Below are 115,343 nucleotides of genomic sequence, written 5' to 3' on the forward strand. Positions count from 1 at the left end.
CATCAGCGGCGGTAGCGTCGAACAAGATATGCACATAGCAGAAGCGGCCATATCGGCTCTACATCTGAGGAATGAATAATGAACACCAATGACCTTGAATCTCTCATTCGCACTATCCTCACCGAGCAACTGACGCCTGCTACTGCGTCTGCCTCCAGCGCCATTTTTGCCAGCGTGGATGAAGCAGTCAATGCCGCTAATAGCGCCTTTTTGCGCTATCAGCAAAGCCCGATGAAGACCCGCAGCGCGATTATTAGCGCCCTGCGTGAACAGCTAAAACCTCAGCTGGCCTCACTGTCTGAGCGCGGTGCCAGTGAAACCGGCATGGGCAATAAAGAGGATAAATTCCTGAAAAATAAGGCGGCGCTGGAAAATACCCCCGGCATTGAAGATCTCTCCACCACCGCTCTGACCGGCGACGGCGGCATGGTATTGTTCGAATATTCGCCGTTTGGCGTGATTGGCTCCGTCGCCCCCAGCACTAACCCCACTGAAACCATTATCAATAACAGCATCAGCATGTTGGCTGCCGGTAATGCGGTCTATTTCAGCCCGCATCCCGGTGCCAAAGCGGTATCACTGGATCTTATCGCCCAGATCGAAGCGATCATTTTCAACAGTTGCGGCATCCGCAATTTGGTGGTGACGGTGCAAGAGCCGAGCTTCGAGGCCACCCAACAGATGATGGCCCACGACAAAATTGCCCTGCTGGCGATCACCGGCGGGCCTGCCATTGTGGCGATGGGCATGAAGAGCGGTAAAAAAGTGATTGGTGCGGGCGCGGGTAACCCACCTTGTCTGGTGGATGAGACCGCTGAACTGGCGAAAGCGGCGCAAGATATCGTCTCCGGCGCATCCTTCGACTACAACCTGCCCTGCATCGCCGAGAAGAGCCTGATTGTGGTGGAGAGTGTCGCCGATCGCCTATTGCAGCAGATGCAAGCCTTCGATGCGCTGTTGATCACTAATCCGCAAGATGTCGATAGCCTGCGCAAGGCCTGCCTGACACCACAAGGCCACGCCAACAAAAATCTGGTGGGCAAAAGCCCGCTTGAACTGCTGAAAGCCGCCGGTCTCACCTGCCCAGCCAAAGCCCCGCGCCTGCTGCTGGTGGAGGTGGCCGGTGATGATCCGCTGGTGACCACGGAACAACTGATGCCGCTGTTACCGGTGGTGCGGGTAAAGGATTTTGATGCAGCTCTGACACTGGCGCTGCAAGTGGAGGGCGGCCTGCATCACACCGCAACCATGCACTCGCAGAATGTCTCGCGGCTAAATCTGGCGGCCCGCCTGCTACAGACCTCCATTTTTGTGAAAAACGGCCCCTCTTACGCGGGGATCGGCGTCGGCGGCGAGGGTTTTACCACCTTTACTATCGCCACCCCAACTGGTGAAGGCACCACCTCGGCCCGCACCTTTGCGCGCCAACGTCGCTGTGTGCTGACCAACGGTTTCTCCATTCGCTGAGCGAGGACGTATGAAGAGTTTTTTCCTGCAAACACGCATTTATAGCGGGGAGGGCAGCCTCAAGGTGCTGCAACGTTTCCAGCAGCGCAAAATCTGGATTGTCTGCGACGGCTTTCTCGCCACCTCGCCGCTACTGGATCGCTTAAAAGCGGCGCTGGCGGCGGATAACCAGATCACTCTGTTCAGCGACATCACGCCGGACCCCAATATCAGCACCGTGGTCAAGGGCATTGAGCAGATGCAAGCGCTGCGCCCTGATGTGGTGATTGGGTTTGGCGGCGGCTCAGCGCTGGATGCCGCCAAAGCTATCGTCTGGTTTAGCCGCCAGCAGGGGCTGGAGATCGAAACTTGCATCGCCATCCCCACCACCAGCGGCACCGGCTCGGAGGTCACCAGCGCTTGTGTGATAAGCGATCCGGAAAAAAGCATTAAATATCCGCTGTTTGATGATGATATCTATCCGGATATCGCCATTTTAGATCCGGCACTGGTGGTAACCCTGCCGCCGGCTATCACCGCCAATACCGGGCTGGACGTGCTAACCCATGCGCTGGAAGCCTATGTCTCGCCACGCGCCAGTGATTTTACCGATGCGCTGGCGGAAAAAGCGGTGCAGCTGGTGTTTCGCCACCTGCCGACCGCCTGCCGGCAAGGCGATTGCCTGATAACCCGAGGCAAGATGCATAACGCCTCCACCCTGGCGGGGATGGCGTTCAGTCAGGCGGGATTGGGCATCAATCACGCCATCGCCCACCAACTGGGTGGTCAGTTCCACATCGCTCACGGTTTAGCCAATGCGCTGCTGTTAGTCCCGGTGATCCGCTTTAATGCCGCCGACGCGCGGGCGCGTAAACGCTATGCGCGGTTAGCGAAGTTATGTCATTTCAGCCCCGTCAATGGGGAGGATCGCGGCGCGGTGAATCAGCTGATTCATCAGATTGAGCAGCTTAAGCGCCAGTGCGGATTGCCTCAACCGCTGGCGGCGATGAAAGTCAACCAACGCCAGTTGCAGCAGTGTATTCCGCAGATCATCACCGCCGCACTGGCGGACGTCACCCTGCGCACCAACCCGCGCCCGGCAGATGAAAAAGATATCCGCGCCATTGTCGAGGCGCTTTATGAGTGATCTCTCGATGTCCGTGCCGCCACTACAGAGCGCCCCCCTCGCCTGCGGTGAGCTGTTGCGGTGTGACGCCGCCACTATTCAGCAGCGGGTGCGCGATGCCGGAGTGGTCGGTGCCGGTGGGGCCGGGTTCCCGACAGCGGTAAAACTACAGGCGCCGGCTGAAATTTTTCTGGTCAATGCGGCTGAGTGTGAGCCGATGCTGAAAGTGGATCAGCAGTTGATCCCACGCCAGGCCGCGCGGCTGGTGCGCGGTCTGCTCTATGGCATGGTCGCCACCGGCGCACGCGAAGGCATCATTGCGCTGAAAGCTAAATATGTGGCGGCCATTGCGGCACTGACGCCGCTGCTACCACCGCAGATCCGGCTGCATATCTTGCCCGACGTCTACCCCGCCGGTGATGAGGTGATCACTATCTGGCTGGCGACGGGTCGACGCGTCCCGCCTGCCGCCCTGCCGGTCACTATTGGCGTGGTGGTGAATAACGTGCAAACCCTGCTCAATGTCGCGCGGGCGGTGGAGCAGCAGTGGCCCGTCACCCGCCGCACACTGACCGTCAATGGGGCCGTGGCTCAACCATTAACCTTGACCGTGCCGCTCGGCACCTCGCTACGGGAAGTGCTGGCACTGGCAGGTGGCGCGACCATCGACCATCCCGCCTACATCAATGGCGGGCCGATGATGGGCCATGCACTACACGACCTCGATCAGCCGGTGACCAAAACCACTGGCGGCCTGCTGGTACTGCCCGCCGATCACTTGCTGATCACCCGCCGCGCCCGCAGTGATCAGGATGTGCTCGCTATCGCGCGCGCCGTCTGCGAGCAGTGCCGCATGTGTACCGAACTCTGTCCGCGCCACCTGATTGGTCATGAGCTACCGCCGCATCTGTTGGTGCGGGCGATTATCTATCAGCAGGTTGCCACGCCGGATATCTTGCTGAGCGCCCTGACCTGCTCAGAGTGTGGGCTGTGTGAAAGCTACGCCTGTCCGGTGGATATCTCGCCAATGCGCATTAATCGCCTGCTGAAAACTCAGTTGCGCGCACAGGGTGCACGCTATCAGGGGGAGCTGCGTGAGGCTGATCCGATGGCGAATTACCGCATGGTGCCGATATCGCGGCTGATTGCGCGGCTGGATCTCACCGACTGGTATCAGCCCGCCCCATTCAGTGAGCAGGCCTATCAACCGCAACAGGTGATGCTGCCGCTGCGCCAGCATATCGGTGCCGCCGCCGAAGCGGTGGTTAGCGTCGGTGAATCGGTTAGGCACGGCCAGCTTATCGGGCAGATCCCCAATAACGCCTTGGGCGCCCCCCTGCACGCCACTATTGCGGGGGTGGTCACGGCTATCAGTGCCAACGCCATCACCCTTCGTCGCAGCATTTAACAGGAGTGAGCATGTCTCAAGCCATTGGAATCGTTGAGTTAAGCAGTATCGCCAAAGGGATGGAGGTTTGCGATCTGATGCTAAAAAGCGCCAACGTCAACCTACTGGTCAGTAAGACCCTCTGCCCCGGCAAATATTTGCTGATGGTGGGTGGCGATATTGGTGCCGTCAGCCAATCAGTGCTGAGTGGCGAAAAGCACAGTGGTCACTTATTGGTTGATAGCATCGTGCTACCCAATCTGCACCCGTCAGTGTTACCGGCGATCAGTGGCCTAAATAGGGTGGAGAACCGTCAGGCGGCGGGCGTGGTGGAGACCTGGAGTGTGGCGGCTTGCATCACCGCCGCAGACCGCGCGGTTAAAGCCGCCAATGTCACCTTAGTGCGCATCCATATGGCCTTTGGTATCGGCGGCAAATGTTATCAAGTGCTCAGCGGCGATATTGCCGATGTGCAAACCGCCGTCGAGGTTGCCAGTCAGTGCGCCGGTGAGAAGGGATTATTGGTCTACAGCACCCTGATCCCCCGTCCCCATGAGGCGCTGTGGCGTCAGTTAGTTCAGGAGGCATGATGGAGAAGAGCAGCACCCCCGAGCGCGTGATCCAGGAGTATGTTCCCGGTAAACAGATAACCCTCGCGCATCTTATCGCCAACCCCAATAAGGCGCTCTATAAAAAGCTGGGGCTGAACGATGTCAGCAGCGCCATTGGCATTCTGACCATTACCCCGAGCGAAGCCTCAATTATCGCCAGTGACATCGCCACTAAATCCGGCGCGGTTGAGATTGGTTTTATTGACCGCTTCACCGGCGCGGTGGTGTTTACCGGTGATGTGTCGGCGGTGGAGTACGCGCTAAAGCAGGTCATTCACACCCTGGGCGACATGATGAAATTCACCGCCTGCCCGATGACCCGGACCTGATGCCATGCAGCGCATCATGTTAATTGGCCCTAGCCAGTGTGGCAAAACCTCGCTGATTCAGCGCTTACAGGGCGAGGCGCTTCATTACCAGAAAACCCAGTCGATTGTCTGGCAGGACAATGCCATTGATACCCCAGGTGAGTATCTGGAAAACCGCTGTTTATACAGTGCGTTACTGGCGAGCGCTTGTGAGGCCGAGGTGGTGGGATTGGTGCAAAACGCCGATGCCAGCCAGAGTTGGTTTGCCCCGATGCTGGCGCAGGTGTTCAACAGAGCGGTGATCGGCATTATCAGCAAAGCGGACACTATCAGCCATCCCGACCAACTGAGCTGGGCGGCGGATTGCCTGATGCAAGCGGGCGCACAAAATATCTTTATTACCTCGGCGCAAACCGGCGAGGGACTCACTGACCTTATAACTTATTTGAATCATTCTGGAGAGTCGTATGTCCGGTAAGATTATGGCGATAAACGCCGGCAGTTCTTCGCTGAAATTTCAGCTGTTTTTCATGCTCAATGGCCAGACCGGCCAGACGGAGGAGCGGGTGCTGTGCCAGGGCTTGATCGAGCGCATCGGTATGGATGATGCGGTATTTAACCTGCGGGCTGGCGAGGTGAAATGGCGGGAAACCCTGCCGATCGCCGACTGCCGCCAGGGGGCAGAGCATCTGTTACGCGCACTGATTGAGCACAATATTATTGATTCACTGGATGAGATCATCGGCGTCGGTCATCGGGTGGCCCATGGTGGCGAAACCTTTGCCGATTCGGTGCTGATCACCCCCGAGGTGCTGGATAAAATTGAGCAACTGGGCGCGCTCGCGCCGTTGCATAATCCGGTGAATGCCTTGGGTATCCGCGTGTTTCAACATGCCCTGCCCCATGCCTGCGCGGTGGCGGTGTTTGATACCGCGTTCCACCAAACCCTAAGCCAGAGCGCCTATCTCTACCCCTTGCCGTGGCGCTACTACGAGGAGCTGGGCATTCGCCGTTACGGCTTTCACGGCACCAGCCACAAATATGTCAGTGCCGTCTGCGCTGAGCGCATGGGGCGGCCACTGGCGGAGCTGCGCATTATCTCCTGCCACCTCGGCAACGGCTCTAGCCTATGTGCGATCGGCAATGGGCGCTCAGTCAATACCTCCATGGGCTTCACCCCACAGGCGGGGATCATGATGGGCACCCGCAGTGGCGATATTGACCCCTCGATCCTGCCATTTATTCAGCAGAGGGAGGGCAAAAGCGCCGCCGAGATCAACTATCTGATCAACAACCAATCCGGCCTGCTGGGTCTCTCCGGCATCTCGCACGACTATCGCGATGTGGAACAGGCCGCCAACAACGGCGATAGCCGCGCACAAGTGGCCCTTGAGCTGTTTGCTGAGCGCATCCGCGCGGTGATTGGCAGCTATATCGTGCAACTGGGTGGAATCGACGCGCTGATCTTCACCGGCGGCATTGGCGAAAATGCCCGCAATGCCCGTCAGCAGATATGCCGGGATTTGGCGTTTCTCGGCATTGAGTTGGATGAAGAGAAAAACCTAAAAAATCAGTGTCTTATCCAAAAAGATAGTGGCCCGGTACAGATTGTCATCATCAATACCAATGAAGAATTGATGATTGCCCGTGATGTTGTGCGCGTGGCACAACCGCTACCGCTACAACCGGCCCTTGCCATACAGTGAGAAATAAGATGAAAAGTGGAAAAGTTTGGCTGGTGGGCGCGGGGCCGGGGGATGCGGCGCTGATTACGGTAAAAGGGTTACATGCCATTCGTCAGGCCGAAGCGCTGGTGTATGACCGCCTGGTCTGCGCAGAGCTGCTGGCAGAAGCCCCGGACGGCTGCGAAATGATCAATGTCGGTAAGAACCCCAATCACCACCTGGTGCCGCAACCGGAGATCAATCAGATTTTGGTGGATTGCGCCCAACGTGGGTTGAATGTGGTGCGGCTAAAAGGCGGCGACCCCTATGTGTTTGGCCGCGGCGCAGAAGAGGCGCAAGCACTGGCGCTGGCGGAGATCCCGTTTGAAGTGGTGCCGGGGATCAGCTCCGCCATTGGCGGGCTGGCCTATGCTGGCATTCCGGTGACCCACCGTGATTACGCCTCTGGTTTTCATGTGATCACCGGCCATTTGCGTCAGGGCAATGAACCGCAGGATTGGGCCACACTGGCGAAGCTGGAAGGCACGCTGGTTATCTTAATGGGGATGACGCAACTGGCGACCATTTGCCAGCAGCTGATCGCGGGCGGCAAAGCGCCGACCACACCGGCGGCGGTGGTGATGTATGCCAGCCATCAGCAGCAGCAAGTCGCCAGTGGCACCTTGCTCACCTTAGTCGATCAGGTCGCCGCACAAGGTTTATCAGCGCCTGCTTTGATTGTGATTGGTGAGGTGGTGCGGCTGCGGGAGATACTGGCATTCACACCAGAAATCTTGTCGCTAAGCTCAATTCCCTCGCTTATGGTACTCTGAACACACAAGTTGAATAGGGGTATAACAGAGCAATGAGTGAGCATGGCGGCAATGTGCTGGAGATGGCACTGAAAATCGGCACAGAGGCAGAAAATATCATTGATTTTAGTGCCAATATTAATCCGCTGGGGATGCCCGACTCCCTGAAAACCGCCATTGTTGCCCAGTTAGCCCGTGCTGAGCGCTACCCCGATGTTGAGTATCGCCAATTGCATGGCGCGCTGGCCCGCGCTCACCACTGCCAGCCGGAAAACATTATCGCCGGCAATGGGGCCACCGAATTGATTTACGCGGTGGTGCAGCTGCTACAACCACGCAGCGCGCTACTGTTGACGCCGGGGTTTGCTGAGTATCGCCGCGCCCTGCAACGGGTCGGCTGCCAGATTCATGACTATCCGATGAGCGAAGCGGAGGGCTATCAGCCGGATGAGCGACTACTGGAGCGGTTGGTTCAACTACGCCCTGACTGCCTGTTTCTGGCGACGCCGAACAACCCAACCGGCCTGATGCCCAATGCAGCGCTGCTGCAAGCTATTGTGCGCTGCTGCCATCAACAGCAAATTGCACTGATTGTCGATGAAGCTTTTATCGATTTTCTGCCGGCTGCGGCGGGGCTGATCCCGCAATTGGCGGATTTCCCGCGTCTCTATGTTCTGCGCTCACTGACCAAGTTTTTCGCCATTCCGGGGCTGCGGCTGGGCTATTTACTCAGCGCTGATCGGGCAGCAATCTCACAAATGAAACAGCAGCGCGAGCCTTGGACCATCAATGCGTTCGCGGCGCTAGCGGGTGAGATTATCCTTGATGACCAAGCTTATATTCAGGCAACGCATCAATGGCTGGCGCAGCAACAGCGTTGGTTATATCAGCAATTGTGTTCCCTACCCGCGTTGCGGGTCTGGCAAGGTGCCGCCAACTACATTTTCCTGCGCTGCCTGAGGCCAGAAATCGACCTGCAACAAGCGCTTTTGCAGCATCATATCTTGATCCGCCACTGTGCCAACTACCCCGGTTTGACCCGCGACCACTACCGCGTGGCCATCAAAAGCGCCGCCGATAATCAGCGGCTAATCACCGCCTTGCAGCAGGTGTTCGGCCATGGCTGAAGCCCGTTGCCCTGCCTCCTGCGGCGAGTTAATTCAGGGCTGGATACTGGGTGGCGAGAAGCTTATCTCCTGCCCGGTAAACTGGTTCAGTACCGTCTCGGTGAGTGATGGAGCGCCGAGTGGTCATGAGCGGCCACGGATGCGCCAGATGCTAGCAGCGGTGCTGGCTTACTTCGACCACCCCGCCGAGATGGCCCGTGGGCTGAATATTCGTTTTGATTCCACTATTCCGGTCGCAAAAGGGCTGGCGAGCAGTACCGCCGATATCGCCGCTACCGCACAGGCCACCGCCCGCCATTTGGGTGAAACACTGGATGAGGCAGCCCTCGCGGCATTGTGTGTCACTCTGGAACCCACCGACAGCACCTTATTTCAGCAATTAACCCTGTTTGATCACCAAACTGCCGCCACGCAAATCTCTTATGATTGGCAGCCACAGCTGGATATTTTGCTGCTGGAGAGCCAGAATATCCTGAATACTGAGGATTACCATCGCCGTGATCGCCAACCGGCACTGCTGGCAAGTGCCGCCTCACTGGCGCGGGCATGGCAACTCTTTACCCAAGCGGCTGAGCGCCGCGACTGTTCACTACTTGGTCAGGCCACTACAGTTAGCGCGCAAGCCAGCCAGCGATTGCTGGTCAAACCCGATTTTGCGGCGCTAATGAAATTGGTGGAGGAGCTGGATCTCTATGGGCTGAATGTCGCCCACAGTGGCAGTGTCGTGGGGCTGCTGCTAGACCGCCAACGCCATGATGTAGAAAAGATTTATTGGCAACTACAGCAGCGCAACATCACCCAAAACTACCCGACTCAGCACTTGCTCACCATGGTGCCCGGTGGGGTACGTTAGCGCCTTAGGTCACGATTCGACCCCAGATATGCGGCTAAATTATTGCAAAATAGCCAAACAATAATGTCCATGTAATCACCCATGTTATTACCCTCCCGCCTACCACTTTTATGTAACTCTCATCACCTTGCCCGCCGGAATCATGACTTCCATCACAAACAGGGAAAGCAGCCATTTTGTCCATGTAAATAGCATTCAGGGATATGGGGGAAATCGCTATCGGGGTATTAGAGTCGACCAACAGGAGATGTAGTGCAGATGTAAAATCTGTTGCCTGTTAAATCTTCATTTTTTTAAAAACATAAATAAAACTCAAGTGATAGAGCAGCAAAATATTACACCAATACCAAATAGTAATAACCTCAACCTACATTAGCTCCGGGAGCCTGATTAGATGAATAAATTGAGTGTAAAAACCTTACTGGCAGCCAGCCTGTTTAGCATGATGGCGTGCTCGGGTAGCGCACTGGCGCAAGAAGTCGAAGTGGTCAATATCTCGAAAATCGCAGGTATGCCGTGGTTTAACCGCATGGGTGACGGCGTGGAGCGTGCCGGTAAAGATCTAAACATCAAAGCCTATCAGGTCGGCCCATCCAGCACCGATGCCCCACAACAGGTGAAAATTATTGAAGATTTAATTGCCAAAAAAGTCAGCGCCATCAGTATCGTGCCGAACGATGCCGATGTGCTGGAGCCGGTATTTAAGAAAGCCCGTGATGCGGGGATCGTGGTGTTAACCAACGAATCCCCAGGGCAACCCAGTGCTAACTGGGATATCGAAATCATCGATAATGCTAAATTTGCCGCAGATAATGTGGACGAGATGGCAAAAGCCATGGGTGGCAAAGGCGGTTATGTCATTTATGTCGGCAGCTTGACAGTGCCACAGCATAATCTGTGGGCCGATCTATTTGTTAAATATCAGAAAGAGCACTATCCGGAGATGTTCGAAGTGACCAGCCGTATGCCGGTCGCCGAGAGCATTGATGATTCACGCCGCACCACCCTGGATTTGATGAAAGCGCACAGTGACCTGAAAGGCGTTGTTGCCTTCGGTTCACAAGGCCCAATCGGCGCTGGCCGTGCCGTGAAAGAGAAACGCGCCAAAGACAAAGTGCATGTGTTCGGCATGATGATCCCTTCTCAGGCGGCCTCACTGGTTAAAAGCGGTGATATTGCCATGGGCGTGACTTATGACCCAGCTTCTGCCGGTTATGCATTGACAGCTGTTGCTGACAAAGTGCTAAAAGGCGAAAAAATCGAAACGGGTATGGAGATCCCAGGGGTGGGTAAAGCGGAAGTTGATCAGGGTAAGCATCTGATTCAGTTCCACAATGTACTGCGAGTTACCAAAGATAACGTCGATTCGCTGTATTGATTCATTGCGCTATGCAGAGCCGAACGCCTGTTTGGCTCTGCAACTAATGAAAACCCAGCCGATAAGCAAGGAGCCAGAAGGGATTAACGCACCTAGGGGCACTCCGGCGGCTCACGCCGCTACGGCCCCTACGGCACGCCTCCCCTTCAATTGATAATGCTACAGCCCACTGGCGCTGTGTCTTATCAGGCTCTTTTATGGTTTAGGTAGCACCCTATTGGGCCAGAGGATCTATGCAGCCATTTATTACCCTGGAAAATATCAGCAAAACCTTTTATGGCGTCAAGGCGCTAAATAAGGTGGCCATGACCCTATTGCCAGGTGAGGTTCATTGCCTCGCGGGGCAGAATGGTTGTGGTAAATCAACGCTGATCAAGATTATCTCCGGCGTCTACCAACCCGATTCTGATGCCGCTATCACCATTGATGATAAAACCTACTCAACCCTGACACCGATCGAATCTGTCCGATTGGGGATTCAGGTGATCTATCAGGATTTGTCACTATTCCCCAATCTGACTGTGGCTGAGAATATCGCCATGAACCATTATCACCATCATCTATGGGTAGATAAGCGCCAGATGCGCGCCACCGCTGAGCGAGTCATCAGTAGCATTGATGCCCATCTTGATCTGGATGAATTGGTTGAGAATTTACCCATTGCGCAGAAGCAGCTGGTCGCCATTTGCCGCGCGCTGGCACAAGATGCCCGCCTGATTGTGATGGATGAACCCACCGCCTCCCTGACGCGGCAAGAGGTTAACGGCTTGCTGCGGGTGGTACATGAGCTGAAATCACGCAATATCTGCGTGGTCTTTGTCAGCCACCGATTGAGTGAAGTGCTGGAGATCTCAGATCGTATCACGGTACTGAAGGATGGTGATTGGGTCGGCACCTACCCTGCTGCTGAAGTGGATAACCAACGGCTGGCCTGGCTAATGACCGGCATGAAATTTGATTTTCAGGTTCTACCCTCGTATACCGCCGCCCGCCCGCCGGTGTTAGCGGTAGAGGAGCTTTCCCGTGGCCACCAATATCACAACATCTCACTGACCCTGCATCCCGGTGAGATTGTCTCGTTAGTTGGCTTGCTGGGTTCTGGGCGCACCGAACTCTGCCTCAGCCTATTTGGTTTAACCACACCGGAGTCAGGCACTATTCGTATCAATGATGAACCGGTCTATTTTGCCAGTAATCGCGATGCCATCGCCGCCGGGATTGGCTACGTTTCAGAGGATAGAATGAGCACCGGACTGATTATGGAGCAATCTATTCGCGACAATATCAGCGCCACCGTCTTGCATCGGCTAAAAAATGCTTTTCACCTAATGCGCACTGAGCGGGTCGATACCTTGGTCGAAGATATGGTGAAGCACCTGTCGATCAAAATCGGCAACAGTGACCTGCCGGTCAATACCTTATCCGGCGGTAATGCACAGCGAATCGCCATTGCTAAATGGCTGGCAACGGATCCACAAATACTGATCCTCGACTCCCCTACCGTCGGGGTCGACATCGCCAATAAAGCCGGTATCTATAATATTATCAATGCACTAGCAGCACGGGGGATTGCGGTATTAATGGTTTGTGATGAGATTGATGAGGCTTTCTTTAATAGCCACCGCATTTTAGTGATGCGGGCCGGGAGAGTGGTGCAGGAGTTCTTACCTGGCAACAGCAGCCAGGCAGCCATTGCGGAGGTAGTAAATGGCTAACCCCCATGAGGTAAATAGCTCTGTGTCCAATAGATCGAACAGCGGTCACCGCGGCTTATTCAATAAAGAGCATCTGAAACGCCATGAAGTTATGTTGGCATTCACTATTTTGATTATTTCGACCTATCTTGCCTTCACCAGCCCAGATTTTCTGACCCTCGCCAATATTTACGATTTGATAAATAACTATGCCATGTTGACCATTTTGGCCTGTGGTTTGTTTATCGTATTGATTTCTGGCGGTATTGATATTTCATTCCCTGCCATGACCATTATTTCGCAATATGTGATGGTGACATTAATTGTGAAGTTTGGCGGCAACTTCCCCGTGGCCTTCGCGCTGGCGGGCGGTATCGGCCTACTATTGGGGCTGATAAATGCGCTGCTGGTTAATCGCCTGCGTGTGCCGTCTATCATCATCACTATTTCTACGCTGAATATATTCTATGGTTTACTGCTCTATCTCAGCCGTGGTGTTTGGCTCTATACCTATCCGGAATGGTTCGAACATGGGCCAATGCTCTTCTCCTTCACCGCAGCCGATGGCTATGACTATGGCCTTTCGCTGCCCATTCTGACACTGCTTATCACCATTATTGTCACCGCCCTACTGATGACCCGCACCAGTATTGGCCGCCAAATCTATGCTTTGGGCGGCAATCAGGAGGCGGCATCGCGCATGGGGTTCAGCATTCTCAAGCTGCAACTCTTTGTCTACGGCTACATGGGCTTTTTGTCTGGGATAGCTGGCGTGGTGCAGTCCTATACGGTGTTAACCGTCGCACCTGATTCATTGCTGGGTTATGAGCTGACGGTGCTGGCGGCGGTGGTACTCGGTGGTACCAGTATTGTCGGTGGACGCGGCACCCTGACGGGCACTTTACTGGGGGTGATACTGCTGGCGATATTGCAAAACGGATTGAATTTACTGGGTATTTCGTCGTACTGGCACACCGTAGTGATCGGGCTGGTGATTGTCATCAGCATCAGTGTGACCGCCTGGGGCCAACGTCATAAGGTAGGGATATAATCATGTCAAAATCAACGCAACGTGATCATACCGAACGCTGGCTAGTCACACTGCTGGTGCTGGTCGGCGTGGTGTTCAGCCTGCTGATCCCGCAGGTATTCTGGTCTGCGGCCAACTTCCAATCCATCGCCTCACAAATCCCTGTCGCTGGGGTATTAACGCTGGCTATGGCTATCACTATGTTGACCGGCGGGATTAACCTATCAATTATTGCTACCGCCAATGCCAGCGCGCTGGTGATGGCGTGGGTCTGTACCCATCTGGAGCCAACATTCAGCTCAATGATGTTAATGCTGCTGGCCGGTGCGGCGGTAGCTTTGGTGGTGGGGCTGATTAATGGGGTGCTGATCTCAATTGTTCGGGTCTCCCCTATTCTGGCGACCCTGGGCATCATGACACTACTAAAAGGCGTAAACGTGCTGATCTCCAAAGGCTCCGCTATCTCCAACTTTCCGAACTATGTATTGGCACTGGATCGCAGCAATTTTCTTGGCGTGCCCTTGCCGCTCTATCTGTTCATCGCGGTGGCACTGCTTATCTGGCTAATTCTGGCTAAAACCCCGCTGGGCCGCCAAATTTACCTCTGCGGTTCCAATGAAAAAGCGACCTTTTTCTCGGGCATTAACACCCGCCGCACCCTAATTTGGGTTTATGTCATTTCATCCTTGCTGTGCGCCGTCGCGGCACTATTAATGATGTCAAAACTGAACTCGGCCAAAGCATCCTATGGTGAATCACTGTTGCTGATCACGATATTGGCGACAGTACTGGGTGGGGTAAATCCTGATGGTGGATTCGGCAAGATTTTCGGTATTGTGCTGGCGCTGTTCCTGCTACAAATGCTGGAGAGCGGGCTGAACATCATGGGGGTCAGTAGCTATATCACCATGGCGCTGTGGGGGTCACTGCTGCTAGCTTTTATCTTTATCAAAGGGGTGAATATTCCGGCATTGCGCTTCTTGCGCCCCAATAAACCATTGAATTAAAACTTACAGCTAAAAAAAGGCTGGCACTTAATGCCAGCCCTTCTGTTTATAGCCCCTAAGTGATGAGGCATTATACGTCCGGTGAAGGTTACTTAACTTCGCCCATCGCTTTCAGTTTTTTCGACAGTTCGCGGCGCTCTTTAGAGAGATCAGCGTTTTTGATGGTGTATTCATCAACACGATCTTCGTAAGCAGTACGCATATCCGCGATAATGGCCTGAATCTCTTCAATGCTCATCCCTGGTTTGATGTAATCACTCAGGTTATCGAGCAACAGAACGCGTTTTTGGTTATCACGGATTTTCTTTTCGTTATCAACGATTTCACGCTGCAACTTGTTTTTGCGACGAAACATACGCACAAACTCCAAAACGTCCTGGAAAGTCGGCTTAATTGCATTATCCATTTTTACACCTTCACTTAAGTTTTACACAAATTCAATTGCTGGTGACCAGGCTACCTGCACCATACCGCTTTGCCGTGCCTGGTGACAAGATTCATTGGCTTATCTTACCTGCTTTACCCGCCAGACAGAAATTTCATCTGCCTTATCGCCACCCATAATCACCTGCGCAGAGTCATATTAATCAGATCATCTAATTCCTCAAGCTGTTTGGTCAACCCCAGACTCAACCAAACATAGCCATAAATCGGTGTTTCTACCTGCTGCTCCTGCGTCACTGCCAGCATCAGTGATTTTAATTCACTGGCAATCACATTCAAATCCGCCACCACCTCGCGTTCACGCGCGGGTGCTCCATCACGCAAACTGTCACTTAACGTATTCAGCGTACGAATCGTCATCAACTGAGTGCTGCGCAATCCTTTAGCATTGAGCATGATGAAATGGCTTTCACATGATGACCAAGTGGGTAAAAGCACGCTGCGGATAGACACTGGTAAAAATCAGCGCCAGTAAGGAGCCAAAAATCACATCCCCGCTACGCCAAAGCGCGGTGTTCATATCACCCGGCGCGGAGCCACAGACCACCGCCAGCGTAATACGCAAAGCGTGAGTGATGCGATAGTGACTGTAAATCAGGTTATCCAGTGGCGAGATTTTTTTATTCAGGCGCACAACAGACCTACTTCCAATAAGATAGCAAAATCTAAGTCTAGCTGAGTTATTACTGGCAGGCACAGGGTTAACCGCCATTTGCTGCTGGATAGTGATATCAAAACTAATTAGCAGTTGAATATTTTACAACCGATTGATTATCCGTTAGTTGCGACAAAATTAGCGTCTCGCTCCGCCTGAAATGCTATCCTACGCCCAACGTCATGGGTCACTGGGTTCCCCTGTTCAGAGGGGGCTGGTTCAAACAGGCCAGTCATAAGGCATGACCATAGTGGATTAAGGGTTAAACCGAATAATGTCAGATAAAAATAAGCAGCCAACATTTTACATTCACGATTATGAAACCTTCGGTCAGCGACCCGCCCTGGACAGGCCAGCACAGTTCGCCGGCGTCCGCACCGATTTGGATTTCAATATCATTGAAGAACCACTGGTTATTTACTGTGCGCCAGCAGATGACTACCTGCCACAGCCCGAAGCGGTGATGATAACCGGCATCACCCCGCAACACGCCTTAGCCAATGGGGTCAATGAAGCTGAGTTTGCCCGCCAGATCCATCAGGCATTCAATGTGCCCGGCACCTGCATTCTCGGTTACAACAACATTCGTTTCGATGATGAAGTCAGCCGCAATATTTTCTACCGCAACTTTTATGACCCCTATGCCTATAGCTGGCAAGGGGGCAACTCCCGCTGGGACTTACTGGATGTGATGCGCGCTTGTTACGCGCTACGTCCAGAGGGCATTATCTGGCCGGAAAATGAGGATGGCCTGCCGAGCTTCAAGCTGGAGCATCTGACCCGGGCCAACGGCGTCGAACATTTGCACGCCCATGATGCGATGTCAGATGTCCATGCCACCATCGCCATGGCGAAATTGGTGAAACAGGTACAACCGCGTCTGTTCGACTATCTGTATCAGCACCGCAGTAAGCACAAAATTAATGCATTGATTGATATCGCAGAGATGACACCACTGGTTCATGTCTCCGGCATGTTCGGTGCCGCACGGGGCAATACCAGTTGGGTTGCGCCACTGGCATGGCATCCTGAGAATAAAAATGCGGTGATTATGTGCGATTTGGCCGGTGATATGTCGCCATTGCTGGAGCTGGATAGCGACACGTTACGTGAACGCCTATATACCCGCCGCGATAGACTCAGCGCTCAGGATGCCGCCGTCCCCCTAAAGCTGGTGCATATTAACAAATGCCCGGTACTGGCACCGGCTAAAACCTTGCTGCCAGAAAATGCTGAACGGCTGGGAATAGACCGCCAACACTGTCTACGAAACCTGCAACTGCTGCGACAGAACCCGCAAGTTCGCGAAAAAGTGGTCGCGCTATTTGCCGAAGCCGAGCCATTTGCCGTTTCTGATGATGTGGATGCGCAGCTGTATAACGGCTTTTTCAGTGATGCTGATCGCGCTACCATGAAGATTATTTTGCAAACTGAGCCGCAAAATCTACCCGCACTGGATCTGACCTTCCAAGACCCACGGCTGGAACCGCTGCTATTTCGTTTCCGCGCCCGTAACTACCCCAACACCTTGACTGACAGTGAGCAGAAACGCTGGCTGGAACATCGCCGTGAAGCGCTCAATCCAGAGCTGGTGCAAGATTACGTGCTGCAACTGGAGCAATTCTATAATCAGTATGAAGACGATAAAGAGAAGTTGGCACTGCTAAAAGCGCTATTTGATTATGCAAAAGGCTTAGTGAGTTAACCTCGGAAACTGTAAATCCCCCCATAAAAAACGGAGCCATCAGGCTCCGTTTTCGTTAGCAATAACCTAATTTCAAAGCAGATTACTGTGCCAGCTCACCATTGAACTGCGGTAAAGCCTGGCGGAAAGCACGGGTTTTCCAGATCATATAAAGCAGACCAATGGCACCCCATACCAGCCCCAAAGTCATTGAGCTGCTTTCCAGATTCATCCACAGCACACCCACGGTTCCCGCGCCAATCATCGGCAGGATCAAGTAGCTGAAATGATCCCTGAACGTGCGGTTGCGGCGCTCACGGATGTAGAACTGTGAAATCACTGACAGGTTAACGAAGGTAAAGGCCACCAGTGCACCGAAGTTAATCAATGCGGTTGCCGTCACCAAATCAAAGGAGATGGCAGACAACGCCACGCCGCCCACCAACAGTACGTTGATGGCAGGAGTGCGCCATTTCGGATGCACATAACCAAATACTTTTTCTGGGAATACGCCGTCACGCCCCATCACATACAGCAGACGTGAAACACCTGCGTGTGCGGCCATACCTGATGCCAACACCGTGACACAGGAGAAACACAGAATCACTGACTGGAAGAACTTGCCGGCCACAAACAGCATGATTTCCGGCTGTGATGCATCAGGATCGGTGAAGCGCGAAATATCCGGGAAATAGAGCTGCAAGAAGTAAGAGACGACAATAAATATCACGCCGCCAATCAATGCCGTCAGGAAAATCGCTTTCGGGATCACTTTGCCAGCATTCGGTGTCTCTTCAGACAGCGAACTGATGCCGTCGAAGCCAAGGAATGAGAAGCAGAGTATCGTGGCCCCGGTTATCATCGGCACTAAATGGGCATTCTCAGAATAGAACGGACGTGGGCTAACCAACGTACCCGCCCCTTCACCTTGATAAACGCCATGAATCAGCAGGCCCATAAAGACCACCATGATTGCGACCTGAACCACAACAATGACTGAGTTCAGATTTGCCACCACATTGATGCCACGCAGGTTAAATAGCGTCATCAGAGTGACCAGTGCGCCAACAAAAATCCACGATGGCACACCAGGGAAAATCGCTTCAAGGTAAATTTTTGCCAACAGAATGTTAATCATCGGCATGAACAGGTAGTCCAGCAGTGATGACCAACCCACCATAAAGCCAACATTTGGGCTAATGGATTTCTGGGCATAGGTGTAAGCTGAACCCGCGGACGGGAAGCGCTTCACCAGTTTGCCGTAACTGATCGCCGTGAAGAGCACCGCAATCAGTGCAATGGCGTAAGAGGTCGCGACATGACCATCGGTCAGGCCGGATACAATACCAAACGTATCGAAAATGGTCATCGGCTGCAAATAGGCCAGCCCCATCATCACCACTTGTACCAACGTCAGTGTTTTTCTGAGTTGAACGCGGTTGTTGGTGCCAGTTTGATTGGTGCCGACTTCAACAGTAGCATTATGCGTCATGATTCAGCCTCCCCATACCTTTAACCCGATTTGCAAGTTTAGTGCAAAGGTCAGAGGTGACGGGGAAACTTCGTATCTGCCTGGGATACGTAAGTGGGGAAACCTGAGCGGTGTAACGGGTATTTGCCATACCTGCTGCGCCATAATCGCTGCATGTGCAGCGCATACCGGTGGGCACCGGTGCCAATGAAAATAATTGCCCCATCTCTCTTTCCTCATAACGGCGATTTTCGTATGTGAATAATCGCTCGCGGACCTGTTTATCTATCCGGATCGTTGTCCGGCCTCTTGATTTGTGAAAACATGAATGCAAAAAAATAACCGACGCGTTTAAACGTCGGTTATTGCATGGGGCCTATTTTGCCCTAACTCGAGGGCAAAAAACAAGGTGTTAAACCATTAGAAATAATATTCTTCTGCTGGCTTGATCTAAACACCTATTCCCGCGCTGTGCGCGCGTTGAGCAGCAATTTCCACCCGCTCAATCGCTGCCCATAGTTTGTCTGAATTTAGTGCAATCGGCAGGTAGTGGATTGACTCACTCGGCTTGAGAATTCGACCAATCACGCGCTCAATGCCATCGCGGTCATTAATATCAACATCCAGGGCGGCCAGATGCGTTGGCAAACCTAATTGATTAAAGGCGGCTATCAGCGATTTTAATGCCTCATCCTGCGCCAACAAGGCGGTTTGGACCAATATCCCATAAGCTACTTTGGTGCCATGCAGAAAGTGCTCTGTTTGGGGTAGCAGCGTCAAGCCATTGTGCACCGCATGAGCCGCCGCGACGCGGGTATAGCGCTCACCCAGCCCACCGACCATGCCGCCACCGGCAATAATGGCATCAACGACATCCAAAAAATCTTGCGTCAGTTCACCTTGCTTAACCGCCTGTAGCGCCGACTCACTCTGCTTGAGTAGCACATTGCGAATCTCCAGAGCCGCCTGTAACCCTAAACGCACCGTCAGAGATAAGCTTTCCGGTTGCGGACTCAATACCACCGCCTCGTACCATTTCGCCAGTGTATCGCCGATACCGGCTAACAGATACGCCACAGGGGCCTGCAAAATGATGCGCGGTTCCACTAACACCAAGTGGTTGGCATCGTTGAAAATTTCAAAATTCAGCGCCTGTCCGGCCTCGTTATACCAAACCGAAAGCGGCGTCCAGGCCGCGCACGTTGCCGCGATGGTCGGAATGGCAACCAGTGGCACACCCAATTTGCGCGCCACCACTTTTGCTGTATCCAATACCGCCCCGCCACCAATGCCAATCACCACCTGGCGGTCACTGCCCGCTTTATGCACCAAATCCGCCACAGTAGCTGCACTGCAATGGGTTGAGAATGCAGCACGTACCGCATTTTCTCCGTGGAAGTCTGCCGGCAGATAGTCACTGGCGGCGGCCAATGCGCGCTCACCGTAGATCCACAGCGCATGATCCAGTGCTGCCGGAGGATAAAACTCACTCAGCTTGTCGATAGCACCCGGAAAAGAGAAATAGTTAGCAGGCCCCACCTGCACTCGGATGGCATTGGTGCTCATGGCGTGTTCCTTTAAATGATAATCTCAGCAATATTTTTCTCATCTTAAGGGCTACGTCAGTAATGTTTAATAATTTTTTGATATACCTTAACTATTTTAGTTTGTTGCGATTAATAAAAACTGTGTTAAAAAAGAGTGCTATGAGCAGCATTATTGACTGCCGATTGCGACAAAATACTTTATAGGGCAGTCATCGAAATTTATGTCCAGCATCGCCTCCTCCCGCCTTGAGATGCGGAATATCTCTATCTCGTTCTCTGGATTCCATGCCCTGCAACAAGTTGATTTTACACTGGAAGGTGGATCTACCCATGCGCTAGTCGGTGCTAATGGCGCGGGGAAGTCGACCCTGATGGCGATTCTCTCCGGCGCTCACAGCCACTATCGCGGCGAGATCTATATTGATGGTCAGCAGATAGATATTCACTCCCCCCGTCAGGCAAAGCAGCATGGCATTCATGTGGTTCAGCAAGAGGTCGATGTGGCGCTGATCCCGACCCTGTCTGTAGCGGAAAATATTATGCTAGATAGGCTCGCCGAGCAAGGTCACCTGCTTAACTGGCCGCAACTTTATCGTCAGGCCGAAGCACTACTTGGGCAACTTGACCTCAAGTTGAATGTTCGCCAGCGCCTGGAGTCATGCACTCTGGCCGAGAAACAGCAGGTGCTGCTGGCGCGCGCCCTTTCCCATCAATGCCGTTTTCTGATTCTGGATGAACCCACCGCGCCACTGGATCAAGAAGAGAGTGCGCGGCTGTTTCGTGTGGTGCGCCGTTTGCAGTCGGAAGGGATGGCAATCGTTTTCATCTCACACCGTATCCACGAATTACGTGAAATTTGCGACCAACTGACCGTATTACGTGATGGTCGCCGCGTCAGCCATGATCTGATGGGGGATTTACGTGGTGAGCAGATTGTGGAAAAGATGCTCGGTCACACCCTGGATGATATCTTTCCATCACGGCGGGCAGTGGTCAGTGATAAAATCCTGTTGTCAGTCAGTGGGTTGCATGATCAGCACAAGTTGCGTGATATCTCACTGACATTACATGAGGGGGAGATTTTGGGCATTGCCGGCTTAGCCGGTGCCGGTAAAACTGAACTGTGTAAAGCGCTGTTTGGTGCCACCCCCAGCCGTGTCGATCGCGGTGAATTGCAGGGTAAAGCCTGGAGACCGCGCTCACCTGACCAGTCAGTTGCGCAAGGGTTGGCACTGGTGCCAGAAGAGCGGCGCAAAGAGGGAATTTTTATCCACGAAGGTATCCCCATGAACCTGAGTGTCGCCGCCGATGACACTTTTTCTCGCTGGAGTATTTTTAGTCGTCGCCAAGAGTTGAGTTGGGCCAAAACACTGATTCAGCGCCTTGGGGTGCGCACCTCCTCCCCACAACAAAAGCTGGCTCGCCTCTCCGGCGGAAACCAGCAAAAAGTGGCTATCGGCAAGTGGTTGCGGGGTGATGCGCAGGTGCTGATTTTTGATGAGCCAACCAAAGGGGTGGATATCAAAGCCAAGCAGGATCTGTTCCATCTGATTGATGGATTAGCACAGCAGGGGAAAGGCATTATTTATGCATCCGGTGAATTCTCAGAATTGGTCGGTTTATGCTCTCGTATCTGTGTGTTGTGGGACGGGCGCATTGTCGCCGAGCTGAACGCCGCAGAGGTCGACGAAGAGACACTATTACTATTTTCAACCGGAGGAACCCCTCAGTGAGCAAAGAACTCCCCCTAGCCAACGCGCAGCCGTGGCGTCACCAACTATTTGATTTTCTGTATAAATGGGGGATGTTGCTCACCGTGGTGGCGCTAATCGCGCTATTTGGTTTGGCATCGGAAAACTTCCTCGATCCGAACAATATCATCAATATTTTGCGATCAATTGCCATCGTGACAGTGATTGCCATCGGCGTGTCGATTTCGCTGTCAATTGGCGGCTTTGACCTGTCAGTCGGCTCCACCGCCTCACTGGCCAACGCCATCGTGGTGTCGCTGTTTGTCTGGTACGGCTTTGGTACTACCGGCGCGATTATATTGACCTTGCTGATTTGTACACTGGTCGGCTTATTTAATGCGTTTTTGATTGTGGTGCTGAAGATCCCTGACATGTTGGCGACCCTCGCCAGTCTGTTTGTGATCCAAGGTGTGGCGATGACTTACAGCTACGGCGGCTCTATCACGCAGAATATGCTGCTGCCAAGCGGCGATATGGCGGAGGGTGTCATCCCTGAGATGTTTTCAGCGCTGGGGCAAGTGCCGGTTATCGTGCTGATTATGTTAGCAGTCACCATTGTGGTGCAGCTGTATTTGTCGCTGACCAAGCATGGTCGGCGGATGTATGCTATTGGCGGCAATCCAGAAGCTGCGCGGCTAGCGGGCATTCGGACAGTGCGTTATCGGGTGCTGGCTTATGTGCTGTCGTCGCTATTAGCCGCATTGGGCGGGATTTTACTGGCATCGCGGATTGGCTCATCACAAGTGAACGCCGGTGGCGGTTATCTGATGGATGCGGTGGCGGCCGCCTATATCGGTTTCTCGCTGGCAGGTTCAGGCAAACCCAATGCCTTCGGCACCCTGATTGGCGCGGTGATCCTCGGCGTATTGCAAAACGGGCTGGTGATGCTGTCAGTACCCTATTATGCGATGGATATCATCAAAGGGCTGGTTCTGGCGATGGCGCTGGCACTGACCTATATTCATCAGAAGCGGTGATAGGGTATTGATTCTTATGTTGTAATGCTTTCAATGCCCATCCATTCGAGGCGTGGCGAGCGGAAGTAGTTTGGGTGCGGCCAGCGCGCAAAAACCGGAGCATACACGTAGTATGTGAGGATTTTGAGCACTGCCCAAACCCAAAATACAAACGCGCAGTAGCCAATAAGAGACTCAATTCAAAGGCATTCTTGCTGGATCAGGATACTGATACTCAAACCCCAGCTCACGGCAAATCTTGCTGCCATCGATCTCACGAGTAGGCTCTTCGATATCCTCAGATGCAAATTCCGGTGGCGTCAGTTGCAACGCCCGCGCACTGGCGGGATAGAAGTCACGTTTTCTCGGATGAAGTGGCGCGCAGAGATTGTAAATATGGCCGCCTCTTGGCAGGTTAAGCAGCAGTTCGATGGCTGAGATAACATCCTCCTGATGCACCAAATTGACCCCCAGTGAACCGCCTTTTACATCAATTTTCCCCGCCAGAAAACGCCCAGGATGGCGATCAGCGCCCACCAGTCCGGCAAGGCGCAAAATATCCACCGAGGTATTGGGCAGCTTATGCAACCAAAGCTCAAGCTCCAACAGCGTTTTTCCGGCGGTGGTCACCGGTTGCAGTGGTGAGCTCTCTTTGATTCGGCCACGGGTTTCGCCATACACCGAGGTAGAACTAGTAAAAATAATGCGAGGCACACCGAAAGCCAGTGCGCTGTCGACCACCATTTGTACCGCCTGAAGATAGTCCCCGCCCCCTTCAGTCGTGCGGCTGGCAGGTAAGGTGATGACCAATGCATCGACTGTCATTAGCTGTGCTAAATCATCCGGATCGCAAATCAGTTCCGGTGTCAGTTGCAATAGGTAGCAATCAATGCCGCTCATTCTGGCGGCTTCGACCCCATCCGGGGTGGTTTTGCTACCAACCACCTGCACTCCGCGCCGGATCAATGATTGCGCTAACGGCAAGCCTAACCAGCCCAATCCAATAATGGCGACTTTTTTCATGTTAATTGCTCTCCATCGGTTTATACCGATAACTCATGCTGATAACTCACGCCGATAATAAGTACTATACTGATAACCTACGCCAGTTGGCCTGCGCTAACAATTATGTTGAGTACATAATGCCTTTCATTTCATTCATCGGTGTAATGGCAATGCGTAACAACTTTGTGCTTAAACTGACATAAAATAGAGTGGTAATCGCCATAAAGAAAAAGATTAACAGCAGATCAGTCGCGGCCTGCCAGCTTGAAATAACCTCATCTAGCGAAAAAAAGGTTGCGCCCTAGCCATCAGATGGTTTACGTTGATTGACAGAAATTATGGCACGTCACGGCTATTTTGATTTTCTCAAAAGCCCAAATAGAGAAATTATTATGAATCGCGTTCAATTTAATCACCATCATCACCATCATCCTGACTAGTCTTGCAGGCCGATGTGTGCTGGAAGACGGTTAACGAATCTTCCAGGTGGCGGTAGAACGCAATAGAGAAAGCCCTCGGAAGATTATCTTCCGAGGGCTTTTTTGTTGCCCATAATTTTATAAATTAGATTCTATTTATTAAAAAGTTAGAGGATTACCATGCTGGATAAAACACGTTTACGTATCGCAATGCAGAAATCAGGCCGCCTAAGTGACGATTGCCATGAACTGCTGTCGCGCTGCGGGATTAAAATCAATTTGCAGCAGCAGCGTCTAATCGCTTTCGCAGAGAACATGCCTATCGACATTCTGCGCGTACGCGATGACGATATCCCAGGTTTGGTGATGGATGGCGTGGTTGATCTGGGCATTATCGGCGAGAACGTACTGGAAGAGGAGTTGCTGAGCCGCCGTGCTCAGGGCGAGGATCCACGTTACTTCACCTTACGTCGTCTCGATTTCGGTGGCTGCCGCCTGTCACTGGCTGCCTCACTGGATACTGAGTATACCGGCCCGCAGTGCTTACAAAATAAACGTATCGCCACCTCTTACCCGCACATTTTAAAACAATACCTCGACAAACAGGGTGTTAGCTTTAAATCTTGTTTGCTGAACGGCTCAGTTGAAGTCGCCCCCCGTGCCGGTTTGGCTGATGTGATCTGTGACCTGGTTTCGACCGGTGCCACCCTGGAAGCCAACGGCCTGCGCGAAGTTGAAGTGATTTACCGCTCTAAAGCTTGCCTGATCCAGCGTGATGGCGAGATGCCTGTTGAGAAACAAGAACTTATCGACCGTCTAATGACCCGCATTCAGGGCGTCATTCAGGCGCGTGAATCCAAATACATCATGATGCACGCACCGAGCGAACGTCTGGATGAGATCATCACCCTGCTGCCCGGTGCCGAGCGCCCAACCATTCTGCCGCTGGCCGGTGATAAGAGCCGCGTCGCGATGCACATGGTCAGTAGCGAAACCCTGTTCTGGGAAACCATGGAAAAACTGAAGGCGCTGGGTGCCAGCTCCATTCTGGTGTTACCGATTGAAAAAATGATGGAGTAACCGATGCAGCCGACGAATTTCAATACCCTAATCGACTGGCAGCAATGCAGTGCAGAGCAGCAAAAAGCGCTGCTAAGCCGCCCGGCAATTAATGCATCAGGCCGCATCACCAGTGCGGTCAGTGAAATCCTGGATCGGGTGAAAGCCGAGGGCGATAGCGCCTTACGCGATTTCAGCCAGTGCTTTGATGCGGTGCAGGTGGCCGATATTCGCGTCACTACTGAAGAGATAGCCGCCGCTGCGGCCCGCTTGAATGACGAGATCAAGCAAGCGATGGCGCAAGCGGTGCGTAATATTGAAATCTTCCACAATGCGCAGAAAATGCCGATAGTGGATGTTGAAACTCAGCCGGGCGTGCGTTGCCAGCAAATCACTCGCCCGATTGCCTCCGTCGGCTTGTATATTCCCGGCGGCTCCGCGCCGCTGCTGTCTACTGTCCTGATGCTCGGCACGCCCGCGCGTATTGCCGGTTGTCAGCGCGTCATTTTATGTTCACCACCGCCAATTGCCGATGAGATTTTGTATGCCGCGCAACAGTGCGGGATTAAAGAAGTGTTCCAGATTGGCGGGGCGCAAGCTATTGCCGCGATGGCCTTCGGCAGCGAATCGGTGCCAAAAGTGAATAAAATCTTCGGGCCGGGCAATGCATATGTCACCGAAGCAAAACGTCAGGTCAGTCAACGCCTCGATGGTGCCGCCATTGATATGCCCGCTGGCCCGTCAGAAGTGTTGGTTATCGCCGATAGCGGCGCGACACCGGCGTTTATCGCCTCTGATTTGCTGTCTCAGGCCGAACACGGGCCGGATTCACAGGTGGTTTTACTGACACCTGATGCGGACATCGCGCAAGCCGTGGCGGTTGAAGTTGAGCAGCAACTTAAGTTGTTGTCGCGCGCCGATATCGCCCGGCAGGCACTGGAGAGCAGCCGCCTGATTATCACCAAAGATTTGCAGCAATGCATTGATATCAGCAATCAATACGGCCCGGAGCACTTAATTCTGCAAATACGTAAACCGGAAGAGATTATCGATCAAATCGATAACGCCGGATCGGTCTTTATGGGTGACTGGTCGCCGGAATCCGCCGGTGATTATGCCTCTGGGACTAACCACGTGTTGCCCACTTATGGTTATACCTCGACCTATTCCAGCCTGGGTCTGGCCGATTTTGTTAAGCGCATGACGGTGCAGCAGTTAACCCCGAAAGGCCTGCTGGGCCTGGCATCAACCATCGAAACACTGGCTCAGGCCGAACAACTGACCGCCCACAAAAACGCCGTTACCCTACGCGTCGCTGCCCTGACAGCCGCCAATAAGGAGCAACCATGAGCAAGTCTGCCACCGTGACTGATTTGGCCCGCGCCAATATCCGTGCGCTAACCCCTTATATGTCGGCCCGCCGCTTAGGCGGCAATGGCGATGTGTGGCTCAATGCCAACGAATATCCGCTGGCGACGCAATACCAACTGACAGCGCAAACGTTCAACCGCTACCCTGAGTGCCAGCCAAAACTGGTGATTGAACGCTACGCGGCTTACGCGGCTTTAGACACTGAGCAAGTGCTGGTGAGCCGTGGTGCGGATGAAGGTATCGAACTGCTGATCCGCGCCTTCTGTGAACCGGGTCAGGATGCCATCCTATTCTGCCCGCCAACCTATGGCATGTATGCCGTGAGCGCCGAAACCTTTGGCGTCGAGCTGCGCACCGTGCAGACCAAAGCGGATTGGCAGCTCGATTTACCAGCGATTAAAGAGAGTCTGGATCGGGTGAAGCTGATTTACATTTGCAGCCCGAATAACCCAACGGGCAACTTAATCAATCCAGCTGACCTGCGCGCAGTGCTGGAACTGGCGCAAGGTCGCGCTATCGTCGCTATTGATGAAGCCTATATTGAGTTTTGTCCACAGGCCAGTGTCAGCAGTTGGCTAAAAGATTATCCGAATTTAGTAATTTTGCGCACCTTATCGAAAGCCTTCGCATTGGCGGGTTTACGTTGTGGCTTTACGTTGGCGAATAGCGATATTATCCAGCTGCTACTTAAGGTGATTGCACCCTACCCGCTATCAACGCCGGTTGCCGATATCGCCGCACAAGCACTTAGCCCACAGGGCCTTGAGCAGATGCGTCAGCGGGTGAATGAAGTGCGAACCAATCGTGAATGGCTGCAAAATGCGCTGAATGAGTGCGCCTGTGTTGAGCAGGTGTTTACCAGTGAGAGCAACTATTTACTGGCTCGTTTTACTGCCTCCAGCAGCGTATTCAAAACACTATGGGACCAGGGCATTATTCTGCGTGACCAAAATAAGCAGCCGGGGTTATCTAACTGCCTGCGCATTACCATCGGCACCCGTCAGGAGTGTGAGCGCGTGATTGCCTCCCTTGCCCCCCTGCCCGGCGTTGACAGCCCGAATCAGACCAATACTGCCAGCCTGCGCAAGGAAACGATATGAGCCAGAAATTTCTTTTTATTGATCGCGACGGCACCCTGATTGCCGAGCCACCGGAAGACTTTCAAGTTGATCGGTTAGATAAACTGGCATTAGAACCAGAAGTGATCCCAGCACTACTGGCACTGCAAAAAGCAGATTACCGTTTGGTGATGATCACCAACCAGGATGGTTTGGGGACTAACAGCTTCCCGCAGGAGACTTTCGACCCACCGCACAACCTGATGATGCAAATTTTCAGCTCGCAGGGGATCAATTTTGAGCAGGTTTTGATTTGCCCGCATCTGCCCGCAGATAACTGTATTTGCCGTAAGCCAAAAACCGCCTTAGTTGAGAGCTATTTGGCGGAAGGCGTGATGAACAGCGCCAACAGCTATGTGATAGGTGACCGTGAAACTGACCTGCAGCTGGCGCAAAATATGGGTATCGGCGGCCTGCGTTATCAGCGCGATGGCCTTAACTGGTCACAGATTGCCAAACAACTGACCCAGCGTGATCGCCACTCTCACGTTAACCGTGTCACTAAAGAAACAGCGATTGACGTTAATGTCTGGCTGGATCGCGAAGGCGGTAGCAAGATCAAAACTGGCGTCGGTTTCTTCGACCATATGCTGGATCAAATCGCTACCCACGGCGGTTTCCGCATGGATATTCAGGTCAGCGGTGATCTCTATATCGATGATCACCACACGGTGGAAGATACCGCACTGGCACTGGGCGAGGCTATCAACAACTCGCTGGGCGACAAACGAGGGATTGGCCGCTTCGGATTTGTGCTGCCAATGGATGAGTGTCTGGCACGCTGTGCACTGGATATTTCCGGCCGCCCGCACTTGGAATACAAAGCAGAATTTAACTATCAGCGAGTTGGTGATCTGAGCACCGAGATGGTCGAGCACTTCTTCCGTTCTCTCTCTTATGCCATGGCCTGCACACTGCACCTGAAAACCAAGGGTCGTAACGATCACCACCGGGTGGAGAGTCTGTTTAAAGTGTTTGGCCGTACTCTGCGTCAGGCGATCCGCGTTGAGGGCAACACCTTGCCAAGCTCCAAAGGAGTGCTCTGATGAATGTGGTGATTCTGGATACCGGTTGCGCCAACCTCTCCTCTGTCACCTACGCGGTGCAGCGACTGGGTTATGCACCGCTTATCAGCCGTGACCCTGAAATCGTGCTACGTGCTGATAAACTGTTTTTACCAGGCGTAGGGACCGCGCACGCAGCAATGGATCAGTTGAAAGAACGCGAACTAATCGAGCTGATTAAGAGCTGTACCCAACCGGTATTGGGTATCTGCCTTGGCATGCAATTGCTAGCAAACAGCAGCGAAGAGAGTGGCGGCATCAACACCCTTGGCATTATTGATGCGCCAGTGAAACAGATGACCGATTTTGGTTTACCGTTACCGCATATGGGTTGGAATCAGATTACCGCACAAGCGGGAAATCACCTGTTCCGTGGTATCCCAAACGGAACCTATTTCTACTTTGTGCACGGATATGCAATGCCAATATGCCCAAATACCATCGCCCAAGCCAATTACGGCGAGCCATTTACCGCCGCAGTCGAAAAAGACAACTTCTTTGGCGTGCAGTTTCATCCGGAACGTTCCGGCGCAGCGGGAGCCCAACTGCTGAAAAACTTTCTGGAGATGTAAACACCATGATTATTCCCGCTTTGGATTTAATAGCAGGCAAGGTAGTACGTTTGCATCAGGGCGATTACGGTCAGCAGCGTGATTATGGCAACCACCCGCTACCACGCTTACAGGATTATCAGCAGCAAGGCGCTCAGGTATTGCACTTGGTTGACCTTACTGGCGCCAAAGATCCCGCCGCCCGCCAGATCCCGTTATTGCGTGAGCTTTTGGCCGGCGTCGATGTGCCGGTGCAAGTGGGGGGCGGCATTCGCAATGAGCAGGATGTGGTCGCGCTATTAGAAGCTGGGGCGACACGAGTTGTGGTCGGTTCAACCGCCGTTAAGCAGCCAGAAGTGGTGCAGCAGTGGTTTGAGCGTTACGGCCCCGAGGCGATCGTCTTGGCGCTGGATGTCAGGATCAATGCTGCGGGTCGTAAGCAAGTTGCCATCAGCGGCTGGCAGGAAAACTCCGATGCCACATTGGAACAGATCGTCGAACAGTATCTGCCTTTCGGCCTAAAACATGTGCTGTGCACAGATATCTCCCGCGATGGCACCCTGAGTGGCTCCAATGTTGAGCTGTATCAGGAGGTTTGCCAGCGTTATCCACAAGTGGCGTTCCAGGCCTCTGGTGGTATCGGTTGTCTGGATGATATCGCCCGTCTACGCGGCAGCGGTGTACAAGGGGTGATTGTCGGTCGTGCGCTACTGGACGGCAAATTTAACGTGAAGGAGGCGATCGCATGCTGGCAAAACGTATAATTCCCTGTCTGGATGTAAAAGATGGGCAAGTGGTTAAAGGGGTCCAGTTCCGTAACCACGAGATTATTGGTGATATCGTGCCGCTGGCGCAGCGCTACGCGCAAGAGGGCGCTGATGAACTGGTATTTTACGATATCACCGCCTCCTCGGATGGGCGTGTGGTCGATAAAAGCTGGGTCTCACGAGTTGCGGAAGTGATTGATATTCCCTTCTGTGTCGCAGGCGGAATTAAGAGTGTGGAAGACGCAGGCCAGATTTTGACCTTCGGTGCCGATAAAATATCCATCAACTCACCCGCACTGGCTGACCCAACCTTAATTACCCGACTGGCTGAGCGCTATGGCGTACAATGCATCGTGGTGGGTATTGATACTTGGTATGATGAAGAAAGTGGCAGTTACCAGGTTTATCAATTTACCGGCGATGAAAAGCGCACCAAAGCCACCACTTGGCAAACCGAAGATTGGATCAAAGAAGTCCAGTTGCGCGGTGCCGGCGAGATAGTGCTGAATATGATGAATCAAGATGGTGTGCGTAACGGCTATGATTTGCGTCAACTGAAACAGATGCGGGCTATTTGCCATGTGCCGTTGATCGCCTCTGGCGGTGCCGGAACGCCGGAGCACTTCCTCGAAGCCTTCCGCGATACGGATGTAGATGGTGCGTTGGCCGCCTCCGTGTTCCATAAGCAGATCATTAATATCGGCGAGTTGAAAAAGTATTTGTCTGAACAAGGCGTGGAGATAAGAGTGTGTTAACCGAACAACAAATTAACCAACTAGATTGGGAAAAAGTCGACAATCTAATGCCTGCCATCGTTCAGCATGCCGTGTCCGGTGAGGTTCTGATGATGGGGTATATGAACCGTGAAGCGCTGGCAGTGACAGAAGAAACCGCTAAAGTGACCTTCTTCTCTCGGACCAAACAGCGTTTGTGGACCAAAGGCGAAAGCTCCGGTCACTTCTTAAACGTGGTGAATATCTACCCTGACTGTGACAATGATACCCTGCTGATTCTGGCGAATCCTATCGGTCCAACCTGTCATTTAGGTAATAACAGTTGCTTCGCCCCTGCAGCCAGCGACTGGAGTTTTCTGTATCAGTTGGAGCAGTTGCTAGCATCACGTAAGTCAGCCGATCCGGCCAGTTCTTATACCGCAAAACTCTATGCCAGCGGGACTAAACGAATCGCCCAAAAAGTGGGGGAGGAAGGCGTAGAAACCGCCCTCGCCGCGACGGTGAATGATCGCGAAGAGTTGACCAACGAAGCATCAGACTTGATGTATCACTTGTTAGTGTTATTACAAGATCAAGATTTAGATCTCAGCAAAGTCATTGGCCGTCTACGGGAACGCCACGAAAAGTAGTCTTCTTATTGGTGGTTTTATTGCTGATAAAAGAAAACGCCCCGACTTATCATCGCGGGCGTTTTTGTTGGGACAAACCTTTAAATCAGCGAGCACTGCGCAATCCCGAAATGGCAAAGCGCAGTAGCCATTATATGAATTACTCCATCCACTCAGTATGGAATACGCCATCTTTATCAGTACGTTTATAAGTATGCGCACCAAAATAATCGCGCTGCGCCTGAATCAGGTTAGCGGGCAGCACGGCTGAACGGTAGCTATCGTAGTAGTTAATCGCAGCAGAGAACGTTGGTGTTGGGATACCATTTTGTACCGCATAAGACACAACATCACGCAGCGCTTGCTGGTACTCATCAGCGATTTGCTTAAAGTATGGAGCCAACAGCAGGTTAGCGATTTTCGGATTTTCTGCATATGCATCAGTGATTTTTTGCAAGAACTGAGCGCGGATAATACATCCTGCGCGGAAGATCTTGGCGATTTCACCGTAATGCAGATCCCAGTTATTTTCGTCAGATGCCGCTTTCAACTGAGAGAAACCTTGCGCGTAAGAGACGATTTTCCCCAAATACAGCGCACGACGGATTTTTTCGATAAATTCAGCTTTATCACCCACAAAAGGCTGCACTTTCGGGCCAGTCAGCACTTTAGATGCCGCAACACGCTGATCTTTCAGGGAAGACAAATAGCGGGCAAACACAGATTCAGTGATCAGTGTCAGTGGCTCGCCTAAGTCCAGTGAACTTTGGCTGGTCCATTTACCGGTGCCTTTATTTGCAGCTTCATCCAGAATCACGTCGACCAGATAGATGCCAGCCTCGTCTTTCTTGGTAAAGATATCTTTCGTGATATCAATCAGGTAGCTGTTCAGCTCACCTTTGTTCCATTCAGCGAAAGTGCTTGCCAGCTCTTCATTGCTCAGGCCCAGTGACTGCTTCAACAAAGAGTAAGCTTCCGCGATCAGCTGCATGTCGCCATATTCGATACCGTTGTGAACCATTTTCACGTAATGACCAGCACCGTCTGCACCGATATAAGCCACACATGCTTCACCGTCATCTGCACGGGCCGCAATTTTCTCAAGAATAGGTGCAACCAATTCGTAAGCTTCTTTCTGGCCACCAGGCATGATGGAAGGGCCTTTCAATGCACCCTCTTCGCCACCGGAAACACCAGTACCGATAAAGTTGAAACCTTGTGCAGAAAGTTCGCGATTACGACGGATGGTGTCTTTGTAATAGGTATTACCACCATCAATCAGAATGTCACCTTTATCAAGGTGCGGCGTCAGTGAAGCGATAGTTTTGTCAGTAGCTTCACCCGCTTTCACCATCAGCAGGATGCGGCGTGGTTTTTCCAGTGAATCAACAAACTCTTCAACGGTGTAACTCGGCACCAGGTTTTTGCCTGGATTTTCAGCAACCACTTCGTCGGTTTTGTCTGATGAACGGTTGAAGATAGAGACGGAATAGCCACGGCTTTCGATGTTGAGCGCCAGGTTACGGCCCATCACCGCCATACCGACAACGCCAATCTGTTGTTTGGACATTAAAAGAACTCCTGTCTGAAGGATGACACCTGTTACCGGCCTTGAGGCCAACAGGTTTTTGATGTGGGAAACATGTTAACTCAGGATTATGTCCGCTGGGTAGTGATTGGTGCGATAGATAGCACAACTGACCAGTTGCTGTGCGCATACGTTTGCTTCGCCAGTACAGACAGGTAATGTAACGCTATTTAGGGCGGGTCAATCAAAACAAAAAAGCAACCCCATGGATTGCTTTTCATCGGCCTCACTCATATCTCAAATTTGACTCATGCCACAAAATCTTTCAGCCAGGCTTTAAACTCCGCCCCTTGTTGTGGATGGCGTAAACCATAAGCAACATACGCCTGCATATAACCGAGTTTCTCACCGCAATTGTAAGATTGCCCAGTCAAGGCAACGGCATCAACTGGCTCTTCTTCTGCTAGTGCATCAATGGCATCGGTCAGTTGGATACGGCCCCAGGCACCTGGTTTGGTTTTTTCCAACTGCGGCCAAATGTTCGCAGACAGCACATAGCGCCCAACGGCAGAGAGATTTGATTGCAGGTCCACCGGGCTTTGCGGCTTCTCGACCATGGCTTTAATTCGGCTGCTCTCACCGGGTGCTAGTTCAGTTTTCTCACAAGAGATAACCGAATAGTTCGATAACGCCTCGGGTTCGACCGAATGCACCAAGACCTGGCTAGTTCCGCTCTCTTCGAAGCGCTTGACCAATTGAGCAAGATTGTCTCGGGTCAAATCTGATTTTGCGTCATCAATCAGAACATCCGGTAGCAATACCGCAAATGGTGCATCCCCCACCAGCGGTTTGGCACATAACACGGCATGACCCAAACCTTCAGGGTGGCCTTGCCGGATGTGCATGATGGTCACCCCTGGCGGGCAGATAGATTGCACTTCATCCAATAACTGGCGCTTAACGCGAGCCTCTAACATGGCTTCCAGTTCATAAGAGGTGTCGAAATGGTTTTCTACCGCATTCTTTGACGAATGGGTTATCAGAATGATCTCTTTAATACCAGCAGCAACGCATTCATTAACCACATATTGAATCAAGGGCTTATCAACAATAGGCAGCATTTCTTTAGGAATGGCTTTGGTGGCTGGAAGCATTCTCATGCCTAAACCTGCTACTGGGATCACTGCTTTCAATTTGGTCATCATTAACCTGCTGATCTCTTGAGACGAACTTAAAATATTTACCTCTTCAGCCGCTAAGCCGAAGTTAGTTGATTTGCTGTTTTAGCCAGGCGGTAAAATTCTCACCCTCGGTATTATGACGGACGCCATAAGTGACAAAAGCTTTCATATAACCCAACTTGTCACCGCAATCGTGCGATTTACCGGTCATATGGAAAGCCTCAACCGGCTCCTGCTCCATTAGCATCGCAATGGCATCAGTCAGCTGAATTTCATCACCCGCACCACGTGGGGTTTTTTTCAACAGTGGCCAGATATCCTTAGACAAGACATAGCGCCCAACCACTGCAAGGTTGGATGGCGCTTCAGCGACTGAAGGTTTCTCGACGACTGCTGTCATTAGGGTGCTCTCGCCCGGTGCCAAATCAACATGGCCGCAATCCGCAATACCGTACTTGGAGACATCCGCTTTCGGCACCGGCTCTACCATGATTTGACTACGTCCGGTCTCCTCGAAGCGCTTAATCATGCTAGCAAGGTTTTCTTTAGATAAATCAGCTGTTGAATCATCAAGTAGCACATCGGGCAGCAGCACAATAAATGGGTTATCACCCACCATCGGTTGCGCGCAGAGCACAGCATGCCCCAGCCCTTTGGCATGGCCCTGACGCACTTGCATGATAGTGACATCCGGCGGGCAGATATTTTTAATCTCTTTCAAGAGCTGCCGCTTAACCCGTGACTCCAGTGCCGCCTCCAACTCAAATGAGGTATCAAAATGGTTTTCTATCGCATTTTTAGAGGAGTGGCTTACCAACACAATCTCTTTCACGCCAGCAGCAACGCATTCGTTCACGATATATTGAATCAGGGGTTTATCGACCACTGGCAGCATTTCCTTTGGGATCGCCTTAGTCGCGGGCAACATGCGGGTGCCAAGCCCGGCAACAGGAATGACTGCTTTCAAAGACTTCATTGCTATGACCTCTTCAACTTTAACCAGCTAAATCTGGTTAGATTAATTGTGCACACTTAAAAAATAAGCTGAGATTACTCATTATTCATTTATCTACTCTAAAGTTTACATCAGTAATGTGCCTGATTACAGGCATAAAATATCAGCAACTATTTCATTTACTAATGATTAACAAGAAGAGTTGAATGAATATTACACTATTAAATAAAGTAAAACCTTATAAAACCAGAGCGACATTGTAATTAAGTATTATTTTCAATAAGATTATTATATAAGTCTATATAACTTGAAACCATTTTCTCAGAAACAAAATAATCTAAGTAGCGAGCTCGTGAATTGCGGCCAAACTCTGCAGAGAGTTCAATATTATTCCATAAGTTATCCATTGCAACTCTTAGTGCTTTATAATCTGATGGTGGTACAACTAACCCCGTTTGTTGATCAATATTAATAAATGTCGTACCTGTTCCTATTTCACTTGAAATTAAAGGTTTTCCATACATCGCGCCCTCTAATAAGGTAATACCAAAGGCTTCTGAACGTAAATGAGAGGGGAAAACCACTGCATAACAAAGCGTTAAAAGAGCGGCTTTATCTTCATCAGAAACAGCTCCCAGGAAATGAATATTCTCAATTTTCAACTCTTCAGCCTGGTGTTTTAATTCAGACTCGATAGGGCCTGCACCGACAATAACAATCGGATAAGTTGAGTTTTTTGCAGCTTCGATAAGTATATGCAAGCCTTTATAATAGCGGAAAGCACCGATAAATAAGAAAAAACGCGGGCCGATTTTATTCTTCCAACAGTCAAGGCGTTCAAGTGTTGGAACAGGATAGGACTTCTCATCGAGACCATAGGGAATAACACTTACTTTATGAACAAATTTCTTCAATGTAATACTAGTCGCAACATAATTAGGTGAAGCAGCAACAATATGTGATACATCATTAAGAAATCCATTCATTAATGGCGTGTATATTTTTAACATGTTCTTCTGCTTTACAATATCAGAATGATAACTAACAACAGTAGGCTTTTTTATTCCCGACAAAAAATGGACCATGTCCATAAAAGGGAATGGAAAATGATAATGAATAATATCAGCTTGATTAGCTAATTTTTTAAAATCTTTCAATGCTTGAAATGAGAAAGGTGTAGAAGCGAGCTCAAGATTAATTGGGGAACAATATACGCTATGTGAACCTATCTTTTTATTTATAATACTACCTCGTTTACTTAAAGAGAGTACTGTAGAGTCAATACCTCTACGCGCCCCCCCCTCGCATAACTGAAAAATAACCTGTTCAATGCCACCGAATGAGTCAGGGTAATAAGTTTTATAAAAATGCAGTACTTTTAGCATTATATTATTATACCTGTCGATAGGCTTTTATTGTTTCCTGAGCACACCGCTTCCAGGAGAAGGTATTAGCTCTGGAGAGTCCAGCAGCTATTGCATTATTTCGCCAATTTTCATCTTCCAAACTTTTAATGATAGCAGCAGTTAGCCCCTCTACATCCAAAGCATCGCACATCAAACCTGACTCACCTAGAACCTCAGGCAATGAAGCTGCATTTGAGCAAACAACGGGGACACCTGATGCCATAGCCTCAAGAACAGGTAAGCCAAACCCCTCATATAATGAAGGAAATAGAAACGTCCTTGCGCCAGAAAAAAGCAAAGGAAGATCATCCGAACTTAAATAACCAAGGTATAATAGCCAGCCTTGTTGTGTGGCTAATTCAAAACGGCGATGTAACGCTTCACTATTCCAACCAGGAAAACCACAGATAACCAACGGATAGAAAGTACGTATTTCTTGAGGAAGACGTTCATAGGCATCGAGCAACGTTGCAATATTCTTTCTTGGCTCAATGGTTCCAGTAAACAGCGTATATTGACCGACAGTGAGCCCTAACTTTGTCATTAATTTTTGCAAGATTACATCATCGCGAGGATAAAAATCCTTATTACTAGCTAAGGGTGCTGAGACAATTTTTTCTATAGGATAATCAAAATACTCGGCTAACTCTTTACGGGTAAATTCAGAGTCAGTAATTAAGACTTTCGCCCTTTTTAGTGTGAGTAATAACTCTTTTTTCATATATTGCACACGATTTTGAGGGTGACACTGTGGCCACTTAAAAATCGAAAGATCGTGGAAAGTTGCGACAGCATTATCAACTCGAGGGGGTAAATAAAAATTGGTGCTATGGTAAACAGAATCCTTATAAGAGCTTAATGCCATGCTTTTTAACCACGTCGCAGAAAGGTGATACAGCTCAATCCCAATTGCACTATTTTTTACCGCGGTTTTTAACCCTGAAGCAACACTCGACTCAGTCTTAACAATTGGTAAATCACGGGATATTTTTCCACCCTGTAAAAATAGGAGTTCTGAGATGTCATCATTATTTTGCAACTCTCGGGCTAACTCATATGTATAGCGACCAATACCGGTCAGCGGATATTTAATAGAGTCAGTAGAAAAAACTACTTTCATTATTTATTTTCCAGCATCCAACGTAGTGTTTGTTCTAATGGTGGCGTATCCCAGCCATCAATAATGCTTTGTAATTTACTCGCATCACCACATAGTATTTTTACTTCATTAGCACGAACAAAGGCTGGATTAACATGAATAGCTAGGTTATGCGAGGTTATTTCTTCACATAGGCTAATCACTTCACGTAATGAATAGGCCCGACCAGAACAGACGTTAACAATCTCGCCAATAGGTTTGGCTGCTAATAGACCTAAATATGCTTTTGCTAATGCCCTAACATCCGTAAAGTCGCGCCATACATCTAAATTTCCTAACTCTATTTGATCGGCTTTACGTTTGAAGTGAGAAACTATTTTAGGCAGTAAGAAATTATCTGATTGCCCAACACCAGTATAGTTAAAGGGACGAACAATGATAATGGGTAATTTATCAGACCATAATTTAGCCATATACTCCATGGCTAACTTGCTGACGGCATAATCATTAGCAGGATTTACCACGGCTGTTTCACTCAACATGCCAGCTTGGGTGTTACCATAAACATTAGCACTGCTGGCAAGTAAAACTGCGTCTATAGTGTCGGAAATCCTATTCAACGCGGCTAATAAATTCCTGGTACCAACAACATTAACATCATAAAAAGCGCCTGGATCGCCATGTCCGACAAATGCAATGGCAGCAAGGTGAACAACAAAATGAGGTCTCACCTGCTCAATGATAGAAGTAAGTCTGTTAGCATCAAGTAAATCTACTTCAAAATAATCAGGTTCATTTGATGGCTGTGAGCCTAAACCAAACACCCGGTAACCAGCAGCGGATAATTCCACTGCCATGTAATGGCCCGTAAATCCCTGGATACCGGTGATCAGGGCACGCTTGCCATTCATTACCATCAGAATGAGAAACCTTGTTGGTTACGGCGAAGGTCTTCTTCAACCATCATCTGACAAAGTTCTTCTAAGGTTGTTTTCGGTTCCCAGCCAAGCACATCTTTAGCTTTTTGCGGATTACCAATCAACAATTCTACTTCTGCTGGACGGTAGAACTTAGGATTAACTTTAACTAAAGTTTTCCCTGTGGCGACATCAATCCCAACTTCATGCTCATCCTTACCTTCAAAGCACAAATTAAAACCAGCAGCCTTGAATGCCATAGAAACAAAATCACGTACCGTTTCAGTACGGTTGGTTGCCAAAACAAAAGTATCAGGGATATCTGCTTGCAGCATACGCCACATACCTTCTACATACTCTTTGGCGAAACCCCAATCGCGTTTAGCATCCATATTCCCTAATTCCAGAATATCCAGTTTGCCTAATTTAATTTTTGCGACTGAGTCAGTAATTTTGCGAGTCACAAATTCACGACCACGTAGCGGAGATTCATGATTAAACAGAATGCCGCTGCAACCAAAAATACCGTAGCTTTCACGATAGTTAATTGTCATCCAGTGTGCATACAACTTAGCGACACCATATGGGCTGCGGGGATAGAACGGCGTATCTTCAACTTGTGGTATAGCCTGAACTTTACCAAACATTTCAGAGGTAGAAGCCTGGTAAAAACGAATTTTAGTATTAACAATACGAATAGCTTCTAACAGGTTCAGTGGACCAATACCGGTAATTTCGGCGGTTGTAGCTGGTTGGTCAAAAGAAACACCGACAAAACTTTGTGCAGCAAGATTATACACTTCAGTAGCTTGCGTTGTCTGCAACAAGCGAATACTGGCAGAAAGATCGGTAAGATCATACTCAACTAAGTGCAAATTCGGGTGTTTATCAATACCTAGCTCTTCAATCCGCCAAAAATTAACAGAACTTGTACGACGATAAGTACCATAAACTTCATAGCCTTTCTCAAGTAACAACTCAGCGAGATATGCGCCATCTTGACCTGTAATACCAGTTACTACCGCTTTCATGTGTATATCCTTTAATTTCTAATTAGATGCGACACTTAACTCAACATTAGTTGTACTTATCACTTTACCAGATTGGAGCAATTTACACTCCATAAAATATACACCCGGTTCATTTGGTGGGAATAGAGGAATCCAACTACTATTTCTAGTATTAAAATACTCTTCTCTAATTTTCACTGAACCAGAGTCAATTATCTGCATTTCTATATCAAAATGTTCACTTGATTTATTGAGTACAATGATACGACGAAGATGAATGGGACCGGAGATAAGTTCAAATGATGGTTGCATGAATGTAAATTTATTTACATCTACGAGTAAACAAATCGGCCTCACTTTCTCATTCATTTTTTGCACTTCAGTCATTTTTACTTTTTCTAGACCCTTTTTATATTCAAGAATTTTATCAGGATCCTCTACAATTTCATTAAATCCATTTTCTAATGAGTCATAATAGTTTTGAAAATCAAACTCTACTGGAATGACATCACAAGGCCAGTCAGATGGATTTCCTGGCCAAGAAAAACATCTATACTCTTTAATGGAGAAATTATTAGGGAAATAGAACGTAGCAATATTAAAATAAACACTCCATTCATCCACCCCTTTGTTTTTATCACTAGCCAAATATTTACCGTAAATCTCGTTCACTAATTTCTTATTTATTATTTGCGGCATATGTGATGAATAAGCCTTCGTATTAAAACCATACGACTTAAGCAACTGAGCTGTTTTTAAAAGACCGCGATCATAACTACTTCTATTTGGGTAACTGCCAAGCCAAGATTCAAGCGAATTATAATAATAATAGCAGTTGTGAACATTATTACTTCTGAAGTATTCCTCACTTATGTTATTAAGTGCAATATAATCATCATCAGCTGCAATAAAGTTATCTTTTATGACTACTTGAGTATAAAGCTCTTTCCTCAATAACGTATTTCTTTCTTGGTGATCTAATATACTGAGACCAATATCGGCAAGAATATCTTCGTCACAAAAAACATGTGGTGAGAAACCTAGATTAGAAATCTCCGCTTCAAAATCGTTTACATACTCTTTTTTAGTTAAGACAACGATTTCATTAATGAATTTCATCTTATCTTTCAAAGACTTGATGCTTAATCTAAATTTATTTATATCTATAGAAATATAAACCGCTTGATTAACCTTCTCTTCGAAAGAATAATCGGCGGCGCAATTCTCTAGCTCATCAATTTTAGATATAATTGAACACGCAACAGTATCCCAAGAAGTATACTGAAAATCCTCTGCCTTATTTTTTAGTACAGAGTAAAAATCATCTGAATGGATAACATCTGTGAGTGCTTTTTCTAGTTCTATATTATTATTTAGATCGAAAACAAATGCAAACTGACTGACAACTTCTGGCAAAGCCCCGCCATTAGATACAATTGTCGCCGCACCAAACGATAATGCCTCCATCGCTGGCAAGCCATAACCTTCATAAAGAGATGTCGTGATATAAGCTCGACATCTCTTATACAAAAATGCTAATTCTTCATCGCTAACATCATCGAGCCAGAATATATCTTTATTATATCTAGGGTGAGAAGTAAGTTCCTCGACAAACTCATCAATATTCCATCCCTTACGACCAACAATAACTAAATTCGTATTTCCATTATCTATTTTTAGAAAGGAGGAAAGTAACTGCGAATAATTTTTCCTTGGTTCAAGAGTACCAACAGCAAGAAGAAAGTTATTTTTTAGTACATGCGTGAGTTTTTTATCTATCTGAGATAATTTTTTTATATCTATTTCTTCATGTACGGGCAATGGGCCCAAATCAATTACTGATCCATCCTTTGATACACCTATAAAATCTCTACTAAAATCATCAAGTTCCTTTTTTACAAAGTTAGAAATTGAGAATATATAATCACTATATGCAATTTTAGCATAGAATGATTCAATGTAACTTATTACAGTATTCTGATGAGACCAAGCGGAATTAACTAATGGCACACTATCATAATGTAGGTTGTATATTTTCACCCCTTTTCTCTTGAGAATCTCATAGAGAAACTTTCGATTAACACCATCACTCCAAGCAGCATCAATATCGAAAAATATATCCCCCTGTTTCAGTTCATTAAAATTAAACGTAAGTAGCTTACATTCTTCATCATATATAGCGTGGCTGATACATTCGTAGTCACTAATTAATTTGAACTCTGAATTATTATTATCATAAGTGATGAATTTGTAATTTATATTTTTTGACAAAAACTCACTTAAAGTAACAACAACACGCTGAATCCCAGTTTTACGTTTACTACTGAAAGTACTAGTAATATTAACATAAATCATAAATTACACCAATTCTTCAAATTATTCCCAGAAGCTTTTTTATATTCTTCACTTTGCTGTATTACCATGCATAAATGTCTTATTGGCTTACTTCTAACTATATCATTTTCAGGCATTCTATTTAGCAGTACAATATACAAAGCAGTTGCTGCAGCTATATTCTCATTGTTTTCAGAGAATAATTCGTCAAGTGGCTTATTAAGATACAAAGCTTCTTTAATTTTTAAAATCCAAGTATCCGTACCAACGGGAAGACTAGAGTTTAAATGTTGAAAACCATTACTTTTAATCACATCTTGGAGGTAATTAATATAACTATCAGTCGACATCATATTTATATGATTTACTTCTGAAACCAAGTCGAAATGATTAAGTTCATTGAGGTTGTCTGCCGTTTTATTTTTACTAGCTATCGCAAGTTCTTCTTGAGCTTTTTTATTTTTGTTGAAATTATTCACTTCCGTGTTAAAGATTACTTCATCATATTTCAATTTCAAAAAAACCGCACTACTTGGGTTTAATTTTTTCAATAATAAATATGCCTTAATGGCATATTTATTATTCCTAACAGAAATAAGCTTGGCATTATTACTATTACTTATTTTTTTTGTACGTTGTTTATTTATCTTTGAAGAAATAAATCTGAACGGTGCTGTAAATTTCCATGAGTTACTTTTGTAAATAAGCTCAATTCTATTTTCAAGCATTGCCAACTCTTTCGTTCGGTCTTCAATTAGAAGCTTAAATTCTAACTGAACATCTTGTAGGCTATTCTCTAATAAATTAATTTTCTCTTCTAATAAATTATAGTTTTCTTTACTTTCTTCAAATTTTGCCGCGGTTTTTTTATCATATAATTTGGATAACTTTTCTAAATTATACCCTGATTTTCCACCCAAAATTTCTTCTATATTAACATCAATAGCATTGATATCTTTTTTCTGTGCAATAACTGAATAATCAAAACTAACCCCTGTAATGACATCATATAAGCCAAAATCGGCTTTCTCCATTAATCCTTGCGGATGTTGCAATCGCATGATATAACTATTTCTCAACCCATAATACTCACATAAGAAATTGAGTAAAAGAGCAGGAATAGGTTTTTTATGTGTGGGATCAAGATAAAAATTATTTGTCCCGACGATTATATTCTCAGCGTTTGGTGTTTCTAAAATCAAAATCCCACCCGGTTTAAGTGCACGAATAGCGTTATCAATAACGGTACATAAGTCATCAAATGCTATATGTTCAACAAAATGGAATGCAGTGATTATATGATACTTCTCAGCCTCACAAGAGTTTAAAAAGGAAATTGCATCTACATTTCTAACTGAGAAATTTCTAATTCTACATTCCTCGAGCATCGCATCATCCAGATCGATACCAAAAGTTTCAACCCCAAGATCTCTCAGAAGTGACATCCACTCCCCTCGACCACAACCCAGATCTAAAGAAGTTAATCCTCCATGCAACTCTTTTATCTTTTCAATTAAAGGAGAGTAAACCATTAATCTTTCTTTAATTGAAGCCTGCGAACCTCTATATTTATCTTCAAATGCACGATAAAAATCAGCCATTATTTGCAATACTCTACAGTTGGGGGTATCCAAGAAGAACCAACAAAATTATTTTTAGATGTATTAACAATAGTAAATACAAATGCTAAATCCTTCCATTCATAATTTTTACTTAAATGGTTATGCCCCATATGAGCTGCGACGGAAACCGAATAATTTCCTTCACCTATGTTTGCATCAAACGTGAATTTGTAATGTATAGTCTCGCCTGCCATTACTTTATCTATTATTTTAGAATGATAATAAGTATTTGTGCCAAAAATCTCTTCTCCTAATCTATTTTTGATCAAATAACCTACGCATAAATCTTTTAAATCTCTATTTACGGCCAGTTCGATTTTCAAAGTGACACGCTGACCAACAGTGATAACTTCTATTGGTTTACCATTTACATCAGTAATATTGACGTGTACAAACGTAGCATCACCATTGCCAGAAATAGTTTGGATATTTCCATTAGAAATATTTTGTGAAGCATTCACTTTTCCGCTGTTATCAGATAATAACGCATTATAATAATCGAGAACGGCTTCAGGTTCTCCTTCCATTATTTTCTGACCATTAGAAATTAAAATAACTTTATCACAAATATTTTGAATCGCTTGCTTGTCGTGAGAGACAATAAGCAAGGTTGTACCCTGTTTTTTAAATTCTTTGATACGCTCAAAACTTTTATGTTGGAAGTAGGCATCTCCAACAGAAAGAGCCTCATCAATGATAAGTACATCAGGTCTTACCGCAGTGGCAACACTGAATGCAAGCCTTACTTGCATTCCACTGGAATACACCCTGACAGGCTGATCAATATAATCCCCTATTTCAGAAAATTTTATTATTTCAGGCATTAACTTTTCAAGTTCAGGTACACTTAAGCCTAGAAGTTGGCCAGACATAAAGACATTTTGTCTACCTGTAAAATCTGGATGAAATCCCATACCAAGCTCTAATAGAGCAGCTACACGGCCTCTAATTGTAACGTCACCCTCCGTAGGAGTTGCAGTGCCGGTAATCAATTTTAATAATGTACTCTTTCCCGCCCCATTTATACCTATTATTCCAACCGAATCCCCAGGATTAATATTAAAATTAATATCTCTGAGAACCCATTTGAGGGAGTGGTATTTTTTTGCCAATATCCATTCTTTAAGTCTGCTTAATTTTGTTGGATATTGCTTATAGGCCTTACCTAAATTTTTTACTGATACTGAACTAATCATAATTCATCTACCATATCGTTTCCATATTTTTTAAACAAGCCTAATCCCAATATAGAAAATATCACTATAGCTATTACTGCAGGCAGTAAATTGCTTAACAGGGGAGCTTCACCAGCAACAAATATTTTTTGTGCGGAAATAACCAAACCCGTTAACGGATTATAGTGAATGATATTTTGAACCCATATAGGTAAAATAGAAACAGGATATACTATTGGTGTTAACCAGAACCAAAATTGGAGTATAACTATTATGAACTGACCAACGTCCCTGAAAAAAACATTGAGTACAGCTATAATCATTCCCAAACTTATAGAGAATAGAAGAGTCAGTAACACTACAGGAATAATAAATAATATAGACAACCCTTGTAGACTGTTCGAAACCACAAGAAAGATAAAGAATATAGCAAATATCAAGAAGAAGTTAATGGTACTGGTAGCTATTATTACAACAGGCAAGCATATTTTGGGGAAATTAATCTTCTTAATTAGATTAGCGTGTCGTATAAAAACCGTCACACTTTTTGATATAACCTCTGAAAATAAATTCCACAGTATAATCCCTGAACAAAGATAAATACTGTATGCTACATGACTTGGATTTCCTGGTAACTTAGCTTTCATTATTGCAGAGAAAACGATTGTATATACAAGTATCAATGATAAAGGTTGAATAATGAGCCAAAGAGGTCCAAGTATACTAGATTGATATCTTGACTGAAATTCTCGTCTAGACGAACCAATTATAAAGCCTCTATAGCGATAGATGGCTTGCAACATCTCTTTCACAATTATTTTCCACCTAGCAGTGCTAATATTTCTTTTGTCTTATTCTGCATCAGTACCATACTCCCCATCGACTCAACATTTAAGCGGACCACTGGTTCTGTATTAGACACCCTTAAATTAAACCGCCAATCACTATACTCGATACTTACTCCATCCGTTAAATCAATAGTAACAGCGTCGAGCTCGTAAATAGTTCTAATTTTAGTAATACTGTCTTTAGCATCTTTTAGTTGGAGGTTAATTTCACCTGACGCAGGAAACTCTTGAATACGATCACCCACTAATTGACTCAAGGATTTATTCTTCACACATAATAACTCCGCAACCAGCAACCATGGAATCATTCCACTGTCACAATATGCGAAGTCTCTGAAATAATGGTGTGCGCTCATTTCACCACCATACACTGCATCTTCTTTGCGCATACGTTCTTTGATAAAAGCATGTCCCGTTTTTGACATGACTGGAATACCGCCTGAATTTTCAACGATATCAATCGTATTCCAGGTTAAGCGAGGGTCATGAATTATCTTGGCACCGGGTTCTTTCTTTAAAAAGGCCTCAGCCAGTAATCCTACAATATAGTAACCTTCAATGAACTTTCCATTTTCATCAAACAGGAAACAGCGATCAAAATCGCCATCAAATGCAATCCCCATATCTGCACGAGACTCAATGACTAACTTTTCAGTATCAGCGCGACATTCAGGTAATAGCGGATTGGGAATACCATTTGGGAAGTTACCATCAGGATGGTGATGAAGTTTTACGAATTCGATGGGTAGATGCGCAGCAATAAAACGTTTTTCTATTTCATCAATAATATGCCCTGAAGCGCCATTACCAGAGTTAATGACTAATTTTAGTGGGCGAGTGAAGTTTTTAAAATCGATATAGCTCATTAAGTGATCAACATACTCTTTAAGTATCGAGATTGTTTTATAGCTACCTCTTTTACTCTTATCGACCGGCTTAAAATTATTTTGCTCAGCCAATTCTTGTATATCGCGTAAACCAGTATCACCACTTATTGGCTTAGCATTATCTCGAACTAGCTTCATACCGTTATAATCGATTGGATTATGACTAGCTGTCACTTCTATTCCGCCATCGACTCCTAAATAAAAAGTAGCGAAATAAATTTCCTCCGTACCACTTAATCCAATATCCAAGACATCACTTCCAGCATCCATCAGTCCTTCAGCCAAGGCCATTTTTAAGGGTTCACTTGTCAAACGAACATCACCACCGACAACAACTGTTTTAGGCTTTAAATATTCACCGAAGGCTCGACCAATGCGGTAAGCAATATCTTCATTTAATTCTGAACCCAACTGACCACGGATGTCATAGGCTTTAAAACAAGTTAATGTCTTCATTGTTTCCCTTAAATCAGCAGCGGCCATAATGATCTTTAATTCTAATAATATCGTCATCACCCAAGTAAGATCCTGACTGAACTTCAATCAATTCAAGTGAAATTTTACCTGGATTTTCCAGCATATGAAGAGAACCAATAGGAATAAATGTAGACTGGTTTTCTGTGATTAAGAATGTTTTATCCCCAATCGTTACTTTTGCCGTGCCCGACAATACAATCCAATGCTCGGCCCGATGATGGTGCATCTGCATAGAAAATGCACCGCCAGGCTTAACCGTGATGCGGTTAACGTTGAAGCGTTGCTCATTAACAACAATATCGCAACGGCCCCAAGGTCGATAAGTTTCTCTATGACGGCGATATTCACTGCGTTTGGTTTGCTTAAGATGTTCAACAATTTTTTTAACATCTTGAACTTTAGATTTATCTACCACCAGTACCGCATCTTTCGTGCTGACAATAACCAAATTGTCAACACCTACTGCAGCGACTAATTTTTCATCCGTATTGATATAGCAATTCTGTGTATCGTGTAAGAATGTATCACCCGTTACGGCGTTGCCCGACTTATCTTTCTTGCTGACATCCCATAATGCGGACCAGGAACCGACATCACTCCAGCCCGCATCAAGTGGCACAACAACGGCGCTGCTAGTTTGCTCCATTACGGCATAGTCAATTGACTCATCTGGGCAAGCACTAAATCGATCTTTATCGATAGTGATAAAGTCTTTATCCGAATCCGAATCTTTGATTGCTGCTTTGCAAGCATCAAGAATATCTGGCCTGAATTTTTCCAGTTCTTGTATATACCGTTTGGCGCGGAACATAAACATACCACTATTCCAGTAGTACTCCCCCGAATTGATGTATTGTTCTGCGGTATCTAAATTAGGTTTTTCAACAAAGCGCTTAACTTTAAAAGCTTCAGATATATCACTGAGGATTACATCACCTCGATGAATGTAGCCGTAGCCGGTTTCTGGACCTGTTGGTACAATTCCGAAAGTGACCAAACAGTCTTTTTCAGCAAATGGGGTAGCGCGGGTAATAGCTTGGTGGAAGGCGTCGCAATTATTGATAATATGATCAGCAGCCAACACCAACATTATCGGATCGTCACCTTGGGAAATAGCATTGAGTGCAGCTAGTGCAATGGCAGGAGCAGTGTTACGCCCAATAGGTTCCAGAATAATATTATGTGATAATTTGTTTATTTGTCTTAACTGCTCTGCGACCAAGAAACGATGTTCTTCATTGCAAATCACAACTGGTTCTCTGACGGAAATTCCCTCTAACCGATTCACGGTCTCCTGTAGCATCGAATTCACCCCGTGCAGGCGTAAAAATTGCTTAGGATAAAGTTCTCTTGACATCGGCCACAAGCGACTGCCTGTTCCGCCAGCCATAATCACCGGAAGTAACATTATATATCCTTAGTCACTATGAAAGATGCACTCAAATGAGAACGGTAATCATTTCATTTGAAATAATAACCAGTATATCTAATCGATTTAGCAACGCTACCGCCCTTAGCTTTGCAGCTACCTATAACTAACTATTCATATTTGCAACGCTTAATTGCATTGTTGGCTTACACTCAATTACACTATTGAGTTGAAAAAACACACTCACATAACTATTTTTTATGATTATCCATTATATGACATTAGTTTAAACTAGGAAATGTCTGTTAGTTTCCCACTATTTTCCATAAGCACCCTTATATAGTTATAGCTTGTTTTCAATTGGTTACATTTTTTATTTACCTTGAGAAAATTTTTTAAATATCATCCATTTCTTATATTAAAATTTGAAAACCTCACGATTTGAGCACATGATTCACATCAGTGGCATAAGCCGTAGAAATAAAAGGTGAAACGCGAAATATGGAATGGATCGCAGATCCTACTATTTGGGCAGGACTGGCGACGCTGGTTGTGCTCGAAATTGTGTTAGGTATTGATAACCTAATATTTATTGCCATTTTAGCAGAAAAATTACCTCGCCATCAACGGGATAAAGCCAGAGTCACAGGTCTGCTGTGCGCATTGTTGATGCGTTTGGTGCTACTGGCCTGTATCTCGTGGTTAGCCACATTAACCGCGCCATTAGTTACCCTTTCCGAACATCCATTTAGTGCCCGTGACTTGATTATGCTCGTCGGGGGGATATTCCTGCTCTTCAAAGCCACCATGGAGCTTAATGAGCGCCTTGAGGGCAAGGATCATCAGCAGAACCAGCAACGCAAAGGCGCACGCTTCTGGCCTGTTGTAGCACAGATCGTGGTGTTGGATGCCATCTTCTCCCTCGACTCAGTGATTACTGCCGTCGGTATGGTGGATCACCTCGCAGTGATGATGGCGGCGGTCTGTATTGCGATTGGTTTGATGTTATTAGCCAGCAAGCCATTGACTCGCTTCGTGAATGCCCATCCAACCATTGTTATTCTCTGCCTGAGTTTCTTACTGATGATCGGCTTTAGCTTAGTGGCTGAAGGTTTTGGCTACCATATTCCGAAAGGATATCTCTACGCCGCGATTGGTTTCTCCGTAATCATTGAATCACTGAATCAGTTTGCTCAATTCAACCGCCGTCGCTTCCTGTCGACAGTGCGCCCGTTACGTGAAAGAACCGCAGAGGCGGTGCTGCGTATGCTGAGCGGTAAGCACGAAGAGGCGGAGCTGGATAACCACACCGCCAGCTTGATAGCAGACAGTAGCAGTGGCGGTCAGGAGGTGTTCAATGAGCAGGAGCGCCGGATGATCGAGCGGGTATTAGGGCTGGCACAGCGTACCGTCAGTAGCATCATGACATCACGCCATGATGTTGAATATCTTGACCTTAATGATCCACCAGAGAAGTTGACTCAGCTACTGACGAAAAATCTGCATACGCGAATTGTGGTCACTGAAGATAGCTCAACAGATGAACCGCTAGGTGTTATTCACGTCATTGATCTGTTGAAGCAGCAGTTATCAGGCGAAAAACTCGATTTGCGGGCGCTGATTCGCCAGCCATTGATTTTCCCTGAACAAGTTTCACTGTTGATGGCATTGGAACAGTTCCGTCAGGCGCAGACCCATTTTGCCTTTGTGGTCGATGAGTTCGGCTCCATTGAGGGGGTAGTCACCCTGACCGATGTGATGGAGACTATTGCCGGGAATCTACCGGTGGCGGGTGAAGAGTTGGATGCCCGCCACGATATTCAGCAAATCGAGGATGGCTGCTGGATTGCGAATGGCTATATGCCACTGGAGGATTTGGTGCTCTATCTGCCACTGCCGATTGATGATAAACGTGAATATCATACATTAGCTGGATTGTTGATGGAGTATAGCCAGCGGATACCTCAGGTGGGCGAACAGTTGAAGATTGGTGACTATCTGTTTGAACCACAGGAAGTGAGCAGCCATCGTATCTTGAAGGTGAAGATAACGCCGCTGAAAGCGCCAGATCCTGATTATGAAGTGTAACTGGCTGACTATTAAATTAAGTCGAACAAACAGATAAAAAAAGCCGGGTTGCTTTATGGAGTCAGTTCATATCGCTCCCGGCTTCAGACTGCTGACAAACGCCGATGACGGCGAGGGCAGGCAGAAGAGTAAAGCGTCCGCGCCATCGGGATGATTTTACGCCGTCTTTACGATCTGCCTGTTCTCTCCGCTGTGGGCACTTTGCCAATAACCTCCGCTTTATGATTCATGCTGCGGATATTATAAGTGCACAGGCACCAGAATTTCAGTGGCCACAATCACCACTACCAACCCCACCAACACCGGCACAGAGGTACGTTTCACCACTTCAAAAGGTGAGATTTTTGCCATACCGGCGACTGCCACCACCACACCCGACACTGGGGATAAGGTACGTCCCAAATTCGAGGCTTGTAGCATCGGGATAACCAGATAAGCCGGATTTATACCCATTTGCGCCGCCAGTTTTGGGATCAATTCGACAAACGCATAAAACGGCGCATTACCTGAACCGGTTGTCATTGCCGCTAACATAGTGATCACCACCAGTACCAGCATCATAATAATGCCACCAGTGCCAAAGGATTGAGCCAATCCAATCAAGCCGCTGATAAAACCGACGGTACTCAAGCCCTGCGCAAATACCCCAGCGGCGACCAACAGCATCACCACGGTGGCGAATGCATCAGCCATACCACGGTAAGCGACCTCAAGGCCGGTAAATACGGTTTTTGCGCTGAAACTGCGGATAAACTCAATCACCGCGGCAACCAGCATACAGATAACCAAGACCGTGATGATATGCAGCTCCGGCCCCCACTTACCATCAAAAATCAGCACGCCAATAATGGGGGTGAAAGGTAAAATGGCATAAAAAGCTGGCGCATTGGTGGTGATGTCGTTGACATCCATCATCTCATGCTTCTCCTGGCTTTTATTATCCAGATAGCGCTGCCAGAAGAAGTGGGCGATAGCCATGCAGACAATCGCGGCAATAGAGATGGGTAAGGTGGTTTTGAAGGCGAAATCGACCAGTGGCATTTCAGAGGCTTTGGCCGCCAGCACCACGTCACCAGAGGTCGGGGCCAGAATAATGGCTGCCGGTGAGGCGCAAATGGCTGCTGCTGCGCCACGACTAATGCCCACATTGACCATCACCGGGAATAGCGTCGCCATTAGCAGCACCCCTAGCCCGGTTGCAGATGAGACCGCCAAAGACATCAGGCAGGCCACAATATAAGCGGCAACCATCAGTAAATAGGGGGAGTTGATCATTTGTAGTGGTTTGGACGCAATCTTGACCACCACATCATTCGCACCGATATGCGTCATATAAGCCGCAAAACCGCATAACATCATGATCATCATGCCGAGATCGCCACCACGGCTCATCAGCAGGATTTTGACATACTCAACGATGTCCGTCGCACGCCAACCGGTTGAGGTCGCGCTGGCGGGCAATACGTTTTTGCCCATCAGGGCGCTGATAATTAATAGTAATAACCCGCCGACCATCAGCACACCGGTTGCTGAATAGCCCTTAATGATATAACGGCCTACGCCAACGGCCACGACAATCCCAATCAAAAGATCTAACATATACCCTCTCTCACCGAATACTCGCCTGTTGCTGTGTATACCCTGTATTTTTGGCGCTGCAATATTGTTCGCGATACGCCAAATGCTTTAGGTATAAGTCTTTATTGTTGTTAAAACGCATAAATAATTGTTAAAACGCAGAAATAGCTCTGCACTCTGCCCATAGTCCATGGGCGAGTTTATGACATCTATCAATTATTCGCAGAGATTTTAGAAACAAATATCAATTTGTGAGCAGAAGGGAGAATTTTATATTTAGAACAACGAGATTGGCGAACAAGAGTACAACAGAAATATAACAAACAAGCCATCATCTCCGATAAGCATAGCGACTTATCGGAGACCGCTCGCGCTTTAAAGTTTATCGATCAACTTTTTAAGATCCTGACTACCGCGACTGGACTGATTACGCTCAGTCCAATCATTGAGTGCTTTTTTAGCGCGTTGCTGTAATTCACCACGCAACAGTTGCTCGACATTCAATTGGTAGCTGAGCTGAGTCCATGGCCCATATATACGCAGTGGAATATCGGTATTTTGTAATAGCCTGACCAAGTTATCTTGCCCACTCCAGCCTTCCAGCACCCGCACAGACAAATTCATGTCACACTGTTGTGCCGGTAAATTGAGCGCGCCGCTACCTTTAATGGCGATCAGCTCTGAATCCGCGATGAGATTACTGATTTTCATTGCCCCACGATTGAGGGCCAGATTCGCTTGCAGCTGTTTAACCTCCGTGTAACGCTCATAGCGGTCTTGACCTTTAACATCACTGGAGCTGCGGGTAACCGCTTGCTGAATAAGCTGCTGGATATTCAATCCCTCCAACCGTGCACTGTTCATGCTGAACTGCGCATCACCTTTCCAGCGGTGGTTGAATGACTCAACATTGAGGCCATCCCCCGACAACTGCGCCTTCAGGGAGAATTTACCCGTCATGACCTTTGGTAAGCCCGCCGCCTGTAACACCGGTGCCAGTTCCATATGATTTATCACGGGATTGACACTCGCCAGTACCTTTTTACCCGTCACATCCAGTGTTCCAGGCAGTGAAAAATCACCGCCCAACCCACTGCCCGTTAAGCGGCTAATCTGCACATCACCACGCTGATTTGCCCCTTGCAGATGCAGTTGATTGACGGTAATTGCGCGATAAACCAGATTATTTGCAGTGAGTGAGATTTGTGCGTTGAAGTCACGTAACGACTGCAAGTCCTGCCCGACATCCTCATCGGCCTGAATCGCGATAACCGGAGCTGTCACGGTAGACTGTTTGCCCGCATCTTTACTGACTGCAGCACTTTTCGACTCCCAACCAAAGATAGTGTCAAGGTTGAGATTATCGGCGGCAAGATTGATGGTGTAATCGGGGATGTCGCCTAGAGTGGCTTTAGCACTCCCGGTCAACTGGTTGTTATTGGCAGAGAAACTCAGCTGGTTTAACAATAATTGCTGAATATCACTTTGATAGCTGGCTTGTAATGTACCCTCACCACTCACGCCACCAACAGGAATATCCGCACCTTCCAATTTATAGGCGAATTGGCTGATATTGGCGCTGAATTGCTGCGGATAGTGCCGCATATCGGCATCAGCGACCATGGAAAAAGTCACATCCCGCTGATTACGGTTAACGCGGCTAGACAGGGTGATATGCACTTGGCGCTGATCGTCTTGTTTCAGTTCAAGATTGAGATCGCGAACATTGACCTGATCATTATCTGTTCGCTGCCAGATTAGCAGGCTATCGGCTATCTGCACTTTATTGATATCGAGCTTCCAGGCGCGGTGCTCATTGAGTGGTGCACTGCCGGATGGCGCAACGGGTGCGCCGGGCTGCTGCTGAGCCTCACTGTCTGGGGTTAAGCGGATAACCGCCCCTTTCAGCATCACCTGTTTGACATCAAGTTGATGTGACAACAGCGGCCACAGTTTGACATCAAGGCGCATGTTTTCAGCACTGACAATCGGCGCTGTCGCGCCCGGTGCGGTGAGTGCAGTTCGGCCAACAATGATGCTGAGTTGTGGCCAGACATGCCAACGTAAATCGCCCTCTAATTGTAGGTGATAGCCACTTTTCTTCTCGACCTGTTTGACCATGTAAGCACGGAAATCATTAGGATTTACCAGCAATACTAATGCGCTCATTCCTGCCACAATGACAACCAGCAGGATAATTAACGTCGTCAGCAATCGTCTCATAACATCCTCTGTTGTCTAAACAAGCTAAAAGTCTAAACAAGCTAAAAGTCTAAACAGGCTAAAATCTCAGCGAGAAAAATGGCTAGTCTTTATCAATCCTACTGGCCACAGCACCTTGTTGACCTCGATATTTTGCATCCTGACGGCTATTGTAAGGGCGGGCGGCCGGGCCGGAGAGTGGTTCAAAACTCAGTGCGCCAATGAGCATTCCTGGGCGCAGCGCCAACGGCAATTTACCTGAATTATAGAACTCCAGCACGATCTTGCCTTGCCAACCGGGATCAATGCGGTGTGCCGTCACATGCACCATCAGCCCAAGGCGGGCTAATGAGGAGCGACCATCAAGCCAACCGACCAGATCATCGGGGATAGTTACTGACTCCAACGTCACCGCTAGTGCCAACTCCCCCGGATGCAGGAAGAATGCCTCCCCTTCTGGCAGATTGATCTCATCACTCATGACCCGTTCTAGCGCGGCGCTGACTTCATCTTTCGGGCCGCTTAAGTCAATAAATGCCGCCGTGTGGCCGGTGAAAACACGAAACTGATTACCTAAGCGAACATCGACCGTGGCACCATTGATACGTTCTACCGGTGGACGAGGATCAATACCCAATTTACCGCTGTCCAGCCAAGCTTCTATGTCACGATCGCACAGTCTCATTGCCAAAATCTCCATCAAAATTCACATGTTACAGCTGCATACTACGAAAACTGCCATATTAAGCAGCAAAGATCCAGACTAACATTACTCAAAGAACTGACTGATTTTCGCTTTTAGAATATCGATCGCAATTCGGTTCTTGCCGCCACGCGGAACAATAATGTCAGCATATTGTTTGGAGGGTTCGATAAATTGCAGAAACATTGGGCGCACAGTTTTCTGGTATTGAGCCATAACTGAATCCATTGAGCGGCCGCGTTCATTAACATCACGCTTCATCCGGCGCATCAGGCAGATATCTAATGGCGTGTCGACAAAGATAGAAAAGTTCATCTCTTGGCGCAGGCGAATATCGGTTAGCAGCAAGATCCCTTCCAGAATAATGACTTTTTTCGGCTCTAAATGGATGGTCTCTTTTTTACGGGTGTGCTCAGTGTAGCTGTAAAGCGGTAATTCAACGGACTTACCCGCTTTCAACGATTGCAAATGTTCCAGCAATAAGTTGTGGTCCATGGCGCTGGGGTGGTCATAGTTGGTTTTAACCCGCTCTTCCATCGACAGATGACTCTGATCTTTGTAATAACCATCTTCAGGGATGACACCAATATGTTGGTCACCGACCTGATCGCGCAATTCACGATACAAGGTGCTGGCGATAAGACTTTTACCGGAGGCAGAGGCACCGGCTATCCCAATAATGACGCACTGGTGTGCTTTGTCAGTCATAAAATTAAAGACCTGATTACGAAGTGTGAGGGGGAGACAAAGCACGTGAGGTGCTTCGAGCGCACCAATTATAGGGAGTTAGCTGGTTCGATGCCAGCCCTATACCCTGCGTCATTGAAATTACCACGGTGTTGGCCGCAGCAATTCCAATAACGTCCATCTATCAATAAAGCCGCTTCTATACTGCGCGGAATGATATTTCCGTTGGGATCGCTTCACCTTGCCAGTACATTTCTGCGGCAACATTGGAGGCTAACTGGCGATAGATGTCAGCAAATTCACTGTCAGGATGGCTAACAACCGTTGGTTCGCCACGATCAAGGTCTTCGCGCAGTGAGATATGCAGTGGGATTTGACCCAACAACTTGCAATGGTATTTCTGCGCCAGTTTCTCTGCACCACCAGTACCGAAAATAGGCTCCAGATGGCCGCAATTGCTGCAAATATGCATGCTCATATTCTCCACGATACCCAGCACTGGCACATGAACTTTCTCGAACATTACAATGCCCTTCATGGCATCTATCAAGGCGATATCTTGTGGTGTTGTCACCACCAGCGCGCCGGTCACCGGAATGTTTTGCGAAAGAGTCAGTTGAATATCACCGGTCCCCGGCGGCATATCAATCACCAGATAATCCAGATCCGGCCATAGGGTATCTTGTAGCATCTGCATCAAGGCCTTACTGGCCATTGGGCCGCGCCACACCATGGCGTTCTCGTCAGTCACCAGATAGCCGATGGAGTTAGTCGCCAGACCATGGGCCATAATCGGCGCCATATGCTTGCCATCAGGTGAGGTTGGCCGCTGATTCATAGTGCCCAGCATGTTCGGGATCGACGGGCCATAAATATCAGCATCCAGAATACCGACTTTCGCCCCCTCCTCCGCCAATGCTAGCGCCAGATTCACCGCAGTACTCGATTTCCCTACACCGCCTTTGCCGGAGCTGACCGCCAGAATATTGCGCACCCCTTTGATGCCCGGCTGGTCATTGGCACGTTTTAGCGTGGTGATGTTGTGGGACAACTTCCAGTCAATAGCTTTAGCACCTGTCACCGCCAGCAACTCTTCACTGACGCTCTCTTTCAATACATCAAAACCAAACTGCCAGGCAAAAGGCATCACCAGCTCAATATGGAGCACATTGTCCAATAAGGCACAGTGATGAATGGCGCGCAACGTGCCGAGATCCTTTTGCAGGGTTGGGTGGGTAAAGGCGGTAAGAACCTTTGAAATTTGTGATTGCAGCAGATCGGCGGTGGTCTGCTCAGGGGATTTTTGGCTCATCCCGGCTCCTTGAATTTATCGTTATTAACCTATGGATAATAACAATAGTGTACCAGAACTCATTAGCGCCTGTGTGGGCCGAATAGAGAGAAAATCGGCTCAGGCCACATAACCGCCAGGGTTAATAACCAAATAGACTGAAAACAGGTGAAAATCTATTCGTTATGACTTAAGGCAAGATCCCAGCGGCCTTACCCTAGCGGCAAACCGGCTTATCGGTTAACATCAAAGACCCTTTAATCGACATAAAGAAAGCAATTTCCCACTATGGCTCAAGTCGCGAAAAAAATATTGGTGACGTGCGCGCTACCATACGCTAACGGTTCTATTCATCTCGGTCACATGCTCGAGCACATCCAGGCAGACATCTGGGTCCGTTTCCAGCGAATGCGCGGCAACCAGGTTCATTTTATCTGTGCAGATGATGCTCACGGCACTCCAATCATGTTGAAAGCTCAGCAATTGGGTATCGAACCGGAGCAGATGATTGCCGAAATGAGCCAGGAGCACCAACAGGATTTCGCCGGTTTCGCTATCAGTTATGATAACTATCACTCCACCCACAGTGATGAAAACCGTGAACTGTCAAGCCTGATATACAGCCGCCTGAAGGCAAACGGCTATATCAAGAGTCGCACTATCTCTCAGCTCTATGATCCTGAGAAAGGCATGTTCCTGCCCGATCGTTTTGTTAAAGGCACCTGCCCGAAGTGTAAAGCGCCAGATCAATATGGCGACAACTGCGAAGTCTGCGGCGCGACCTACAGCCCGACTGAGCTTATTGATCCAAAATCTGCCGTTTCCGGTGCCACACCGGTGATGCGCGAATCTGAGCACTTCTTCTTTGACCTACCTGCATTCAGCGAGATGCTGCAAGCCTGGACGCGTTCTGGCGCACTGCAAGAGCAAGTTGCCAACAAAATGCAGGAGTGGTTTGAATCAGGCCTGCAACAGTGGGATATCACCCGCGATGCACCCTATTTTGGTTTTGAAGTGCCTGATGCACCGGGTAAATATTTCTACGTGTGGCTAGATGCCCCTATCGGTTATATGGGGGCGTTTAAAAACCTGTGTGACAAACGGGGTGATTTGGACTTCGATGAGTTCTGGCGTGAAGGCGCTGAAACCGATCTTTATCACTTCATCGGTAAAGACATCGTTTACTTCCATAGCCTGTTCTGGCCGGCGATGCTGGAGGGCAGTAACTTCCGCAAACCCACCAATCTGTTCGTCCATGGTTATGTCACGGTCAACGGCGCAAAAATGTCGAAATCCCGTGGCACATTCATCAAAGCGGGTACTTACCTAAAGCATCTGGATGCCGATTGCCTGCGTTATTACTATGCCGCGAAGCTCTCCTCCCGCATTGATGATATCGATTTGAATCTGGAAGATTTCGTCCAGCGCGTTAACGCCGACATCGTCAACAAAGTGGTGAATCTGGCCTCCCGTAATGCCGGTTTTATCAACAAACGTTTTGCCGGCAAGTTAGCTGACCAACTGGCAGATCCCGCGCTGTATAAAACCTTCACCGATGCAGCTGTCAGCATTGCTGATGCCTACAACAGCCGCGAATCAAGCAAAGCAATCCGTGAGATCATGGCGCTGGCTGATGTTGCCAACCGCTATATTGATGAGCAAGCGCCGTGGGTGGTGGCGAAAGAAGAGGGCCGTGACGCCGAGCTGCAAGCCATCTGCTCTATGGGCATCAACTTGTTCCGCGTGCTGATGACTTATCTGAAACCGGTATTGCCATCCCTCAATGAGCGTACTGAGGCTTTCCTCAATACCGAATTGACGTGGGATAGCATCGAACAACCGCTGCTGGGCCATCAGATTAATGGCTTTAAAGCGCTGTTTAACCGTATCGATTTGGACAAGGTGAACGAGATGGTCGCCTCTTCTAAAGAAGATATGGCGGCAACCGTGGTGGCAACTGGCCCATTAGCCGATGACCCGATTCAGGAAGTTATCAGTTTCGATGATTTTGCTAAAGTGGATATGCGTATCGCACTGATTCAACAAGCAGAATTTGTCGAAGGCTCCGATAAATTGCTAAAACTGACACTGGATATCGGTGGCGAAACCCGTCAGGTATTCTCTGGCATTCGCTCGGCGTACCCGGATCCAAAAGTGTTGGAAGGCCGTTTGACCATGATGGTAGCAAACCTGGCTCCACGCAAAATGCGCTTCGGTATTTCTGAAGGCATGGTGATGGCAGCCGGCCCTGGCGGCAAGGATATCTTCCTGCTCAGCCCAGACGCTGGCGCTCAGCCGGGTATGCAAGTGAAGTAAAATAGAGTGCTTTTACCACTATGCCGATGAGGGAGACCTGATCGGCATTTTTTTTGCCTTTGCCGCTATGGTTATCACTGCTCCCCCGCTCCCCCGCCTCTTGCCTTTGCTGCTTATTTAAGCCATCCAAACTAAAAGATATAACGCGATCGAAAAATTCATAACAAAGTTAATTCCTTATCAAAAAAGTTATGGTTATGATGCTGCATAGAGATGGATAGACGTCTAGACACAAAGATAGCTACAACAACAGCAGCAACACACACATTGCCTAACTTATCGACACCATGACGGAGTTCCGGATGAAAAAAATTGCTTCCCCATTACTGGCCCTGAGCCTGCTGACGGCACTGCCGGTATTCGCTGCGGACACCGCCACATTAGCCCCAATCCCTGATGCTATCGCCAAACATCCAGGGCAGATTAAGATCGCGGTGATCCGTAATTTGGGTTCCGACGACAACACCACACAGTTTCTCTCTGGCGTGTTGAAAGAGGGCAAAAAGCTCGGTTTCAAGGTGGATACCTTCCTGAGCAATGGTGATGACGCCCGTTTTCAGGACTTCGTGAACCAAGCTATCAGCCAAAAATATGACGGCATTATTCTTTCTCAAGGCCGTGATCCTTACTCAACTGAGCTGGTGAAGCGCATTGCGGCCAGCGGCATCGCCGTCTCGGTGTTTGACACCGCGATTCAAGGTGAGATCCCCGGTCTGACAGTGACTCAGCAGGATGATGCTTCCCTCACCAATGAATCCTTTGGTCAATTGGTCAAAGACTTCAATGGTAAAGCCAATATCATCAAACTGTGGGTGGCCGGTTTCCCACCCATGGAGCGCCGTCAGGCGGCTTACCAGACGCTGCTGAAACAGAATCCGGGTATTAATGAGTTGGAGTCTATCGGTGCTGTCTCTTCGGATGTTCAAGGGGATACCGCCAATAAAGTGGGTGCGGTATTGGCGAAATACCCGAAAGGCAAAATTGACGCGATCTGGGGCACTTGGGATGCATTTTCTCAAGGCGCTTATAAAGCCTTACAAGAGAATGGCCGTACCGAAATCAAACTGTACAGCATTGATATCTCGAATCAGGATCTGCAACTGATGCGCGAAGCCAATAGTCCGTGGAAAGTCAGTGTCGCCGTAGACCCTAAACTGATCGGTGCCGTGAACTTGCGTCTAATTGCCAAGAAAATTGCGGGTGAAGCCACACCTGCCAGCTATGAGTTCCGCGCCGCCTCCATTCCTCAAGCATTGCTAGCCAGCCAACCCGGCCCGGTTAACGTGGCAGGTTTGAGTAAAATCATTCCCGGCTGGGGCCAGTCTGATGACTTCAACTCACCCTGGTTTGCCACCCTTGCGGCTAAAAACGCGCAGTAACGGCCAGCAGTTAGAGTGGCGAGTCATGGTAGCTAAGCACGGTAGCTAATCACCGTCAGTAAGGGGCCTACATGGCCAATTGATTTGGAGTGAAATAGATGGCAACGCAAGTAACCTTGCCGACACCAGAATACAGCCGCAATATGCGGCTGATTGGTCATAGTGATCAGGGCGGCAAACCAGATGGTGTGCAGGTAATGGTACATCGTGGCTACGCCTATGTCGGCCATATGGTGTCACAAGGAGTATCGATTATTGATGTCCGGGACGCGAAAAATCCGCGCCCTGCCGGTTTTATCGCCGCACCCGCCAATACCTGGAATGTACACTTACAGGCCCATGATGACCTGCTACTGGTGATTAATGCCCGCGACCTGTTTGCTGACGCCAGTTTTGCCGAAGAGAAGGTCTATTACACCCGCTCGGTGGCACAGACCGTCAGCACCCGTCAGGAGGGCCGTAACTGGAGCGCCGGATTACGTATTTTTGATATTTCGACACCAGATAAACCGCGCGAAATCAGCTTCTTGCCACTTGATGGCATCGGCATTCACCGCATCTGGTACGTCGGTGGGCGCTGGGCCTATGTCTCTGCGCTACTCGATGGTTACAGTGATTATATCTTCCTGACCATTGATCTGGCTGACCCACAAAACCCCGAGGTTGCAGGTCGTTATGCGCTACCCGGTATGCATACTGCCGCCGGTGAACAAGCCAGCTGGCCGGAGGGTAAACGCTACGCACTGCATCATGCCATTATCAGTGGTGACACCGCCTATGGTAGTTGGCGCGATGGTGGACTGACCCTATTAGATGTCAGTGATCGGCACGCGCCCAAACTGATTAGTCATCGTAACTGGAGCCCCCCTTTTGGCGGTGGCACCCATACCGCGCTGCCGCTACCCGACCGCGACCTGCTTGTAGTGCTGGATGAGGCGGTGCTGGATAATCAGGAAGATGGTGAGAAGCATATCTGGCTATTTGACATTCGCGAGCCAAGCAATCCGGTGAGTATCTCGACATTCCCGCAACCCGATGAGCGGGATTATGTGAAAAAAGGTGCACATTTTGGCCCACATAACCTACACGAAAACCGCCCGGGTAGTTTTATCAGCTCATCACTGATTTTTGCCACTTATCAGAATGCCGGTGTCCGCGCTTATGACATCAGCAACCCCTATCAGCCGAAGGAGACCGGCGCTTTGGTGCCCGCCGCACCGGAAAAAATGATGGATAAACGCCCTGGTCGCCCACAAGTCATTCAGTCATGTGATGTATTTGTTGATGCACAAGGGATTATCTACAGCACCGATTATAATGGTGGGCTATCAATCATCGAGTACTTAGGTTAAAAATCCCCTTCGCCCTTGAAGTTGCAGGGGGTTAGCTACGCGCGCTTACCCAAATCACTGACCTGAGTCAGCTCATCGGGGTGCCCGCGCTTGCTGCCTACCTGCAACGCCAATAATTTTGGGCAAGCTTATTACTGGCAGCTCTGCTGTTTGCAAAATATATTTCCGCGCCCCCCTCTCTCTTCCTGCCGCAATAGTCTAATGTAATTGGTTGAGCTATTGTCGTCGTGCTGTACGCGTGCCATTTTTATTAGAAAATCCGCATAAAAACAGTTTGTTATCCAAATAATTACAAATAAGAAAATACCATGAAAGGATTTCCCTCACGTGTCACCAATCTGCTGATTGCTTCGCTGGTGTTAACCATTGGTCGAGCCGTTACCCTGCCCTTTATCACCATCTATCTTGCTGAGCATTTTCAATTGGCACCGGATAAAGTTGGGCTAGTGCTAGGGGCGAGTTTGACATTGGGTATTTTCACCAGCCTCTATGGCGGCTATCTGGTGGATAAATTCAACAAAAAACAGTTGATCTTGCTGGCAATCACACTGTTTGCAGCCACCTTCTTTACGCTGCCGTGGGTAGAACATCCCGCCTGGATTATCTTGATTTTGGCCCTGCTGCACTCAGCTTACTCGGTCTATGGCATTGCCATTAAAGCCTGCTTTGCCGACTGGCTGCCGGTCAACGAACGCATCAAAGCCTTTTCTGCCAACTACACGCTAGTTAATGTCGGTTGGGCGGTCGGCCCGGCATTAGGGGTGTTAGTGGTCAATATCGGCCCGCAAGTGCCATTTATCATTTCAGGCGCGCTGGCATTGCTGGTTGCCATCACCCTAAAATTCAGGATTAGCAGCGCTGATATGTCAGCCGCTAAATCGACACTGACAGAACCTGCACCTGATTTTCGCCAAACATTCCGCATCTTGCGCCACGATAAGCGACTGATTTACTTCACCCTCGGCGGCATGTTTAGCGCGATTGTCTTTGGCCAATTCTCCGGATATTTATCGCAATATCTGATTACCGTTGCCGATGCCCAATTCGCCTATCAGGTGATTGGGGCGGTCATGACCGTGAATGCCGTGATTGTGATCACTCTGCAATACCTATTGAGCCGCCGCATGAATCAGCAGAATTTAATGCGCTGGTTGATGCTCGGCACCCTGTTCTTTATCATCGGCTTGCTTGGGTTTATGGCCGCTCAGGACTCGATCCCATTATGGATGCTGGCAATGGCGATCTTCTCATTGGGCGAGATTATTGTTATTCCGGTCGAGTACTTGTTTATCGATTTTATTGCGCCAGCGAATCTTAAAGGCAGTTACTATGGGGCGCAGAATCTCGGTCAACTGGGCGGAGCCGTTAACCCCGTGCTTTGTGGTTTTTTGTTAGCCTATGCTGCGCCGCAGATGATGTTCTATATGCTGATTATCGCGGCTATTCTGGGACTGGCCTTCTTCTATCGCGGTTACCTGCTGGCTAAAGCACCCGCTGCTGGCCACCAGCAGAATCAGTCGTGATTGGCATAATTCCATTAAAATTATTCATAGTGTGATGGCTGGCACATAACCAAAGTTAATTGTATGATGAATCAATTCCGTTACTCAGGACCCTCTCTATGCGCAATGTGATTTCACTTTGCTGGCAGTACTTACGGGCTTTCGCCATTATTTACCTCTGCCTATGGGTCGGTAAATTTGTCGCCTTGCTACTGCCCATCACCATCCCCGGCAGTATCATCGGTATGCTGATTCTGTTTACTCTGCTTGCATCGCAAATCTTGCCCTCAAGCTGGGTCAAGCCCGGTTGCCGCATACTGATCCGCTACATGGCGCTGCTGTTTGTCCCAATCGGTGTCGGCGTGATGCAGTATTACGATCAACTTACCAAGCAATTCGGCCCCATTGTCGTCTCCTGCTTTGTCAGCACCCTGATCGTGATGTTAGTGGTGGCGTATAGCTCACATTATGTCCACCGCGAGCGCAAAGTTATCGGCTCTCCAACCCATACGGAGGATGACAAATGATCAGCAACTTATGGTGGTCACTGCCACTGACCTTAATTGTCTTCTTCGTTGCCCGCTATCTGGCCCGCTGGCTAAAAATGCCGCTGCTTAACCCATTACTGATATCTATGGTTGTGATCATTCCATTACTGTTGGTCACACAGATGCCCTACGCCAACTATTTTGCTGGCAGCAAAATCCTAAATGACCTGCTACAACCGGCGGTGGTGGCATTGGCTTTCCCGCTCTACGAACAGTTGCATCAAATTCGCGCGCGCTGGAAATCCATCATAACCATCTGTTTTATAGGCAGTATTACTGCCATGGTGAGTGGCACCGCCGTGGCCCTGTGGATGGGGGCGACACCCGAAATTGCCGCGTCAGTATTGCCTAAATCGGTGACGACCCCCATCGCCATGGCGGTGGCCGAATCTATTCATGGTTTGCCGGCTATCAGTGCGGTATGTGTGATTTTCGTCGGTATTCTGGGGGCGGTATTTGGTCACAGCTTGCTGAATTTATTGAAAATCACCACTAAAGCCTCGCGAGGTTTGGCGATGGGGACGGCTTCCCATGCTCTGGGTACCGCCCGCTGTGCGGAGTTGGATTATCAGGAGGGGGCGTTCAGCTCGCTGGCACTGGTTATCTGCGGGATTATCACCTCTCTGGTAGCGCCGTTCTTATTCCCAGTGCTACTACATTTGTTTGGCTGATGGCATCTCCCTGACGGCGGTTAATCACCAAGATTAATACATAAATTTGAGATACATCTCTCATTAGTTATTTTACTTGCATAAATTTCATATATAACGGGATACACATCACACTAATAGCCTCCTAAGCTGCCTAAAATAGCTTCCCGTTACAATTGGAGATAATCCCATGCAAGCACGTTTTCACGCCCCTTGGGCTGAGCTGCCCGCTGCACTGCAATCCGCACTTGAACCTATTCTGAGCGCAAACGATTTCCCTGCCATGCTGACCGCCGAGCAAGTGAAAACGGTAAAAGAGATCAGTGAGTTAGATGACGATACACTGGCTTTTGCACTACTGCCCCTGGCTGCTGCTTGCGCACTCACGCCCATCTCCCACTTTATGGTCGGGGCCATTGCGCGCGGGAAAAGCGGCAATCTCTATTTCGGTGCCAATATGGAGTTCAGCGGCGCGCCATTGCAGCAAACCATCCATGCTGAGCAGTGTGCGGTCACTCACGCCTGGCTACGTGGTGAAACCGGTCTGGTGTCCATTACCGTCAATTACACGCCTTGTGGCCACTGCCGCCAGTTTATGAATGAGCTAAACAGTGGCACTGATTTGCATATTCATCTGCCAGGTCGCCCTGCGTCTACACTGGGCCAATATCTACCGGATGCCTTCGGCCCGAAAGATCTGGCGATCACCACCCTGCTAATGGACCCGGTGGATCACGGTTACTCGGTGGCAGCAACCGATCCTCTGACACAAGCCGCACTTCATGGTGCCAACCATAGCCATGCGCCTTACAGCCTTTCTCACAGTGGTGTTGCCGTCGAACTGGCTGATGGCACGATTTATACTGGCCGTTATGCTGAAAACGCGGCGTTCAACCCGAGCCTGCCGCCACTGCAAGCCGCATTGATTTTAGCGAATCTGTCCGGCAAAGATTGTGCTGCTATTCGCCGCGCAGTGCTGGTGGAAGGTAATAACGCGATTTTAAGTCAGTGGGATGCTACTCATGCAACACTGGCGGCCTTAGGTTGCTCAGAGGTCAACCGCGTCACTTTTTAAGTTGGTTATTTTTTAAGCTAAAAAGACCTGGTTTGCTGGGGTTATATCGTTAACCCCAGTTAACCAAACAACACATTCCCGCAGCTAATAACTAAATCTGCAAGATAACTCGCATTTCCACCTGTAACCGACATATTTAACTAACAAAAGCTGTACATATTTCTCTTATCTTTTAGGATCGGGGCAACTACCTGATAACGTCAACTATCTGATAACGTCTAAGAGTAAAACTCATGGAACTTGAATACGAAAGTAAGCGCCCCCTCTATATCCCCTACGCCGGCCCTATCCTGTTAGAATTCCCTCTGCTGAACAAAGGCAGCGCCTTCACCAACGATGAGCGCAACCATTTCAACCTGCACGGCTTATTGCCGGAAGCGGTTGAAACCATTGAAGAACAAGCAGAGCGTGCTTACCGCCAGTATCAGGATTTCAAAAACGACGACGATAAGCATATTTATCTGCGCAATATCCAGGACACCAACGAAACCCTATTTTATCGCCTGCTGGAAGCTCATCTCAGTGAGATGATGCCGATTATCTACACGCCAACTGTTGGTGAAGCATGCGAACACTTTTCGGATATTTATCGCCGTGCACGTGGCTTGTTTATCTCTTACCCCAATCGTGAACACATTGACGATATGCTGCAAAACGCCACCAAGCAAAACGTTAAAGTTATCGTGGTGACCGACGGTGAACGTATTCTTGGCCTTGGCGATCAGGGCATTGGCGGCATGGGTATTCCAATCGGTAAACTGTCACTCTATACCGCGTGTGGTGGTATCAGCCCTGCGTATACTTTGCCAGTGGTATTAGATGTTGGCACCAATAATCCACAACGCCTGAATGACCCGCTGTATATGGGCTGGCGTCATCCGCGTATTTCCGGTGACGAATATTATGCTTTCGTGGATGAATTCATCCAGGCAGTAAAACGTCGCTGGCCAAATGTACTGTTACAGTTTGAAGACTTTGCTCAGAACAATGCCACCCCGCTACTGAACCGCTACCGTGATGAGCTGTGCTGTTTCAACGATGATATCCAAGGTACAGCAGCAGTGACCCTCGGCAGCCTGATTGCCGCCAGCCACGCGGCAGGCAGCCAGTTGCGCGACCAAACTGTCACCTTCCTTGGGGCCGGATCTGCGGGTTGCGGTATTGCAGAACAGATAATCGCGCAGATGATTTCAGAGGGGTTGAGTGAAGAGCAAGCTCGTGGGCGGGTGTTTATGGTTGACCGCTTCGGCCTGCTGACCGACAAACTGCCGAATTTGTTGGCTTTCCAAAGCAAATTGGTGCAAAAAAGTGATGCGCTGCAAAACTGGAATTTAACCAGTGACTCAATTTCACTGCTGGATGTGGTGCGCAATGCCAAACCAACCGTGCTAATTGGTGTTTCAGGCCAGCCGGGGCTGTTTACGGAAGAGTTGATCCGCGAGATGCACCAACACTGCCCACGGCCAATCGTGATGCCACTCTCAAACCCAACATCGCGGGTTGAAGCTCGGCCAGAAGATATCATTAACTGGACTGATGGTGCCGCGCTGGTGGCGACCGGTAGCCCATTCTCACCGGTTAGCTATAAAGAGAAACTCTATCCGATTGCTCAGTGCAACAACTCCTATATCTTCCCCGGTATTGGTTTAGGTGTGCTGGCATCCGGTGCCAAACGTGTCACCGATGGGATGTTGATGGCCGCCAGCCGTGCATTGGCAGAGTGCTCACCGCTGGCACTTAACGGCGAAGGCGCGTTACTGCCCAATATCGACGATATTCAGGCCGTATCAAAAACAATTGCCATGCAAGTTGGCAAAGCTGCACAGTTGCAAGGTGTCGCCATTGTGACCTCAGAAGAAGCACTGGCGAAAGCCATTGAGCATAACTACTGGCAACCGCAGTACCGCACCTATAAGCGCACCTCGTTCTAAACCTAATTCGGCCTGTGCTTCGGCATGGGCCGCCCCCTGCAACAGCAAGAACGAAGGGATACCCAAATTAATTAGAATTGCAGTTAGACAGCAAACATCAGACCACTGACAAACCTCAGTTACTCACTCTAAAAAGGTGAGGACAGGTAGAAGAGTAAAGCGTCCGCGCCAGGGAGGGCGCGGCTCGAGCCTCCATGGATGGATCTACGGCGTCTTTACGATCTACTTGTTCTCACCGTTCAAGTACATTGTCAGTGATTCGGGTGACAAATCTGTCGGGAGCAGATTTGAACGCTGCTGGCAGCGGCCTCGCAGAGGCGAGGCCCATGGATGGGCCGAGTAATGAGCGCAGCCAACACACCTGCAGCTTGAAAGATGACAATTATCCCCAATAGATTTCGAGTTGCAGGAAGGCGGCAAGCAAGAGAATCCCGATGAGCTTACATCAGTAAGTGATTCGGGTGATTGAGCGCAGCCAACACACCTGTAGCTTGAAAGATGATGGGGATAGGTATTGCGCAACATGGACGGGTACAGTAGCCTTGCAACTATCACCAGTGAGTTGAATGCATCGAAGGCCAGAGAATGTGGAAACGCCTGATTATTAGCTTAATTATCATCGCAGGGTTGCTGATGGTCACAGCTATTGCACTCGATCGCTGGATCAGTTGGAAAACTGCCCCCTTTATCTATGACGAGCTACAGGATTTACCCCACCGACAGGTTGGCGTGGTACTTGGCACCGCCAAATATTATCGCACTGGGGGCATTAATCAGTTTTATCAATATCGCATTCAAGGGGCGCTAAACGCTTATAACAGCGGTAAGGTCAGCTACTTACTGCTCAGTGGCGACAACGCCCTGCACAGTTATAACGAGCCGATGACCATGCGCCGTGACTTGATCGCCGCCGGTGTCCCACCGGCTGATATCGTGCTGGATTACGCCGGTTTCCGCACGCTGGACTCCATCGTCCGCACGCGAAAAGTCTTTGATACCAATGATTTTATTATCATTACTCAACGCTTCCACTGCGAACGGGCGCTGTTTATCGCTCAGCATATGGGAATTCAGGCGCAATGTTTCGCTGTACCATCGCCAAAAGATATGCTCAACGTTCGAGTACGCGAAATCTTTGCCCGCCTTGGTGCGCTATCTGATCTCTATATCCTGAAACGCGAACCCCGCTTCCTCGGGCCACTAATCCCTATTCCGGCGGTACACATCATACCGGATGACGCCCAAGGCTATCCTGCCGTCTCGCCCGAACAACTCGTCGAGCTAGAGCACCGGCTGGCGGAAGAGAAACAAAAAAACAGCACCACCCCTGAACCCGCAACAAAATGAGTTCTGGCAGACTGCTGACAAAACACGATGACGCGATCTGGAGCGGAGAGGACGGGTAGAAGAGTAAAGCGTCCGCGCCAGGGATGGCGCGGCTCGAGCCTCCAGGGACGGATTGACGGCGTCTTTACGATCTAGCTGTTCTCTCCACACCGGCACTTTGTCAATAACCTCGTTCTGGGTTTGGTTTTTGAATAGGTTTGGTCTTCGCCTTTGACCTTGAGCGCAATTAGAGGATGGGGAGGTGATCGCTTCGGTTGACATGAGATAGGTGTTCACTTGGCCTCTCGCGCCTCAACCGCTAGCAAAAACTACTCCCTTTGCCCCAAAAACAGTCCTACATCACTCTCAACCTCCCCCATCTCCTGCAACAACTGCAAGGTCTCCAGCGCCTCATCTTCATCCAGCCGACTCATCGCAAACCCCACATGCACCAACACCCAATGGCCGATCAATGCCGCGCGGCCCGGGGCATCCTCGGCCACCAGCATAATATTGACACTGCGCCGCACACCGCACACATCCACCCAAGCTGTACCCGCCTGCGTCTCATCCAATGCCACAATTTGCCCTGGAATACCTATACACATAATCTGGCCTCTGTCTCTTCCCGCCGCGCGGTTCTAGCTATAAAAAGTAAACTCACTCCACCTCCAACCGCTTAATCATCACCCCATCATTCGCGGCACCAATACGTAAATGACTCCCCGCGCACAACGGGCAGCGCGTCACTTTGCTGCTAAGTAAATTAACCTCCTGCTGGCAGTCGTGGCACCACACCTGTGACTGCTGCTGGCTAAGGTGTAGAACGCAACCTTCCGCCAGCGTGCCACGACACACTAGCTCAAAACAGAACACCAATGCCTGCGGCTCGACACAGGAAAATGCACCAGTCTCCAGCCACACGCCGGTAATCCGCTGCGCGCCATGCAGCCGCGCCTGCTGCTCCATCATGGTAAGCGCGTTTTGGCATAAGGTTATCTCATGCATGACTCTGCTGCTCCTGTGGTGATTGCTCTGTGCTAAGTGATGCAAAGAAGATGCCAGCAATACAGCGCTTTTTCGCAGTTCATCACCCCATATAACAATCTGATAAATAAAATTATTAGCTAGATTTCCCTCGCGACAGATTCATCATGCGAATAATCACTGTCGAAGTGTCATCGTCGAGCATGGCTTTCGTCACTAATGTCGACACTTCAGGCTGGCAACCATGCTGTGTTGGCGGCATTTTACCTCTCGCTTCACTATCCGCCATTGGCCGAGACCATAGCCTATGGGCCTCCACGCGGCTTTTCCCACCGCGGCTACCGTGCTGGCACAAAATATGCTTTAGAGCTGGGAAATGATCGCTATCAGCCTGACTGTCACCAGATTTTTGTCCCGGAGGGTATGGCTATGAACCGCTTTGTGATTGCGGAGCCGAGGCTTTGTATTGGATGCAATACCTGCATGGCTGCTTGCAGCCAGGTGCATAAAGCCGAGGGTTTACAAGAGCATCCCAGATTGACCGTGATGCGTAACGCCACGGTTACGGCACCAATTCTCTGTCGCCACTGTGAGGATGCGTGGTGTGCACGGGTTTGCCCGGTCAATGCCATCACCATGACCAATCACTCGGTTGAATTGGATGAAACCACCTGCATCGGCTGCAAACTCTGTGCCATCGCCTGCCCATTTGGCGCAATCACCCCGGCGGGCAGCAAACCACTGGCGGTGCCGGACACTTTCCCGGAGTTCATTCCGATGAGCGAACTGTCCGATGTGCCGTTCAGCCCCGCTAACATGCACCCCCTCCTCGCCTGGAGCGCCGGGGTGCGCACAGTGGCGGTGAAATGTGACTTATGCCGCTTTCAGCCCCAAGGACCGGAGTGCGTGCGGGTCTGCCCGACCAACGCCTTGATACTGGTGGATGAACAGAGCATCGAACAGGCGAATCGGGCTAAGCGCATGGCGGCGGCCTGTGGGTTAGCAGATAACGGGGCCTTTCTGGCCATGGACAGCGCGCCCGCTATCTCTCACGAGGAGCAGAAAAGATGATGACTTCACTTGAGCTATTGTGGCTCTCTTTATTGCTCTATCTGGCAGGTGCGCTGCTCTCCTTGCTGTTGGCACGGCGCGAAACTGCGGCTATCTATGCCTCTGGGCTGGCTTCATTGCTGGGAGGCATTGCCGGTCTGTTGGCTGCCACGCCCACCTTACTCGCTGGCGGCACTATTACTTTTGCTACTGCGGGGCCATTCCCCTTCGCGGCATTCACTCTACGCCTTGACCCACTCGCCGCCTTTATGCTGCTGGTCATTTCATTGCTGGTGGTGATAACCGCACTCTACTCATTGGCCTACGTGCAGGAGTACAAAGGGCGCGGCGCCTGGGGAATGGGGGTGTTTATGAATCTGTTCATCGCCTCGATGGTGGCTCTGGTGGTGGTGGATAACGCCTTCTATTTCATCGTGTTTTTCGAAATGATGTCACTGGCCTCATACTTCCTGGTGATAGCCGATCAGGATGACGATGCCATCAGCGCCGGCCTACTCTACTTTCTGATTGCCCATGCCGGTTCGGTACTGATTATGGTCGCCTTCTTCCTGCTCTATCGCCTCAGCGGCAGTCTGGAGTTTGCCGCTTTCCGGCAGGTGGAACCGCAACCGGTTATGGCCTCGATTATCTTCTTGTTGGCCCTCTTCGGCTTTGGTGCCAAAGCGGGGATGCTGCCACTCCATGGCTGGTTACCGCGCGCGCACCCGGCTGCCCCCTCTCATGCCTCGGCCCTGATGTCCGGTGTGATGGTGAAAATTGGCATCTTCGGCATCATCAAGGTGGGCATTGATTTACTGGGTGCCAGCCAGCTGTGGTGGGGCGTGGTGGTGCTGGCATTCGGCGCAGTGTCGTCGGTGTTGGGGGTGCTCTATGCGCTGGCGGAGCACGATATCAAGCGGCTGTTGGCTTATCACACCGTCGAAAATATCGGCATTATCCTAATGGGCGTCGGGGTCGGCATGATAGGTATCGCCAGCCAGCAACCGGTCTTGGCCGCTTTGGGTCTGCTCGGCGCACTCTACCATCTGCTTAACCACGCCGTTTTCAAAGGGCTGCTGTTCCTCGGTGCCGGTGCCATCATCTACCGCTTGCACACCAAGGATATGGAGAAGATGGGCGGGCTCGCCAGAGTGATGCCTTACACCGCGTTGGCCTTTTTGGTTGGCTGTATGGCGATCTCGGCCCTGCCGCCATTTAATGGTTTCGTCAGTGAATGGTTCACCTATCAATCACTGTTTACCATGACCAAAAATGGCGGTTTTATGATTCGTCTGGCGGGGCCGATTGCCATCGTGATGCTGGCTATCACCGGCGCACTGGCGGCGATGTGCTTCGTTAAAGTGTACGGCATCAGCTTCTGTGGCCTGCCGCGCAGCGAAAAAGCCGCCCTTGCGCGGGAAGTGCCGTGGCCGATGACCGCCGCCATGCTGCTGCTAGCACTGCTCTGTTTGGCGTTGGGGATTGGCGCGACTCAGGTGGCACCGATTATTGCTCGCATCGCCGCCAGCTTAATCACGGCCCCGCAAACACCCGCGATACAGGTGGCACAAGGGGTAGTGCTGTTCCCGCAACATAGCTCGCAGGCGATGCTCTCCACCCTCTGCATCTTCTTTGGCTTACTGATCTTGCCGCTGGTGATTTTACTGGTCGCCAGCCTCTACAAAGGCAGCCGGCTGGCATTTCGTCATGGCGGCGACCCTTGGGCCTGCGGTTATGCCTATGAGCAGGCGATGACCGTCTCCGCCGGGGGCTTTACTCAGCCACTACGGGTCATGTTCGCCCCGCTCTACCGGATGCGCAAAAAGCTGGACCCGGCACCGATGATGCAGAGTGCGCTGGAGCACTCAATCAGCGGCGCAACACGGGTGGAGCCGGTATGGGACGACAAAGTTGTGGCCCCGCTTATCCGCCTGATCCAATGGCTCAGCCAGCGTATTCAATGGCTGCAACAGGGTGATTTCCGCCTCTACTGTCTGTATGTGGTCGCCGCGCTGGTGATTCTGCTGATTGTGGCGGCTATTTAAGGAGACGAGCAATGCCAACTACCGATATGCCTACGGTCTCTATGATTGCCTTCGCCTGCGGGCAGGCGCTTTTCATGCTGGCGCTGGCTCCGTTGATGTCCGGCATTTCGCGCATGGTGAAAGCCCGAATGCACTCTCGCCGTGGGCCGGGGGTGCTGCAAGAGTATCGCGATTTAGCCAAGCTGCTGAAACGGCAAGATGTGGCACCGGCCAATGCTGGCATCATCTTCCGCCTAATGCCCTATGTGCTACTGGGCAGCATGTTGCTGATTGCCATGGCGCTGCCGATCTTCACTCTGGCCTCGCCGTTTGGGGTGGCGGGAGATCTGATAGCGCTGCTCTATCTGTTCGCGCTATTCCGCTTCTTCTTCTCACTGGCTGGTCTGGATAGCGGTAGCATTTTCGCCGGTATCGGTGCCAGTCGTGAGTTGACACTGGGGGTGCTGGTGGAGCCGACGCTAATCCTCTCGCTGCTAGTGGTCGGGCTGATTGCCGGCTCCACCAATATCGGCACCATCAGTACCACCCTGTCTGAGGGCCACTGGCAGTCGCCGACCGCCACCGCGCTGGCGTTGCTGGCCTGCGGTTTCGCGGTATTTATCGAGATGGGCAAAATCCCGTTTGATGTCGCCGAAGCTGAGCAAGAGCTACAGGAGGGGCCGCTGACTGAATACTCCGGCGCGTCACTGGGGCTGGTCAAGTGGGGGATTAGCCTCAAGCAAGTGGTGGTGGCGCAACTGTTCCTCGCGGTATTTATCCCGTTCGGCAAGCTGGCGGTACTCAGCGGCCCCGGACTGCTATGGGCGCTGGTGGCCTGCGTTGCCAAATTGGCGCTGATATTTGTCCTCGCCTCCATGGTGGAGAACAGCATTGCCCGTGGGCGCTTCCTGTTGACCTCACGTGTTACCTGGCTAGGGTTTGGTGTTGCCGCCCTCTCCCTGGTTTTCTATCTCACCGGTCTTTAAGGCGCTACTAACCTCATCATGGAGAACCTGGCTCTTATGAACATAGCCCTGGCGACTATTTTACTCCCGTTTGTGGGGGCAATCCTCACCGCCTGTCTGCCACAGCGTATGGCGAAATGGTCCTGTACCCTCTTCGCGCTGCTGACCACACTAGAGACGGTGCTGTTGGCCTATGGCTACTTAGCGGGCGGGAAGATTGATGTCACTTTTGAATTGATTCATTACGGTGATATGGCGCTGTTTGGTCTGACTATCGATCGCATCAGCACACTGATTGCTTTCGCCGTGGTATTCCTCGGGCTGCTGGTGAGTCTCTACTCCACCGGCTATCTGACTCTGGGGAACCGCGAGCATCCGCACGAAGGCACCAACCGCTACTACGCGCTGCTACTGGTATTCATCGGTGCAATGGCGGGTTTAGTTTTATCATCCACCCTGCTGGGTCAGCTGTTCTTCTTTGAAATCACCGGCGGCTGCTCATGGGGATTGATTGGCTACTACCAGAGCCAAAAGTCCCTGCGCTCGGCGCTAAAAGCGCTGTTGGTGACGCATGTGGCGGCCATCGGCCTCTATTTGGCGGCGGCGGTGCTGCTGGTCAACACCGGCACCTTTGCCCTGACGGCGCTGGCACAGTTGGATAGCAGCACCAAAATCATCGTGTTTGGCGGTATCTTGTTTGCCGCGTGGGGGAAATCAGCCCAGCTACCGCTGCATATTTGGTTACCCGATGCAATGGAAGCGCCGACCCCGGTCAGCTCCTATCTGCACGCCGCGTCAATGGTCAAAGTGGGCGTCTATATCTTTGCTCGTGCTATTTACTCGGCAGGTGACGTGCCGCAGATTATCGGCACTGTGGGCATGGTGATGGCGGTTATCACGCTGATTTATGGTTTCTTCATGTATTTGCCGCAAAAAGATATGAAGCGGCTGCTCGCCTACTCCACCATTACCCAGCTCTCTTACATCTTCTTCGCGCTGTCACTGGCTATCTACGGCTCGAAAATGGCCTTTGATGGCGGCATTGCCTACATCTTTAACCATGCCTTCGCCAAGAGCCTGTTCTTCCTGGTGGCAGGTGCGCTGAGCTACAGCTGCGGCACCCGCATGTTGCCGAAACTCAAAGGCATCATGGGCAAAATGCCACTATTGGGGGTGGGATTCTGTGTCGCCGCGCTGGCGATAACCGGAGTACCGCCATTCAACGGCTTCTTCAGCAAATTCCCTATTTTTGCCGCCGGCTTCTCACTCTCGCACGAACATTGGCTGCTGATACCACTGCTGCTCTTGGCGCTGATTGAGTCAGTGGCGAGCTTCGGCTGGTTTCTCTACTGGTTCGGGCAAACAGTGCCGGGTAAGCCATCAGAAGAGGTCGCCAGTGCTAAACCACTGCCGCTGGCGATGCAGGCAGTGCTGGTGATACTGGTGATCATGTCAGTGTGCTCAAGTTTTATTGCCGTCGCCTGGCTTGGATAAGGGAGTAAATAATGACCGGAACACTATTCATCAACAATCTTGTCATCAACAATCTGGCAGGGCTGCTGATCATTACCTCGCTGCTGGTAATTATCGTGAAGAGACCCGCCACTTCAGCGCTGTTTTATGCTTTGCAGTCACTGGTTTTGGTACTGATTTTCCTGGTGCTGGCTGAAACACTCAACGCCCATGAGTTGTATCTGTGGTCGTTAACCGCCTTTATCACCAAGGTGGTGCTGGTGCCGTGGATTATGTACCGCGCCTTTCGCCAGATGGAGGACCCCAAAGCCAATGGTGGCGTGATAGGTACTGCCAGTCTGATTTTTATCGCCGCCATCATCATCTTGCTGAGCTACTTCGTGGTCGAGCCGGTGCAGTTGCCGATGGTCAGTGCCCTGAAACCGGCACTGGCGGTCTCACTGGGGCACTTCCTGATTGGCCTGCTGTGTATCGTCACCCAGCGCAATATTCTGAAAAATATCTTTGGCTACTGCCTGATGGAGAATGGCGCGCATTTGATGCTAGCGCTGCTAGCTTTCCGCGCACCGGAGCTGGTGGAGATTGGCATTGCCACCGATGCCATCTTCGCGGTGGTGGTGATGACGCTTATGGCGCGCAAAATTTACCGCACGCTGCACACGCTGGATGTTAAACAACTGACGGCGCTAAAGGGGTAATGAAATGAGCAATACTGACCTGCTGCTGTTACTGCTGGCGATACCTCTGATAGCCTCACTACTGGCCTTTGCCTGTCGCGCCCTCGGCAGTGCCGCCCGCATGGCTTCCACTTGGGTGCACTTTATCGGCATCAGTTTGCTGCTGCTGGTGGCCTTGACGCTGGTGTGTCGGGTGGCCCTCGGCGGGGAGATTCTGGCAGCTCACCACTGGCTGCATATCGACAGCCTCAGTGCACTATTCCTCGCCATTCTGGGGATTATCGGTTTTATCACCGGCCTCTACTCGCTCGGCTATATGCGCCATGAGGTGAATAATGGCGAAATTACTGTCGGCACACTGTGCAACTATTATGGTTTCTTCCATCTGTTCCTGTTCACCATGCTGCTGGTGGTTACCAGTAATAACCTGATTCTGATGTGGGTGGGCATTGAAGCCACCACCCTCAGCTCGGCCTTTTTGGTGGGGTTATATGGTCAGCGATCCTCGCTAGAAGCGGCCTGGAAATACATTATTATCTGTACGGTGGGGGTGGCATTTGGGCTGTATGGCACGGTATTGGTGTACGCCAATGCGGCTAGTGTGTTGGCCGATCCCGGTAGCGCCATTTTCTGGACGGTGGTCGCTGAGCACGCCAAAGAGCTAGACCCTCGCCTGATGCATCTGGCATTTGTCTTTATCCTGATTGGCTTTGGCACCAAAACCGGGTTGTTCCCGATGCATTCGTGGTTACCGGATGCCCACAGCGAAGCGCCCAGCCCCACCAGTGCCCTGCTATCTGCGGTGCTGCTCAACTGCGCCCTGCTGGTGATCATCCGCTATTACATCATTATCAGCGCCGCGATTGGGCCGCACTTCCCGCAAATGCTGCTATTGGTGTTCGGCATGATGTCGGTTGCCGTCTCCGCGCTCTTTATTCTGGCGCAGCGCGACATGAAACGTCTGCTGGCCTACTCCAGCGTCGAGAATATGGGGCTGATTGCTGTAGCGCTGGGGATTGGTGGCCCGCTGGGGGTAGTGGCCGCGCTGTTCCACACCTTAAATCACAGTCTGGCAAAAACCTTGCTGTTCTGTGGCTCCGGTAATGTGCTGCTGAAATATGGCACGCGGGATATGGGGGCGATTAAAGGCATTATCCGCGTCGCCCCCCTCACCGCAGTGTTACTGGCCGGTGGCGCACTGGCGCTAGCGGGGATGCCGCCATTTAGCCTATTTATCAGCGAATTTATGCTGGTGGCCGCCACCATTAAAGCCGGCCATCTCTGGCTGGTGATTGTGCTGCTGTTGCTGCTGACACTGGTGCTGGCCGGATTGGTGCGCATGATTGCCAGCACGGTGCTGGGCACCCCGCCCCCTGCGGTCAGCAAAGGTGAACTGGGGATCCTCACCACTGCGCCAATGGTGATTTTACTGCTGCTGATGCTACTACTCGGGGTGCACATTCCCTCGCCAGTGACCCGTTTACTCACCGATGCGGCGCAGATTGTCCTCAAAAGTGACAGCAGTGCCCCCACAGTTCAGCCCTTTATGTTGCCGTGGCAATCGCGCTCGCCAATAACAGCAATCTCTCCGGCTCAACCGGCCCCTTCCGTCGCAGATGCCCATACCGCCCTGCAACTCACCCCGACACGTCAGGAGATGTAACGTGACTCACGAAACGCCCATTTCAGCCAATACCCTTTCAGGCCAACCAGCAGGCGGTGAAAAACGGGGGGCCGCCTATGTCGCCCGCCTGCGTGAACAATTTCCGGCGGCAATCCTCGATGAGGAGTGGCAGACCCACGACCAACTGACCATTACCATTAAGCTAAACAGCCTGCCGGAGGTGGTGGAGCACCTCTATTACCAGCAAGGCGGCTGGCTATCAGTGCTGTTCGGTAATGATGAGCGCAGCCTGAATGGCTATTTTGCCATTTACTATGTGCTATCGATGGAGGGGCGCGAACAGTATGGCGCACAGACTGGAAAACGCTATGGCGACAAGTGCTGGGTGATTGTCAAAGCGCTGATAAGCCCTGAGCGGCCTGAGTTCCCATCCGTCACACCAAGGGTTCCGGCGGCGGTCTGGGGAGAGCGCGAAGTGCGCGATATGTATGGCCTGCAACCGGTGGGTCTGCCCGATGAGCGCCGTTTAGTGCTGCCCGATGATTGGCCGGATGACCTCTATCCGCTGCGCAAAGATACTATGGATTATCGCCAGCGCCCCACTCCAACCGGCGACACCGAAACCTATCAGTTTGAGAATGAGGCGGGCAGCAGTAGCCGCGTGGTGCCTATCGGCCCGATGCACATTACCTCCGATGAACCGGGCCACTTCCGCCTGTTTGTTGATGGTGAGGATATTATCGATGCCGATTACCGCCTGTTTTATGTCCATCGCGGCATGGAAAAACTGGCTGAAACCCGCATGGGCTATAACGATGTCACCTTCCTATCAGACCGTATTTGCGGCATTTGCGGCTTCACTCACAGTGTGGCCTACACCTCATCGATTGAGAATGCGCTGGGCATTATCGTGCCGCCACGGGCGCAGATGATCCGCACCATTTTGCTGGAGGTGGAGCGGCTACACAGCCACCTGCTTAATATCGGTTTGTCTTGCCACTTCGTCGGTTTCGATACCGGTTTTATGCAGTTTTTCCGCGTGCGTGAAAAAGCCATGACCATCGCCGAGATGCTGACAGGGGCGCGTAAAACCTACGGTCTGAATCTGATTGGCGGGGTCCGCCGCGATATCCTGAAAGCTGATCGCATTAAAACCCTACAGTTGGTGGCAGAGATGCGCGCCGATATCGGCCAGTTGGTGGATATGCTGATGAGCACCGCCAATATTGAGCAGCGCACTGTGGGTGTTGGTCTGTTGGATCGTAAAATTGCCCGCGACTTCAGCCCAGTCGGCCCGATGATCCGCGCCAGTGGTTTTGCCCGCGATATGCGCCACGACCACACCTACGCCAACTATGCCAATGTGCCTAAAGAGCTGTTTAGCCTTGATGGCTGCGACGTGAACTCACGCCTGCTAGTGCGGGTGCGGGAGTTCTTTGACTCGCTGGTGATGATTGAATATGGCCTAAACCATATGCCTGGCGGCCCATTGCTGGAAGAGAGAGTCCACTATCAGCCCTACAAATTTGCCCTCGGCTTCTCCGAAGCGCCCCGTGGCGAAGATGTGCACTGGAGCATGACCGGCGATAACCAAAAACTGTTCCGCTGGCGCTGTCGGGCCGCCACCTACGCCAATTGGCCAGTGCTGCGCTATATGCTGCGCGGCAATACCGTCTCTGACGCGCCACTGATCATCGGCAGTCTTGACCCTTGCTACTCCTGCACTGATCGGGTCACTTTGGTGGATGTGCGCAAGCAGAAATCCGTCACTGTGCCCTACAAAGAGATCGAGCGTTATGGCATCGAGCGCACCCATTCGCCGCTCAAATAGAGGGATGAAGAATGTTAAAACTGTTTAAAACCATCCTGAAAGTCGGCGATACCACGGTGAAATATCCGTTTAAGCCGCTTGAGGTCAGTCACGGATTTCGTGGCAAACCACAATATGAGGCCGCGCAGTGTATTGCTTGCGGCGCCTGTACTATGGCCTGCCCGGCCAATGCGCTGACCATGGAGACAGATATCGCCCGTGGAACTCGCCAGTGGCAGTTGTTCCTTGGGCGCTGCATTTTCTGCGGCCGCTGTGAAGAGGTCTGCCCGACCCGCGCGATTGTGCTGTCGCCAGAGTTTGAGTTGGCGGTGTTCAATAAAGCGGATTTATATCAACGCGCCACCTTTACGCTCACCTCTTGCCAGCAGTGCCAGAGACCTTTTGCGCCGAAAAAAGAGGTGGATTATGTCATGGCGCTGCTGATCCATTCAGGAGTGAGCGCGGAGGATGTCGAGCGGCAACGCCCCCATTTTGAAACCTGCCCTGAGTGTAAGCGCCAACACAATATCATCGGCAATAGCAATATCGCCATGAAGAGCAGTATCTCCATGAGTAACAGTATTTCCATAAATAACAGTATTTCCATAAATAACAGTATGATACCGAATCACCAGTGCGAAGGGGGGAGCCATCCATGAGCCAGCCACATTCATCAAAACCGGCTTGGGGGCATCATGTTAGCCAGCCGGTTGCGCTTGATCCTGCTATCGCGCAGTTAAAAAGTAAATTGCTGAAAGATATCAAACGCTCCGCCTATGTCTATCGGGTGGATTGCGGCGGCTGCAACGGCTGTGAAATTGAGATTTTCTCCTCGATTACGCCGCTATTCGACACCGAGCGTTTTGGTATCAAGGTCGTCGCCTCGCCGCGTCATGCGGATATCTTGCTGTTCACTGGAGCAGTCACCCGCGCTATGCGCAGCCCCGCGCTGCGCGCCTATCAATCGGCACCAGATCCTAAAATCTGCATCTCTTACGGTGCTTGTGGCTGCGGCGGTGGCATCTTCCACGACCTCTATTGTGTCTGGGGCGGCAGCGATACCATTGTACCAATTGATGTTTATATCCCCGGTTGCCCGCCGACACCGGCCGCCACCCTTTATGGCTTTGCGGTGGCGCTCGGCCTGCTGGAGCAAAAACTCAGGGGGGAAGAGAGTCAGGAGGCCGCTGACGAGCGGGTCGCCCTGATTCACCCTGATGCACCGCTGACACTACGTGTACTGCTGGAGCGTGAAGCACGCCGCATGGCCGGTTATCGCCACGGGCGGGAGATCACTGACCGCTTTTTGTCACTGCTGGTCAATCAGCCCTTGCCCGGGCTAGAGCAGCGCTGCCAGCGCTATCTCAGTCAGCAAGATGATCCGCGCCTGAGCGAGATATTTGCCAGACTGCAACAGATCACGTTAATGCAACTGGCGGGGGGCCTCAGCTATGAGCGCTAAGGTGATTTTTTATGCGCTGAACCAGAAGTTTCTCGACAGTGACGATCAGATGCCCGAACAGGCGCAGCAGGTGATCTATTACTCACTGGCGATCGGCCACCATGTGGGGGTAATTGATTGCCTGAAAGCGATAATGGAGTGCCCGCTGGCCGAGTATGAGCAGTGGTTCAGCCAGTTGCCTGAGGGCGAAGCGCGCCGCAAAATGGCTGGCCTACTGAAGTTTGGTGAAATCACCATCGACAGCACCCACACCCAGTTGCTGGCGAAGGCTTTTGCGCCACTGGCGGAAGATGCCGCCTCACTCCATCGGCCCTGGAGCCAACAACTGCTGCAAACCCTGTACGATATCGAGCAGGAGCCGGCCATCTACTTAATGGTGAAACGCCGCCCATGAGCCATCTCAATGCAGTCACGAATCTAGTCTTAACCGTCGGCAACAGCATGATGGGTGATGATGGCGCAGGCCCATTGCTGGCTGAGCGCATGAGCCAGCAGCCCTTAGCGAATTGGCAGGTGATTGATGGCGGTTCAGCGCCGGAAAATGTGGTACATCGTATCCGCGCCTTACACCCCACGCGGCTGATTATCGTGGATGCGGCGGATATGGCGTTAGCCCCGGGGGAGATTCGAATCATTGATCCCGAGCGAATTGCTGAAATGTTCATCATGAGCACCCATAATCTGCCGCTCAATTTTCTGATCGATCAGCTCAAGGAGGATATTAGTGAGGTGATTTTCGTCGGCATCCAGCCGACACTGGTCGCGTTCTACTTTCCGATGAGCGATATCGTCAAACAAGCCGTAGAAACACTCTATCAACAGCTGCCCCACTGGCAAGGTGACGGCGGTTTTACCCATCTTTAATTGAGTGACGGTGTGACGTCGTCAAATTTGCCGACGTCACACCCGCCGACAGTTTCCCGCATTTCGCCCAACCGCATAAAATCCCAACAAATTCCTTATAAAACAAATAGATTTATTCACTTTCACTTCACTCATTCAACTTGGCATAAACCATGCAATATGTAGGTGAATATCGCGGTAGGGCCATGTGTCCAGACTGCTCAATTTATACCCCATCGATTTCAAGGTGCACCAACACACCTGCAACTTGAAAGATGAAGGGTAAGGAGATTAAACAATGAACCGGTTCATAATCGCCGACCCCAAAAAGTGCATTGGCTGCCGCACCTGTGAGGTCGCCTGTGTGCTGGCACACAATGGTGGCCGACTGGAGGCCATGACCAAGGCCAATTTCGCTCCACGGCTGAAAGTGGTTAAAGGGTTGAATGTCAGTACCGCCATTATGTGCCGTCACTGCGAAGACGCGCCTTGTGCCAATGTTTGCCCGAACGGCGCGATTGTGCGAGCGGCTGATAGCATTCAGGTGCTGCAAGAGAAGTGCATTGGCTGCAAAACCTGCGTCGTTGCCTGCCCGTACGGTGCCATGACGGTGGTGACCAAACAGGTCGAAGTGATGTTCAACGGCCTCTCGCAGGGCTTTTGTCTCAAAGCCGAAGCGCAGAAATGTGACCTGTGTGAAGGGCGTGCTGCAGGGCCGGCCTGTATTTCTGTTTGCCCAACTCAAGCGCTACATATGATTGGCCGCGACACCCTGCAAGCCATGCTGCGCAAAAAACAGATGCGCGCCGCGCTGGATGAAGCCAACGAGATGAACTTCTAAGCCGATACTGCGGCGACAAGAACGAGGGTAATTAATTATGCACAAAGCACTCACTGTCTGTCCTTACTGCGGCTCTGGCTGCAAAATCAACTTATTGGTTGAAAACGGCAAAGTCGTCGGCGCACAGGGCGCTAATGGGGTCACCAATCAAGGTGAACTCTGCCTAAAAGGCTACTACGGCTGGGATTTTCTCAATGATACCAAGCTACTGACGCCACGCCTGAAACAGCCGATGATCCGTCGCCAAAAAGGCGGCACACTGGAAGCGGTCTCTTGGGATGAGGCCATTGAGTTCGCCAGTAGCAAGTTGCGGGCAATTAAAGAGAAATATGGCCCGGAAGCCATTATGCACACCGGTTCATCCCGTGGGCCGGGCAATGAAACCAACTATGTGATGCAAAAATTTGCCCGCGCAGTGACCGGCAGCAACAACATTGACTGCTGCGCCCGTGTTTGTCACGGCCCGTCAGTGGCAGGCTTGCAAGTGACACTGGGCAATGGCGCGATGAGCAACTCAATCTGCGAGATTGAAGAGACCAAGTGCATTTTGGTCTTTGGCTACAACGCCGCCGACTCCCACCCAATCGTCGCCCGCCGGATCCTCAAAGCCAAGGAGAAAGGGGCGAAAGTGATTGTTTGTGATCCGCGCCATATCGAAACGGCACGTATAGCTGATCTGTGGCTACCACTGAACAACGGTTCAAATATGGCGCTGGTTAATGCCTTTGCCAACGTATTGATTAGCGAAGAGTTATACGATAAAGATTATGTCTCGCGCTATACCGAAGGTTTCGACGAATATCGCGAAATTGTCGCCAAATACACCCCTGAGTATGTCGAAGGTATCACTGGCCTGCCAGCGCAGACTATTCGCGAAGCAATGCGCATCTATGCCGCCGCGCCATCTGCCACCATTTTGTGGGGCATGGGCGTGACTCAATGGGGCCAAGGTGTGGATGTAGTTAAGGGATTATCAGGATTGGCGCTGCTGACCGGCAACCTCGGTCGCCCTAATGTGGGTGTCGGCCCGGTTCGTGGGCAGAATAACGTGCAAGGTGCCTGTGACATGGGCGCTCTGCCCAATATGTATCCCGGCTACCAGCCCGTTACCGATCCCGCCACACTGGAGAAGTTTGCCAAAGCCTGGGGCGTCCCTTCCCTATCCGGCAAAATCGGCTACTCACTGACCGATGTACCACACAAAGTGAAAGAGGGCAAAATCAAAGCCAACTACGTGATGGGCGAAGATCCGCTGCAAACTGAGCCAGACCTTTCAATGATGCGCGAAGCTTTCAGCGAGTTGGAGCTGCTGATTGTGCAGGATATCTTTATGACCAAAACCGCCGCCGAGGCGGATGTGATTTTCCCTGCCACTTCATGGGGCGAACATGAGGGGGTCTACTCCGCCGCCGACCGGGGTTTCCAGCGCTTTGAAAAAGCGGTTGATGCCCAGGGTGACGTGAAACCCGATTGGGAGATCATCAGTCTGATGGCGACCGCCCTCGGCTATCCGATGAAATATCACAATACCAAAGAGATTTGGGACGAACTGCGCGAACTCTGCCCGCTCTATTACGGCGCAACCTACGAGAAAATGGCTGGATTGGGCTATATCCCGTGGCCATGTACTACCGAGGATAGCCCCGGTACGCCGTGGTTATATGCCGATAATAAGTTTGACCGCCCCGGCGGTAAAGGATTGCTGTTTGCCAGCGAGTGGCGGGCGCCAATGGAGCAGGTGGATGAGGATTACCCACTGGTGCTCTGTACCGTGCGTGAAGTGGGCCACTACTCTTGCCGCTCAATGACCGGTAACTGTTCGGCGCTGCAAACATTAGCCGATGAGCCGGGTTATGTGCAAATCAGTCCGCAGGATGCAGAGAAACTGCATTTGCGGGATCAACAGCTGGTCTGGGTTGAGTCGCGGCGCGGCAAGGTGATCACGCGGGTTTCCGTCAGTGAGCGCATTAATGTCGGCGCGGTATATATGACTTACCAGTGGTGGATTGGGGCCTGTAATGAGCTGACGTTAGACCATCTTGATCCCATCTCTAAAACACCAGAGTACAAATATTGCGCGGTGAAACTGGAGGCGATACCGGATCAGGGCTGGGCGGAGAACTATGTCCAACAGGAGTATAGCCAGTTAAAAGCACGGTTAAGTAGAGCAGCCGCCGTTAATTGAAATAGTGATGACTCACTACACGGCGTATAAGCTGTAGTGAGTCAAGATTGACCACGCCCTGGGGCAGTTCGGTGACTTACGCCGCTACAATCCCAACGGCGTGTTTCCCCTTGATTCAACTCTATTGGTAATCAGCACTGACAAAAACAGATTTACTCAGCTATCCCATCCTCTTCTTCAATACTTTTTACTGATATTCCTAATCGTTGCATACGAGATAACAAGGTGGTGCGTTTTAACCCCAGCTTAATTGCCGCTCCTTTTGCGCCAGCGACCACACCATTGGTCTCACGTAATACGCGAATAATGCGTGCGCGTTCAGATTCTGAAAATTCCGGCTCTTCGCTTTCAGGTAACAACGCTTTACGAACGACCCGTTCCGCTGCCGGTTTGGCGACCTCTAACGGCGATAAGTGATATTCCAACTCTTGTAACTGCAAATTCAGTGTTGTGCCCCGGCTGAGAATGACCGCTCGCTCAATTACATTCTCCAGTTCGCGAATATTCCCCGGCCAGGGTAAACGACTCAGTAAACGTAATGTTTCACTGGGAATAGTATCGATGACGCGATTCATGCGTTTGGCTATTTTCTTAGTGAAAAATTTCACCAGCAGGGGGATATCTTCTGGCCGCTCGCGAAGGGGGGGGATCACAATAGGAAAAACATTGAGTCGATAGTAGAGATCACTGCGATATTCGCGATTGACCATCATCAATTTTAAGTCACGATTGGTTGCTGCAATCAGCCGAACATCCACCGGAATAATTTTACTGCCCCCCAAACGCTCTATTTCCCGCTCTTGTAATACCCGCAGGAGTTTCGGTTGCAGCTCCAGGGGAATATCCCCAACTTCATCGAGAAAGAGTGTACCGCCATCGGCCATCTCAAATCGGCCAATACGCTGTGATGACGCACCGGTATATGCCCCCTTTTCATGACCAAACAGATCACTCTCCATTAATCCGGAGGGGATCGCCGCACAGTTCATTTTCACCATGCGCTTATTCTTACGCTGACTTAAATTATGGATCGCGCGGGCAATTAACTCTTTACCGGTGCCAGTTTCGCCGAGGATCAGTACCGTGCAATCACTGGACGCCACCATTTCGACCTGTTCCAGCACCGCTTTAATGCCAGCACTATGACCAATTATTTCGCCGAACTCCTCATTATGAATAATCTGATCCGTTAGATAGAGATTCTCATTTACCAGTGAGTCTTTCAGACGGCTAATTTCGTTATAAGCTAAGGCATTGTCCACAGCAATGGCAATGCGGGCGGCAATTTGCCGTAACAGTTTGAGATTACTGTCGGTGAAAATATCACTCTGACATTGCGCCAGTGTTAATATACCCAGCATCTTATGGCCGAAAAAGAGTGGTAACAGGCAAACCACCTGCAAACCCTCATCCAACATATTCGCCAATTGTTTATCTTCAGGGGCCAAGAGAGAAATATCCGCCAGATTAACCAGCAATAATTCCCGGCTGTGTAAAACTTGCCCCGCTAAGGTGCCGGTGATATCCATCCTGGCTTGCTGATGCTGCACTGTTTTACCCGTTTGGTAGCGGGCCGAAAAGAGATGCAGTTTATTTTTATCGTCTTGGCTGCCGCATATCGCCAGACTGATATAATCGATATTGAAAAAGCGGTGTATCTCTTTCGAAACCTCGGCCGCTAAGACATCCAATTCCAGTTTAGAAATAACCGTATTAGTGACATCCACTAATATCCGGTAGTGATCCCGTTCAAAGCGCAGTTTTTCACGTTCAGAAAATGCCCGATCTATTTCAGCGATATTATCCACCGCAATAGCGACTACATCGGCCAATAATCCCAGAAAGGTCATCGCCTGCTCATCGAACTCACTGTCGTCAGTCTTAATAAACTCAACACAGCCTGACCAGTGATTATCATGGCCCAAGGGAAAATGGCAGCCTGAATGTAGCCGCTGATAAGGCCCCAAATTACAGACAGACGCAAATTCCCTTTGCATACGCGGATGATCACTCTGCAAAGGTATTTGTTGCTGCCATGCCAGAGCGCCTGGGCCTTCAGCAAATAGGATATTTTGCGACCCCGTGACTGTATCCGTGACATCATCATGGGTATAAAGAGTTATTTGGTTATACAGCGGATTAAGCAGCAATAAATTGACACGTTGAAAACGCACTACCGAAAAAGAGATCTTGCTGAGCTCATTAACTAACTCGGTGATATCTCGGAGTAATAATAATTTTTTCGATACCGTGAGTAGTGTGTCTTGCCAAACCTGAGCCAATGTGGGACGGGGTAGTTTTTTTGCGCTATCCATATATTCCCAAAGTCATTAAGCTCAAAAATAGATGGTGGATACTTTAAGGCATTGAAATAAAGAAATATATATTAACCCGCGATAAGCTTGATCTGGGTTAATAAACAATTTAATCAAAATTTAGTGATCTCCCCGTCTATTGAAATCACGTCTCATTTACATCAAAAAGTAAAAAACCAGTCAGGATATTCCCAGACTGGTTTTCATTTTTATCGTGGCTTTACGGCCAATAACTGATTATTTCTTCTTCGCGTATTTCAGTGAGTCCAGTGCTACCGCAAAGATAATGATCGCACCCTTGATAATGTATTGCCAGTAAGGGTTCACGCCGATATAAGTCAGCCCGTAGTTAATGACGGTAAAGATAATAACCCCAGTCACCACGCCGATAACCGTACCGACACCACCACTAAAGGAGACCCCGCCTACCACACAAGCCGCGATCGCATCTAGCTCATACATAAACCCGAGGTTGTTGGTCGCACTACCAATACGGCCAGCTTCCAACATCCCGCCGAATGCATAGAATACACCGGACAAGGCATAAATCATGATTAAGTTCAGTGGCACATTAACACCAGAAACTTTTGCCGCTTCTGGGTTGCCGCCGATGGCGAAGATATTTTTGCCAAAGCGAGTTTTATTCCATAATACCCAAACAAAGCCGATAGCAATGAGCGCATAGAAAGTAATGTAGGAGAGTTTGAAATCACCAAACCGTAAGAATCCCTGCGCAAAGGTTGAGAATGCAGGGTCAAAACCAGCAATTGGTGATGCGCCAACAAAGTCGTAATACAGGGAGTTAATACCGTAAACAATAATCATCGTACCCAATGTGGTAATAAAGGGAGTCACATTCAGATAAGCGATGATAATACCGTTGACCAGACCAATAATCGCACCAATCAGACAGACGGTTAAGATAACAATTGGAATAGGCACAGTCTGTAAATCAGGGAAAACTTTATTAACGTTGTCCATGGCTTGCAGCATGGTTGCGGCAACTACCGCCGCCAAACCTACCTGACGACCGGCTGACAGGTCCGTCCCTTGAGTCACAATCAGACCCGCTACACCCAGTGCGATAATAATACGCACGGAAGATTGGGTTAGAATATTACTTAAGTTCATCAGGCTTAAAAATGTCGGGTCCTTGACAATAATTATTGCCAGCAATACGAATAACACGACGTAAATCCCGCTCTCTTTAAGGTAAGTGAGCATACTTTTCTTATTTAACGCATTCATAATAAGAACCTTCGACTAGATTAGAGATGCAAGGATGCAAGGCGTAATATTTCATTTTGCGTGGTTTGTTTGGTTTCAACAATTCCTGCAACCTGACCATTACTCATTACCAAAATTCTGTCAGTGATCCCTAATAGCTCAGGCATTTCAGAGGAGATAATAATGATCCCTTTGTTTTTCTTCGCTAGTTCAGTCATTAACTGATAGATTTCAAACTTCGCACCGACATCAATCCCCCGAGTCGGCTCATCCAACATTAATATTTCTGGTTGAGTCAGTAGCCAACGGCCAATAATTACTTTCTGCTGATTACCACCTGATAATGAACCGATACTGGTACGGTGACCCGGCGTTTTTACTCGCATCGCATCGATAACCCATTGGGTATCGCTCTTCATGCGCGTATTATCCAGCAGCCCAAATTTATTTTTATAGTTACGAATATTAGATATTAGGGAATTAAAACCCACATCGAGATAAGCGTAAATTCCGGTTGAGCGGCGCTCTTCAGTCACCAGTGCAAATCCATGATTAATGGCTTCATTAGCACTGTGGTTATTAATACTTTTGCCGTGTAATTTAATGGTTCCGGAGACTTTTTCGCGGATACCAAATAAGGTTTCAACGATATCAGTACGTTTTGCTCCCACCAGCCCGGCAATACCCAAGATCTCGCCTTTATGTAAATCAAAGGAGATATCGCGGATAGAGGGTTGGCGCAGCGAGGTCAAATTCTTCACTTCCAGAATAACCTCACCGGGTGTATTCAGGCGGTCAGGAAAACGTTGGCTCAGTGAGCGCCCCACCATCATAGAGATTATCTGATCCATGGTCAGCCCTTCCAGCGGCTGAGTGGCAATCCACTGACCATCACGTAATATCGTGATTTCGTCGCACAGCTGGAATATCTCTTCCATTTTGTGGGAGATATAAACAATTCCGCAGCCACGCTCTTTTAATTTGCGGATAATCGTAAAAAGATGATTAACTTCTTTCTCGGTTAATGAAGAGGTCGGCTCATCCATAATGACGATCTTGGCATTGTAAGAAAATGCCTTGGCTATCTCGATCATCTGCATTTGCGATACTGATAACGTGGCAACTTTGTCACGAGGATCAATATCAATATCCAATTCATCGAAGATGGCTTTGGTATCTTTGTACATTTTATCTTGATCGACAAAAAAACCTTTGGTTGGGTAGCGGCCCAGCCACATGTTGTCCATCACTGTACGTTGTAACACCAGGTTTAATTCCTGATGCACCATAGAGACACCATGCTCTAATGCTTCTTTCGAACTTTTAAACTCTATTTCTTGCCCCTGAAAGATAATACTTCCGGAGTCTTTTTTATAGATACCAAACAGACATTTTAATAACGTTGACTTACCGGCACCATTTTCTCCCATTAAGGCATGGATCGAATTTGGCCGCACTTTAAGATTTACGTTATCTAACGCCTTTACACCCGGAAATGATTTATTGATATTACTCATTTCCAGCAACCACTCGCGGGGTTGTGCTGTATTAATATCGGCCATAATTATACCTGGCTAAGAACCGCCACCGACTTGCTGGATATATAGCCACCCACCAATAAGCGCGCGCTCTAAAATAGGGATCAATGCAACAAAAAAACCTTCAGCCCCGGTGCCAGGCTCCGTGTACCGAATTCTCGGTGCCGGGGCTAGAAGGTTAATGACTTTCTACCCTTAATACTTGGGTGTAAATCGTGTTTCGCCTGTTATTTAGTAAATTCAGCCAGGTTATCTTTATCGACGCCTACATACGGGATACGTACGATTTTGTTGTCGATTTTCCAGGTTGTGCCTTCAGCAGCAGGTTTACCGGCAGCCAGGTTTTTAGCCAGATCAAAGGTCGCTTTGGCCTGATTGTTGGCATCATTCAACACTGTACCGGCCATTTGACCTGATTTCACCATCGCTAACGCTTCTGGCAAGGCATCAACACCGAACACTGGAACGCTGGTTTTATTGTGTGCTTTCAATGCTTCTACTGCACCCATTGCCATCGCATCATTGTTGGCAATAACCACTTCGATTTTGTTTGCGTTAGGGCCAGATAACCATGCATCCATCTTATCTTTGGCCTGCGCGGTATCCCACATTGCGGTATCTAACTGCAATTGTTGAGTTGGAATACCTTTTTCATTCAATGTCTTAATCACGTAAGTGGTACGTGCTTCAGCATCTGGATGACCCGGTTCACCTTTCAGCAACACAAATTGAATTTTACCGTCTTTATTCAGATCCCATGCTGGGTTGGCTTGCCAATGTTTAGCAATCAGCTCACCCTGAATAACACCGGACTCTTTAGAGTCTGTGCCCACATAGTAAGCTTTGTCATAGCTATCCAAGGCTTTACGTGAAGGTTCTTTGTTATAAAACACAATCGGTACATCGTTTGCGCGGGCTTTATCGATAACCACTGGCGCTGCTGCTGGGTCAACCAGGTTAATTGCCAGCGCTTTTACCCCCTTAGCCAACAATACGTCGATTTGATCGTTTTGCTTGGATTGATCATTCTGGGAGTCATTCATCAGTAGGGTAACGTCAGGAGATGCTTTAGCATCTTTCTCTATCGCTTTACGGACCACGGACATAAAGTTGTCATCATATTTATAGATGGTAACACCAATACGGGTATCAGCTTGAGCAGCCGCGCCAAACAACATGCTGGCAGCCAGGGTTGCTAATGTGAAAACCTTCTTATTCATTTGTATCTCCGGGTTTATGTAGGGTAGTACAGGGTGATAACACCATCGCCTAACGAGAGAAAACTGTCGTAAAGCGGCTGACACTGAATATATATCGTCCTTGAGCGCACTCCACTCCGAAAAAGCCGCCTGAGTCGTCATAAACCATGTCATTTACAAACAAGTTGTTTGCGGAACACATGTCTGTAAATCGCTATTCTAAAACCCGCTACCGTCTGTTTTTTTATCCGGCAACCGATGACATATTGATACATTCAGGTAGAAAACAGCTAGAGCATAGACGGCTCGTTGTTAAGAATCTGTGAATTTTCTCACAGATTGAAAACGGTTACACAAGAATAAATATCTAACTAGTGAGCGCCGCCACAAATTGCGACAGAGTGCCGTGGCACCAGCGTCGGTGTAAAGCAGTAGGTCGCCTGAGGATCTAGGGGGTGATTTGCACCGGCCAGAGCCAATTCTGTGGCTAAAGTTGCCATAGAAACAATTGGATAGCGGATTGTGCTGAGTTTGGGGCTGGTATAGCGCGCAATGGGGATGTCATCAAAGCCCACCAGCGAGAACTGCTCAGGGACACTGATACCGTTCTCTTTCAGCGCAGCCAATGCGCCAGCAGCCATTGAGTCGTTATAGGCGAACACCGCACTGAGCTGTAAATTGCGCCCCAACAAATCAATCATGGCGCGCTCCCCTCCTGCCAGGTCTGGCGTGCCATAGGCGCGCCAACTATCGAGAGCAGTGATACCGGCAGCCTCAAGTGCATTCCGGTAGCCGGTCTGGCGCTGCATGACATCATCAATAGGGTGATTTGAACCGAGGAAACCAATACGTTGATGGCCCTGTTTGAGCAACAACCGGCACGCCATTTGCGCACCGCTAACATTGTCTAATCCTACACAGCGATGCTCAAACCCAGGAATAATTCGATTAATCAGAACCATACCGGGAACTTGCTCTAAAAAGCCGATTAACTCGCCGTCACTCAACGTCTTAGCGTGCACAACCAACGAGTTACACCGCTGACGGAGTAGCACTTCAATAGCATGACGCTCTTTGTCAGCCTGATGGTAACTATTGCCGATCAGCACGTATTTTTGGTGCCGTTGAGCAACAGTGTCTACCGCTTTCACCAAGGCACCAAAAAAGGGATCTGAAACATCCATCACCACCACACCAACCGTGTCACTAGTTTGTGTCGCCAGCGCCTGCGCATTGGCATTCGGGCGGTAACCCAGTTCAGACACCGCTTTCAGCACTGCGGCACGGGTTTCTGGCCGGATAGCCGCGCTATTATTGAGAACTCGCGATACCGTCGCCAACGAAACGCCAGCCCGTGAGGCCACATCGCGAATAGTAATACTGTTGCCAGATGAATGCAGAGCGGCCATGACCTTACCCTATCAATAAGTCACCATGCGCTTGGTGATCCACTGGGCATGGCAGGTGGCCTATCCTACCCAGTTTGTTGAATTTGCCACGTGAAATACGTCACAAGAAAGAAAACGTTTACATACAAATTTGTAACCCGCTCATCATTTTTATCTTGTGGACGTATTCAGGGCTTAGTGTTGCGAGGTTGTAACGATTGACCACAGGCATATGCAGTCAATTTTCGCCATAGCCATTCGACCGGCCCTTGGGAAAAATAACCTAGCCAAAACAGAGAGAAGAGAATGTTACACAGCCAGACCAGCGGCACTACTGCCAGCAACTGCAAGCGGTCAAGTTGCTGGTATAAGCCGAAGTGATAGAAAAGCAGCGTGCATATCAATGTTTGCAGCAAATAGTTGCTTAGCGCCATTCGGCCAACCTGTGACAGCCAATGGCTAACACGCCAGCCGGACAATGTCGGCCAGAAGCCATAGAGTAGTGCCAGATACCCCAGCGCCTGTAATGGCGCACCTAACTCACGGGGGACTTGCAGCAAAAAGCCCGTCCAGCGGTAATCCCAGCCGACAGCCCATTGCAGCGCCACTCCCGGTATCTGGATCAGCAATGAAAGCGGTATCAACCATGCTGCAATCAGCCGGTAGTGGTGTAAGCTGAACTCGCCGCGCAGCCAGCCGGAGCGCATTAATCCTGCACCAAATAGCATGGAGCCTGCCAGTTCCCAGCCATATTGCGCGCCGATGGCGATCAAATTGGATGACAACAGATCCAGCCGATTCTTCCACGCCTCCATCCCCCCTTGCAGCTTCCAGAATTGCTCATATTGCAGATCTGCTGGCCCCGGTTGCCAGAAGCGGCCCGGCTCTCCGCTGGTGACAAATCCCAGTAGCAATAGTACCGCGACCCCGAGCAGGTAAAGCACCGCACCAGTACGCAGTAAGCTGGCGGCATCTTTAGCATCACGGATCATTCGCCAACACACCAGGCCAATCAAACCATAAGCAAATAAGATGTCTCCATCCCAGAAGAAGATGCCGTGAATCAATCCCAGTAAGAGCAGCAAGGAGAGGCGCGCCCGTATCCAGCCCTTACCCCGCTTAAGCAGCAGTTCAAGGCCCGCGCCAAATAAAATGGCAAAAATGGACAAAAACTTCGCCTGCGCCACAATATCGAGAATGGCCCAACTCCAGCTATCAGACAGTGAGGGGAGACCCAGATAAGCGGGATTTAGATAAGCGGCCTTTGGCAGGCCAAAGGCGCTGATATTGAGCAGCAGAATGCCAAGAATGGCCAGCCCGCGCGCACTGTCTAACGTTGCGATGCGTTGACGCATACCCGACATCCTGTGCATGGGCACCCATTGGTGCCCGCTGTGGCAAAAGGCTAATTAGCCGTGGTGATATTAGCTATTATGACGAACAGCGCGCAGGAATTCCTGGCGAGTATTCTGGCTGGATTTGAATAATCCGCCTAATGATGTGGTGGTGGTGGCACTGGTTGCATCACGGATGCCCCGTGCTTTGACACAATAATGCACCGCATCAATCGAAACAGCGACATTATTTGTGCCCAATAGCGTCTGTAACGCCAGCAGAATTTGCTGCGTCAATCGCTCCTGCACTTGCGGGCGCTGGGCGAAGAACTGCACGATGCGGTTGATTTTGGATAACCCAATCACGCTATCTTTAGGAATATACGCCACCGTGGCTTTACCATCGATAGTCACAAAATGATGTTCGCAGGTGCTGGTGAGGGTGATATCCCGTACCGTGACCATCTCATCGACCTTCATTTTATTCTCAATCAAGGTGATTTTGGGGAAATTTTCGTAATCCAGTCCGGAGAAAATCTCATCAACATACATTTTGGCAATACGTCTTGGCGTATCAGCCAAGCTGTCGTCAGTTAAATCCAGATTCAATAATTGCATGACTTGGGTCATATGCTCTTGAATCAAAGTCTTGCGCGTTTCGGCATCTAACTCTTGCTTGCGCAATGGGGTTTCGAGGCCACGAGCCAGCAGCGCTTCATGAACCAGCTCAGCTTCTTTACTTAGCGATGACATTCTTTTCTCCAACAGGCTACGCGTCCGGACGAGATAAACATGATGCAGATCACACCCAGATTTTGCACCACACTGTAGTTGAGAGCAAAATGATTATCCAGTGATTGTTATTCATATCCAATGGTTCTCTCTGTCATGATGAGCGCCAGTCTCGGCTTATCCCTTAGCCGCCAATCCCACCACCACCGCTTCACGGGCGCGAGCCGGGGTTTTAATCACCAGTGCACCGGCAATCACCAGCGCGACCACCGCCACATAGAGCGCCGGTTCCAGCCGATGGGTTAATGCGGTTGAGATAGCCGACAGTATCGGGCCGACCAGCTGCCCAATGGCATAACCCGTGGTCAACAAGCCAGCCATATAGCGGGTATGTTCTGGTGCCAACTCACGGCCATGCTGCAATGAGAGCTGAACCACACTGAGGAAGCCGCCGCCGGTCAATAGTGCGCCTAATGCCAACCCACTGACTCCAGGAACTAACTCGGCACAGAGCACGCCCAGCGCCTGAACCCATAATGTCAGCGCCAGACGCGTCTGTGCGGTCAAACAGTGGCGAGTCAGAATACCGATAGTGATCCCGATGACTGCCGCCCCGCCGAACACCGGCCAAACGAACTGAGCAAATAGGCTGTCGGGAAAACGCGCGCTGGCCATTTGTGACAGAAAAGTGGCGGGCAGAATATAGCCAAATCCCGCCAGACTGTAGCTCCAAACCAGACGTTTTAGCGCCGGGGTTAAGATCAGCGGAACCGCAGCAATATGGGGGCGATGCAGCTCCCCACTCCGTGGCAGATTGATACTTATGGCGGCAATAATAACCAGTGCCAATACGCCATACAGGATCCAGGCCTGTGCCGCTGATAACTCATAACTATGGATAAGCACAGCGAGCATACCGCTGATGAATATACCGGCCCCCGGCCCGGCAAATACGGCGGCGCTAAGTGCGGGGCGACCAAAATGCGCCAGACGTTCATTGGTCCAGGCCGCGATCAGCACCATCGACCAACCACTGGCCCAACCAATGACAAACCGCACCACCCCATGCCACCACGGCCCGTCAACTACCGCCGACAGTAGCGTCAGGGCTACTGCCCCCCACAGCCCCAACCATAAGCGCCGTTCAACATGGCGACTGGCCCGCATAGCATCAAAGGCACCAAACAGATAGCCCAGATAATTAAAGGCCGCAACTAACCCCGCGCCGGTCAAAGTAAATTGATGCTCTGCAATCATCAGTGGCACTTGTGGCGTAAAAGCAAACCGCCCAATCCCCATTGCAACGACTAATGCCAGAAAGCCACTTATTGCGATTCTTAATGCCATCCACCCCACCTATTCATTACTCTGCCAGCGGATCACTCTGCCAGTCCGTTAAAAGAGAGTTGCCAATATCATGCCTGAGCATTAGAATCACAAAAAATGAATAATACTCATTAAGTTCATCACAAAAAGAGAATACATATGGATCTGACCCAGCTACGCATGTTTTGCTGCGTGGCGGAAACCGGTTCCGTTGCCAGAGCAGCGGAGCAGATGCACCGCGTTCCTTCAAATTTAACCACACGCCTGCGTCAGCTTGAAATTGAGCTGGGCGCAGACCTGTTTATCCGCGAAAAGCAGCGCCTGCGCTTGTCCCCCATGGGCCACAACTTTCTCTGCTACGCCAACCGAATTCTGGCGCTGAGCGAAGAGGCGATGCGCATTACCCATGCGGGTGAACCGGCAGGCAACTTCCCGCTAGGCTCAATGGAGAGCACTGCGGCAACCCGCCTGCCCAATTTGTTGGCGGCTTATCACCAGCGCTATCCCAAGGTCTCTTTGTCGCTGACCACCGGGACTTCAGGTGAAATCATTGAGCAAGTCCGTGCCGGAACCCTGGCGACAGCCCTGGTCGATGGCCCTGTTCAGCACGATGAACTGCACGGCTGCCGCTCTTTCGAGGAGCAACTGGTGATCATTTCTTGTCTCGATCACCCACCTATTCTGCAAGCTCGTGATGCCGTGGATGAGACGCTCTTCGCCTTTCGCCCCAGCTGTTCTTACCGGCTGCGGCTGGAGAGTTGGTTCCGTCAGGCCGGTGTCCTGCCGGGCCATATTATGGAAATTCACTCCTACCATGCCATGCTAGCCTGTGTGGCAAGTGGTGCCGGGCTGGCGCTGATCCCACACGCCGTATTAGCGCTATTACCGGGCTATGAACGAGTGCAAGTCCATCAATTACCAGCGGATATTGCCGACACCGCCACCTGGCTTATTTGGCGTAAAGACGCCTTTAGCCCCAATGTCCGCGCACTGAAAGAGCTGATCATCGAACAGATTGAAACCCATTGATTGAGCAAGCAAAACTGAAGTTTCCGGTCATAATACATACAATATAAGTTGCAGTTTTCCCGCAAGAACACGCGCAACATATATGATACATAACGAATATATTTATATAACACACATCATAAAGAAGCTATAGGAGCAACACCATGGAGATGATTAAAACCCGCGCTGCAGTCGCATGGGGGCCAAACCAGCCGCTATCCGTTGAAGAAGTTGATTTGATGCCACCACAAAAAGGCGAAGTGCTTGTACGGATTGTCGCCAGTGGGGTTTGCCACACTGACGCCTACACCCTATCGGGCAAAGATCCTGAAGGGATATTCCCGGTGATCCTCGGTCATGAAGGTGGCGGGATTGTTGAAGCTGTGGGTGAAGGCGTGACCAGTGTTGCTGTCGGTGATCACGTGATCCCGCTCTACACGCCTGAGTGTGGCGAATGTAAATTCTGCCGCTCCGGTAAAACCAACTTGTGCCAGGCTATCCGCACTACACAGGGCAAGGGCTTGATGCCGGATGGCACCACCCGCTTCTCTAAAAATGGCCAGCCAATCTTCCATTACATGGGTACTTCAACCTTCTCTGAGCTGACAGTGGTGCCAGAAATATCACTGGCAAAAATAAATAAAGAAGCGCCATTAGAAGAAGTTTGCTTATTGGGCTGTGGCGTCACCACTGGTATGGGTGCGGTGATCAACACCGCCAAAGTCAAACCCGGCGATACCGTCGCTATCTTCGGTTTGGGTGGCATTGGTTTATCTGCCGTTATTGGCGCACAGATGGCCGGTGCTAGCCGAATTATCGGCATCGACCTTAATACCAGTAAATTCGAGCTGGCCCGCAAACTGGGCGCGACTGACCTGATCAACCCGAAAGATTATGATAAACCTATCCAGGATGTAATTGTCGAGCTGACCGATGGCGGTGTAGATTTCTCATTTGAATGCATTGGCAACGTCAATGTCATGCGTTCCGCGCTGGAGTGTTGCCATAAAGGCTGGGGCGAATCAGTCATCATTGGTGTCGCCGGTGCTGGTGAAGAGATCTCGACACGCCCATTCCAGTTGGTGACCGGCCGTGTATGGCGTGGCTCTGCATTTGGTGGCGTAAAAGGCCGCTCAGAGCTGCCGGGCATTGTGCAGCAATATCTGGATGGTAAGTTCGCTCTGAGTGATTTCATTACCCATACCATGGGCTTGGATCAGATCAACGAAGCTTTTGACTTAATGCATGAAGGCAAATCCATTCGTACCGTGATTCATTTTGATCAATCATCACAAACCCATTCTCTGCAAAACAGCTAGAGCAAGGAGGCAGACAACGCATGAATACGTCACTTGAACTTCTCGAAGAGCACCGGATGTTTGGTGGATGGCAGCAACGCTATCGCCATGCCGCCAGCAGCCTGAATTGCAATATGACTTTCAGCATCTATCTGCCACCACCACCACGGGATGATAACCCACCGCCAGTGCTCTACTGGCTGTCGGGGCTAACCTGTAATGATGAAAATTTCACACTGAAAGCTGGTGCACAGCGAATTGCCGCGGAACTGGGATTGGTGTTGGTAATGCCCGATACCAGCCCACGTGGCGAAGACGTTCCTAATGACGATGGTTATGACTTGGGTCAGGGGGCGGGGTTTTATCTGAATGCAACCCAAGCCCCTTGGTCGACACATTTTCGGATGTACGACTATATCAGCCAGGAGTTGCCCGCTCTGATCCGCCAGCACTTTAGTGTTAGTGAACGTCAATCTATTAGTGGCCACTCAATGGGTGGTCACGGAGCGCTGATGTTGGCGCTGCGCAACCCGCTGCAATATCAGTCAGCGTCTGCTTTTGCGCCGATAGTGAATCCGTGTCAGGTGCCCTGGGGCCGCAAAGCCTTTACTGCCTATCTGGGCCGTGATGAGAGCCAATGGCTAGAGTACGATAGTTGCCATTTACTGACCCATGCAGCAGTTCAGTTACCTATGTTGGTCGATCAAGGCGATGGCGATCAGTTCCTTGCCGAGCAGTTGCAACCAGCAAAATTAGCCGAACTGGCGCGCCAACGTGACTGGCCACTGACTCTGCGTATTCAGCCAGGTTATGATCATAGCTATTTTACCATAGCGACATTTATTGAAGATCATCTGCGTTTCCATGCAGAGCATTTACACCCCTAACAGGGGGTAACTGACCGGATTATCTATATATAAATACCTTAAGCCCCTGCGGGGGCTTTTTATTTAATAGTGGATGTCGAAAGTTATTCTCGTTACGTTAATAACCAATAAGTATTCAATGCAATAATAAAATTAATTAAGCATTATAAAACTCACTGCAAAAAAACGTTGATAAAATGGTGAAAAAGAATTACAAATAACTGGCTCAAGAGATACCAATATTGAGCAGCATCTAAAGGAAACTATTTAAATGGAGAATTATATGTATACTTCACACCACACAGATAGAAAAACAAGCAATAGTAACTTAATGGCATTAAAAGCTAAGTTAGAATCGTTAGACCAATCATTTAAAAGTAATTTACTCTCTATTAGTGACCATGAAATTGAAAATCTAAAAAATAACAATTTCAATAACGAAATAACGGCCTGGAACTGGTCAAAAAGCTTTACACAACAATAAAGTAGCCAATGAAATCATTTAGTAAAAATAGATTAAGATGCTTTTATAAGCATCTTAATCTTAATAGCACTCTTTTGAGATATTAAGCCATTTAAAAATTATACCTCGATGAGGTGACAACAATTAGTATAACCATTAACGATAAATAACATCATCACTAAAATTTATTAAGGCCAATGGATAAATCCCATGCTAACAAGTGAATTTTTCAATGACCTGAAGCTAAGCCCGCTATCAAGCCTGTTAGCAATAATAATAACGGCTATTGGATTGATATCATCTTTTTTGGTATTACTTCTTTACCTAACAGATTATCGTATTGAAAAACACAATAATAACTATAATAATATCTATAGGGTAGAGACCACATTTAATCTACCTAACGGGGAAGAAGTTAAATCAGCGCAAGTCCCTCTACCACTTATTTCAGTACTAAAAAGTGATAAAAATATTAAGCAAGTGGATTATATCGTACGGATACTTACCCGTTTGCAGGTTAATGATAAGGCGTACTCAAATGTTGATATCTATGCAGTTAGCACTAATCTTCTCAGCACCTTAAACCTATATCAACAAAAAATCCCCTATCTGGCGAAGAATGAAATCATCATCACCCCTGAATTTAATCAGCAATATCTACATTTGGATGCCCCTAAAGGGCAGATAATTACATTAGGGGATAAAGAGCAATATATCATTAAAGATGTCGTTGAACTCAACGCATCTAGCCGTTTTAAAACCACTGCAGTTATTGCCTTCTCCTCCGAGATAATGGAAGGTTACCATGATAAAAGGCATGACTGGTATGATACACACGCCTATGCTTTTATCACGATGAAATCAGCTATAAAGCCCACTCCTGAACAATTAAATTCGCACATTATCCAACACGCACCTCAACTCCCCGGCGCCCCCTTTAGCCCTGAAGAGTTCATTCAACTTTCCGCCAGAAACATTACCGACATTCATTACGACAATGCATTGCCAGATGAAATAAGCACAGTAATTTCAGTCTCCTACTTAAATACTCTCTACGCCTCAGGTTTGTTTGTTTTTTTTGCGACTATGATGAATTTCTTCAATATCAACAATGTAATCAATACAAACAAGAGAAGCAGCTTTTATATAAAGAAAGCAGTTGGCGCATCCCATTATCAGTTACTCACTGAATCATTCTTTATCGCGACATTACAAACAGCATTTATGCTGTTACTTGTTCTTTTTATTTTAATCTCTCTCACGCAACTTTCAGATAGCATCAGGGAGTTGATGTTCATTCAAGGTGAGCGCGATTTCTTAACCGCATTGACCATAACATCAGTAGCAACTTATGTTGCTATTTTACTCGCTCACTGTATTTTTCTGTGTGCTTTTATTTTCCCCAACAACACCTATGATATCAGCCTCTATGCTCAACAACCTCGCTTGCGCTATATACATAGCATCATGTTTTGTATACAAATTATTATTGCCGGCACCATCATATATTTATGGGCAGGTATAATGACACAGATGCGTTTTATGCAAAATGACAACTTTGGCTATGAAAAAGAAAATGTAGTGACATTTGCATTAAGTGATGAATTGAAATCAAAAACCGTCATAAATAGTTTACAAGATGAATTAAGAAGCGCCATTGGAGTTGATAATATCGCCATGAGTAGCTGGCGACCATTTGATATGTCGCGAACTAATACCTCGGTATTCCATCACAATCAGCAAGAGAAAGACAAACTAAGTACAGTTAACTCACTCACCGCAGATAAGAATTTCATTAATACCTGGGGAGTAAAAATAGTGGCAGGTAAAGAGAACCCACTATTACCCAGCGACAACAACAATGTGTATCATGCTATTGTCACAAAATCGTTTATAACTTTAATGGGATTACGCTCCTATGATCAGGTACTGAACAATCTATTTTATATTAACGAAAATGGTTCCCAACAAGCAGTCAGAGTACTGAAAGTGATAGATGACTTTTATCTGGCAGATCGAGAGGATGCTCCCTCTCCCTTACTTATTTTCATTAAAAACAGCGCCCAGCGCTATGCAGCAGTGAAACTAAAAAATATACAAGACATGGTGGAGTTAGAGAGAATATTAGAGCGCTACAATATCAATACCACGCAGATAAAATCAGTTAACAACCTACATAAAGAGCACTTCAATAATAGTATACTAATGCAAGAAACAATTAACATCGTCACTTTACTCTCGGTAACATTGATATTTATAAGCACAGTAATTACGGGCATTTCAGAAACAAAACGACTTGATAGTACATTAAAAATAATGGAGTCCATTGGCGGCTCTATTTACACCAATATAATTTTCTTTATACAAGAAAATATTACACCTATCATTATAGCAATGGCAATATCACTCCCCATAAGTTTTTTGTTATTACAACGGTGGCTGAACCAATATAGCTTGGTTAAAGGGTTATCCTATATCCATGGAGCAGGCGCACTTATCACTTTCATTTTAAGCATCATTATAGTCATGGCTATCACACTCATTTTCAGCATCAACGTGCTGAATAGAGAATCAAAGAAATAAAGATTATGGATATAAACATTGAGAAGAAGAGCATTGTGAACAAAACTGTTAAATTAATCATCTTTTGTATCTTACTTCTATTTATTGCTTGCTTTTATTATTTATCTACAACACAACGCACTTTACTTATTTCTCGAGATGATGCGATTTTCCATACTATTCAACCAGAAGTATATCAAGATTTATTGATTACTCGAGCCATCACAGTACCAAAAGAGAGCATAATTGTATCAAGTGAACGAGGCGGAAAAGTGACTGAAATCGTCAAGCAAGCTTTTGATACTGTTGCTAAAGGTGATGTCATCGCCCGTTTATCTAACTATGAGTTTATGCTAGAAACGACATCCAGAATAGCGAGCATTACCGAACAAATAAATAATCTACGTAATATGAAAATGCAGATGGAACAAGATAACCGAGACACGAAAATCAGTTTACAAGAGGCTCAACATCAAATAGCCATCATTTCTAAAGGATTAATGAGACATCAAGTACTTGATAGAAAATCCATGATTGCAAAGTCAGAACTAGAATACCAAACAGACATGTTAAGAAATTGGAAAATAAAAAGCAATATATTAATGGAACACAACAATAAAAATAACGATTCACTCCCTTTACAACTTATAAATATAGATAATTCTATTTTATTACTTGAGAAAATGTTGGGGGTAATTGAAAAAGGTATGGAGCAATTAGTTATTACTGCATCTATTGATGGAACTTTATCCGTCTTGGATATTGAATTAGGTCAGCAAATAAAACCTGGCGAAAAAATTGCAGTGATAGACAACTTAGCATCATATTATTTCAATGTTTACTTCAGTGAGTATTATCTCGACAAAATAAAGCCACAAAGCCATATTACCTCTCCTATAAATGGTCAAGATACGCCACTACTTATTGAGTCGGTATCTACTATTGTTGAAAATGGAAAGTTCAAAGCAAAACTGATCCCACTTAAAGAAAGCAGCATACAACTTAAGAGAGGACAATCTATTGAAATACAAATCCCATTACAAGAAGAGAGTAATAATGTGTTACTAGCGCCCATTGAGAGTATTTTCTCAGATAAGCAAGGAGATAGTTTTGTCTATATTTATCAACCAGAACATGATCACGCGATTAAATCTAAAGTGGCCGTAAAACATCGCAATGCGATGAAAGTAGAAATCACATCTGGAGTGAGGGCAGGACAAATAATTGTAACGCCTCCTGCGGCCAATAATAATGAATATGATATCATTGAGTTCAAATAACATGCTAAACATGCAAAATGCTGAAAAATGTTACACCACCAAAACGATTAAAACCAAAGTTCTTAGAGATCTCAACTTTAGGGTAGAAAAAGGTGATTTTGTTTCGATCATGGGGCCATCCGGATCGGGTAAATCAACACTACTTAATATCATTGGTATGTTTGATAGCCTTGATAGTGGGTTCTTCTCCCTGGCTGGAGAGAATATTATCGGCATGAGCCAGTCGCAAAAAATAGCGTTAAGAAGAGTGCTAGTAGGCTATATATTTCAATCATTTAACTTAATTCCTCATCTGTCCATTTTTGACAATGTTGCATTACCACTTAAGTATCGTGGTGTGGCAAAAAAGGAGCGGGTTGAACGAGTAAATCAAGCGTTAAATCTTTTTAATATTGATAATCGGCGAAATCATAAACCTATGCAACTATCCGGAGGTCAACAACAGCGAGTGGCCATTGCCAGAGCAATGGTTTCAGAACCTGGATTATTACTGGCTGATGAACCTACCGGAAATTTGGATAGTAAAAATGCCCATCTGGTTCTTCAGCAATTAAAATATATAAATCAAAAAGGAACCACTGTCATTATGGTTACGCACTCAGATGATGCTTCAACATACGGAAACAGAATAATAAACATAAAAGATGGTAAACTCACATGACAAAATAGGAGTATATTATGGGGAGTGCAATACCGATAAAAAATATTGATTGCGTTCAAATAGCCGATGTAAATCCACAGGAATTGGAAAGACTCGAAAAATGTGAATACAAGGAACTATCAGCTTACCTTATTGGTAAAGTACCAGCAGAACAATTACTCGACACTATTGAATTGGATATCTTCAATGAAGAAATAAATAAAAATATTTCAGCAAAAACCATTAAAGCAAAAAAACTCGTCATTGTATTGAAAGCAACTCGACTATGTAACCTTCGTTGCACCTATTGTCATTCATGGGCTGAAGGTCCAAATCAAACAGTTTCATTTCAAACACTCGTGCGGACAGTTCGACAAATACTTGCCATTCCTAATATTAATAGATTTGAGTTTGTTTGGCATGGAGGGGAAATTACACTATTGAAACCCGCTTTTTTCAAAAAGCTTATTTGGCTGCAACAGCAATTTAAGCGACCTGAGCAATATATAACTAATACCATGCAATCAAACTTAGTCAACGTCTCAGATGAGTGGTTAATATTTATCAAAGGCATTGGTATGAATGTCGGAATTAGTCTTGATGGCGTACCCACTGTGAATGATAAACGGCGCATTGACTATCGAGGGAGGGGGACATCCGATCGAATTGCAAAAGGGATAAAAAAACTTCGCCAACACAACATCTTATATGGTGCGCTCATTGTTGTTGACCGAGAAGTTTATCAAACTAATATGAAGGAGATGTTAGACTACTTTATCTCAATAGAGCTAACCAATATTGAATTCTTGAATATCGTCCCCGATAATAGATTAGCTAAAGGTGATCGCATAGATAATAGCTTTATCAGCTATAGTGATTTTATCCAGTTCCTATCAAACTTGTTTAATATTTGGGTAAATGGCTACCAAGGGAGGATAAACATTGCGGTTTTTGACGATTTTATGAAAGTACTGAAAAACCCAAAAAACAAACCGGCGGCATGTTATTGGTCTGGAAATTGCTCACAAGAGATAATCACCTTAGAACCTAATGGTGATATCTCTCCCTGTGACAAATATGTCGGTGATAAAGACAGCATCTATGGCTCACTATTAGATACTGATTTGGCCGATTTATTAGCTTATTCATCACACAACCAACAAGCCATCAATGAGGAGATCGAGGCGACAGAAAAAATGCGTCATTGTAAGTGGTTTTCTATTTGCCACGGGGGGTGCCCCCATGATCGGGTGATTAATCGACGACATACCGAAGGATATAATGATACATGTTGCGGGACTGGAAAATTACTGGCAACCATTCAGCATTATTTAGTCAATGCTCACTAAGGCTATATGCATTGTGGCTATCGAATACAGCAGAAATTATTATTAACCGCATTCCACCTGTCAATTAAGAGGTGGAATGCCCGTTATGTTGACCTTTTTAAGCTGGCCTTTTCAGATTAAAACGCCGACCCCGGCTGTAATAGAAAAGCTTGCTCCTCAGCACTGGATACTCGCCCGAGAATATGATTGCGGTGCGGGTAACGGCCAAAACGATCAATAATTGCTTTATGGCGCAATTCATAATCTAGTTGGAGCTTATTGCCTAATTCGGTATATAACGTCAACGCTTGCTGGTGAATTAATGCTGATTCTGAATGCATAAAGGGCATATACAAAAAACCACGTTGTCTATCAGATAACAGACCGACCTGACCACTGCTAACAGCCTCTTGTGCCAGCACTAACGCCATGCCATCACAGGAGAAAGATGCGGGAAGATCACGAAACATATTTCGGCTGAACTGATCTAATACCAGTATTTCAGCCAAACGCCCTTCGATATTTTGCCGCCAATGGGCCAGTTCCCCCTTTGATGCAGCCTGCCAGACAGAACCAAAATGTTGGCGTAGATGGGCATCAAAATCCTCATCCTTTTTAAACCATAACGCCGAGTCCATTTCACTAAACCAGAATTTAAGAATTTTTTGATAGTCCATATTATCCCCCTGTTTTGTCAGACGACGATAAATGCCAATGAAAAAGAGCCGCGCCGATCAAGACAGTCTCAGTCTGTGGCCTCCATCCATTCACCCACTATACATTCTCTGCCATAATGGCTCTCTTATTTGGTAGCTCTGCATCCGCCATACCCTTAGCAGGGTGCACACAGACCACGGAGTTCAGCATGGATCACTGTAATACCTCGGATTTACTCTCTCTGGAACAAGCACTGACAAAAATGCTGTCACAGGTCACGCCATTGCAAGCAACAGAAATTGTCCCGTTAACCGATGCTGCGGGGCGTATCACAGCCCGTGCAATAACTTCCCCCATTGCTGTTCCCCCTTTCGCCAATTCGGCTATGGACGGTTATGCTGTGCGCTGTAATGAGCTTAGCAGCGGACTGCCATTACCGGTGGCTGGCAAGGCTTTTGCGGGGGCGCCCTTTAAAGATTCGTGGCCTGCCAATACCTGTGTCCGCATTATGACCGGTGCCCCTATTCCTGCGGGGGCTGATGCCGTCATCATGCAAGAGCAGGCCATGGTGAGCGAACAAGGTGTCACATTTAATGGCAGTGTGCATATCGGGCAAAATATCCGTTTAGCGGGGGAAGATATCGAACAAGGTGCGCCAGTGTTCCCCGCGGGCGTAAAATTAGGCGCAGCGCAACTCCCCTTGCTGGCATCATTGGGGATTGCCGAAGTCACGGTTTTCCGCACCTTGAAGGTCGCCATTTTCTCTACTGGCGATGAGTTACAGCCGATCGGGCAGCCGTTGGGCGAAGGGCAGATTTACGATACTAATCGCTTTGCGGTGCGCTTAATGTTGCAACAGTTAGGATGCCAAATCATTGACCTCGGCGTCATCCCTGATGATCAGCAGGCATTGCGTAAGGCATTTGAGCAAGCCGATGGTACTGCAGATCTGGTTATTAGCAGTGGCGGCGTCTCAGTCGGTGAAGCGGATTACACCAAACAGATGCTGGAGGAGTTAGGTGATATCGGTTTCTGGAAATTGGCAATCAAGCCCGGCAAACCTTTTGCTTTTGGCAAATTAGAGAATGCTTGGTTCTGTGGCTTACCGGGTAACCCGGTCTCAGCGGCCCTAACCTTCTATCAGTTAGTGCAACCGCTAATTGCCAAGCTCTCCGGCCACTCTGAGTGGCATCCGCCAGTGCGCCTGAAGGCAAAAGCAGTGACTAAATTGAAAAAATCTCCAGGTCGTTTGGATTTCCAGCGCGGGATTTTCTCTACCAACGCCAACGGCGAGCTGGAAGTGCGTACCACTGGCCATCAGGGGTCCCATATATTTAGCTCATTTAGTCAGGGGAATTGTTTTATCGTACTTGAGCGGGAGCGTGGTTCAGTTGAAATTGGCGAAATCGTTGAGATAGAGTTATTTAATGCGCTGCTAGGGAGCTGAGATGTTGCCTGAACTTTCCGATGCACAAACTCTGCGTTACAACCGGCAAATCGTCCTGCGCGATTTTGATTTTGACGGTCAGGAAAAGCTTAACGCAGCTAAGGTGCTGATCGTTGGATTAGGTGGCCTGGGGTGTGCGGCGGCACAATATTTGGCAGTGGCCGGGGTGGGCCATCTTAGCCTGCTGGATTTTGATAGGGTTTCTCTGTCCAACTTGCAACGGCAGATTCTGCATCGCGATAGCCGTATCGGGATGTCTAAAGTGGCCTCTGCGGCGCTGACACTATCAGAGATGAACCCCCATCTGACACTGAAAACAGTTGATGCCCAGTTAGATGATGAGCAACTCGCTACCACCATTGCTGAACACCAATTAGTGTTGGATTGCACGGATAATGTCGCCAGCCGCGAACAATTGAATCGTCTGTGCCATGCACAACGTAAACCCCTGGTTTCAGGCGCTGCCATTCGGATGGAGGGGCAAATCACTGTCTTCACCTATCAGGAGAATCAGCCCTGTTATCGCTGCCTTAGTCGATTGTTCGGCAATAATGCGCTCACCTGCGTTGAAGCTGGGGTGATGGCCCCATTAGTGGGTATTATTGGTAACTTGCAAGCAATGGAAGCGATAAAATTACTGGCCAATTATGGTCAGGTGATATCCGGCCGTATATTGATGTACGACGCCATGACCGCAGAATTTCGCAGTTTAAAACTAGCAAAAGATCTCAATTGCGAGGTTTGCAGCAAGATTTAGCGGAGTTCAGTGCAAAAAAAAGCTGATGCAATGCATCAGCTCTCTTATTAGCACCCGATCAGATAATCAGGACTGGATACCCTGGCTACGCAGATAATCTTCGTAATTGCCGGTAAAGTCGATCAATTTGCTTGGTGTCATTTCAATCACTCGGCTCGCCAATGAACTGACGAACTCACGGTCATGGGAAACGAAGATTAACGTGCCTTCGTACATTTCCAGTGCCATGTTAAGCGCTTCAATGGATTCCATATCCAAATGGTTGGTTGGCTCATCCATTACCAGAATGTTAGGCCGCTGCATCATCAACTTACCAAATAACATCCGCCCTTTCTCACCACCAGACAAGACCTGTACTTTCTTCTTGATATCATCCTGGCTAAACAGTAAACGGCCCAGCACACTGCGCACAGCCTGCTCGTCATCTTTTTCCTGTTTCCACTGACTCATCCAGTCAAATACCGTCAGATCGATCTCAAAATCGCTGGCGTGATCCTGCGCGTAGTAACCTATCTTACTGTTTTCAGACCATTTTACGCTGCCAGAATCTGGCTCATAATCCCCTACCAAGGTTTTCAGCAAAGTAGATTTACCGATACCATTTGGCCCGAGGATAGCCACTTTCTCACCCACTTCCAGACGCAGATCCAGTTTTTTAAACAGTGGGCCGTTATCAAAACCTTTCGTCAGCAATTCAACTTCCAGCGCATTGCGGAACAACTTTTTATCCTGATCAAAGCGGATAAACGGGTTCTGACGGCTAGAAGCTTTTACTTCATCAAGCTGAATTTTATCAATCTGGCGGGCGCGCGAAGTGGCCTGCTTGGATTTAGAGGCGTTGGCACTAAAGCGACTTACAAAGGATTGCAGCTCAGAGATCTGGGCTTTTTTCTTGGCGTTATCAGAGAGCAGACGATCGCGAGCTTGAGTCGCAGCCGTCATGTATTCATCATAGTTACCCGGATAAACACGCAATTCGCCGTAATCCAGATCCGCCATGTGGGTGCACACCATGTTCAGGAAGTGACGGTCATGGGAAATAATGATCATGGTGCTGCTACGTTCGTTCAGCACTTGTTCCAACCAGCGGATAGTATCGATATCCAGGTTGTTGGTAGGTTCGTCGAGTAACAAGATTTCTGGGTCTGAGAACAGGGCCTGCGCCAACAAGACACGCAATTTGAAGCCGGGAGCGATTTCGCTCATCAAACCATAATGTTGCTCAACCGGAATACCGACACCGAGCAGCAATTCACCGGCACGGGCTTCTGCGCTGTAACCATCCATTTCACCATAGGCAACTTCCAGATCAGCCACTTTATAGCCGTCTGCTTCACTCATTTCAGGCATGGCGTAAATGCGGTCGCGCTCTTCTTTTACTTCCCACAATTCGCCGTGACCCATAATAACGGTGTCCAGCACTGTGTTGTTTTCAAAGGCGAATTGGTCCTGACGCAATTTACCCAAGCGCTCATTTGGGTCAAGGAATACGTTGCCGCCGCTTGGTGCCAGATCACCACCAAGGATTTTCATGAATGTGGATTTACCACACCCATTAGCGCCAATCAGGCCATAGCGATTACCGCCACCGAATTTTACTGAAATGTTCTCAAACAGCGGCTTGCTGCCGAATTGCATGGTGATATTGTTAGTACTTAGCACAGAGCTCGCTCTCGATTGGATTACTGAATAGGGATATTCAAGAATTATAGAAAATGTGATTCGGCGCGCATTATGCCACAAGATGGCAAGAGTATCGCCTGCAGTTTTGCACGAAATCTCAGCAGGGGGGATAAATCCGAAGATGAACCACGGTTTTAGCCGAGGTTGTTGCGAACTATCTACAGTAAAAAGAGGCGAAAACGCCCCTAAAGTCACCTCAATGGAGACCTAAGCTATCAGTGCTATGCCCCATCAATACATTGCAATGCGCGCTGCTTATCCAGCAAAAAAGGTCGCAAATAGCCCACCGCATTCGACATCGGTAACACCTCTTCGCTGAGACGAATATTCAGCACATGACAAATATAGTGACGCCGATGCACTATTCTTTGCCAAACCTCTGGGTAATGGGTCGCAAGGTCATGACGCAGTTGTTGATCCGCCAGCGCAATACACTCCTCAGCACTCACGCCGGCATAACCTTTTACCGCAGGAATAATATCAATTTGGAATAGCATACCACTGCTGATTATCTCTTCCGAATCACTATAAATAGGTGAACACAACCACTCTTCATCAGCCACTAAATGACCGGGATTTAATGACCAGTGATATTGCGATTTAGGGAGTACTGCCTCAACGAGCGAATAGATCTCTTTGCCCAACATGCCAATACGAATATTTTCTAACCAGGCCACTACAGTGGTGTAATAAGGGATTGCGACTCTATCGAGATAATCCCTTTCCGCTAAAGGCAGTTCATCTGCGTGATGGACAGCATAACCAGTTCGGCTACTCAGGCCGCCTTTAAACCCAGTGGTCAATGAAATCTTATCGCCAAGTTGCACCGCTTTATCTCCGGGATACAAATTAGCTTGTTCAAAACGAGCACCCGTCGCTGCAATCATCACCACGGTATTCGGTTGCCCTTCGTCAGCAAGATAACTGCCCAGCTGTTTTTCTGTTTTACCAATCTCTACCGCAGCCAGTGCCTTAAGAATACAATTAGATGCCAGATTCGCCCCATATTCATAATGAGCCAATTCATTAGCATTATTGGTGACTCTGGCCGCTGTATCACTGCCAATAAAAAGCGCGGTAGCATTAATCACCGCCGTGGTTGGTGAAACGGATTGCTTAATCGCATCCACAATAAAATAGGGAAGATCAAACAGCTGGCTATTATCGTCCCGTTTGCTGGTAAAGAGTTTCCATCCCGCCACCCCGACCTTTTTAGCTTGCTTAATACCGGTATCAGCCAATAACTCAACCAATGTTTTGCTGTTTTCCATTGGCTGATTTGGCAAAGAGAAATAGGGAACATGAATTCCGATATTCTCCACTCTGGCATATTGCGATAACTTTAAATTCTCGTTGCCCAGTAATAAATAAGTCTCCCCTGAGACATGCAGCACCATCGCTGCTTCTTCAAAGCGGGGGATAAACCCGGCAAGATACTCAAAGTTGCCACCATGCTCTTTGTCAGCATAAACGAATAGGTAATCGAGATCAGCCCGCACCATATTGCTGATAATTTTGGCTTTACGAGCAGCAATGGTGCTATCACTAATTGCGACCTTGGATACAGCGTTAAATCTTGATGGTGCGTCAATAGAGTTAAGTTTTACCTGGCGCTTAACAATCATCTTTTCCATAACCATCATGATCCTCGTTAGTTAATTTAAAATCAGCTGCCCGGTTATCTCCTTTGCGCTATAACCACTTAGCATCGCGGGTAAAGGAGATAGTTAACCAGCGATGGGGGCCGGACTCACCAATTGCATGGGAGATTTCATCACGTATTTTGTCAAAATAAGGTACACCACTATTTTCCATTTCAGGCGGTATAACAACATGAATTTCAACAAATAAGCCTCGACCAATACGAGTGGCGTAATGTGAATAGTCAATAAATTTATATTTCGCCATCAGCTCATCCATTAAGTTTTCCATGGACGAATCTAACGTATCTGGTGTCATTTGTAATACTTCGCGCACTGCCGCAATCACCGTTTTTATCGGAACAGGTATCAGTATCAAGGTTAACAGTGCTAATACGCTGGGGTCGGTATAAACAATTAAGTGCTCATAACGGGTGCCTTCCATGCTCCAGGAGAGTAAAAAGGCCACCAATAAAGCAGAACTAATGCAAGCTGACATCAGCCAGCTCTTGGTATCCAGCGCTATTAGCTCAGACTTAACGCGCTTATTCAAACGATGCTGTTTTAAGAAGATGGTGAAACAGAAAATGCTAACAACCAGAGCATAAACAATCGCCCAGCCGAGTTCTAACTCTCGACCACCATCAATAATACCTTTAATAGCATTAACAAATGCATACAGACAGAGGAAAGCCAATAAGCTGCCATTAAAAGCCAATACCAGCGGCTCTACATGCCAGAAACCATATTGAAAACGCCGGCTATTCGGTTGGCCTAGCAGTCGTGAAACCAATAAGGATAAACTGCACATGCCGGCATCTAAGGCGGAGAACATGCCATCAAAAATAATCGACATCGAACCACAAACAATACCGAAAACAATCCCCATGGTGGCAATAATCAAAGTACAAAAAATCGATCGCCGTAAAATCTGCTGTTCAAGTTTAGTGTCATGTAGCATAAGTGGAGCCTGCTCATTGAGTGTCGTCATGATTACAACCTACTGTTTATTATAATCTATTACTTTTATTTTAATGCAGCTTGATATGTGAATCACGATAAGAGCAGTGAAGGTAAATCAGAGCTAATAGTAGTTTGTCATATTATTCTATTTTTACCAGTAAATTAGTCTGCCATTTTCAACATGAGATCTTGTTAATCCCTTGTTTTTATTTATTTTAACTTTTATGCTTTTTGTTATCAGCGATTTTATGCCGTCAACTCTCATGCTGATAGCCTTAATAAAGGTTTCATTTTCATCTTTATCCTAGAGCCACCAGCCAGTAGTTCTTTATACTTAAAGTCTAATAACAGAGTTCATTAATTCTAATAACATACCTATCGGATTAGAAAAATAATTAGCACCAGTAAATGAGTAGAAGTTGTTATTCGTCAAGAATGCTATTTCTGCATGTAGATATTATCCAAGGTTTCGGTAATACCCGCTTCGGGGGAAATATGGCGACTAAGCTTAATATTCTATTAGTACATGGTGCCTGGGCTGATGGTTCACAATGGCGGCATATTATTCCAGCACTGCATGCCATGGGTCACCGGGTGATTGCCATTCAAAATCCGCTAACTTCATTGGCAGATGATGTAGAGTGTACTATTAAGCTAACTACCGCATTATATGGCCCAACACTATTAGTTGGCCACTCTTATGGCGGCATGGTGATTACTCAGGTCGGGCATCTGCAAAATGTGGTTGGGATGGTCTATCTCGCTGCTTTCGCTCCCGATGCCGGTGAAAGCTTATCCAGCCTCTTTGCCTTACGTAAACCCCCCATTGGCGCTGCTTACATTCGCCCCGATGATAATGGTTTTTTGTGGATCGACACTGATAGGTTCCATGAAAACATGTGTCAGGATATTGATGAAAACGAAGCATTGGTGATGGCTTTGGTGCAAAAACCCTTAGCAGCACGTGCTTTTACTGATAAATCTGCCCAGCCAGCCTGGCGGGTGAAGCCTTGCTGGTATCAGGTTTCGACCGAAGACCGGATGTTGCCGGTAGAAACACAGCGCGGATTTGCCGAACGAATTCAGGCACAAATTGTGATTGAATTGCCTGCCAGTCACGCCTCACATATCTCTCATCCACAGCAGATCATTGACCTGATTGCCGCTGCGGCAAACGCCGTGAGATAATCTTTGCGCTGAACCTCATACTGAAATGAGTGCGGGTGCAAGGACAAAACGCATCACTGCCCCATGCCAATAGACGCAAAAAATCCGCCCGAGAGCGGATTTTTATCAAACACAGCATTTCAACATTAAAGCTGGATGCTGATACTCCTAAGCAGTTGCTTAGAAAGTATAACCTACGCCAGCAACCCAAGTACCAACATCAACATTGCGGATACGGCTCTGCTCGTAAGAGACGTCCAAAGCAACGTTTTGGATTGGGTTGAACTGCATACCTGCACCATAGGTGAAGCCGTAATCGCTGGTGCTGTTTTTGTCGTTAGCAGAAGTTGGGAAATTCTGGCTGAAACGGCCATAACCCACACCAACCAGGCCATAGATGCTAGCCCAATCATTGATACGGTAAGCTGGACCAGCGGTGATCGCGTTATATTGCGCTTTGTTGTAAACAGAGGCGCTGTCACCGAAGCTGCTTTTTTCAGTGTGAGTGAAAGAAGTGATGTAGCCCAGTTGGGAATCGCTCCACTCATAACGGTATTTCAGGTTGAAACCTGAAGATTTGTTAGCAACACCTTGGTAATCGCTCTGGGCATAACCACCAGAAACGGTGCTTTGACCTGCAAAAGCTGAACCTGCAGATACTGCTAATACACAAGCTGCTACCGCTGAAAGACATGTAATTTTAATCATAACCACCTCGAAAGACGCAAATTTTTAGATGAAACAAGAACACCATGAAATTATAACAACAAATAGTAGGAAACTCTGCTTACTAATGATTGTCTAATCATTTATTTGGTGTAACAAACAATTTCAAGTATCTTCCATCTTACTAATACGCTTACGATTTTGCCCTATTCTACACCTTTATGTGACAGCCATCACCAAAAGCCATTTCAGACGACTCTTAATTTTCAAGCTCAAATAAGCAGCAAAAATAGCGTTAAAAAACAACAAGCGCAGAAATAATTATTTTTTTATCGCTTTTGGCGAGGTGTTGGTGATTTTCAAACACTCTGCTGACATTTCATTTACACTGCCAATGACTGATACCTAATACTTTTCTTTGAGGCTCAAAAGGATGTCTTTGTCTCCTCCATCTAAACATTCACTCCCGCTGCTCCCTATTTTCTTGCTGGTGATCGCCATGATCTCAATCCAGAGTGGCGCATCGCTAGCGAAAAGTTTGTTCCCGCTGGTTGGCGCTCAGGGGATAACCTCGCTGCGACTCGGCATCGGCACACTGATTCTATTTGTTATTTTTAAGCCCTGGCGGATGCGGTTTGAAGCCGGTAGCCGTTTGCCCCTGCTGGTCTATGGCGTGACACTCGGTGGAATGAACTTTCTGTTTTACCTGTCACTGAAAACAGTGCCACTGGGCATTGCTGTCGCGTTAGAATTCACCGGCCCTTTGGCCCTGGCGATGCTCTCCTCTCGCCGGCCGGTAGATTTTATCTGGGTAGGATTAGCCGTTCTGGGCCTC

The 115,343-nt window shown here is 48.7% G+C and carries 101 protein-coding genes, 1 pseudogene and 1 other annotated feature (2 of these 103 cut by a window edge); of the genes and pseudogenes, 62 read left to right on the forward strand and 40 right to left on the reverse strand.

The window, feature by feature from the left end; all coding sequences use genetic code 11:
* The 15 genes from FFE93_RS13490 to FFE93_RS13560 all read left to right on the forward strand — a co-directional run.
* On the forward strand, positions 1-79 hold the 3' portion of the coding sequence (locus tag FFE93_RS13490) for a cob(I)yrinic acid a,c-diamide adenosyltransferase (RefSeq protein WP_138775342.1). The gene continues 950 nt to the left of window position 1, outside the view; the window shows 79 of its 1,029 coding nt (coding positions 951-1,029); its start codon lies beyond the left edge, outside the window; its stop codon occupies positions 77-79.
* Positions 79-1,467 carry an aldehyde dehydrogenase family protein gene (locus tag FFE93_RS13495; RefSeq protein WP_138775343.1) on the forward strand — a complete coding sequence of 463 codons (1,389 nt, stop codon included), beginning with the start codon at positions 79-81 and terminating at the stop codon, positions 1,465-1,467. Before FFE93_RS13490 ends, FFE93_RS13495 begins: the two co-directional genes overlap by 1 nt.
* Before the next feature lie 10 nt (positions 1,468-1,477).
* The gene (locus tag FFE93_RS13500; protein WP_138775344.1) at positions 1,478-2,593 is read left to right on the forward strand and encodes a 1-propanol dehydrogenase PduQ; all 1,116 of its coding nucleotides are present in this window, start codon (positions 1,478-1,480) and stop codon (positions 2,591-2,593) included.
* A 7-nt stretch (positions 2,594-2,600) separates the two neighbouring features.
* Positions 2,601-3,980 (forward strand): 4Fe-4S dicluster domain-containing protein, encoded by a 1,380-nt coding sequence (locus FFE93_RS13505; protein ID WP_005274638.1) that lies wholly within the window; start codon positions 2,601-2,603, stop codon positions 3,978-3,980.
* A gap of 11 nt (positions 3,981-3,991) precedes the next feature.
* Entirely contained in the window at positions 3,992-4,549 is a 558-nt protein-coding gene (locus tag FFE93_RS13510) for a BMC domain-containing protein (protein WP_005274640.1), read from the forward strand.
* Positions 4,549-4,899, forward strand: coding sequence for a propanediol utilization microcompartment protein PduU (gene pduU / locus FFE93_RS13515; RefSeq protein ID WP_032813079.1), 351 nt, complete (start codon positions 4,549-4,551; stop codon positions 4,897-4,899). Before FFE93_RS13510 ends, pduU begins: the two co-directional genes overlap by 1 nt.
* Positions 4,900-4,903: 4 nt before the next feature.
* Positions 4,904-5,356 (forward strand): EutP/PduV family microcompartment system protein, encoded by a 453-nt coding sequence (locus tag FFE93_RS13520; protein WP_049599159.1) that lies wholly within the window; start codon positions 4,904-4,906, stop codon positions 5,354-5,356.
* The gene (locus FFE93_RS13525) at positions 5,346-6,584 is read left to right on the forward strand and encodes an acetate/propionate family kinase (RefSeq protein WP_138775345.1); all 1,239 of its coding nucleotides are present in this window, start codon (positions 5,346-5,348) and stop codon (positions 6,582-6,584) included. Before FFE93_RS13520 ends, FFE93_RS13525 begins: the two co-directional genes overlap by 11 nt.
* 8 nt (positions 6,585-6,592) lie before the next feature.
* Positions 6,593-7,375: a uroporphyrinogen-III C-methyltransferase gene (cobA, locus tag FFE93_RS13530; RefSeq protein WP_005274646.1), complete on the forward strand. Its 783-nt coding sequence runs from the start codon at positions 6,593-6,595 to the stop codon at positions 7,373-7,375.
* A gap of 32 nt (positions 7,376-7,407) precedes the next feature.
* Complete coding sequence (gene cobD, locus FFE93_RS13535; protein ID WP_138775346.1) at positions 7,408-8,481, forward strand: threonine-phosphate decarboxylase CobD; 1,074 nt, start codon at positions 7,408-7,410, stop codon at positions 8,479-8,481.
* Positions 8,474-9,334, forward strand: a complete 861-nt coding sequence (locus FFE93_RS13540) for a GHMP kinase (RefSeq protein ID WP_032897979.1) — start codon at positions 8,474-8,476, stop codon at positions 9,332-9,334. Before cobD ends, FFE93_RS13540 begins: the two co-directional genes overlap by 8 nt.
* Before the next feature lie 442 nt (positions 9,335-9,776).
* Positions 9,777-10,712, forward strand: coding sequence for an autoinducer 2 ABC transporter substrate-binding protein (locus FFE93_RS13545; RefSeq protein ID WP_261369053.1), 936 nt, complete (start codon positions 9,777-9,779; stop codon positions 10,710-10,712).
* Positions 10,713-10,945: 233 nt separating this feature from the next.
* On the forward strand, positions 10,946-12,427 hold the full coding sequence (locus tag FFE93_RS13550; protein WP_049599168.1) for a sugar ABC transporter ATP-binding protein: 1,482 nt from the start codon (positions 10,946-10,948) through the stop codon (positions 12,425-12,427).
* A 91-nt stretch (positions 12,428-12,518) separates the two neighbouring features.
* Entirely contained in the window at positions 12,519-13,457 is a 939-nt protein-coding gene (locus tag FFE93_RS13555) for an ABC transporter permease (RefSeq protein WP_032897991.1), read from the forward strand.
* 2 nt (positions 13,458-13,459) lie between these two features.
* Positions 13,460-14,443 carry an ABC transporter permease gene (locus FFE93_RS13560; RefSeq protein ID WP_005274664.1) on the forward strand — a complete coding sequence of 328 codons (984 nt, stop codon included), beginning with the start codon at positions 13,460-13,462 and terminating at the stop codon, positions 14,441-14,443.
* 88 nt (positions 14,444-14,531) lie between these two features.
* Here FFE93_RS13560 and tmaR read toward each other — a convergent pair whose 3' ends face one another.
* Positions 14,532-14,849, reverse strand: coding sequence for a PTS system regulator TmaR (tmaR, locus tag FFE93_RS13565; protein ID WP_004711143.1), 318 nt, complete (start codon positions 14,847-14,849; stop codon positions 14,532-14,534).
* A 158-nt stretch (positions 14,850-15,007) separates the two neighbouring features.
* Positions 15,008-15,521 (reverse strand): annotated as a pseudogene (locus FFE93_RS13570) (hypothetical protein).
* Between the two features lie 295 nt (positions 15,522-15,816).
* Between FFE93_RS13570 and sbcB the strand changes: the two are divergent.
* Positions 15,817-17,247: an exodeoxyribonuclease I gene (sbcB, locus tag FFE93_RS13575; protein ID WP_138775348.1), complete on the forward strand. Its 1,431-nt coding sequence runs from the start codon at positions 15,817-15,819 to the stop codon at positions 17,245-17,247.
* Positions 17,248-17,329: 82 nt separating this feature from the next.
* Here sbcB and FFE93_RS13580 read toward each other — a convergent pair whose 3' ends face one another.
* From FFE93_RS13580 to FFE93_RS13590, 3 genes are all read right to left on the reverse strand, one after another.
* On the reverse strand, positions 17,330-18,718 hold the full coding sequence (locus FFE93_RS13580; RefSeq protein WP_004873653.1) for an APC family permease: 1,389 nt from the start codon (positions 18,716-18,718) through the stop codon (positions 17,330-17,332).
* Entirely contained in the window at positions 18,708-18,923 is a 216-nt protein-coding gene (locus tag FFE93_RS21870; RefSeq protein ID WP_032897981.1) for a hypothetical protein, read from the reverse strand. The genes FFE93_RS13580 and FFE93_RS21870 overlap by 11 nt, the downstream gene beginning before the upstream one ends.
* 224 nt (positions 18,924-19,147) lie before the next feature.
* Positions 19,148-20,263 carry an oxidoreductase gene (locus FFE93_RS13590; protein ID WP_005274674.1) on the reverse strand — a complete coding sequence of 372 codons (1,116 nt, stop codon included), beginning with the start codon at positions 20,261-20,263 and terminating at the stop codon, positions 19,148-19,150.
* Between the two features lie 202 nt (positions 20,264-20,465).
* Between FFE93_RS13590 and FFE93_RS13595 the strand changes: the two genes are divergently transcribed.
* Together FFE93_RS13595 and FFE93_RS13600 are read left to right on the forward strand one after the other, a co-directional pair.
* Complete coding sequence (locus FFE93_RS13595; protein ID WP_005274677.1) at positions 20,466-21,977, forward strand: sugar ABC transporter ATP-binding protein; 1,512 nt, start codon at positions 20,466-20,468, stop codon at positions 21,975-21,977.
* Positions 21,974-22,972: an ABC transporter permease gene (locus FFE93_RS13600; RefSeq protein WP_138775349.1), complete on the forward strand. Its 999-nt coding sequence runs from the start codon at positions 21,974-21,976 to the stop codon at positions 22,970-22,972. Before FFE93_RS13595 ends, FFE93_RS13600 begins: the two co-directional genes overlap by 4 nt.
* 174 nt (positions 22,973-23,146) lie before the next feature.
* Here the strand turns inward: FFE93_RS13600 and FFE93_RS13605 are convergent, their stop codons facing one another.
* Complete coding sequence (locus FFE93_RS13605; protein ID WP_005274680.1) at positions 23,147-23,974, reverse strand: SDR family oxidoreductase; 828 nt, start codon at positions 23,972-23,974, stop codon at positions 23,147-23,149.
* Between the two features lie 374 nt (positions 23,975-24,348).
* On the opposite strand from FFE93_RS13605, the gene hisL reads away from it, so the two are divergent.
* The 9 genes from hisL to hisIE all read left to right on the forward strand — a co-directional run bounded on the left by hisL (position 24,349) and on the right by hisIE (position 31,668).
* Entirely contained in the window at positions 24,349-24,396 is a 48-nt protein-coding gene (hisL, locus tag FFE93_RS13610; RefSeq protein ID WP_002231208.1) for a his operon leader peptide, read from the forward strand.
* Positions 24,372-24,502 (forward strand) — a sequence feature (His leader region). It overlaps the preceding gene by 25 nt.
* Positions 24,503-24,555: 53 nt before the next feature.
* Positions 24,556-25,455 (forward strand): ATP phosphoribosyltransferase, encoded by a 900-nt coding sequence (gene hisG / locus FFE93_RS13615; protein ID WP_005274689.1) that lies wholly within the window; start codon positions 24,556-24,558, stop codon positions 25,453-25,455.
* A gap of 3 nt (positions 25,456-25,458) precedes the next feature.
* On the forward strand, positions 25,459-26,784 hold the full coding sequence (gene hisD, locus FFE93_RS13620) for a histidinol dehydrogenase (RefSeq protein WP_138775350.1): 1,326 nt from the start codon (positions 25,459-25,461) through the stop codon (positions 26,782-26,784).
* A complete protein-coding gene (gene hisC, locus FFE93_RS13625; RefSeq protein WP_138775351.1) occupies positions 26,781-27,905 on the forward strand; it encodes a histidinol-phosphate transaminase in 1,125 nt (374 codons plus the stop codon). Before hisD ends, hisC begins: the two co-directional genes overlap by 4 nt.
* The gene (gene hisB, locus FFE93_RS13630; RefSeq protein WP_138775352.1) at positions 27,902-28,969 is read left to right on the forward strand and encodes a bifunctional histidinol-phosphatase/imidazoleglycerol-phosphate dehydratase HisB; all 1,068 of its coding nucleotides are present in this window, start codon (positions 27,902-27,904) and stop codon (positions 28,967-28,969) included. The genes hisC and hisB overlap by 4 nt, the downstream gene beginning before the upstream one ends.
* The gene (gene hisH / locus FFE93_RS13635; RefSeq protein ID WP_138775353.1) at positions 28,969-29,559 is read left to right on the forward strand and encodes an imidazole glycerol phosphate synthase subunit HisH; all 591 of its coding nucleotides are present in this window, start codon (positions 28,969-28,971) and stop codon (positions 29,557-29,559) included. Before hisB ends, hisH begins: the two co-directional genes overlap by 1 nt.
* Before the next feature lie 5 nt (positions 29,560-29,564).
* On the forward strand, positions 29,565-30,302 hold the full coding sequence (gene hisA, locus FFE93_RS13640; protein ID WP_005274698.1) for a 1-(5-phosphoribosyl)-5-[(5-phosphoribosylamino)methylideneamino]imidazole-4-carboxamide isomerase: 738 nt from the start codon (positions 29,565-29,567) through the stop codon (positions 30,300-30,302).
* Positions 30,284-31,060, forward strand: a complete 777-nt coding sequence (gene hisF, locus FFE93_RS13645) for an imidazole glycerol phosphate synthase subunit HisF (protein ID WP_049599189.1) — start codon at positions 30,284-30,286, stop codon at positions 31,058-31,060. The genes hisA and hisF overlap by 19 nt, the downstream gene beginning before the upstream one ends.
* Positions 31,054-31,668 (forward strand): bifunctional phosphoribosyl-AMP cyclohydrolase/phosphoribosyl-ATP diphosphatase HisIE, encoded by a 615-nt coding sequence (gene hisIE, locus FFE93_RS13650; protein ID WP_054872186.1) that lies wholly within the window; start codon positions 31,054-31,056, stop codon positions 31,666-31,668. Before hisF ends, hisIE begins: the two co-directional genes overlap by 7 nt.
* A 139-nt stretch (positions 31,669-31,807) precedes the next feature.
* Here hisIE and gndA read toward each other — a convergent pair whose 3' ends face one another.
* The 13 genes from gndA to FFE93_RS13715 form a co-directional block, all read right to left on the reverse strand.
* Positions 31,808-33,217 carry an NADP-dependent phosphogluconate dehydrogenase gene (gene gndA, locus FFE93_RS13655; RefSeq protein WP_005274704.1) on the reverse strand — a complete coding sequence of 470 codons (1,410 nt, stop codon included), beginning with the start codon at positions 33,215-33,217 and terminating at the stop codon, positions 31,808-31,810.
* Positions 33,218-33,483: 266 nt separating this feature from the next.
* Positions 33,484-34,377, reverse strand: a complete 894-nt coding sequence (gene galU / locus FFE93_RS13660) for a UTP--glucose-1-phosphate uridylyltransferase GalU (protein WP_057647186.1) — start codon at positions 34,375-34,377, stop codon at positions 33,484-33,486.
* Positions 34,378-34,441: 64 nt separating this feature from the next.
* The gene (gene galU, locus FFE93_RS13665) at positions 34,442-35,332 is read right to left on the reverse strand and encodes a UTP--glucose-1-phosphate uridylyltransferase GalU (RefSeq protein ID WP_049599198.1); all 891 of its coding nucleotides are present in this window, start codon (positions 35,330-35,332) and stop codon (positions 34,442-34,444) included.
* A 242-nt stretch (positions 35,333-35,574) separates the two neighbouring features.
* Entirely contained in the window at positions 35,575-36,696 is a 1,122-nt protein-coding gene (locus FFE93_RS13670) for a glycosyltransferase family 4 protein (protein WP_138775354.1), read from the reverse strand.
* Positions 36,697-36,703: 7 nt separating this feature from the next.
* The gene (locus FFE93_RS13675) at positions 36,704-37,837 is read right to left on the reverse strand and encodes a glycosyltransferase family 4 protein (protein ID WP_005277311.1); all 1,134 of its coding nucleotides are present in this window, start codon (positions 37,835-37,837) and stop codon (positions 36,704-36,706) included.
* Positions 37,837-38,727 (reverse strand): GDP-mannose 4,6-dehydratase, encoded by an 891-nt coding sequence (locus FFE93_RS13680; protein WP_032898526.1) that lies wholly within the window; start codon positions 38,725-38,727, stop codon positions 37,837-37,839. The genes FFE93_RS13675 and FFE93_RS13680 overlap by 1 nt, the downstream gene beginning before the upstream one ends.
* Positions 38,728-38,732: 5 nt before the next feature.
* Positions 38,733-39,764, reverse strand: a complete 1,032-nt coding sequence (gmd, locus tag FFE93_RS13685; protein ID WP_054872187.1) for a GDP-mannose 4,6-dehydratase — start codon at positions 39,762-39,764, stop codon at positions 38,733-38,735.
* A gap of 18 nt (positions 39,765-39,782) precedes the next feature.
* Complete coding sequence (locus tag FFE93_RS13690; RefSeq protein ID WP_138775355.1) at positions 39,783-42,098, reverse strand: glycosyltransferase family 4 protein; 2,316 nt, start codon at positions 42,096-42,098, stop codon at positions 39,783-39,785.
* Positions 42,095-43,678 (reverse strand): class I SAM-dependent methyltransferase, encoded by a 1,584-nt coding sequence (locus tag FFE93_RS13695; protein WP_005277320.1) that lies wholly within the window; start codon positions 43,676-43,678, stop codon positions 42,095-42,097. The genes FFE93_RS13690 and FFE93_RS13695 overlap by 4 nt, the downstream gene beginning before the upstream one ends.
* Positions 43,678-44,892, reverse strand: coding sequence for an ABC transporter ATP-binding protein (locus FFE93_RS13700; protein ID WP_054872200.1), 1,215 nt, complete (start codon positions 44,890-44,892; stop codon positions 43,678-43,680). Before FFE93_RS13700 ends, FFE93_RS13695 begins: the two co-directional genes overlap by 1 nt.
* A complete protein-coding gene (locus FFE93_RS13705; protein WP_005277323.1) occupies positions 44,892-45,677 on the reverse strand; it encodes an ABC transporter permease in 786 nt (261 codons plus the stop codon). The genes FFE93_RS13700 and FFE93_RS13705 overlap by 1 nt, the downstream gene beginning before the upstream one ends.
* 11 nt (positions 45,678-45,688) lie before the next feature.
* Positions 45,689-47,065, reverse strand: coding sequence for a phosphomannomutase CpsG (cpsG, locus tag FFE93_RS13710; protein ID WP_005277326.1), 1,377 nt, complete (start codon positions 47,063-47,065; stop codon positions 45,689-45,691).
* A gap of 13 nt (positions 47,066-47,078) precedes the next feature.
* A complete protein-coding gene (locus FFE93_RS13715; RefSeq protein ID WP_032898520.1) occupies positions 47,079-48,494 on the reverse strand; it encodes a mannose-1-phosphate guanylyltransferase/mannose-6-phosphate isomerase in 1,416 nt (471 codons plus the stop codon).
* 462 nt (positions 48,495-48,956) lie between these two features.
* Between FFE93_RS13715 and FFE93_RS13720 the strand changes: the two genes are divergently transcribed.
* Entirely contained in the window at positions 48,957-50,543 is a 1,587-nt protein-coding gene (locus tag FFE93_RS13720) for a TerC family protein (protein WP_138775356.1), read from the forward strand.
* 240 nt (positions 50,544-50,783) lie between these two features.
* Here FFE93_RS13720 and dcuC read toward each other — a convergent pair whose 3' ends face one another.
* The 5 genes from dcuC to apbC all read right to left on the reverse strand — a co-directional run bounded on the left by dcuC (position 50,784) and on the right by apbC (position 57,025).
* Complete coding sequence (gene dcuC, locus FFE93_RS13725; RefSeq protein WP_005277334.1) at positions 50,784-52,142, reverse strand: anaerobic C4-dicarboxylate transporter DcuC; 1,359 nt, start codon at positions 52,140-52,142, stop codon at positions 50,784-50,786.
* Between the two features lie 354 nt (positions 52,143-52,496).
* Complete coding sequence (gene asmA / locus FFE93_RS13730; RefSeq protein ID WP_057647093.1) at positions 52,497-54,344, reverse strand: outer membrane assembly protein AsmA; 1,848 nt, start codon at positions 54,342-54,344, stop codon at positions 52,497-52,499.
* 82 nt (positions 54,345-54,426) lie between these two features.
* Positions 54,427-55,008 (reverse strand): dCTP deaminase, encoded by a 582-nt coding sequence (dcd, locus tag FFE93_RS13735; protein WP_032813097.1) that lies wholly within the window; start codon positions 55,006-55,008, stop codon positions 54,427-54,429.
* Positions 55,009-55,092: 84 nt separating this feature from the next.
* A complete protein-coding gene (udk, locus tag FFE93_RS13740; protein WP_057647091.1) occupies positions 55,093-55,734 on the reverse strand; it encodes a uridine kinase in 642 nt (213 codons plus the stop codon).
* A 178-nt stretch (positions 55,735-55,912) separates the two neighbouring features.
* Positions 55,913-57,025, reverse strand: a complete 1,113-nt coding sequence (apbC, locus tag FFE93_RS13745) for an iron-sulfur cluster carrier protein ApbC (RefSeq protein WP_049599213.1) — start codon at positions 57,023-57,025, stop codon at positions 55,913-55,915.
* Positions 57,026-57,292: 267 nt separating this feature from the next.
* On the opposite strand from apbC, the gene metG reads away from it, so the two are divergent.
* From metG to sanA, 9 genes are all read left to right on the forward strand, one after another.
* Positions 57,293-59,320, forward strand: a complete 2,028-nt coding sequence (gene metG, locus FFE93_RS13750) for a methionine--tRNA ligase (RefSeq protein ID WP_049599215.1) — start codon at positions 57,293-57,295, stop codon at positions 59,318-59,320.
* Positions 59,321-59,622: 302 nt separating this feature from the next.
* Complete coding sequence (locus tag FFE93_RS13755) at positions 59,623-60,699, forward strand: sugar ABC transporter substrate-binding protein (RefSeq protein ID WP_005277351.1); 1,077 nt, start codon at positions 59,623-59,625, stop codon at positions 60,697-60,699.
* Between the two features lie 98 nt (positions 60,700-60,797).
* A complete protein-coding gene (locus FFE93_RS13760) occupies positions 60,798-62,051 on the forward strand; it encodes an LVIVD repeat-containing protein (RefSeq protein WP_005277353.1) in 1,254 nt (417 codons plus the stop codon).
* 308 nt (positions 62,052-62,359) lie between these two features.
* Positions 62,360-63,574: an MFS transporter gene (locus FFE93_RS13765; protein ID WP_005277355.1), complete on the forward strand. Its 1,215-nt coding sequence runs from the start codon at positions 62,360-62,362 to the stop codon at positions 63,572-63,574.
* Positions 63,575-63,672: 98 nt separating this feature from the next.
* Complete coding sequence (locus FFE93_RS13770; protein WP_005277357.1) at positions 63,673-64,080, forward strand: CidA/LrgA family protein; 408 nt, start codon at positions 63,673-63,675, stop codon at positions 64,078-64,080.
* Positions 64,077-64,772: a CidB/LrgB family autolysis modulator gene (locus tag FFE93_RS13775; protein WP_049599218.1), complete on the forward strand. Its 696-nt coding sequence runs from the start codon at positions 64,077-64,079 to the stop codon at positions 64,770-64,772. Before FFE93_RS13770 ends, FFE93_RS13775 begins: the two co-directional genes overlap by 4 nt.
* Before the next feature lie 169 nt (positions 64,773-64,941).
* Positions 64,942-65,826 (forward strand): cytidine deaminase, encoded by an 885-nt coding sequence (gene cdd / locus FFE93_RS13780; RefSeq protein ID WP_005277361.1) that lies wholly within the window; start codon positions 64,942-64,944, stop codon positions 65,824-65,826.
* A 233-nt stretch (positions 65,827-66,059) separates the two neighbouring features.
* Entirely contained in the window at positions 66,060-67,757 is a 1,698-nt protein-coding gene (locus FFE93_RS13785) for an NAD-dependent malic enzyme (protein WP_005277364.1), read from the forward strand.
* Positions 67,758-68,342: 585 nt separating this feature from the next.
* The gene (sanA, locus tag FFE93_RS13795; protein WP_054872903.1) at positions 68,343-69,104 is read left to right on the forward strand and encodes an outer membrane permeability protein SanA; all 762 of its coding nucleotides are present in this window, start codon (positions 68,343-68,345) and stop codon (positions 69,102-69,104) included.
* Between the two features lie 308 nt (positions 69,105-69,412).
* Here sanA and FFE93_RS13805 read toward each other — a convergent pair whose 3' ends face one another.
* The 3 genes from FFE93_RS13805 to FFE93_RS21555 form a co-directional block, all read right to left on the reverse strand.
* The gene (locus tag FFE93_RS13805) at positions 69,413-69,691 is read right to left on the reverse strand and encodes a HypC/HybG/HupF family hydrogenase formation chaperone (protein ID WP_005273791.1); all 279 of its coding nucleotides are present in this window, start codon (positions 69,689-69,691) and stop codon (positions 69,413-69,415) included.
* A gap of 52 nt (positions 69,692-69,743) precedes the next feature.
* The gene (hypA, locus tag FFE93_RS13810) at positions 69,744-70,091 is read right to left on the reverse strand and encodes a hydrogenase maturation nickel metallochaperone HypA (protein ID WP_054872902.1); all 348 of its coding nucleotides are present in this window, start codon (positions 70,089-70,091) and stop codon (positions 69,744-69,746) included.
* Positions 70,092-70,206: 115 nt separating this feature from the next.
* Positions 70,207-70,359: a hypothetical protein gene (locus FFE93_RS21555; protein WP_156172694.1), complete on the reverse strand. Its 153-nt coding sequence runs from the start codon at positions 70,357-70,359 to the stop codon at positions 70,207-70,209.
* A gap of 140 nt (positions 70,360-70,499) precedes the next feature.
* On the opposite strand from FFE93_RS21555, the gene FFE93_RS13815 reads away from it, so the two are divergent.
* The 13 genes from FFE93_RS13815 to fdhF all read left to right on the forward strand — a co-directional run bounded on the left by FFE93_RS13815 (position 70,500) and on the right by fdhF (position 85,024).
* Positions 70,500-71,141 carry a 4Fe-4S dicluster domain-containing protein gene (locus tag FFE93_RS13815; protein ID WP_138775976.1) on the forward strand — a complete coding sequence of 214 codons (642 nt, stop codon included), beginning with the start codon at positions 70,500-70,502 and terminating at the stop codon, positions 71,139-71,141.
* On the forward strand, positions 71,138-73,165 hold the full coding sequence (hyfB, locus tag FFE93_RS13820) for a hydrogenase 4 subunit B (protein ID WP_054872901.1): 2,028 nt from the start codon (positions 71,138-71,140) through the stop codon (positions 73,163-73,165). Before FFE93_RS13815 ends, hyfB begins: the two co-directional genes overlap by 4 nt.
* A gap of 11 nt (positions 73,166-73,176) precedes the next feature.
* Positions 73,177-74,130 (forward strand): respiratory chain complex I subunit 1 family protein, encoded by a 954-nt coding sequence (locus FFE93_RS13825; protein ID WP_032897686.1) that lies wholly within the window; start codon positions 73,177-73,179, stop codon positions 74,128-74,130.
* Between the two features lie 36 nt (positions 74,131-74,166).
* On the forward strand, positions 74,167-75,603 hold the full coding sequence (locus FFE93_RS13830) for a hydrogenase 4 subunit D (protein WP_409994323.1): 1,437 nt from the start codon (positions 74,167-74,169) through the stop codon (positions 75,601-75,603).
* Positions 75,604-75,614: 11 nt separating this feature from the next.
* Positions 75,615-76,280: a hydrogenase 4 membrane subunit gene (gene hyfE / locus FFE93_RS13835; protein WP_138775360.1), complete on the forward strand. Its 666-nt coding sequence runs from the start codon at positions 75,615-75,617 to the stop codon at positions 76,278-76,280.
* A 4-nt stretch (positions 76,281-76,284) separates the two neighbouring features.
* On the forward strand, positions 76,285-77,922 hold the full coding sequence (locus tag FFE93_RS13840; RefSeq protein WP_005273803.1) for a hydrogenase 4 subunit F: 1,638 nt from the start codon (positions 76,285-76,287) through the stop codon (positions 77,920-77,922).
* Between the two features lies 1 nt (position 77,923).
* The gene (locus FFE93_RS13845; protein WP_057647076.1) at positions 77,924-79,714 is read left to right on the forward strand and encodes an NADH-quinone oxidoreductase subunit C; all 1,791 of its coding nucleotides are present in this window, start codon (positions 77,924-77,926) and stop codon (positions 79,712-79,714) included.
* Between the two features lie 11 nt (positions 79,715-79,725).
* Positions 79,726-80,352, forward strand: coding sequence for a hydrogenase 4 subunit H (gene hyfH / locus FFE93_RS13850; protein ID WP_005273809.1), 627 nt, complete (start codon positions 79,726-79,728; stop codon positions 80,350-80,352).
* Positions 80,349-81,155 carry an NADH-quinone oxidoreductase subunit B family protein gene (nuoB, locus tag FFE93_RS13855; RefSeq protein WP_049599238.1) on the forward strand — a complete coding sequence of 269 codons (807 nt, stop codon included), beginning with the start codon at positions 80,349-80,351 and terminating at the stop codon, positions 81,153-81,155. Before hyfH ends, nuoB begins: the two co-directional genes overlap by 4 nt.
* On the forward strand, positions 81,145-81,549 hold the full coding sequence (locus tag FFE93_RS13860; RefSeq protein WP_032897695.1) for a formate hydrogenlyase maturation HycH family protein: 405 nt from the start codon (positions 81,145-81,147) through the stop codon (positions 81,547-81,549). Before nuoB ends, FFE93_RS13860 begins: the two co-directional genes overlap by 11 nt.
* Positions 81,546-82,019: a hydrogenase maturation peptidase HycI gene (gene hycI / locus FFE93_RS13865; protein WP_054872896.1), complete on the forward strand. Its 474-nt coding sequence runs from the start codon at positions 81,546-81,548 to the stop codon at positions 82,017-82,019. The genes FFE93_RS13860 and hycI overlap by 4 nt, the downstream gene beginning before the upstream one ends.
* A gap of 277 nt (positions 82,020-82,296) precedes the next feature.
* Complete coding sequence (locus FFE93_RS13870) at positions 82,297-82,839, forward strand: 4Fe-4S binding protein (RefSeq protein ID WP_032897700.1); 543 nt, start codon at positions 82,297-82,299, stop codon at positions 82,837-82,839.
* 37 nt (positions 82,840-82,876) lie between these two features.
* Positions 82,877-85,024, forward strand: coding sequence for a formate dehydrogenase subunit alpha (gene fdhF, locus FFE93_RS13875; protein ID WP_005273825.1), 2,148 nt, complete (start codon positions 82,877-82,879; stop codon positions 85,022-85,024).
* 152 nt (positions 85,025-85,176) lie between these two features.
* On the opposite strand, the gene flhA is transcribed toward fdhF, so the two are convergent.
* From flhA to FFE93_RS13915, 8 genes are all read right to left on the reverse strand, one after another.
* The gene (gene flhA, locus FFE93_RS13880) at positions 85,177-87,339 is read right to left on the reverse strand and encodes a formate hydrogenlyase transcriptional activator FlhA (RefSeq protein WP_049599241.1); all 2,163 of its coding nucleotides are present in this window, start codon (positions 87,337-87,339) and stop codon (positions 85,177-85,179) included.
* Between the two features lie 237 nt (positions 87,340-87,576).
* Positions 87,577-88,587: a galactose/methyl galactoside ABC transporter permease MglC gene (gene mglC / locus FFE93_RS13885; protein WP_004388732.1), complete on the reverse strand. Its 1,011-nt coding sequence runs from the start codon at positions 88,585-88,587 to the stop codon at positions 87,577-87,579.
* 20 nt (positions 88,588-88,607) lie between these two features.
* On the reverse strand, positions 88,608-90,128 hold the full coding sequence (gene mglA, locus FFE93_RS13890; protein ID WP_005273834.1) for a galactose/methyl galactoside ABC transporter ATP-binding protein MglA: 1,521 nt from the start codon (positions 90,126-90,128) through the stop codon (positions 88,608-88,610).
* Between the two features lie 203 nt (positions 90,129-90,331).
* Complete coding sequence (gene mglB, locus FFE93_RS13895; RefSeq protein ID WP_005273836.1) at positions 90,332-91,324, reverse strand: galactose/glucose ABC transporter substrate-binding protein MglB; 993 nt, start codon at positions 91,322-91,324, stop codon at positions 90,332-90,334.
* 350 nt (positions 91,325-91,674) lie between these two features.
* Entirely contained in the window at positions 91,675-92,712 is a 1,038-nt protein-coding gene (gene galS, locus FFE93_RS13900; RefSeq protein ID WP_049599247.1) for an HTH-type transcriptional regulator GalS, read from the reverse strand.
* Between the two features lie 167 nt (positions 92,713-92,879).
* A complete protein-coding gene (gene yeiB, locus FFE93_RS13905) occupies positions 92,880-94,046 on the reverse strand; it encodes a DUF418 domain-containing protein YeiB (protein ID WP_049599249.1) in 1,167 nt (388 codons plus the stop codon).
* A gap of 69 nt (positions 94,047-94,115) precedes the next feature.
* Positions 94,116-94,778 (reverse strand): GTP cyclohydrolase I FolE, encoded by a 663-nt coding sequence (gene folE, locus FFE93_RS13910; RefSeq protein ID WP_005273844.1) that lies wholly within the window; start codon positions 94,776-94,778, stop codon positions 94,116-94,118.
* Between the two features lie 156 nt (positions 94,779-94,934).
* Positions 94,935-96,104, reverse strand: coding sequence for a YbfB/YjiJ family MFS transporter (locus FFE93_RS13915; RefSeq protein WP_138775361.1), 1,170 nt, complete (start codon positions 96,102-96,104; stop codon positions 94,935-94,937).
* Between the two features lie 138 nt (positions 96,105-96,242).
* Between FFE93_RS13915 and ptrR the strand changes: the two genes are divergently transcribed.
* From ptrR to darE, 8 genes are all read left to right on the forward strand, one after another.
* Positions 96,243-97,112, forward strand: a complete 870-nt coding sequence (gene ptrR, locus FFE93_RS13920; RefSeq protein WP_005273851.1) for a putrescine utilization regulator PtrR — start codon at positions 96,243-96,245, stop codon at positions 97,110-97,112.
* A 143-nt stretch (positions 97,113-97,255) separates the two neighbouring features.
* On the forward strand, positions 97,256-98,410 hold the full coding sequence (locus FFE93_RS13925; RefSeq protein WP_005273855.1) for an S-(hydroxymethyl)glutathione dehydrogenase/class III alcohol dehydrogenase: 1,155 nt from the start codon (positions 97,256-97,258) through the stop codon (positions 98,408-98,410).
* A gap of 20 nt (positions 98,411-98,430) precedes the next feature.
* The gene (gene fghA / locus FFE93_RS13930) at positions 98,431-99,276 is read left to right on the forward strand and encodes an S-formylglutathione hydrolase (protein WP_138775362.1); all 846 of its coding nucleotides are present in this window, start codon (positions 98,431-98,433) and stop codon (positions 99,274-99,276) included.
* A gap of 262 nt (positions 99,277-99,538) precedes the next feature.
* Positions 99,539-99,739: a darobactin family peptide antibiotic gene (gene darA / locus FFE93_RS13935; protein WP_072083699.1), complete on the forward strand. Its 201-nt coding sequence runs from the start codon at positions 99,539-99,541 to the stop codon at positions 99,737-99,739.
* 189 nt (positions 99,740-99,928) lie between these two features.
* Positions 99,929-102,301, forward strand: a complete 2,373-nt coding sequence (darB, locus tag FFE93_RS13940; RefSeq protein WP_138775363.1) for a darobactin export ABC transporter permease subunit — start codon at positions 99,929-99,931, stop codon at positions 102,299-102,301.
* Positions 102,302-102,306: 5 nt separating this feature from the next.
* On the forward strand, positions 102,307-103,560 hold the full coding sequence (darC, locus tag FFE93_RS13945; RefSeq protein ID WP_049599267.1) for a darobactin export ABC transporter periplasmic adaptor subunit: 1,254 nt from the start codon (positions 102,307-102,309) through the stop codon (positions 103,558-103,560).
* A gap of 1 nt (position 103,561) precedes the next feature.
* Positions 103,562-104,221: a darobactin export ABC transporter ATP-binding protein gene (gene darD / locus FFE93_RS13950; RefSeq protein ID WP_005273869.1), complete on the forward strand. Its 660-nt coding sequence runs from the start codon at positions 103,562-103,564 to the stop codon at positions 104,219-104,221.
* A 17-nt stretch (positions 104,222-104,238) separates the two neighbouring features.
* Positions 104,239-105,549 carry a darobactin maturation radical SAM/SPASM protein DarE gene (gene darE / locus FFE93_RS13955; protein WP_005273871.1) on the forward strand — a complete coding sequence of 437 codons (1,311 nt, stop codon included), beginning with the start codon at positions 104,239-104,241 and terminating at the stop codon, positions 105,547-105,549.
* A gap of 116 nt (positions 105,550-105,665) precedes the next feature.
* On the opposite strand, the gene FFE93_RS13960 is transcribed toward darE, so the two are convergent.
* Positions 105,666-106,205, reverse strand: a complete 540-nt coding sequence (locus FFE93_RS13960) for a DUF924 family protein (protein WP_049599272.1) — start codon at positions 106,203-106,205, stop codon at positions 105,666-105,668.
* Positions 106,206-106,393: 188 nt separating this feature from the next.
* Between FFE93_RS13960 and moeA the strand changes: the two genes are divergently transcribed.
* Positions 106,394-107,632, forward strand: coding sequence for a molybdopterin molybdotransferase MoeA (gene moeA / locus FFE93_RS13965; RefSeq protein WP_005273876.1), 1,239 nt, complete (start codon positions 106,394-106,396; stop codon positions 107,630-107,632).
* Between the two features lies 1 nt (position 107,633).
* Complete coding sequence (gene moeB / locus FFE93_RS13970; RefSeq protein WP_005273878.1) at positions 107,634-108,389, forward strand: molybdopterin-synthase adenylyltransferase MoeB; 756 nt, start codon at positions 107,634-107,636, stop codon at positions 108,387-108,389.
* Positions 108,390-108,455: 66 nt separating this feature from the next.
* Here the strand turns inward: moeB and FFE93_RS13975 are convergent, their stop codons facing one another.
* The 3 genes from FFE93_RS13975 to FFE93_RS13985 all read right to left on the reverse strand — a co-directional run bounded on the left by FFE93_RS13975 (position 108,456) and on the right by FFE93_RS13985 (position 112,703).
* Entirely contained in the window at positions 108,456-110,051 is a 1,596-nt protein-coding gene (locus FFE93_RS13975) for an ABC-F family ATPase (protein ID WP_071984904.1), read from the reverse strand.
* A 242-nt stretch (positions 110,052-110,293) separates the two neighbouring features.
* A complete protein-coding gene (locus tag FFE93_RS13980) occupies positions 110,294-111,706 on the reverse strand; it encodes a M24 family metallopeptidase (protein ID WP_186367657.1) in 1,413 nt (470 codons plus the stop codon).
* Between the two features lie 58 nt (positions 111,707-111,764).
* On the reverse strand, positions 111,765-112,703 hold the full coding sequence (locus tag FFE93_RS13985; RefSeq protein WP_032897711.1) for a cation diffusion facilitator family transporter: 939 nt from the start codon (positions 112,701-112,703) through the stop codon (positions 111,765-111,767).
* Positions 112,704-113,170: 467 nt separating this feature from the next.
* On the opposite strand from FFE93_RS13985, the gene FFE93_RS13990 reads away from it, so the two are divergent.
* Entirely contained in the window at positions 113,171-113,863 is a 693-nt protein-coding gene (locus FFE93_RS13990; RefSeq protein WP_032897742.1) for an alpha/beta fold hydrolase, read from the forward strand.
* Between the two features lie 159 nt (positions 113,864-114,022).
* Here the strand turns inward: FFE93_RS13990 and ompX are convergent, their stop codons facing one another.
* A complete protein-coding gene (gene ompX, locus FFE93_RS13995) occupies positions 114,023-114,550 on the reverse strand; it encodes an outer membrane protein OmpX (RefSeq protein WP_005273890.1) in 528 nt (175 codons plus the stop codon).
* 391 nt (positions 114,551-114,941) lie between these two features.
* On the opposite strand from ompX, the gene rhtA reads away from it, so the two are divergent.
* On the forward strand, positions 114,942-115,343 hold the beginning of the coding sequence (rhtA, locus tag FFE93_RS14000; protein WP_054872887.1) for a threonine/homoserine exporter RhtA. Its footprint extends 486 nt past the window's final position; only the first 402 of its 888 coding nucleotides appear in the window; it begins with the start codon at positions 114,942-114,944; its stop codon lies off the right edge, out of view.

It is taken from the genome of Yersinia sp. KBS0713 (assembly GCF_005937895.2).
Taxonomy (GTDB): domain Bacteria; phylum Pseudomonadota; class Gammaproteobacteria; order Enterobacterales; family Enterobacteriaceae; genus Yersinia; species Yersinia bercovieri.

Bases quoted from the DNA above. Each gene is read 5' to 3' on its own strand.
- FFE93_RS13550 (WP_049599168.1), top strand. From the start codon at position 10,946: ATGCAGCCATTTATTACCCTGGAAAATATCAGCAAAACCTTTTATGGC.
- FFE93_RS13675 (WP_005277311.1), bottom strand. From the start codon at position 37,837: ATGAAAGTAGTTTTTTCTACTGACTCTATTAAATATCCGCTGACCGGT.
- darA (WP_072083699.1), top strand. From the start codon at position 99,539: ATGTATACTTCACACCACACAGATAGAAAAACAAGCAATAGTAACTTA.
- galU (WP_049599198.1), bottom strand. From the start codon at position 35,332: ATGAAGTCTTTGAAAGCAGTCATTCCTGTTGCCGGGCTTGGCACCCGC.
- FFE93_RS13925 (WP_005273855.1), top strand. From the start codon at position 97,256: ATGGAGATGATTAAAACCCGCGCTGCAGTCGCATGGGGGCCAAACCAG.
- FFE93_RS13720 (WP_138775356.1), top strand. From the start codon at position 48,957: ATGGAATGGATCGCAGATCCTACTATTTGGGCAGGACTGGCGACGCTG.
- hycI (WP_054872896.1), top strand. From the start codon at position 81,546: ATGAGCCATCTCAATGCAGTCACGAATCTAGTCTTAACCGTCGGCAAC.
- darD (WP_005273869.1), top strand. From the start codon at position 103,562: ATGCTAAACATGCAAAATGCTGAAAAATGTTACACCACCAAAACGATT.
- FFE93_RS13825 (WP_032897686.1), top strand. From the start codon at position 73,177: ATGCCAACTACCGATATGCCTACGGTCTCTATGATTGCCTTCGCCTGC.
- hypA (WP_054872902.1), bottom strand. From the start codon at position 70,091: ATGCATGAGATAACCTTATGCCAAAACGCGCTTACCATGATGGAGCAG.
- cobD (WP_138775346.1), top strand. From the start codon at position 7,408: ATGAGTGAGCATGGCGGCAATGTGCTGGAGATGGCACTGAAAATCGGC.
- hyfE (WP_138775360.1), top strand. From the start codon at position 75,615: ATGACCGGAACACTATTCATCAACAATCTTGTCATCAACAATCTGGCA.
- tmaR (WP_004711143.1), bottom strand. From the start codon at position 14,849: ATGGATAATGCAATTAAGCCGACTTTCCAGGACGTTTTGGAGTTTGTG.
- FFE93_RS13690 (WP_138775355.1), bottom strand. From the start codon at position 42,098: ATGATTTATGTTAATATTACTAGTACTTTCAGTAGTAAACGTAAAACT.
- FFE93_RS13580 (WP_004873653.1), bottom strand. From the start codon at position 18,718: ATGACGCATAATGCTACTGTTGAAGTCGGCACCAATCAAACTGGCACC.
- mglC (WP_004388732.1), bottom strand. From the start codon at position 88,587: ATGAATGCGTTAAATAAGAAAAGTATGCTCACTTACCTTAAAGAGAGC.
- FFE93_RS13830 (WP_409994323.1), top strand. From the start codon at position 74,167: ATGAACATAGCCCTGGCGACTATTTTACTCCCGTTTGTGGGGGCAATC.
- nuoB (WP_049599238.1), top strand. From the start codon at position 80,349: ATGAGCCAGCCACATTCATCAAAACCGGCTTGGGGGCATCATGTTAGC.
- udk (WP_057647091.1), bottom strand. From the start codon at position 55,734: ATGACTGACAAAGCACACCAGTGCGTCATTATTGGGATAGCCGGTGCC.
- ptrR (WP_005273851.1), top strand. From the start codon at position 96,243: ATGGATCTGACCCAGCTACGCATGTTTTGCTGCGTGGCGGAAACCGGT.
- FFE93_RS13605 (WP_005274680.1), bottom strand. From the start codon at position 23,974: ATGAAAAAAGTCGCCATTATTGGATTGGGCTGGTTAGGCTTGCCGTTA.
- cpsG (WP_005277326.1), bottom strand. From the start codon at position 47,065: ATGAAGACATTAACTTGTTTTAAAGCCTATGACATCCGTGGTCAGTTG.
- sbcB (WP_138775348.1), top strand. From the start codon at position 15,817: ATGTCAGATAAAAATAAGCAGCCAACATTTTACATTCACGATTATGAA.
- moeA (WP_005273876.1), top strand. From the start codon at position 106,394: ATGGATCACTGTAATACCTCGGATTTACTCTCTCTGGAACAAGCACTG.
- cdd (WP_005277361.1), top strand. From the start codon at position 64,942: ATGCAAGCACGTTTTCACGCCCCTTGGGCTGAGCTGCCCGCTGCACTG.
- galU (WP_057647186.1), bottom strand. From the start codon at position 34,377: ATGACCAAATTGAAAGCAGTGATCCCAGTAGCAGGTTTAGGCATGAGA.
- gmd (WP_054872187.1), bottom strand. From the start codon at position 39,764: ATGAAAGCGGTAGTAACTGGTATTACAGGTCAAGATGGCGCATATCTC.
- FFE93_RS13860 (WP_032897695.1), top strand. From the start codon at position 81,145: ATGAGCGCTAAGGTGATTTTTTATGCGCTGAACCAGAAGTTTCTCGAC.
- hyfB (WP_054872901.1), top strand. From the start codon at position 71,138: ATGATGACTTCACTTGAGCTATTGTGGCTCTCTTTATTGCTCTATCTG.
- FFE93_RS13510 (WP_005274640.1), top strand. From the start codon at position 3,992: ATGTCTCAAGCCATTGGAATCGTTGAGTTAAGCAGTATCGCCAAAGGG.
- FFE93_RS13770 (WP_005277357.1), top strand. From the start codon at position 63,673: ATGCGCAATGTGATTTCACTTTGCTGGCAGTACTTACGGGCTTTCGCC.
- FFE93_RS13870 (WP_032897700.1), top strand. From the start codon at position 82,297: ATGAACCGGTTCATAATCGCCGACCCCAAAAAGTGCATTGGCTGCCGC.
- fghA (WP_138775362.1), top strand. From the start codon at position 98,431: ATGAATACGTCACTTGAACTTCTCGAAGAGCACCGGATGTTTGGTGGA.
- FFE93_RS13505 (WP_005274638.1), top strand. From the start codon at position 2,601: ATGTCCGTGCCGCCACTACAGAGCGCCCCCCTCGCCTGCGGTGAGCTG.
- hisB (WP_138775352.1), top strand. From the start codon at position 27,902: ATGAGCCAGAAATTTCTTTTTATTGATCGCGACGGCACCCTGATTGCC.
- moeB (WP_005273878.1), top strand. From the start codon at position 107,634: ATGTTGCCTGAACTTTCCGATGCACAAACTCTGCGTTACAACCGGCAA.
- FFE93_RS13495 (WP_138775343.1), top strand. From the start codon at position 79: ATGAACACCAATGACCTTGAATCTCTCATTCGCACTATCCTCACCGAG.
- FFE93_RS13695 (WP_005277320.1), bottom strand. From the start codon at position 43,678: ATGGCTGATTTTTATCGTGCATTTGAAGATAAATATAGAGGTTCGCAG.
- FFE93_RS13760 (WP_005277353.1), top strand. From the start codon at position 60,798: ATGGCAACGCAAGTAACCTTGCCGACACCAGAATACAGCCGCAATATG.
- hisA (WP_005274698.1), top strand. From the start codon at position 29,565: ATGATTATTCCCGCTTTGGATTTAATAGCAGGCAAGGTAGTACGTTTG.
- FFE93_RS13680 (WP_032898526.1), bottom strand. From the start codon at position 38,727: ATGAATGGCAAGCGTGCCCTGATCACCGGTATCCAGGGATTTACGGGC.
- FFE93_RS13755 (WP_005277351.1), top strand. From the start codon at position 59,623: ATGAAAAAAATTGCTTCCCCATTACTGGCCCTGAGCCTGCTGACGGCA.
- FFE93_RS13555 (WP_032897991.1), top strand. From the start codon at position 12,519: ATGTTGGCATTCACTATTTTGATTATTTCGACCTATCTTGCCTTCACC.
- hisH (WP_138775353.1), top strand. From the start codon at position 28,969: ATGAATGTGGTGATTCTGGATACCGGTTGCGCCAACCTCTCCTCTGTC.
- FFE93_RS13775 (WP_049599218.1), top strand. From the start codon at position 64,077: ATGATCAGCAACTTATGGTGGTCACTGCCACTGACCTTAATTGTCTTC.
- yeiB (WP_049599249.1), bottom strand. From the start codon at position 94,046: ATGCGTCAACGCATCGCAACGTTAGACAGTGCGCGCGGGCTGGCCATT.
- mglA (WP_005273834.1), bottom strand. From the start codon at position 90,128: ATGGCCGATATTAATACAGCACAACCCCGCGAGTGGTTGCTGGAAATG.
- FFE93_RS13785 (WP_005277364.1), top strand. From the start codon at position 66,060: ATGGAACTTGAATACGAAAGTAAGCGCCCCCTCTATATCCCCTACGCC.
- FFE93_RS13985 (WP_032897711.1), bottom strand. From the start codon at position 112,703: ATGACGACACTCAATGAGCAGGCTCCACTTATGCTACATGACACTAAA.
- FFE93_RS13500 (WP_138775344.1), top strand. From the start codon at position 1,478: ATGAAGAGTTTTTTCCTGCAAACACGCATTTATAGCGGGGAGGGCAGC.
- metG (WP_049599215.1), top strand. From the start codon at position 57,293: ATGGCTCAAGTCGCGAAAAAAATATTGGTGACGTGCGCGCTACCATAC.
- FFE93_RS13540 (WP_032897979.1), top strand. From the start codon at position 8,474: ATGGCTGAAGCCCGTTGCCCTGCCTCCTGCGGCGAGTTAATTCAGGGC.
- FFE93_RS13990 (WP_032897742.1), top strand. From the start codon at position 113,171: ATGGCGACTAAGCTTAATATTCTATTAGTACATGGTGCCTGGGCTGAT.
- pduU (WP_032813079.1), top strand. From the start codon at position 4,549: ATGGAGAAGAGCAGCACCCCCGAGCGCGTGATCCAGGAGTATGTTCCC.
- ompX (WP_005273890.1), bottom strand. From the start codon at position 114,550: ATGATTAAAATTACATGTCTTTCAGCGGTAGCAGCTTGTGTATTAGCA.
- FFE93_RS13960 (WP_049599272.1), bottom strand. From the start codon at position 106,205: ATGGACTATCAAAAAATTCTTAAATTCTGGTTTAGTGAAATGGACTCG.
- FFE93_RS13545 (WP_261369053.1), top strand. From the start codon at position 9,777: ATGATGGCGTGCTCGGGTAGCGCACTGGCGCAAGAAGTCGAAGTGGTC.
- hisG (WP_005274689.1), top strand. From the start codon at position 24,556: ATGCTGGATAAAACACGTTTACGTATCGCAATGCAGAAATCAGGCCGC.
- darC (WP_049599267.1), top strand. From the start codon at position 102,307: ATGGATATAAACATTGAGAAGAAGAGCATTGTGAACAAAACTGTTAAA.
- FFE93_RS13765 (WP_005277355.1), top strand. From the start codon at position 62,360: ATGAAAGGATTTCCCTCACGTGTCACCAATCTGCTGATTGCTTCGCTG.
- FFE93_RS13595 (WP_005274677.1), top strand. From the start codon at position 20,466: ATGTCCAGCATCGCCTCCTCCCGCCTTGAGATGCGGAATATCTCTATC.
- FFE93_RS13525 (WP_138775345.1), top strand. From the start codon at position 5,346: ATGTCCGGTAAGATTATGGCGATAAACGCCGGCAGTTCTTCGCTGAAA.
- sanA (WP_054872903.1), top strand. From the start codon at position 68,343: ATGTGGAAACGCCTGATTATTAGCTTAATTATCATCGCAGGGTTGCTG.
- FFE93_RS13805 (WP_005273791.1), bottom strand. From the start codon at position 69,691: ATGTGTATAGGTATTCCAGGGCAAATTGTGGCATTGGATGAGACGCAG.
- asmA (WP_057647093.1), bottom strand. From the start codon at position 54,344: ATGAGACGATTGCTGACGACGTTAATTATCCTGCTGGTTGTCATTGTG.
- FFE93_RS21870 (WP_032897981.1), bottom strand. From the start codon at position 18,923: ATGGGGCAATTATTTTCATTGGCACCGGTGCCCACCGGTATGCGCTGC.
- FFE93_RS13715 (WP_032898520.1), bottom strand. From the start codon at position 48,494: ATGTTACTTCCGGTGATTATGGCTGGCGGAACAGGCAGTCGCTTGTGG.
- gndA (WP_005274704.1), bottom strand. From the start codon at position 33,217: ATGTCCAAACAACAGATTGGCGTTGTCGGTATGGCGGTGATGGGCCGT.
- FFE93_RS13520 (WP_049599159.1), top strand. From the start codon at position 4,904: ATGCAGCGCATCATGTTAATTGGCCCTAGCCAGTGTGGCAAAACCTCG.
- dcd (WP_032813097.1), bottom strand. From the start codon at position 55,008: ATGAGACTGTGCGATCGTGACATAGAAGCTTGGCTGGACAGCGGTAAA.
- mglB (WP_005273836.1), bottom strand. From the start codon at position 91,324: ATGAATAAGAAGGTTTTCACATTAGCAACCCTGGCTGCCAGCATGTTG.
- cobA (WP_005274646.1), top strand. From the start codon at position 6,593: ATGAAAAGTGGAAAAGTTTGGCTGGTGGGCGCGGGGCCGGGGGATGCG.
- apbC (WP_049599213.1), bottom strand. From the start codon at position 57,025: ATGAGCCAAAAATCCCCTGAGCAGACCACCGCCGATCTGCTGCAATCA.
- FFE93_RS21555 (WP_156172694.1), bottom strand. From the start codon at position 70,359: ATGGCGGATAGTGAAGCGAGAGGTAAAATGCCGCCAACACAGCATGGT.
- darE (WP_005273871.1), top strand. From the start codon at position 104,239: ATGGGGAGTGCAATACCGATAAAAAATATTGATTGCGTTCAAATAGCC.
- FFE93_RS13915 (WP_138775361.1), bottom strand. From the start codon at position 96,104: ATGGCATTAAGAATCGCAATAAGTGGCTTTCTGGCATTAGTCGTTGCA.
- dcuC (WP_005277334.1), bottom strand. From the start codon at position 52,142: ATGTTAGATCTTTTGATTGGGATTGTCGTGGCCGTTGGCGTAGGCCGT.
- galS (WP_049599247.1), bottom strand. From the start codon at position 92,712: ATGGCCGCTCTGCATTCATCTGGCAACAGTATTACTATTCGCGATGTG.
- FFE93_RS13560 (WP_005274664.1), top strand. From the start codon at position 13,460: ATGTCAAAATCAACGCAACGTGATCATACCGAACGCTGGCTAGTCACA.
- FFE93_RS13980 (WP_186367657.1), bottom strand. From the start codon at position 111,706: ATGGAAAAGATGATTGTTAAGCGCCAGGTAAAACTTAACTCTATTGAC.
- FFE93_RS13815 (WP_138775976.1), top strand. From the start codon at position 70,500: ATGAACCGCTTTGTGATTGCGGAGCCGAGGCTTTGTATTGGATGCAAT.
- flhA (WP_049599241.1), bottom strand. From the start codon at position 87,339: ATGGATAGCGCAAAAAAACTACCCCGTCCCACATTGGCTCAGGTTTGG.
- hisC (WP_138775351.1), top strand. From the start codon at position 26,781: ATGAGCAAGTCTGCCACCGTGACTGATTTGGCCCGCGCCAATATCCGT.
- darB (WP_138775363.1), top strand. From the start codon at position 99,929: ATGCTAACAAGTGAATTTTTCAATGACCTGAAGCTAAGCCCGCTATCA.
- hisF (WP_049599189.1), top strand. From the start codon at position 30,284: ATGCTGGCAAAACGTATAATTCCCTGTCTGGATGTAAAAGATGGGCAA.
- FFE93_RS13840 (WP_005273803.1), top strand. From the start codon at position 76,285: ATGAGCAATACTGACCTGCTGCTGTTACTGCTGGCGATACCTCTGATA.
- FFE93_RS13705 (WP_005277323.1), bottom strand. From the start codon at position 45,677: ATGTTGCAAGCCATCTATCGCTATAGAGGCTTTATAATTGGTTCGTCT.
- fdhF (WP_005273825.1), top strand. From the start codon at position 82,877: ATGCACAAAGCACTCACTGTCTGTCCTTACTGCGGCTCTGGCTGCAAA.
- hisD (WP_138775350.1), top strand. From the start codon at position 25,459: ATGCAGCCGACGAATTTCAATACCCTAATCGACTGGCAGCAATGCAGT.
- FFE93_RS13590 (WP_005274674.1), bottom strand. From the start codon at position 20,263: ATGAGCACCAATGCCATCCGAGTGCAGGTGGGGCCTGCTAACTATTTC.
- folE (WP_005273844.1), bottom strand. From the start codon at position 94,778: ATGTCATCGCTAAGTAAAGAAGCTGAGCTGGTTCATGAAGCGCTGCTG.
- hyfH (WP_005273809.1), top strand. From the start codon at position 79,726: ATGTTAAAACTGTTTAAAACCATCCTGAAAGTCGGCGATACCACGGTG.
- FFE93_RS13670 (WP_138775354.1), bottom strand. From the start codon at position 36,696: ATGCTAAAAGTACTGCATTTTTATAAAACTTATTACCCTGACTCATTC.